103 protein-coding genes (1 of these 103 cut by a window edge) are annotated in these 113419 nt (G+C 65.9%); 47 read left to right on the top strand and 56 right to left on the bottom strand.

Translation table 11 applies throughout. From position 1 onward, the window contains the following. The 4 genes from J2X42_RS15710 to J2X42_RS15695 all read right to left on the bottom strand — a co-directional run. A protein-coding gene (locus J2X42_RS15710; protein ID WP_310166692.1) for a dihydrolipoamide acetyltransferase family protein crosses the window boundary here: on the bottom strand, window positions 1-846 show its 5' portion. 615 nt of this gene lie to the left of the window's left edge; the window shows 846 of its 1461 coding nt (coding positions 1-846); it begins with the start codon at window positions 844-846; the stop codon falls past the left edge of the window. 83 nt (window positions 847-929) lie between these two features. After that, window positions 930-1910 (bottom strand): alpha-ketoacid dehydrogenase subunit beta, encoded by a 981-nt coding sequence (locus J2X42_RS15705; RefSeq protein ID WP_310166690.1) that lies wholly within the window; start codon window positions 1908-1910, stop codon window positions 930-932. Continuing rightward, the gene (pdhA, locus tag J2X42_RS15700; protein ID WP_310166689.1) at window positions 1910-3145 is read right to left on the bottom strand and encodes a pyruvate dehydrogenase (acetyl-transferring) E1 component subunit alpha; all 1236 of its coding nucleotides are present in this window, start codon (window positions 3143-3145) and stop codon (window positions 1910-1912) included. The genes J2X42_RS15705 and pdhA overlap by 1 nt, the downstream gene beginning before the upstream one ends. 149 nt (window positions 3146-3294) lie before the next feature. Then, window positions 3295-4413, bottom strand: a complete 1119-nt coding sequence (locus J2X42_RS15695) for a histidinol-phosphate transaminase (protein ID WP_310166688.1) — start codon at window positions 4411-4413, stop codon at window positions 3295-3297. Window positions 4414-4538: 125 nt separating this feature from the next. Here J2X42_RS15695 and J2X42_RS15690 point away from each other — a divergent pair, with 125 nt between their 5' ends. Next, on the top strand, window positions 4539-4967 hold the full coding sequence (locus J2X42_RS15690) for a phage holin family protein (protein WP_310166687.1): 429 nt from the start codon (window positions 4539-4541) through the stop codon (window positions 4965-4967). A gap of 8 nt (window positions 4968-4975) precedes the next feature. Here J2X42_RS15690 and J2X42_RS15685 read toward each other — a convergent pair whose 3' ends face one another. Next, the gene (locus tag J2X42_RS15685) at window positions 4976-6436 is read right to left on the bottom strand and encodes a hypothetical protein (protein WP_310166686.1); all 1461 of its coding nucleotides are present in this window, start codon (window positions 6434-6436) and stop codon (window positions 4976-4978) included. Next, entirely contained in the window at window positions 6436-6738 is a 303-nt protein-coding gene (locus J2X42_RS15680) for a hypothetical protein (RefSeq protein WP_310166685.1), read from the bottom strand. The genes J2X42_RS15685 and J2X42_RS15680 overlap by 1 nt, the downstream gene beginning before the upstream one ends. A gap of 189 nt (window positions 6739-6927) precedes the next feature. On the opposite strand from J2X42_RS15680, the gene purB reads away from it, so the two are divergent. Continuing rightward, window positions 6928-8370 carry an adenylosuccinate lyase gene (purB, locus tag J2X42_RS15675; protein WP_310166684.1) on the top strand — a complete coding sequence of 481 codons (1443 nt, stop codon included), beginning with the start codon at window positions 6928-6930 and terminating at the stop codon, window positions 8368-8370. Window positions 8371-8606: 236 nt separating this feature from the next. Beyond that, entirely contained in the window at window positions 8607-9278 is a 672-nt protein-coding gene (locus J2X42_RS15670; protein WP_310166682.1) for a histidine phosphatase family protein, read from the top strand. Window positions 9279-9312: 34 nt separating this feature from the next. On the opposite strand, the gene J2X42_RS15665 is transcribed toward J2X42_RS15670, so the two are convergent. From J2X42_RS15665 to J2X42_RS15655, 3 genes are read right to left on the bottom strand one after another with little or no spacing between them, the layout of a single operon-like run. Next, the gene (locus tag J2X42_RS15665; RefSeq protein ID WP_310166681.1) at window positions 9313-10236 is read right to left on the bottom strand and encodes a serine/threonine-protein kinase; all 924 of its coding nucleotides are present in this window, start codon (window positions 10234-10236) and stop codon (window positions 9313-9315) included. After that, complete coding sequence (locus J2X42_RS15660; RefSeq protein ID WP_310166680.1) at window positions 10233-10523, bottom strand: hypothetical protein; 291 nt, start codon at window positions 10521-10523, stop codon at window positions 10233-10235. The genes J2X42_RS15665 and J2X42_RS15660 overlap by 4 nt, the downstream gene beginning before the upstream one ends. Window positions 10524-10581: 58 nt before the next feature. Continuing rightward, entirely contained in the window at window positions 10582-11094 is a 513-nt protein-coding gene (locus J2X42_RS15655; RefSeq protein ID WP_310166678.1) for a MarR family transcriptional regulator, read from the bottom strand. Window positions 11095-11280: 186 nt separating this feature from the next. Between J2X42_RS15655 and J2X42_RS15650 the strand changes: the two genes are divergently transcribed. The 3 genes from J2X42_RS15650 (at window position 11281) to J2X42_RS15640 (ending at window position 17307) form a co-directional block, all read left to right on the top strand. Further along, window positions 11281-16134: an NAD-glutamate dehydrogenase gene (locus J2X42_RS15650; protein WP_310166675.1), complete on the top strand. Its 4854-nt coding sequence runs from the start codon at window positions 11281-11283 to the stop codon at window positions 16132-16134. A 137-nt stretch (window positions 16135-16271) separates the two neighbouring features. Continuing rightward, on the top strand, window positions 16272-16775 hold the full coding sequence (locus tag J2X42_RS15645; protein WP_310166672.1) for a GNAT family N-acetyltransferase: 504 nt from the start codon (window positions 16272-16274) through the stop codon (window positions 16773-16775). A gap of 97 nt (window positions 16776-16872) precedes the next feature. Continuing rightward, window positions 16873-17307 carry an acyl-CoA thioesterase gene (locus J2X42_RS15640; RefSeq protein WP_131131939.1) on the top strand — a complete coding sequence of 145 codons (435 nt, stop codon included), beginning with the start codon at window positions 16873-16875 and terminating at the stop codon, window positions 17305-17307. Window positions 17308-17377: 70 nt separating this feature from the next. Here J2X42_RS15640 and J2X42_RS15635 read toward each other — a convergent pair whose 3' ends face one another. Then, entirely contained in the window at window positions 17378-18433 is a 1056-nt protein-coding gene (locus J2X42_RS15635) for an FAD-dependent monooxygenase (RefSeq protein WP_310166669.1), read from the bottom strand. A 55-nt stretch (window positions 18434-18488) separates the two neighbouring features. On the opposite strand from J2X42_RS15635, the gene J2X42_RS15630 reads away from it, so the two are divergent. Beyond that, a complete protein-coding gene (locus J2X42_RS15630; protein ID WP_310166667.1) occupies window positions 18489-19028 on the top strand; it encodes a TetR family transcriptional regulator in 540 nt (179 codons plus the stop codon). 15 nt (window positions 19029-19043) lie between these two features. Here J2X42_RS15630 and J2X42_RS15625 read toward each other — a convergent pair whose 3' ends face one another. Beyond that, on the bottom strand, window positions 19044-20234 hold the full coding sequence (locus J2X42_RS15625; RefSeq protein WP_310166665.1) for a 4-hydroxybenzoate 3-monooxygenase: 1191 nt from the start codon (window positions 20232-20234) through the stop codon (window positions 19044-19046). 133 nt (window positions 20235-20367) lie between these two features. Next, window positions 20368-21108: an IclR family transcriptional regulator gene (locus J2X42_RS15620; RefSeq protein WP_310166664.1), complete on the bottom strand. Its 741-nt coding sequence runs from the start codon at window positions 21106-21108 to the stop codon at window positions 20368-20370. Window positions 21109-21249: 141 nt separating this feature from the next. Between J2X42_RS15620 and J2X42_RS15615 the strand changes: the two genes are divergently transcribed. After that, on the top strand, window positions 21250-22548 hold the full coding sequence (locus tag J2X42_RS15615) for an aromatic acid/H+ symport family MFS transporter (RefSeq protein WP_310166661.1): 1299 nt from the start codon (window positions 21250-21252) through the stop codon (window positions 22546-22548). A 7-nt stretch (window positions 22549-22555) separates the two neighbouring features. On the opposite strand, the gene J2X42_RS15610 is transcribed toward J2X42_RS15615, so the two are convergent. Then, window positions 22556-23608 carry an FUSC family protein gene (locus J2X42_RS15610; protein ID WP_310166660.1) on the bottom strand — a complete coding sequence of 351 codons (1053 nt, stop codon included), beginning with the start codon at window positions 23606-23608 and terminating at the stop codon, window positions 22556-22558. Window positions 23609-23746: 138 nt separating this feature from the next. On the opposite strand from J2X42_RS15610, the gene J2X42_RS15605 reads away from it, so the two are divergent. The 8 genes from J2X42_RS15605 to J2X42_RS15570 all read left to right on the top strand — a co-directional run bounded on the left by J2X42_RS15605 (window position 23747) and on the right by J2X42_RS15570 (window position 32973). Then, entirely contained in the window at window positions 23747-24586 is an 840-nt protein-coding gene (locus J2X42_RS15605) for an ACT domain-containing protein (protein WP_310166659.1), read from the top strand. Between the two features lie 248 nt (window positions 24587-24834). Then, on the top strand, window positions 24835-26193 hold the full coding sequence (locus J2X42_RS15600; protein ID WP_310166656.1) for an MFS transporter: 1359 nt from the start codon (window positions 24835-24837) through the stop codon (window positions 26191-26193). A 192-nt stretch (window positions 26194-26385) separates the two neighbouring features. After that, entirely contained in the window at window positions 26386-27753 is a 1368-nt protein-coding gene (locus J2X42_RS15595) for an MFS transporter (protein ID WP_310166653.1), read from the top strand. A gap of 10 nt (window positions 27754-27763) precedes the next feature. After that, window positions 27764-29251 (top strand): amidase, encoded by a 1488-nt coding sequence (locus J2X42_RS15590; RefSeq protein ID WP_310166650.1) that lies wholly within the window; start codon window positions 27764-27766, stop codon window positions 29249-29251. 58 nt (window positions 29252-29309) lie between these two features. Next, on the top strand, window positions 29310-29993 hold the full coding sequence (locus tag J2X42_RS15585; protein ID WP_310166648.1) for a GntR family transcriptional regulator: 684 nt from the start codon (window positions 29310-29312) through the stop codon (window positions 29991-29993). Further along, entirely contained in the window at window positions 29990-30772 is a 783-nt protein-coding gene (locus tag J2X42_RS15580) for an aspartate/glutamate racemase family protein (RefSeq protein ID WP_310166646.1), read from the top strand. The genes J2X42_RS15585 and J2X42_RS15580 overlap by 4 nt, the downstream gene beginning before the upstream one ends. A gap of 10 nt (window positions 30773-30782) precedes the next feature. Beyond that, a complete protein-coding gene (locus J2X42_RS15575; protein WP_310166642.1) occupies window positions 30783-32237 on the top strand; it encodes an amidohydrolase family protein in 1455 nt (484 codons plus the stop codon). 7 nt (window positions 32238-32244) lie between these two features. After that, window positions 32245-32973 carry an aspartate/glutamate racemase family protein gene (locus J2X42_RS15570; protein WP_310166641.1) on the top strand — a complete coding sequence of 243 codons (729 nt, stop codon included), beginning with the start codon at window positions 32245-32247 and terminating at the stop codon, window positions 32971-32973. A gap of 159 nt (window positions 32974-33132) precedes the next feature. Here the strand turns inward: J2X42_RS15570 and J2X42_RS15565 are convergent, their stop codons facing one another. From J2X42_RS15565 to J2X42_RS15485, 17 genes are all read right to left on the bottom strand, one after another. Next, window positions 33133-34050 carry a diacylglycerol kinase family protein gene (locus J2X42_RS15565; RefSeq protein WP_310166639.1) on the bottom strand — a complete coding sequence of 306 codons (918 nt, stop codon included), beginning with the start codon at window positions 34048-34050 and terminating at the stop codon, window positions 33133-33135. Window positions 34051-34086: 36 nt separating this feature from the next. Then, a complete protein-coding gene (locus tag J2X42_RS15560) occupies window positions 34087-34341 on the bottom strand; it encodes a hypothetical protein (protein WP_310166637.1) in 255 nt (84 codons plus the stop codon). Window positions 34342-34401: 60 nt separating this feature from the next. Beyond that, complete coding sequence (locus tag J2X42_RS15555; RefSeq protein WP_310166635.1) at window positions 34402-35775, bottom strand: NAD(P)(+) transhydrogenase (Re/Si-specific) subunit beta; 1374 nt, start codon at window positions 35773-35775, stop codon at window positions 34402-34404. Beyond that, a complete protein-coding gene (locus J2X42_RS15550; protein ID WP_310166633.1) occupies window positions 35772-36092 on the bottom strand; it encodes an NAD(P) transhydrogenase subunit alpha in 321 nt (106 codons plus the stop codon). The genes J2X42_RS15555 and J2X42_RS15550 overlap by 4 nt, the downstream gene beginning before the upstream one ends. Then, window positions 36092-37315 carry a Re/Si-specific NAD(P)(+) transhydrogenase subunit alpha gene (locus J2X42_RS15545; RefSeq protein ID WP_310166793.1) on the bottom strand — a complete coding sequence of 408 codons (1224 nt, stop codon included), beginning with the start codon at window positions 37313-37315 and terminating at the stop codon, window positions 36092-36094. The genes J2X42_RS15550 and J2X42_RS15545 overlap by 1 nt, the downstream gene beginning before the upstream one ends. A 184-nt stretch (window positions 37316-37499) precedes the next feature. After that, the gene (locus tag J2X42_RS15540) at window positions 37500-38309 is read right to left on the bottom strand and encodes an IclR family transcriptional regulator C-terminal domain-containing protein (RefSeq protein WP_310166632.1); all 810 of its coding nucleotides are present in this window, start codon (window positions 38307-38309) and stop codon (window positions 37500-37502) included. Between the two features lie 97 nt (window positions 38310-38406). Continuing rightward, on the bottom strand, window positions 38407-39087 hold the full coding sequence (locus tag J2X42_RS15535) for a 3-oxoacid CoA-transferase subunit B (RefSeq protein ID WP_310166630.1): 681 nt from the start codon (window positions 39085-39087) through the stop codon (window positions 38407-38409). A gap of 1 nt (window position 39088) precedes the next feature. Continuing rightward, entirely contained in the window at window positions 39089-39748 is a 660-nt protein-coding gene (locus tag J2X42_RS15530) for a 3-oxoacid CoA-transferase subunit A (protein ID WP_310166628.1), read from the bottom strand. An 18-nt stretch (window positions 39749-39766) separates the two neighbouring features. Then, window positions 39767-40966: a thiolase family protein gene (locus J2X42_RS15525; protein ID WP_310166627.1), complete on the bottom strand. Its 1200-nt coding sequence runs from the start codon at window positions 40964-40966 to the stop codon at window positions 39767-39769. Then, window positions 40963-41400 carry a 4-carboxymuconolactone decarboxylase gene (gene pcaC, locus J2X42_RS15520; RefSeq protein ID WP_310166624.1) on the bottom strand — a complete coding sequence of 146 codons (438 nt, stop codon included), beginning with the start codon at window positions 41398-41400 and terminating at the stop codon, window positions 40963-40965. Before pcaC ends, J2X42_RS15525 begins: the two co-directional genes overlap by 4 nt. After that, window positions 41397-42215, bottom strand: coding sequence for an alpha/beta fold hydrolase (locus tag J2X42_RS15515; protein ID WP_310166622.1), 819 nt, complete (start codon window positions 42213-42215; stop codon window positions 41397-41399). Before J2X42_RS15515 ends, pcaC begins: the two co-directional genes overlap by 4 nt. Beyond that, window positions 42208-43707 (bottom strand): lyase family protein, encoded by a 1500-nt coding sequence (locus J2X42_RS15510; RefSeq protein WP_310166621.1) that lies wholly within the window; start codon window positions 43705-43707, stop codon window positions 42208-42210. Before J2X42_RS15510 ends, J2X42_RS15515 begins: the two co-directional genes overlap by 8 nt. Further along, on the bottom strand, window positions 43704-44270 hold the full coding sequence (gene pcaG, locus J2X42_RS15505) for a protocatechuate 3,4-dioxygenase subunit alpha (protein ID WP_310166619.1): 567 nt from the start codon (window positions 44268-44270) through the stop codon (window positions 43704-43706). Before pcaG ends, J2X42_RS15510 begins: the two co-directional genes overlap by 4 nt. A gap of 16 nt (window positions 44271-44286) precedes the next feature. After that, the gene (pcaH, locus tag J2X42_RS15500; RefSeq protein WP_310166617.1) at window positions 44287-45165 is read right to left on the bottom strand and encodes a protocatechuate 3,4-dioxygenase subunit beta; all 879 of its coding nucleotides are present in this window, start codon (window positions 45163-45165) and stop codon (window positions 44287-44289) included. 61 nt (window positions 45166-45226) lie between these two features. Further along, entirely contained in the window at window positions 45227-47173 is a 1947-nt protein-coding gene (locus J2X42_RS15495; protein ID WP_310166615.1) for a TIM barrel protein, read from the bottom strand. Next, window positions 47173-48054, bottom strand: coding sequence for a shikimate dehydrogenase (locus tag J2X42_RS15490; RefSeq protein ID WP_310166614.1), 882 nt, complete (start codon window positions 48052-48054; stop codon window positions 47173-47175). Before J2X42_RS15490 ends, J2X42_RS15495 begins: the two co-directional genes overlap by 1 nt. Before the next feature lie 183 nt (window positions 48055-48237). Continuing rightward, on the bottom strand, window positions 48238-49053 hold the full coding sequence (locus J2X42_RS15485; protein ID WP_310166612.1) for an IclR family transcriptional regulator: 816 nt from the start codon (window positions 49051-49053) through the stop codon (window positions 48238-48240). Window positions 49054-49284: 231 nt separating this feature from the next. Between J2X42_RS15485 and J2X42_RS15480 the strand changes: the two genes are divergently transcribed. Beyond that, window positions 49285-50604, top strand: a complete 1320-nt coding sequence (locus J2X42_RS15480) for an MFS transporter (RefSeq protein ID WP_310166611.1) — start codon at window positions 49285-49287, stop codon at window positions 50602-50604. 120 nt (window positions 50605-50724) lie between these two features. On the opposite strand, the gene J2X42_RS15475 is transcribed toward J2X42_RS15480, so the two are convergent. Next, window positions 50725-51801 (bottom strand): ATP-dependent DNA ligase, encoded by a 1077-nt coding sequence (locus J2X42_RS15475; RefSeq protein ID WP_310166609.1) that lies wholly within the window; start codon window positions 51799-51801, stop codon window positions 50725-50727. Between the two features lie 104 nt (window positions 51802-51905). Between J2X42_RS15475 and J2X42_RS15470 the strand changes: the two genes are divergently transcribed. Beyond that, window positions 51906-52904 (top strand): TIGR03885 family FMN-dependent LLM class oxidoreductase, encoded by a 999-nt coding sequence (locus J2X42_RS15470; protein ID WP_310166607.1) that lies wholly within the window; start codon window positions 51906-51908, stop codon window positions 52902-52904. Further along, a complete protein-coding gene (locus J2X42_RS15465) occupies window positions 52901-54595 on the top strand; it encodes an alpha-amylase family protein (RefSeq protein ID WP_310166604.1) in 1695 nt (564 codons plus the stop codon). The genes J2X42_RS15470 and J2X42_RS15465 overlap by 4 nt, the downstream gene beginning before the upstream one ends. 37 nt (window positions 54596-54632) lie before the next feature. Here the strand turns inward: J2X42_RS15465 and J2X42_RS15460 are convergent, their stop codons facing one another. Next, a complete protein-coding gene (locus J2X42_RS15460; RefSeq protein ID WP_310166792.1) occupies window positions 54633-56366 on the bottom strand; it encodes an alpha-glucosidase in 1734 nt (577 codons plus the stop codon). Window positions 56367-56466: 100 nt separating this feature from the next. Here J2X42_RS15460 and J2X42_RS15455 point away from each other — a divergent pair, with 100 nt between their 5' ends. Together J2X42_RS15455 and J2X42_RS15450 are read left to right on the top strand one after the other, a co-directional pair. Then, a complete protein-coding gene (locus J2X42_RS15455) occupies window positions 56467-57693 on the top strand; it encodes a pyridoxal phosphate-dependent aminotransferase (protein WP_131131974.1) in 1227 nt (408 codons plus the stop codon). Between the two features lie 127 nt (window positions 57694-57820). Then, window positions 57821-58057, top strand: a complete 237-nt coding sequence (locus tag J2X42_RS15450; protein WP_131131975.1) for a hypothetical protein — start codon at window positions 57821-57823, stop codon at window positions 58055-58057. A gap of 87 nt (window positions 58058-58144) precedes the next feature. Here J2X42_RS15450 and J2X42_RS15445 read toward each other — a convergent pair whose 3' ends face one another. The 3 genes from J2X42_RS15445 to J2X42_RS15435 form a co-directional block, all read right to left on the bottom strand. Further along, window positions 58145-58432: a MoaD/ThiS family protein gene (locus tag J2X42_RS15445; RefSeq protein ID WP_310166600.1), complete on the bottom strand. Its 288-nt coding sequence runs from the start codon at window positions 58430-58432 to the stop codon at window positions 58145-58147. After that, window positions 58425-59579 (bottom strand): exo-alpha-sialidase, encoded by a 1155-nt coding sequence (locus J2X42_RS15440; RefSeq protein ID WP_310166598.1) that lies wholly within the window; start codon window positions 59577-59579, stop codon window positions 58425-58427. The genes J2X42_RS15445 and J2X42_RS15440 overlap by 8 nt, the downstream gene beginning before the upstream one ends. Before the next feature lie 74 nt (window positions 59580-59653). After that, complete coding sequence (locus tag J2X42_RS15435; RefSeq protein ID WP_310166596.1) at window positions 59654-59854, bottom strand: hypothetical protein; 201 nt, start codon at window positions 59852-59854, stop codon at window positions 59654-59656. Between the two features lie 301 nt (window positions 59855-60155). Between J2X42_RS15435 and J2X42_RS15430 the strand changes: the two genes are divergently transcribed. From J2X42_RS15430 to J2X42_RS15405, 6 genes are all read left to right on the top strand, one after another. Next, on the top strand, window positions 60156-60866 hold the full coding sequence (locus J2X42_RS15430; RefSeq protein WP_310166595.1) for a hypothetical protein: 711 nt from the start codon (window positions 60156-60158) through the stop codon (window positions 60864-60866). Window positions 60867-60970: 104 nt separating this feature from the next. Then, window positions 60971-61699, top strand: coding sequence for a class F sortase (locus tag J2X42_RS15425; RefSeq protein WP_310166594.1), 729 nt, complete (start codon window positions 60971-60973; stop codon window positions 61697-61699). A 55-nt stretch (window positions 61700-61754) separates the two neighbouring features. After that, a complete protein-coding gene (locus J2X42_RS15420) occupies window positions 61755-62267 on the top strand; it encodes a universal stress protein (protein ID WP_310166592.1) in 513 nt (170 codons plus the stop codon). Between the two features lie 331 nt (window positions 62268-62598). After that, entirely contained in the window at window positions 62599-62949 is a 351-nt protein-coding gene (locus J2X42_RS15415; RefSeq protein WP_310166590.1) for a metal-sensitive transcriptional regulator, read from the top strand. A 48-nt stretch (window positions 62950-62997) separates the two neighbouring features. Further along, a complete protein-coding gene (locus J2X42_RS15410; protein WP_310166588.1) occupies window positions 62998-63228 on the top strand; it encodes a cation transporter in 231 nt (76 codons plus the stop codon). Between the two features lie 86 nt (window positions 63229-63314). After that, entirely contained in the window at window positions 63315-65642 is a 2328-nt protein-coding gene (locus tag J2X42_RS15405; protein WP_396134094.1) for a heavy metal translocating P-type ATPase, read from the top strand. Between the two features lie 33 nt (window positions 65643-65675). On the opposite strand, the gene J2X42_RS15400 is transcribed toward J2X42_RS15405, so the two are convergent. Beyond that, entirely contained in the window at window positions 65676-65948 is a 273-nt protein-coding gene (locus J2X42_RS15400; protein ID WP_310166583.1) for a DUF2277 domain-containing protein, read from the bottom strand. 210 nt (window positions 65949-66158) lie between these two features. On the opposite strand from J2X42_RS15400, the gene J2X42_RS15395 reads away from it, so the two are divergent. After that, a complete protein-coding gene (locus J2X42_RS15395; protein WP_310166486.1) occupies window positions 66159-66422 on the top strand; it encodes a WXG100 family type VII secretion target in 264 nt (87 codons plus the stop codon). Window positions 66423-66517: 95 nt separating this feature from the next. Here J2X42_RS15395 and J2X42_RS15390 read toward each other — a convergent pair whose 3' ends face one another. Further along, complete coding sequence (locus tag J2X42_RS15390) at window positions 66518-67558, bottom strand: EamA family transporter (RefSeq protein ID WP_310166581.1); 1041 nt, start codon at window positions 67556-67558, stop codon at window positions 66518-66520. A 70-nt stretch (window positions 67559-67628) separates the two neighbouring features. Between J2X42_RS15390 and J2X42_RS15385 the strand changes: the two genes are divergently transcribed. Continuing rightward, window positions 67629-68174: a CGNR zinc finger domain-containing protein gene (locus J2X42_RS15385; RefSeq protein WP_310166578.1), complete on the top strand. Its 546-nt coding sequence runs from the start codon at window positions 67629-67631 to the stop codon at window positions 68172-68174. 27 nt (window positions 68175-68201) lie between these two features. Here the strand turns inward: J2X42_RS15385 and J2X42_RS15380 are convergent, their stop codons facing one another. From J2X42_RS15380 to J2X42_RS15370, 3 genes are all read right to left on the bottom strand, one after another. Further along, window positions 68202-68597, bottom strand: coding sequence for a hypothetical protein (locus J2X42_RS15380; protein ID WP_310166577.1), 396 nt, complete (start codon window positions 68595-68597; stop codon window positions 68202-68204). A gap of 107 nt (window positions 68598-68704) precedes the next feature. Beyond that, a complete protein-coding gene (locus tag J2X42_RS15375) occupies window positions 68705-69295 on the bottom strand; it encodes a hypothetical protein (RefSeq protein WP_310166575.1) in 591 nt (196 codons plus the stop codon). 25 nt (window positions 69296-69320) lie between these two features. After that, window positions 69321-70703, bottom strand: a complete 1383-nt coding sequence (locus J2X42_RS15370; protein WP_396134088.1) for an MATE family efflux transporter — start codon at window positions 70701-70703, stop codon at window positions 69321-69323. Window positions 70704-70893: 190 nt separating this feature from the next. Here J2X42_RS15370 and J2X42_RS15365 point away from each other — a divergent pair, with 190 nt between their 5' ends. After that, entirely contained in the window at window positions 70894-71328 is a 435-nt protein-coding gene (locus J2X42_RS15365; RefSeq protein ID WP_310166572.1) for a DoxX family protein, read from the top strand. Between the two features lie 89 nt (window positions 71329-71417). Here the strand turns inward: J2X42_RS15365 and aztD are convergent, their stop codons facing one another. Next, window positions 71418-72740, bottom strand: coding sequence for a zinc metallochaperone AztD (gene aztD, locus J2X42_RS15360; RefSeq protein ID WP_310166570.1), 1323 nt, complete (start codon window positions 72738-72740; stop codon window positions 71418-71420). 374 nt (window positions 72741-73114) lie between these two features. Between aztD and J2X42_RS15355 the strand changes: the two genes are divergently transcribed. Together J2X42_RS15355 and J2X42_RS15350 are read left to right on the top strand one after the other, a co-directional pair. Then, the gene (locus tag J2X42_RS15355; RefSeq protein ID WP_310166568.1) at window positions 73115-77515 is read left to right on the top strand and encodes an SGNH/GDSL hydrolase family protein; all 4401 of its coding nucleotides are present in this window, start codon (window positions 73115-73117) and stop codon (window positions 77513-77515) included. 133 nt (window positions 77516-77648) lie between these two features. Continuing rightward, entirely contained in the window at window positions 77649-78617 is a 969-nt protein-coding gene (locus tag J2X42_RS15350) for a hotdog domain-containing protein (protein ID WP_310166567.1), read from the top strand. A 28-nt stretch (window positions 78618-78645) separates the two neighbouring features. On the opposite strand, the gene dnaB is transcribed toward J2X42_RS15350, so the two are convergent. Then, window positions 78646-80028 carry a replicative DNA helicase gene (gene dnaB / locus J2X42_RS15345; protein WP_131131993.1) on the bottom strand — a complete coding sequence of 461 codons (1383 nt, stop codon included), beginning with the start codon at window positions 80026-80028 and terminating at the stop codon, window positions 78646-78648. A gap of 688 nt (window positions 80029-80716) precedes the next feature. Between dnaB and J2X42_RS15340 the strand changes: the two genes are divergently transcribed. Beyond that, on the top strand, window positions 80717-81172 hold the full coding sequence (locus J2X42_RS15340) for a hypothetical protein (RefSeq protein WP_310166562.1): 456 nt from the start codon (window positions 80717-80719) through the stop codon (window positions 81170-81172). Between the two features lie 2 nt (window positions 81173-81174). Continuing rightward, on the top strand, window positions 81175-81747 hold the full coding sequence (locus tag J2X42_RS15335) for a hypothetical protein (protein ID WP_310166560.1): 573 nt from the start codon (window positions 81175-81177) through the stop codon (window positions 81745-81747). A 32-nt stretch (window positions 81748-81779) separates the two neighbouring features. On the opposite strand, the gene J2X42_RS15330 is transcribed toward J2X42_RS15335, so the two are convergent. The 3 genes from J2X42_RS15330 to J2X42_RS15320 form a co-directional block, all read right to left on the bottom strand. Further along, window positions 81780-82139: a zf-TFIIB domain-containing protein gene (locus J2X42_RS15330; RefSeq protein WP_396134087.1), complete on the bottom strand. Its 360-nt coding sequence runs from the start codon at window positions 82137-82139 to the stop codon at window positions 81780-81782. 67 nt (window positions 82140-82206) lie between these two features. Further along, window positions 82207-82833, bottom strand: a complete 627-nt coding sequence (locus J2X42_RS15325; RefSeq protein ID WP_310166558.1) for an FMN reductase — start codon at window positions 82831-82833, stop codon at window positions 82207-82209. 89 nt (window positions 82834-82922) lie between these two features. After that, the gene (locus J2X42_RS15320; RefSeq protein ID WP_310166557.1) at window positions 82923-83783 is read right to left on the bottom strand and encodes a PhzF family phenazine biosynthesis protein; all 861 of its coding nucleotides are present in this window, start codon (window positions 83781-83783) and stop codon (window positions 82923-82925) included. 66 nt (window positions 83784-83849) lie between these two features. Between J2X42_RS15320 and J2X42_RS15315 the strand changes: the two genes are divergently transcribed. Beyond that, a complete protein-coding gene (locus tag J2X42_RS15315) occupies window positions 83850-84272 on the top strand; it encodes a DUF1801 domain-containing protein (RefSeq protein ID WP_310166555.1) in 423 nt (140 codons plus the stop codon). A gap of 167 nt (window positions 84273-84439) precedes the next feature. Here the strand turns inward: J2X42_RS15315 and rplI are convergent, their stop codons facing one another. The 4 genes from rplI to rpsF form a co-directional block, all read right to left on the bottom strand. Then, a complete protein-coding gene (gene rplI, locus J2X42_RS15310; RefSeq protein WP_131131999.1) occupies window positions 84440-84892 on the bottom strand; it encodes a 50S ribosomal protein L9 in 453 nt (150 codons plus the stop codon). Window positions 84893-84909: 17 nt separating this feature from the next. Further along, window positions 84910-85149 (bottom strand): 30S ribosomal protein S18, encoded by a 240-nt coding sequence (gene rpsR / locus J2X42_RS15305; RefSeq protein WP_003800144.1) that lies wholly within the window; start codon window positions 85147-85149, stop codon window positions 84910-84912. 129 nt (window positions 85150-85278) lie between these two features. After that, entirely contained in the window at window positions 85279-85851 is a 573-nt protein-coding gene (locus J2X42_RS15300) for a single-stranded DNA-binding protein (protein WP_310166553.1), read from the bottom strand. A gap of 73 nt (window positions 85852-85924) precedes the next feature. Beyond that, window positions 85925-86230 (bottom strand): 30S ribosomal protein S6, encoded by a 306-nt coding sequence (gene rpsF / locus J2X42_RS15295; RefSeq protein ID WP_050683795.1) that lies wholly within the window; start codon window positions 86228-86230, stop codon window positions 85925-85927. A 270-nt stretch (window positions 86231-86500) separates the two neighbouring features. On the opposite strand from rpsF, the gene J2X42_RS15290 reads away from it, so the two are divergent. Further along, a complete protein-coding gene (locus J2X42_RS15290; protein WP_310166550.1) occupies window positions 86501-87157 on the top strand; it encodes a DUF1345 domain-containing protein in 657 nt (218 codons plus the stop codon). A gap of 12 nt (window positions 87158-87169) precedes the next feature. Here the strand turns inward: J2X42_RS15290 and J2X42_RS15285 are convergent, their stop codons facing one another. Beyond that, window positions 87170-88585, bottom strand: coding sequence for an amino acid permease (locus J2X42_RS15285; RefSeq protein ID WP_310166548.1), 1416 nt, complete (start codon window positions 88583-88585; stop codon window positions 87170-87172). A gap of 477 nt (window positions 88586-89062) precedes the next feature. On the opposite strand from J2X42_RS15285, the gene J2X42_RS15280 reads away from it, so the two are divergent. The 11 genes from J2X42_RS15280 to J2X42_RS15230 all read left to right on the top strand — a co-directional run bounded on the left by J2X42_RS15280 (window position 89063) and on the right by J2X42_RS15230 (window position 104385). Next, on the top strand, window positions 89063-91750 hold the full coding sequence (locus J2X42_RS15280) for an AAA family ATPase (RefSeq protein WP_310166546.1): 2688 nt from the start codon (window positions 89063-89065) through the stop codon (window positions 91748-91750). A 378-nt stretch (window positions 91751-92128) separates the two neighbouring features. Beyond that, the gene (locus J2X42_RS15275) at window positions 92129-93490 is read left to right on the top strand and encodes a sugar transferase (protein WP_396134093.1); all 1362 of its coding nucleotides are present in this window, start codon (window positions 92129-92131) and stop codon (window positions 93488-93490) included. Between the two features lie 26 nt (window positions 93491-93516). Further along, on the top strand, window positions 93517-94641 hold the full coding sequence (locus J2X42_RS15270) for a Gfo/Idh/MocA family oxidoreductase (protein WP_310166544.1): 1125 nt from the start codon (window positions 93517-93519) through the stop codon (window positions 94639-94641). After that, window positions 94638-95633, top strand: a complete 996-nt coding sequence (locus J2X42_RS15265) for an NAD-dependent epimerase/dehydratase family protein (RefSeq protein ID WP_310166542.1) — start codon at window positions 94638-94640, stop codon at window positions 95631-95633. Before J2X42_RS15270 ends, J2X42_RS15265 begins: the two co-directional genes overlap by 4 nt. A 32-nt stretch (window positions 95634-95665) precedes the next feature. Continuing rightward, on the top strand, window positions 95666-96796 hold the full coding sequence (locus J2X42_RS15260; RefSeq protein WP_396134092.1) for a DegT/DnrJ/EryC1/StrS family aminotransferase: 1131 nt from the start codon (window positions 95666-95668) through the stop codon (window positions 96794-96796). Continuing rightward, a complete protein-coding gene (locus J2X42_RS15255) occupies window positions 96793-97452 on the top strand; it encodes an acetyltransferase (RefSeq protein ID WP_310166540.1) in 660 nt (219 codons plus the stop codon). Before J2X42_RS15260 ends, J2X42_RS15255 begins: the two co-directional genes overlap by 4 nt. Further along, a complete protein-coding gene (locus J2X42_RS15250; RefSeq protein ID WP_310166537.1) occupies window positions 97449-98594 on the top strand; it encodes a DegT/DnrJ/EryC1/StrS family aminotransferase in 1146 nt (381 codons plus the stop codon). Before J2X42_RS15255 ends, J2X42_RS15250 begins: the two co-directional genes overlap by 4 nt. Further along, complete coding sequence (locus J2X42_RS15245) at window positions 98591-100132, top strand: oligosaccharide flippase family protein (RefSeq protein WP_310166535.1); 1542 nt, start codon at window positions 98591-98593, stop codon at window positions 100130-100132. Before J2X42_RS15250 ends, J2X42_RS15245 begins: the two co-directional genes overlap by 4 nt. Continuing rightward, on the top strand, window positions 100122-102314 hold the full coding sequence (locus tag J2X42_RS15240; RefSeq protein ID WP_310166534.1) for a glycosyltransferase: 2193 nt from the start codon (window positions 100122-100124) through the stop codon (window positions 102312-102314). The genes J2X42_RS15245 and J2X42_RS15240 overlap by 11 nt, the downstream gene beginning before the upstream one ends. Beyond that, entirely contained in the window at window positions 102311-103468 is a 1158-nt protein-coding gene (locus J2X42_RS15235; protein ID WP_310166532.1) for a glycosyltransferase, read from the top strand. Before J2X42_RS15240 ends, J2X42_RS15235 begins: the two co-directional genes overlap by 4 nt. 65 nt (window positions 103469-103533) lie before the next feature. Then, on the top strand, window positions 103534-104385 hold the full coding sequence (locus tag J2X42_RS15230; RefSeq protein WP_310166531.1) for a DUF6492 family protein: 852 nt from the start codon (window positions 103534-103536) through the stop codon (window positions 104383-104385). A 121-nt stretch (window positions 104386-104506) separates the two neighbouring features. On the opposite strand, the gene J2X42_RS15225 is transcribed toward J2X42_RS15230, so the two are convergent. The 6 genes from J2X42_RS15225 to J2X42_RS15200 all read right to left on the bottom strand — a co-directional run bounded on the left by J2X42_RS15225 (window position 104507) and on the right by J2X42_RS15200 (window position 113352). Then, window positions 104507-105388, bottom strand: coding sequence for a chain-length determining protein (locus J2X42_RS15225; protein WP_310166530.1), 882 nt, complete (start codon window positions 105386-105388; stop codon window positions 104507-104509). Then, window positions 105388-106833, bottom strand: a complete 1446-nt coding sequence (locus J2X42_RS15220) for an O-antigen ligase family protein (RefSeq protein WP_310166527.1) — start codon at window positions 106831-106833, stop codon at window positions 105388-105390. Before J2X42_RS15220 ends, J2X42_RS15225 begins: the two co-directional genes overlap by 1 nt. Next, window positions 106830-108122 (bottom strand): exopolysaccharide biosynthesis GT4 family glycosyltransferase EpsE, encoded by a 1293-nt coding sequence (gene epsE, locus J2X42_RS15215; RefSeq protein WP_310166526.1) that lies wholly within the window; start codon window positions 108120-108122, stop codon window positions 106830-106832. The genes J2X42_RS15220 and epsE overlap by 4 nt, the downstream gene beginning before the upstream one ends. Then, window positions 108119-110710: a WecB/TagA/CpsF family glycosyltransferase gene (locus tag J2X42_RS15210; RefSeq protein ID WP_310166525.1), complete on the bottom strand. Its 2592-nt coding sequence runs from the start codon at window positions 110708-110710 to the stop codon at window positions 108119-108121. Before J2X42_RS15210 ends, epsE begins: the two co-directional genes overlap by 4 nt. A 733-nt stretch (window positions 110711-111443) precedes the next feature. After that, entirely contained in the window at window positions 111444-112643 is a 1200-nt protein-coding gene (locus J2X42_RS15205; RefSeq protein ID WP_310166524.1) for a hypothetical protein, read from the bottom strand. 163 nt (window positions 112644-112806) lie between these two features. After that, window positions 112807-113352 (bottom strand): DUF4082 domain-containing protein, encoded by a 546-nt coding sequence (locus tag J2X42_RS15200; protein WP_310166791.1) that lies wholly within the window; start codon window positions 113350-113352, stop codon window positions 112807-112809. Window positions 113353-113419 lie beyond the last annotated feature (67 nt).

The following is a 113419-nucleotide window of genomic DNA, read 5'->3' as shown; positions in this document are numbered from 1 at the left end:
GAAGATGCTCACGTGCGGCGCGGCAAAGGCGGACTCCACCATGGCCTTGGCGGTGGCCTTGCGGACGCCCTTGACCGGGATCCGTTCAATCCTCTGGTCCTGCGGCTTCCCTGCCTTGCCCCAGAAGCCGTCTGCCTTGTCCAGTTCGGCATCCCGCTGTGCCTGGTAGCTCACCAGGTCTTCGCGTGTGACTTCGCCGCGGGAGCCGGTGGCCACCACGTCGGCCAGGTCGATGCCCAGGTCGCGGGCAATCTTTCGCACAGGAGGCTTGGCCAGGACCCGGTTCACCAGGCCGGTGATGGTGTCGCCCAGCGTGGGCCGGTCATCGACGCCGTTGGCGATGGAGGCTGGCGGCGTCACTTGGGCTACAGTGCGGGCCTCGACGGGCTCGGCCACCGGGACCGGGGCTGAGACGGCCGGCGCGGCAGGTGCGGCCTTGCGCGCGCGGCGCTTGACGGCGTCGGCCTTGGGACCGGAGCCCACCAGCGGACCGCCGGCCAGGGCACCGTCCGAAGTGTCGGCGTCGGACGCAGGCAGCTTGCCGTACAGCGGCTGCACCGGCAGGGCGGGCGCCGGGACGTCCGCCGGGGTGGGGTCACCGGACACGGAATCGGAGACGCTGATAATGGCGGTCCCGACGTCGATGGTGATCCCCTCGGGGACCAGCAGCTCTGTGACGGTCCCGGCGAAGGGCGACGGAAGCTCCACGAGGGACTTGGCCGTTTCGATCTCACACAGGACGTCGTTGATGGCGACAGTGTCACCCGGCTTGACCTTCCAGGAGACGATTTCCGCTTCGGTCAGGCCTTCGCCCACGTCAGGGAGATTGAACTTGTTCACAGTCATGGTGTCCTCGGTTTCGGGAGCTCAGGTCCTTGTCTCCTGGCCAGGAGACGGGGCGGCAAGTCTGGGAAGGGTATGGCGGACGCCTAGTAGGCCAGTGCCCGGTCCAGCGCCTCAAGGATCCTGTCGATATCGGGAAGGTAGTCTTCCTCGACCTTGGCGACGGGGTACGGCATGTGGAAGCCGCCAACACGGATGACGGGGGCTTCGAGGGACAGGAACGCGCGTTCGCTGATCCGGGCCGCGATCTCGCCGCCGATGCCGCCGAAGGTGGGTGCCTCGTGGGCCACCACCAGGCGTCCGGTCTTTTTGACTGACGCTTCCACGGTGTCGAAATCGATCGGCGAGATGGAGCGGAGGTCAATGACCTCCACGCTGCGGCCGTCCTCAACCGCGGCGTGCGCGGCGGCGAGGGCAACGGGCACCAGCGGGCCGTACGCCACGATGGTGGCATCTGTGCCCTCCCGCAGCACATGCGCTTTGAAGGGGTCCTGCGCCGTGCCGGCGGCTTCGACATCGACCTCGCCCTTGAGCCAGTAACGGCGCTTGGGTTCAAAGACGATGACGGGATCCTGGCACTCGACAGCCTGCTGGATCATCCAGTACGCGTCATGCGGGTTGGACGGCGTGATGATGCGCAGCCCCGCGGTGTGGGCGAACAGCGCCTCGGGGGACTCGGAGTGGTGCTCCACGGAGCCGATGCCGCCGCCATACGGGATGCGGATGACGACCGGCACTGTGAGGTTGCCGTTGCTGCGGGCGTGCATCTTGGCCAGCTGCGTGGTGATCTGGTTGAAGCCGGGGAACACAAACCCGTCGAACTGGATTTCGCAGACGGGGCTGTAGCCCCGCAGCGCGAGCCCGATGGCCGTGCCGATGATGCCGGACTCTGCCAGCGGTGTGTCCACCACCCGCTCCGGGCCGAATTCGGCAATCAGGCCGTCAGTGACGCGGTAGACGCCGCCGAGGGGCCCGATGTCTTCACCCATCAGCAGGGATTTGGGGTGGTTGGTCAGGGCTGCGCGGAGGCCTTCATTGATGGCCTTGGCGATTGTCATGGTGGTCATCAGTGGCCTGCCTCTGTTTCTGCCTGTCCGGCCGGTTCCTCGCCGGCAAACCCTGCGCTGTATTCCTCGAACCAGGCCAGCTCCTCCGCAACCAGCGGGTGGGCCTCGACATAGGTGGTCGCGAACGCGGTGCGGATGTCCGGGGTCTCCAGGTCGTGGGTGGTGCGCCGGACGTACGCGGCGAGTTCGTCGCCGTCGGCCTTGACCTTGTCAAAGAATGCGTCATCCGCGAGGCCCTCGGCCCGCAGGTACTTCTCCAGCCGGGCCAGCGGGTCCTTGGCCCGCCACGCATCCTCTTCGGCCGACTCCCTGTATTTGGTGGGGTCATCGGCGGTGGTGTGGGCGCCAACGCGGTAGGTGAAGGCCTCGATCAGTACCGGCCCCTTGCCCTGGCGTGCGTGGTCGAGGGCCCATTCGGTGACCGCGTGCACGGCGATGACGTCGTTGCCGTCCACCCGGATGCCCGGGAAGCCGTAGCCCTTGGCGCGGTTGGACAGCGGAATGCGGGTCTGCACCGTGCTGGGCACAGAGATGGCCCAGTGGTTGTTCTGGCAGAAAAAGACCACCGGGGCGTTGTACGAGGAGGCGAAGACCATGGATTCGTGGACATCGCCCTCCGAGCTGGCGCCGTCGCCGAAGTAGGCCATGACCGCTGCCGGCGGCTCCGTGCCCACGGGGTCCGAGGCCGCGGCCGACTTCTGGTCCCGCTGGATGCCCATGGCGTAGCCCACCGCGTGGAGGGTCTGGGCCGCCAGGACGAGCGTGTAGAGGTGGAAGTTGGTGTCCTTGGGGTTCCAGCCGCCGTTGGAGACACCGCGGAACTGGCGCAGCAGTTCCGCAAGGTCCACATTCCGGGTGAGGGCGACGCCGTGCTCGCGGTAAGTCGGGAAGATGTAGTCCTGGGGCTGGCTTGCACGGCCGGAACCGATCTGGGCGGCTTCCTGGCCGGTCAGCGGAACCCAGAGGGCAAGCTGCCCCTGGCGCTGGAGCGCGGTGGCCTCCACGTCAAAGCGGCGGATGGCAGCCATGTCGGCGAAGAGCCCGCGCAGCTTTTCCGCGTCAAGTTTTTCGGCGTACGTGCTGTAGACGGGATCGGTTACAAGCTTCCCGTCCGGTCCCAGCAGCTGGACCATCTGCGCCGGGGGCACGCCCATGGCGGCCTCGGCATCAGCCTCAAGCTGGTCGTCTACCGCTGTTCCGTCGAACTCGGTGGAGGGCAGATGTGTGGCGCCCATACCGTCTCCTTGCTTGCCGCATGCGGATGCGTTGCAATGTCGCTGGGATATATGCCGCTGAGGGAATGCATTCCGCAGCTGGCATATATATTGGCTTACTGATCCTAACTTTATCTTCAGTAGGTAGCGCGCTGGCTACATGTTAAGCGCTAGGAACGGCGCGGCGGCTTTGTATAGTCTGCACACAGCCGCAGGAACCGGGTGTTCGCTTCCACCTCGCCGATGCTCACACGCACACCCTCGTTGCCGAATGCACGCACGGAAAGGGCCTGCGCCCCCGCCAGCTCGGCGAATTCCCCGCTGTTGGCGCCCAGGTCCAGCCAGACGAAGTTGCCCTGCGCCTCGGGTACGAACCAGCCAAGGTCCCGCAGTCCGGCCGTGACCCGGTCCCGTTCATCGACCAAGCTTTGTACCCTTTCTACAACCTGGGGGTAATTCTGCAGCGACACAATTGCTGCCTGCTCGGCGATCTGAGACACGGCAAAGGGCGTGGCCGCCACCCGGAGGTGCTGCGTGAGTTCCGGATTCGAAACGCTGTACCCCACCCGGAGCCCGGCGAGGCCGTGGGCCTTGGAGAACGTCCGGAGCACCACAACGTTGGGGTATTTGCGGTACATGGCGATCCCGTCCACAGCGTCCTGGGCCCGGACGAATTCCTGGTACGCCTCATCGATCACCACCACGACGTCGGTGGGTACGGCCTGGATGAACCGCTCCGTTTCCGCCGTGGTCAGGATGGGACCGGTGGGGTTGTTGGGGGTGCACAGGAGGATGACCCTGGTGCGGACGGTGACCGCCGCCGCCATGGCGTCCAGGTCATGGCGCCCGTCCGCAGTCAGGGGGATCCGCACGCTTTCAGCGCCGGCCAGGCCGACGCTGATGGGGTACGCCTCAAAGGACCGCCACGCGTAGATCACCTCGTCGGCCTTGCCGTCGTCATTCTGGCCGGCGAACGTGGTGAGCAGCTGGTTGAGGGCGCCAAGGCTTCCGGCGCCCGTCACGATGTCTTCCGCGGGGACGTCGAGGAACTCGGCGAGCGCAGCCCGGAGCTTGCTGCTGAGGGGATCCGGGTAGCGGTTGAAGTCGCTCTGGCGTGCGATGGCCTCCATGACGGCGGGGATCGGCGGCAGCGGGTTCTCGTTCGAAGACAGTTTGTAGCTGGCCAGTCCGTCAACGGCGACGGGGGGCTTGCCGGCGGCGTAGCGGGGAAGCCGGCCCACCACAGGGCGCGGCCTGATTCCCCCGGCCAGGGTCTCTGATGAAGTCATGCCAACTAGCCTACTTCTCCCGGCAGGGGCGCCGAAGGCGCCTGCAGGCGGAAGGTTTGGGCTCCGGCTTGCCAGCCAGGGCCGCCCCGGGACCGTCGCTCAGGGCAGTGTGACAGCATGGGCTCATGCGCTCTTTCATCATGCGGGTCCTGATTAACGGACTGGCCCTCTGGATCGCCAGCTGGATCCTGCCTGGCCTGGACATCTCCACGGCGGCCACGACGAACGCCGTGGCCGAATCCGGTGTCACGCAAGGCACGGACGCCATCGGGATCACGCTCGCCTATCTTTTCGTGGGGCTGATTTTCGGCGTTGTGAACGCGTTCGTCCGGCCCCTGGTCAGCTTCCTTTCATTGCCCATCACCATCCTGACGCTTGGGCTGTTCACCGTCGTCATCAATGCCGCCATGCTGTACCTGACGTCCTGGATCAGCGGCTACACACCGGTGCGCTTCACGATCGATTCCTTCTTCTGGACCGCAGTGTTCGCGGCGATCATCATCAGCGTGATCTCCGTGGTGGCAGGGCGGCTGCCGGGCGCGCGCAGGCGCTGACCGTCAAATCACGGCGCCCGATCAATCTGAGACGGCCGCGGAGGCGCTTGCGGCATGGGCGTCGGGACTGGTCCGCGTGCGGGCTGCGGCTCGGGGGGCTTTGAACGCGTCAGCGCGAAACGGGTGGCCGAAGCCGTTCCGCCTGCTCCAAGCACCCCTCCCAGGACAGCGGTTGACGCCACGAGGGAAGGATCGTCGCTCGCTGCAACGAGGCGCGCGCCGTCCTGATAGTTAGTCAGGTTGTGGCCGGGACCAAGGCCGCCATCTTCACCTGTCGGCGTCCGTACAGGCTGGTTCAGCGTGACCGTCACCCTGTCCCGGGTGTCTGGGCCGGGCGTGGCGTCCCCTCCGGGGACCCAGTCCTGCCGGTGCTCCAGGTGAAGGGTGCTGACGCCGGCCGCCGGAGGGATGCCGCCAACCGGGGAACCAGCTGTCAGCACGTACTTCACGTCGTACTCCTTGAGGAACAGTTCATCGGCGGCAAGGTTCATCGCATGGATGCCGCCCTGGCTGTACCCCACAGCCACGACGGGCGCCCCTCTTTCTGCGCCGGCCTCCTGCAGGGCCCGCAGCACGGCCTTGTTGATTTCGGCGGAGTCATGACCCAGCCCTTCAGCGATGCCTGCCTCATCGAAGGGATTATCTCCCCCCATATCGTCGCCTGCGGGCTGCGTGCCGGGAACGACCACCACGTAGGCTTTCTGTCCCCCGTTATCCACCTCGATGACTTCCATATAGCCCTCACCCCGCTCATTGATGATCCGCGTCCGTTCCAGGAGTGCAGCCGGTGAACCATCAAACTCAATGGGCAGCGTCTCCTGCCGCTCCAACGCGACAGGGCGCGGCTTCAGGATTCTGATGGACCGCCCGCCCAGGCCAGTGAGCAAAGGAACGGCCGCCGCGATGTGCCTCCCGGCCGCCAGATCGGCTCCAATTGCCATGAAGAAGCGTTCAGGCGAAAGTGCCAGCAGCGCGCCCATGGCAAGCGGGCCTGTGACGAGTTCGGCGACTTCCCTGTTGGGAACCCTCCCCAGCCATGCGTCTCCTGCCTGGCGCGCCAGGGTCTCAGGGTTGGCCAGCCCTGCGCCCATTCCGCGGGAGAGGCCCGCCCACGCCTCCGCGGCTTCGTAGTCCGTTTTGCACTCCCGTACCTGCCGGCTGATGCGCTGCAGCTCCGTACGGACGGCCTGCACGCCCCACTGGGCCTCCCCGACGTCCATCAGGGCAGCCGTGCCGGTGGGACGCGGTTCGTTCTGGTAGGGGCACAGGTCTTCCCAGATGCGGCGGACCTCCACTTCCACGGCAGCCAACTCGTCCGCAGCAGCGTCGAGCTTCTCGGCGCCGCCGATCAGTTCCTCCAGCTGAAAACTGATGCCACCCACACCACCGCGAATCTCCAGGGAACCGTCCACGGCCGGCCCGGTCAGGTGGATGGGTCCGCCGCTGCCGGAAGGGGTCACCTCGGCCATCAGAAGCGCCCCGCCGGGTTGCCGGCCGAAGCGGCCACGGCCTGCGCGTGGCGCCTCACCGAAGCCAAGGCTTCCTCGAGCCGTACGCGCGCCTTTCCCAGCGCCACCTCCTGGAGGGCCACCGAATTCCGGTACGCCCGTCCCGCCGGTGACTGCCAGTCCAGGAGCTGGATTTCGCGGAACCCGGCGAGGACCTTCTCCACCCTCGCAAGACACAGGTCAACCCCGCCCGCCAACTGCTGAACCTCATAACTGCGGGACATGCATGCCGCCATATCGGCTGCCGTCACGTCACTGCCCATCTCCGTTCCTTTCCCAACTGCACACAGGAATGCCTGGTCCCTGAGCCGCCACCGCCCTGAACCCCGACGCTACGGAACGGTGCCCGGGCTACGGAAGCACCGCCGTCGGCTATGTGGACAACTGGTGCCGGCTGTTCATACGAGCAGTCCGCTTAAGCGGCGGTGGGGAGTTCGTGAAAGAATCAGCACATGCCTGAAACTGCCGCCACAGCTGATACCCGCACGCCCTCCGGACGCCTGGCCCTTGCCGCGTCACCGGACCAGATCGCCCTGGGCCCGCTGGACGGCCGCTACCAGTCCGCCGTCGCACCCCTCGTTGACTACCTGTCCGAGGCGGCCCTCAACCGCGACCGCGTGGCCGTCGAGGTCGAATGGCTCATCCACCTGACCAGCAACAACGTCCTCCCCGGCGCGGGCCCGCTCACGCCGGAACAGCAGGACCGGCTCCGCGCCATCGTCACGGAGTTTGACTCCGCATCGGTCTCCGAACTCGCCGAAATCGAAGCCGTGACCGTCCACGACGTGAAGGCCGTGGAGTACTACATCGGCCGCCGGCTGCCGGCCATCGGCATCGAACACCTCACCGCCATGGTCCACTTCGGCTGCACGTCCGAGGACATCAACAACCTCTCCTACGCCCTGGGCGTCAAGGGGGCTGTGGAGGATGTGTGGCTGCCGGCCGCACGCGCCCTCGTGGCCCAGATCAGCAAGATGGCCGAGGACAACCGGGCGGTCCCCATGCTGTCCCGCACGCACGGCCAGCCGGCCACGCCCACCACCCTGGGCAAGGAACTTGCCGTCATCGCGCACCGCCTGACCCGCCAGCTGGACCGCGTCGCCAAGACCGAATACCTCGGCAAGATCAACGGCGCCACCGGCACCTACGCCGCCCACGTGGCCTCAGTCCCCGGCGCCGACTGGCAGCAGGTCGCCAAGTCCTTCGTCGAGGGCCTGGACCTGACCTGGAACCCGCTGACCACCCAGATCGAAAGCCACGACTGGCAGGCCGAGCTGTACGCCGACGTCGCCCGGTTCAACCGGATCCTGCACAACGTCTGCACGGACATCTGGAGCTACATCTCGATCGGCTACTTCGCCCAGATCCCCGTAGCCGGCGCCACCGGATCCTCCACCATGCCGCACAAGGTCAACCCGATCCGGTTCGAGAACGCCGAAGCCAACCTCGAGATCTCCTCGGGCCTCCTGGACGTCCTAGGCTCCACGCTGGTCACCTCCCGCTGGCAGCGCGACCTCACCGACTCCTCCAGCCAGCGCAACATCGGCGTGGCGTTCGGCCACTCCCTGCTGGCCATCTCCAACGTCGCCAAGGGCCTGGACCGCCTCGACGTTGCCGAAGACGTTCTCGCCGGCGATCTGGACACCAACTGGGAAGTCCTGGGCGAGGCCATCCAGATGGTCATGCGCGCCGAGGCGATCGCCGGCGTCGAAGGCATGGAAAACCCGTACGAGCGGCTTAAGGACCTCACCCGCGGACAGCGTGTGGACGCCGCCCGCATGCAGGAGTTCGTCCAGTCGCTGGGACTCTCCACCGAGGCCGAGGCGCGGCTGCTCGCCCTCACACCCGGCAAGTACACCGGCATCGCGGACCAGCTGGTGGACCACCTCAAGTAGAACCTGAATCAGTACGACGGCGGCGCCGGGCTCCTGCGGGGGCCCGGCGCCTTCGTTTTGGGCCTCTGTATCCGGGGCCGGTTCGTTCCCGCCCAGTTGCTGGCCCGGGCGCCGGGCGAATCGTGGTGACACGCCGTGTCCGGCCACCCAGAGGCATCACAAACCGGGAGGGAACGCACGACGGCGGCCGGGCCAGCCAGGCGCCCGGTATTGCCGCAAGGTGCGAAACTGGGAGCATGAAGTTGCTGCTCATCCGCCACGGACAAACCCCCGGTAACGTACTCGGCCAGCTGGACACGGCCCATCCGGGGCCCGGGCTCACGGAGCTGGGAGAGCGGCAGGCTGAAGCCATGGCACGGTCACTGGCCGATGAGCCGATCGCCGCCCTGTACGCCTCAACCCTGCTCCGCACGCAGATCACCGCGGCACCGCTGGCCCGGGTCCATGGCCTGGAAGTCGAGGTCCTGGACGGGCTGCACGAGATCGAAGCCGGGGCGCTTGAGAAACTGACCGACCACGAATCGCACATGCGGTACATGGGCACGGTGTTCGCGTGGGCTGCCGGAGACCTGGACCGCCGCATGCCGGCCGGGCCGGACGGCCACGAATTCTTCGAGCGGTTCGACGGCGCCATCACCAGGATTGCCGAACGCGCGGCCAACAACGGGGGTTCCGCCGCCGCTGCCGTGGTCAGCCACGGCGCCGCCATCCGCACCTGGGCCGGCCTCCGCGCTGCCGACGCGGACCATGAATTCGCTGCCAAGCATGTCCTGTCCAATACGGGCATCGTGGCCCTGGAAGGGGATCCGGACACAGGCTGGAGGCTGATCCACTGGGACGGCAGCCCCGTGGGTGGCCTTGCCATGGCCGACCCGACTGCCGAGGACCCGACGGGCGGGACCACGTAGCTGACCCGTTGGACCGCTGCCCGGTTGGCCGGCTTTACGCCGGCCGGGTGAGGGGAATTCTGCGGGCAGACCGTAGGGACAACAAGTGCGCCCGGCGCCGCCGGCCGGGTGGAACAAGCCTCGACGCCAAGGCTGCGGCTTCTGCGGCCGTGGGCCTGCCGGCGCCGTCCATGGCAGTGGCAGCGGCCAGGAGTTCGGACCAGCCGCGGCCCAGCATGCGTGGGATCTCGGGACTGCGCAGGGTTCGGGCCACCAGGGATTCCACTGCCGTGCCGGGATATGCCTTCCTCCCGGTCAGCAGCTCCAGCAGGACGAGCCCCAGGGCGTAGACGTCCCAGGACGGATGAACTGGCTCACCCGACGCCTGTTCGGGACTCATATAGTGGACCGTCCCTGAGGAGATCCCCGGTTCGGGTAAGGTCCCCGCGGGCGCAGCAATGCCAAAGTCGACGATTCTTACCGGGCTCCGCCGCAGTCCGCTGAGCATCAGGTTCGCAGGTTTGATGTCGCGGTGGACGAGGCCAACACCGTGCAGGTGGCTGATTCCGTCAAAGAGGTCCGTGGCCCAGGCGGCGACGTCGGCCCGGCGTGGCTCAGCACTCCGGAGGGTTTCCGAAAGGCTGGTGCCGAAGGCCAGTTCCTCGATCAGGAACGGCCGTCCGGCGCGGGCGCCGCCGGGGATGATGCCTTCCCCGACAAAGCCGACAATTGCGCGATGGTCGAGGGCAGCAAGGATTTTGGCCTCATTGCGGATCCTGTCACGCTGCTTGGCGCCGGCGTCCGCCGCAATCTTGACGGCGACGTCGCGTCCTCCGGCGACGTCGGTGGCACGATACACCTCCGCGAGTGAACCGCGGCCCAGCCGTTCCCGTAACCGGTAGCGTCCAAGGATGAGGTCACGTCCGCCCGCAACCCCGGATTCGCGGGACTCCACCGGCACTACGGCCAGCCCCGTCATGGCGTCAGGGCAGAAACAGGATCCGTGACAGTTGAGTAGCTGGCCAAGTACGTGGAATCCCAGGCGTCCAGCTGGAAGCCGCAGCCGCAGCGCCAGACAGGTGGCAGCCGGACGGGCTCGACAGGGGGACCGAAACTGTACCCGGTGGCAAGCCGGCCGGCTGCGGGCGTGCCGAGTTCCATGGGGCTGCCGCAGTGGACCGGCACTTCGGCCCCGGCGACGGACCCGACCGAGCCAACAATGGATTCCGGCTCACAGAATCCGGCAAGACTTACCAACGCACTCACGGCTCCTTTACACCCACGACCCGGGGACTAATCGTAAGCATACATATAACTAGGCAGGCTAGCTAATTTCAGGAGACGTCGTTTGCTCGCCAAGGGCGGAGGCCATGTGGCTGAGGAACTGCACCACGATGCGGGCTTCCTCGGCGCTGAGGTCTTCTGCAACCGCCATCATCCGCCGGTGCATGGCACCGAGGGTAACTTTCACTTCCTGGTCGGATTCGACGGTGGGAACAACGATCACCGAGCGGCGGTCCGTGGGGTGCGCCTCGCGTCGCACGTGTCCACTGGCCACCAGCCGGTCGATGAGCGACGTCGTTGACGCGCTGGTGATACCAAGGATCCGGCTCAGATCCTTTGGCACCACTGTCTCGCCGGAAGCCTGGGCCCTGAGGAGGAAGCGGAGGGCAAGGAGGTCCGTTTCGCCCATCCCCATGGAATCCCGGGTGGAACGCCGGATGGACTGTTCGGCCGTCCGGTAGTCGCGGAGCGCCTTCAGTACGGCCGCTCCGCTGTCCAGCTGGCCGCCGGGGCCGTACCAGTATCCGGATCCGTCACTCTGGGGTAAAACCATCAGATAATCCTAGTTCAACTGGTATCTCGACAGGCTTGCCATCTTCCCGGGATGCGGGTGACTCCGGACTAACCGGCCCAATCGCATCCACATGCACTGGACGGCACCCGCCCCTCCGGCCATGATGAAGGGTAGGCGCGGGGAGCGTTATCCCGGTAGCTCAGCGCGCGGTGGAGGCGCAGTGGCATGGCACGGACATCTGAACAGACTCCCGCAGATCCGCTGGAGCCGGACGCGGATTTCATTACCGCCTACTATGCCCACGTGGCGGCCGAGGACCTGCACAATTACGATCCCCTGACCCTTCGCGCCAGGGCAGCCCACCACCTGGAACTGGCGTCCCGGCGGCATCCCGGAGAGGCCGCCGTCGGGATCCTGAGCGAGCTGGACACCAGCGTGGTGGCGGTGGTCGCCGAAGACCTTCCGTACCTGGTCCAGTCGGTCACTGCTGAGCTCACCCGTGAAGACACACCGATCCGCCAGCTGGTCCACCCCACGTTCCAGGTCCGCCGCGACCCGGCTTCCCATGCGTTGCTGGAGGTCCTCCCGGGCCAGGTGCGGGAAGGCCTGGCTTCCGGCGCCGCCGCTCCAGAGGGCGCAACACAGGAGGTCTGGATCGGCATGGAAATCGGGCGGCTCGCCGATGCTGCCGCCGCCCGCGATCTAACGGAAAGGCTGCAGGCTGTCGTGGCGGACGTGCGGGCGGTGGCCCTCGACGAGGCTGCCATCCACGGCAAGCTGGCCGAGGCCCGGGCCGCCGCCGAAAATGCACCACCCCACGCTGTACCGACAGCCCGGCAGCTCCGTGACCTGCTCCGCTGGCTGGCGGAGGGCAACTTCGTGTTCCTGGGATACAGCCGGCATGGATTGACGACGGCGGATGGCCCGGAAAAGCTCGCCATCCGCCCGGGCTCGGGGCTAGGACTGCGGCGGCGGCCGCGTGCCTCCGCCGCAGCAGGTACGGAAACCGGTCCCGGCCGCGGGGAATCCGTCATGACCGAACCCCGGGTCCTGACGCTGGCCACGTCCGATGTGCGGTCCACGGTCCTGCGGGGCTCATACCTGGACGAGATCCGGCTGCAGACTTTCGACCCGGCAGGGAAAGCCAACGGGGAACACCGGTTCCTTGGTCTCTTCACACCCAGCGCCGAGCACCAGTCCGTCCGGCGGATTCCGGTGATCCGGGAAAAACTGGAGGAAGTCAGGGACCGGCTCGGGGCGGCGCCGGGTTCGCAGCAGGCCAGGGACCTGGTCACCGCCCTGGAGGCAATCCCGCGCGAGGTTCTCTTCCAGATCAGCATCGCTGACCTCAGCCGGCTGGCACGTGAAATCATGCGCGCCGAGCAGCTCCGCCAGACCAGGCTGTTCCTGCGGACCGACACCCTGGGCAAATTCGTGCTGGCGCTCGTTTTCTTCCCGCGCAGGCGCTACAGCACCGCAGTCCGGCTGCTGATGGAACAGGAATTCACGCACGCGTTCACGGCGGCTTCCATCGAATTCGAGGTGCGGCTGTCCGAATCCCCGATGGCACGGATCTTCTTCCGCATCGGGACTGAACGTACCCCCGCCGACGAATCTGCCGCGAAGGTGCGGGCGGCACCCGGCGGTCCGGCCGGCGTCGACCCTGCCCAGCTGGAGCGGGACCTGATCGCTGCCACCCGTTCGTGGCCGGAAGGCCTCGACGAACTCATCCGGGACCGCTTCCCGGCAACCGAGGCCGCGAGGATCTCCCGGCTGTGGTCCGATGCGTTTCCGCCGGCATACCGGGCGGACTACCGGCTGGAGGACGCGGTCCGGGACATCACCAACTTCGAGGCCTTCGACCTGGACGGCACCGGCGGCCGCCCGTACGGCGATCCGCTCCTGAGGGTGTCCCGGTCAGGGGGCGCCCCGGGGGAGGCCCGGATCCGGCTCTACCTGACGAGACCGCGCAGCCTGACCCAGATCCTGCCGTTCCTGCACAACCTGGGCCTGGAGGTCCTGGACCAGCGGCCATTCGAGATCCGGCGCGGGACCGCCCATGACCTGTTCCTGTACGACCTGGGCGTGCGGTACCCCGCCGGCGTGGACCCCGAAGCCACGAGCCAGCTGCTGGCCGATGCCTTCCGCGCCGCGATGCGCGGGGATATCGAGTCGGACGCCATAGACGCCCTGGTCATCAGGGAAGGCGTGGAATGGCGGCAGGCGGCAATCCTGCGCAGCTACGCGAAGTACCTCCAGCAGCTGGGAACCACCAATTCCTACGGCTTCATCGCGGACACGTTGAAAACCAATGTGCGGGCGACGCACGCGCTCCTCGCCCTGTTCCAGGCAAAGTTTGATCCCGCCCTGGACTCTGCCGCCCGCTTCCGGGAAACGGCCGCGGCGCGCACCGAAGTCCTGGCGGCCATCGAGGCCGTGCCTGTATTGGATGCCGACCGGCTGCTGCGAACGTTCATGAACCTCGTGGAATCCACCCTCCGCACCAACTTCTTCCAGGACAAGCCGCACCTGAGCTTCAAACTGACACCGGCCGCCATCATCAACGCCCCGTTCCCCCGGCCGAAGTATGAGATCTGGGTCTACTCACCCCGCGTCGAAGGGGTCCACCTGCGCTTCGGCGAACTGGCCCGCGGCGGGCTGCGCTGGTCCGAGCGGAGCGAAGATTTCCGCACGGAGGTGCTGGGCCTGGTCAAAGCGCAGAACCTGAAAAACTCCGTCATTGTCCCCACCGGCGCGAAGGGCGGTTTCTTCCCCAAGCGGCTGCCGGACCCCGCCGTGGACCGTGCGGGCTGGCTGGCGGAGGGGACCGAGTGCTACCGGATTTTCATCCGTGGGCTGCTGGACCTCACCGATAACCTTGTGGCCTCACAGGCCGGTGAAAAAATAGTGACGCCGCCCCGGGTGGTCCGCCATGACGGGGAGGACTACTACCTCGTTGTGGCGGCTGACAAGGGAACTGCCGCCTTTTCCGATACGGCGAACGCCGTGGCGCACGAATATGGTTTCTGGCTGGGGGACGCCTTCGCCTCAGGAGGCTCCGTGGGTTATGACCACAAGAAAATGGGCATCACGGCCCGCGGGGCCTGGGAATCGGCGAAGCAGCACTTCCGGGCATTGGGCATGGACCCGCAGTCCCAGGACTTCACCGTGGCCGGCGTCGGGGACATGAGCGGTGACGTGTTCGGGAACGGCATGCTGCTCTCCCGCCACATCAGGCTGGTGGCGGCCTTTGACCACCGCCATATCTTCCTCGACCCCACGCCCGACGCCGAAGCCTCCTTCCGCGAGCGCCAACGGCTTTTTGGCCTGGCCCGATCGTCCTGGGCTGACTACGATCCGTCTCTGATCAGCGAGGGCGGCGGCGTCCACCCACGGACTGCGAAGGCGATCGGCATCACCGAGCAGGTCCGGGCCTGCCTCGGCCTGCCCGCCGGCACATCAGCCCTCCCGCCGCACGCCCTCCTGCAGGCCATCCTGCGGGCGCCCGTTGACCTGCTCTATAACGGCGGGATCGGAACCTATGTCAAGGCGTCCTTCGAACGGCACCAGGACGTGGGCGACAAAGCCAATGACCCCATCAGGATCGACGGCAGCCAGGTACGCGCCCGGGTCATCGTTGAAGGCGGCAACCTGGGCATCACCCAGCGTGGCCGGATCGAGGCCGCCCTCACCGGGACGCTGCTGAACACGGATGCCATCGACAACTCCGCCGGCGTGGACTGTTCGGACCACGAGGTCAACATCAAAATCTTCATCGACCGAATGATCGCCGCGGGGCGCATGCCGGCAGCCGAACGCGGCGAGTACCTGCACTCCCTCACGGATGAAGTGTCCCGGCTGGTGCTCGCCAATAATGCGGACCAGAACATCCTCCTGCTCAACGACAGGCACCTGGTGCTCGAATGGAGTCCCGGGTTTGAGCGGCACATGGACTGGCTCGAGAACGCCTCGGAACTGGACCGCGAACAGGAAGCCCTCCCCAGCACCTGGCAGCTGCGCGAACGGCTCCGGTCCGGCAAGGGGCTGACCGCACCGGAGCTGTCCGTCCTTGCCGGCTACGCGAAGATCGAGCTGGCCAAGGAACTGACGTCCAGCGACCTGGCCGACGACCCGTGGTTCAAGGGAACGCTGCGCAGCTACTTCCCGCGCCAGGTATCGGAGCGTTTCGAAGCAGAGCTGGACTCGCATCCGCTCCGCCGCCAGATCATCTGCACTGTGGTGGCGAACGACATGATCAACCTCGGCGGAATCACCTTCGCCTTCCGGGCAAAGGAGGAAACCACCGCCACGGCCGCCGCGGTGGCACGGGCATTCGTGGTGGCACGCGAGGCCTACGACCTGCCCTGGATCATGGAGCGGCTTGCGGCCCTGCCGCCGGATTTCCCCAGCGACCAGGCTGCGGAAGTAGCCATCCACATGCGCCGGGTCCTTGACCGGGCCACCCGCTGGTACGTCACACACGACCACCGTGACCAGCCCATCGCGGCGGCCCTGGCCAGGATCATGCCCAGCCTGGAGCTGCTGCGCACGCGGACGTCGGATTACCTGCGGGGCTCAGACATCGACCGGGTGCAGGGGCGGCTCTCGCACTGGGACAGCGTGGGACTGCCCCACGACCTGGGCGCCCGCGCCTCGGATCTGCTGGAGAGCTTCGGCCTCCTGGACATCTCCCTGGTGTCCGAACAGGTCCACGAGCCGGTCCCCGCCATCGCCGACCTGTACTACACGGTCTTCCAAAGGATCGACGCCGCCGGCCTGCTCCTGCGCATCACGGACCTGCCGCGCCAAAGCCGCTGGGAGACGCTCGCCCGGGCAGCGCTGCGGGACGACGTCTATTCGGCCGTGGCCGACATGACAGTCTCGGTCATGCAAGCCAGTCCGGCGCCCGGGGCAGGCGGACCGGACGCGGTGGAACGCATCGTCGCGTGGGAGCGCGGACACCAGGAGCAGCTGGCACGGATCAAGGACACCTTTGCCGAGGTGACCGGGCCCGGGCAGGTGGACATCGCGTCCATCTCCGTGGCGCTGAAGCTCCTGCGCACCCTCGTGCGGCAGTAGCCACGCTTCAGAGGCGCCCACGCAGATGAACTGCGGCACCGCCGACTGTTCTCTGCACGCTTACGCGAAGGAAACACCGCGGTAACCGTGCCCTCCTAGGCTTATCAGGCATAACCCTTCGGCGAAACGAGGCAGCCATGCAGACCAATCCCCGACTCAACATCAGGCAGGTCACCTGGTCGAACCCCGTAGGTGCCGACCTGCGCAGGGCCCAGCAGGCGGAACTGGACGCCCGCTTTGGCACCCCTGACCACGAACCCGGCCCGCCGCCGTCGTCCGCTGACTGCGCCGTGTTCCTTGTGGCGTACGACAAGGGTTCCGGGCAGCCGGTGGGCTGTGGCGGCCTGAGGCTGCTGGACTCCACCACGGCGGAAATCAAGCGGCTGTACGTCCTGCCGTACACCCGGGGTTCGGGGGTGGCCAGCTCCATCCTCGCTGCGCTCGAGGCCGAGGCCTACAAGCAGGGGATCACGCGGATCAAGGCCGAGGCCGGGTCTGCGCAGCCGGACGGCCGGAACTTCTACGAAAACTCCGGTTTTGAGGGTGTGCCCAACTTCGGCCCGTACATCGGCGTGGCGCATTCCTACTGCTACGCGAAGACCATCGACTCGCACAGCGCCGCGCACACGGCCATGGCCTGACCGGCGGTGCGCCACGAGGCGGGGCGGCACCAGGCGGCCGGCGTCACACTGCGCCGGCCAGTGCGTTCCGCCCGCCGCCGTCGGCTAACCTCACCGTATGGAATCAGCAGACATCACTTTCCGGACGCGCAAATGGGTCCGGCCGGAGGACCTTAACGCCAATGGGACGCTGTTCGGCGGCAGCCTGCTGAAATGGATCGACGAGGAAGCGGCGATCTATGCCATCCTCCAGCTCGGCAACGGCCGCGCGGTGACAAAGTACATCTCCGAAATCAACTTCGTCAGCTCCGCTGTCCAGGGCGACCTGATCGAAATGGGCCTGACCGCCACCCGCTTCGGCCGCACCTCACTGACCATGCGGGCGGAGGTCCGCAACATGATCACGCGCCAGAGCATCCTCACCATCGAGGAAATCGTCTTTGTGAACCTCAGCCCGTCCGGCAAGCCCGAGCCGCACGGCTACACCGAGATCACCTACGACCGGGACAGGATCCCGACGCACCACCTCACGGAGACGCTCGCCCAGGACTGACGACGGCGGCACGCACCTTAGGCGGTCAGCCGGCGGAACCGCTGCCGACGGCGGCACGCACCTTAGGCGGTCAGCCGGCGGAACCGCTGCCGACGGCGGCACGTCCGTTGCGTCGTCGGGCAACGCTGAGCAGGCGGTCCCGCAGAGGCTGGGCGGCCTCCGCAAACGCGACGCGTCCCAGCGCCGCGGCCGCCAGGCTCAGTGCCCGGGTCCGCAGCCGCCGCTGCCGGTCGTAGGCACGCAGCGCCTGGTCTTCGGGCAGCGTGTTGAGGAGGCCGGCCAGTGTCACCGCGTCCACCAACGACTCGCACGCGCCACGGCCGAGAGTGGGGAGCATCGCGTGCGCGGCGTCGCCCACCAGGACAGTCCTGCCGCGGACGAAGGAACCAAGGTATGGGGTTGTCCAGATGCGCTGCGCGAGGGAGCCCGAGGCAGTGGCGGCAGCCAGCACCTGGCGTATGGCCGGCGCGTGCCCGGCGTAGCGCTCCCGTGCCTGTTCCAGGGCTGAGCCCACGTCGATGCCGTAGGGGCCCAGCCCGGACCGGTAGCTGGCGTACCAGAAGAACCCGTCCAGCGAGGGAACGATGCCGAACAGGTCGCCACGGCCCCAGTATTCGCCCAAGTGGTCCGGGTCGACCGGGGAAGGCACGGCCCCGCGCAAGGCAAAGTATGGGGTCAGCCGTGCGGCGGTGCGGGCACCCCAGGCCTCGCGGCGGACCACGCTGTGCACGCCGTCGGCCCCCACCACCAGGCTGCCGTTGGCCGGAATGTCCCTAACATGGCTGGTCATCCGGCGGACCGTCCCGGGCACGGCGGCATCGAGAAGCCGAAGCAGGTCAATCCGCGAAATACCGAACATCTCCCCGGCGTCGACGGTGACCCACGGCTCACCCCCGGCGTTCCGGACCGACGCGCTGCCAAGCACCGGGCTTGCCGCGCGCGCCTCCTCCAGGACCCCCAGCCGCGCCAGCGCCCGCTGGGCGTTAGGCCACATCCCCAGCGCGGTGCCGACGGTGGGCAGTTCCGGCCGCTTTTCGTAAACGGTCACGTGGAACCGCGCCGGGTCCAGGGAGGCAGCCAGTGCCAGCCCGGCAATTCCTCCACCAACGATCGAGATCGCTTCCATGGGCGCCATCCTACTACTTTTGTAGTGGACGGAAAAGGTCACTTACACTGGGCCCATGCCTGACCGCCGGACCCAACTCCTGGACGCCGCCTTGACCGTGGTGGCGGACAAGGGGATGAAGGGCCTCACCCACCGGGCCGTGGACGCCGCGGCGCAGCTGCCCCAGGGAACGACGTCGAACTACTACCGGAACCGCGCCGACCTCGTCGAAGCGGTACTGGACCGCCTGCTGGAGCTTGACGCCGCACTCCTGGCGGAACAGGGGCCCGCCGGTCCGCCGAAGGACGTTGAGGAGCTGGCAGCCCAACTGGCTGCCATGCTGCTGGCGCTGGCCGGGCAGCACGCGGGTCTCACCCGTGCCCGCCTGGCCCTGTCGCTGGACAAGCCCGAGGCGGTGACTGCCGGCCATTTCCGGCTGGTGGGAGGCCTGGAGCAGGCGCTGGCCGCCTTGGGCGTTGCAGACGCAGCGGGCCGGGCACGGGACTTGGCCGACTATGGCGACGGCGCGCTGCTCCACCTGCTCACCGTCAGGCGGGACGAGCAGCCGGATGCTGCGGCCATCGCTGCGGCCATCCGGCGGCTGCTGGCCCCCTGACGGGCGGGCCCGCTGCTACCGGGCGCCGGGCCAGCCGGTGTACGCCTCGGCCAGGTAGGCCATACCGTGCCGGGAGGAGACCACGGAGTTCAGTTCGCCGAGCTGGCGGGCGCGGGAGAAGTCGTCCGCGTCCACCGGCGTGTGCAGCATGGTGGTCATCCAGTAGGAGAACTGCTGGGCCTTCCACACCCGCTCCAGGGCACGGTCGCTGAAAGTGTCCAGGAGGTGGGTGGAGCCGGAGTTGTAGTAGCTGTCCAGTCCTTCGAAGAGCACCTTGACGTCGTGGATGGCCAGGTTCAGGCCCTTGGCGCCGGTGGGCGGAACGGTGTGCGCGGCGTCGCCGGCCAGGAACAGGTTGCCGTGGCGCATGGGGGTGTGCACAAAGCTGCGGAACGGCAGGACCATCTTGTCGATGACCGGGCCCTCCTTGAGTTCAAAGCCGTTGCCGTTGACCCGGCTGCGGAATTCCGCCCAGATCCTGTCGTCGTCCCAGTCGGCCACGTTCTCCTTGGGATCGCACTGGAAGTACATCCGCTGCACGGTCTCGGTCCGCTGGCTGATCAGGGCGAAGCCGTTGGCGGAGTTGGCATAGATCAGCTCATCGGCACTGTGCGGGGCCTCGGCCAGGATGCCGAACCAGGCGAACGGGTACTCGTGGAAGTACCACTTCCGGTTGGCTTCGGGGATCTGGAAGCGGCAGTGGCTGCGGGAACCGTCGGCACCCACCACGAATTCGGCCTGGATCTCGTATTCCACGCCCTCGGCGTCGGTGAACCACACCTTCGGCTTGCCTTCGAGGTCATGGACGCTGGTGTCCGTGACGCTGTAGCGGACGTCGCCGCCGTCGGACTTCCGGCGGGCGGCCAGGTCCAGGAAGACGTCCGTCTGCGGGTAGAGCCAGACGGACTCCCCCACGAGGTCCTTGAAGTCGACGCGGTGGCTTTCGCCGTTGAACCGCAGCTCGATGCCGTCGTGCCGGTCGCCGTCACGGAGCACGCGGTCCGAGACTCCGCTGTCCACCAGCATGTTGACCGTGCCGTGCTCCAGGATTCCGGCGCGGACTGTTTCGGAGATGTCCTTGTGGCTGCGGACCTCGATCACGGTGGAGTCGATGCCGGCCTTGGCCAGCAGGTGGGAAAGCATCAGCCCGGCGGGACCGGCCCCCATGATGGCCACCTGGGTGGTGATGATTGTGCGTGCTGCCATGGCGTGTTCTCGCTTCGTTGCGGGGCCCTTGGTGGTTGCGGGCCTGGTGGGTGCGTCTGGCTATCAGTGTGCAACCGGAGGCGTGACAGGCGTAACACCAATTCCATTCAACGGAAGATGGGCTTGGTATGTTTTAGTCACCCAGGCGCCGGGCGATGCCCCGCGCGGCAGTCTGCAGCGCGGGAACCAGGGCCTGCAGACGCATCTCCCGCAAAGGGACCACGACGCCGAGCGCCGCCACCGCACGCTGCCTCCCGTCAAGCACCGGCACGGCAATGCCCCACGTGTCCGGATCCACCACGCCGGCCAGCTGCGCGAAGCCCTGGAGTGCAGTTTCGCTGAGCAGTCCGCGCAACGCATCCCGGGTTACTTTTCCGGCCGGGTCCGAAAACTGGTCCAGGTATTCACCCTGCAGCGTTTTCCCCTGGTGGGCCATCAGGGCGAGCCCGGCGGAGGAGATGTGGACGGGCATCCTTCCGGCCACCCTGGCCCGGTTGGCCACGGATCCGCGGTGCGACAGCCGTTCCACAAAGAGCGCTTCCCAGCCGTCCAGGACGGCCAGGTTCACGTTCTGGTTCAGGACCTGCTGGATGTCCTCCATGAATGGCATGGCGGCCTGCCTGAGCGCCAACGTGGGTGAGTTGCGGTTCACCAGCTCCCAAAGCCGCAGCCCCAGCCGGACGGTTCCGCCAGCCCCGGTCTCGAGCAGGCCGTGGGCGGCCAGCTGCCGGACCAGCCGGTGCGCGGTGGTGAGCGGGAGCTCCGCGCGGGCGGCCAGATCGGACAGCTGGAGGCTGCTGACCCCCTCGGGGAAGGCGGAGATCACCCGCACCACACGGTCCACCACGGAATCCCCCGAGACTGAATTGGCCATGATCCATCGCTTCCATTGAATGGTGAAACTTGTTCCAGATTACACTCCCCGGTGATACAACTCTCAGTGAAGGTTGCACTGCCGCGCCCCGCGGCCCGGGTGCCGCCACGATTTTCCATCCACGATGTACCGAGGTTTGCAATGCCAATGACGCCAGTTCAACACCGCTCCCAATGGCCCGTGTGGCTTTGCTGGCTGGCCATGGTCCTTGACGGCTTCGACCTTGTGGTCCTGGGCACCGTCATCCCCACGCTGATCAAAACCCAGGACCTGGGCTTCGACGCCGTGGGCGCCACCTATGCCGCAACCATCTCACTGGTGGGTGTGGGAATCGGGGCGCTCTTCATCGCTCCGCTGTCCGACCGGTTCGGCCGGCGCCGGCTCCTGGTGGCCTGTGTCCTCTGGTTCTCCATCTTCACCATCGCGGTGGTGTTCGCCCCCAACGTTGCCGCCTTCGGCATTTTCCGTCTTCTGGCCGGGCTGGGCCTGGGCGCCTGCCTGCCGGCAGCACTTGCCTACATGAACGACTACGCCCCGGCAGGCAACGCCGGCAAGTCCACCACCCGCACCATGACCGGCTACCACGTGGGCGCCGTGGCGACGGCGTTCCTGGCCATCCTGGTGGTGCCGGACTGGCGGATCATGTTTGTGGTGGGCGGCCTGGCCGGCTTCGCCCTGGTGCCGTTCCTCTGGTTCAAGCTCCCCGAAACCCTGCCCCCGGTGCACGCCCACGCGGCGGCCAAGTCCCCCGGGGAAGCGGCGCAGGAACAGCCAGCGGAACCCGCCGCGGCCGAACAGCGCGCAAGCTTCCGCGACCTCGCCAAAAAGCCCTACCCGCTGGTGGCCGTGGCCATCGCCGTTGCCTCCTTCATGGGACTCCTGCTTGTGTACGGCCTGAACACCTGGCTGCCGCAGCTGATGGCCGCCGCAGGCTACACCGTCAGCACCGGCCTGGTGCTGCTGCTGGTCCTGAACGTTGGCGCCGTGGTTGGCCTCGTGGTGGCCGGCATCCTCGCGGACAAGCACGGCACCAAAAAGATCGTCCTGCTGTGGTTCGGCCTCTCCGCCGTGCTGCTGGCCATCCTCAGCGTCAGGATCCAGAGCGAACTGCGGCTCAACGCCGCAGTGTTCGTCACCGGCGTGTTTGTGTTCAGCTCCCAGGTGCTGGTCTACGCCTGGGTCAGCCAGCTGTTCCCGGCCCGGCTGCGAGCTACCGCCCTGGGCTTCGCGGCCGGTGTGGGCAGGTTCGGCGCCATCATGGGTCCGGCCGTCACCGGAACGCTGGTTGCCGCGGGCATCGCCTACCCCTGGGGGTTCTACGCCTTCGCCGCCGCGGCCGTCATCGCCGCTGTGGCGCTGGTGACCGTCCCCCACACCATCACCCCGGCACCCGCCCGGGCCGCCGCCGTCGGGCAGTCCGCGGACCTGCCGGGCAAGTAGCCGGGCGTCACGCCCGCCGGAGCCGCCGCCAGAGGGTCGGAGCCACCACTACGGCAATGCCGACGGCGGCTCCGATGACGGTCTCGATGATGCGGTCCCGGAGCAGGATGGCCGGGGAAGCCGGAACCACCAGCAGCGTGGAAATCAGGGCCAGCGGCGTGATGAAGACCTGCGCCACCAGGTATTGGCGGATGATGAACATTTCGGCGCCGAACTGGCAGAGTGCCATGACCAGTACGGTCTGCCACGGCTCGAGGCTGAGGAGAAGGATTCCGGCCAGGACCACCAGGCCCAGGACCGTGCCGATGATTCTCTGCACGCCGCGGCGGACGCGGTGCCGGGTGGTGTGGCCCACCAACGGGACGACCGCGGCCACCATCGCCCAGTAGTTATGGCCGAATCCCAGCCACTGCCCGGCCCACGTGGCGAGGGTTCCGGCCAGTCCGGCAGCCACCAGGTAGCCGGCGCCTTCCAGCCACGCCGCCCGACGCTCGTCGGGAGTGCGGCGAAGCGGGCGCGGCCAGGCCCAGGGCGTGCGGTGGCCGGGCAGCACCCGTGACGAGAAGCCGATCAGCAGGCACAACGCGGTGACCAGCACAGCCACCAGCATGCCTTCGGCGAGCGGCGGCTGGTTGGGGATGGAGGCGATGGCGGCGAACGCGAAGATGTGGAACAAGGAGCCCGCGGGCCGAAGCCGGAACCAGGAGATGGCCACCGAGCAGCCGCCCGCCACCAGCGTGGTGGCCAGGACCAGGAGCCACGTCGTGCCGGACTCATCCAGGCCCAGGGCTTCGCCTGCACGGGCGGCGAGCGATGCGAGCAGGATAACCAGCAGCATCAGCAGTCCGGCACGGAGCTGGAGTGCAAAGCGTGTGCCGTGCGGTTCGCCGCGGCCGTAGATTCCGGTGAAGGCGCCGAAGGACGCGAAAATAGCGAGGTCCAGGCGTCCCAGCAGCACCAGCGTGAGGAGCGGAACAAACACACCTACGGCGCACCGGAGGGCCGGGTGGTGGTCCTTGTTGCCGGGAGCGATGCTGAACATCTCCGCGATCATCTTCACGTGGTTAGGGCGCCTTCCTGCAGTCTGCATCTGACGGGCGGCCGCGCTGACGTCCACGTAAATCCTACGTGGCGGACCGTTCCCACGATCGGAATGGCGGGGCAACACCCCGAAACAGCACCACGTGATCCTTGAGAGATGAAGCCCACCGCAAGCAACCCTGCCGCGGCTGATTTGAGCTGCGAAGTCTGCGGCCTGATGCCGGAACCGACCAAGGCCCGCCTTACGGTGGCGAATATCGCCGTGATGCTTCCCATCGAGCTTCTCGTCCACGCCCTGGTGGTGGGGACCCATCTGCCTTATCTGGCCAAGGTGCTGGTGCTCACCCTCACGGCCACCGTCCTGGTGATCTGGGTGGCCGAGCCGTCCGCTGCCCGCGTCCTGCGGGGCTGGCTGCACGCACCGGCCCTGCGCCACCGCAGGAAGCTGGGCAAAGCCCCGTCGCTGTGGCGGGCGCGCACTGTGCTGCAGGACCAGCCGGGCTCGCTGCAGAAAATCACCCGGGCGCTGGCCCGCCTGGATACCAACATCCTGAGCATCCACGTACACCCCGTGGCCGGCGGCGTGCTGGACGAGTTTGTGCTCTCCGCGCCCGGGAACCTCAGCGAGCGCCAGCTGCTGGATGCGCTGCACGACGGCGGCGGAACCCGCTCGCACGTATGGCCCACCACGGCACTGGCCATGGCAGATGGCCAGACGAAGGCGCTGAGCCTGGCAGCCAGGATCGCCGACGCACCGGACGAGCTTCCGCTGGCGGTGGCCGAACTGCTGCGCGCCCGGATCCTCACCCCGGCGGAGGCGGTCCTGGAAAAGCACGACGCCGGGACCCGCCTGAAGGTCCCCACCGCCTGGCACGGACCCCTCACCTTTGTCCGGCCCGGCGAACCGTTCACGCCCGCCGAGTCAGCACGGGCACACCGGCTCGCGGAGCTCGCCGAAATCCTGGCGCACCGGCCTTCCGCTGGCAGCAAGCACTAGCCCAGCCAGTCACAATCCGTTTTTAGGGTCCTCCGCGGCGCAATTGCCGAAAACCCTTGACAGTGGCGCGGGTCACTCCTAACTTTGATTTTGGGATCCCAACACGGGATCCCAAATATGCAACACGCTTTCCGGCGCTCCCCAACGCGCCATCCGAAGCCCCGCTCTTCAATCCCCGCCCACCCCGCGGGCCTTATTTCCCATCCCGGATCCCTCCCCATCCGTAACTTCCCCGTGAAGGAGAAGCTGTGTCCATTCCGAACACCGAAACAGCACCCGCTGACGACACCCTGAATCCCGAGACCGGCACCGAACAGCAGAAGGACGGCGTGCAACGGCGCACCAACGTCCGCTGGAAGCTGTTCCTGCTGTTGCTGGTCCTCGTCGCCGTCAATTACATCGACCGCGGCTCCATCTCCGTGGCACTGCCCATCATCCAAAAGGAATTCAACCTGGCCCCGGAGCTCGTGGGCCTCCTGCTGTCCGCCTTCTTCTGGACCTACGCCCTGATGCAGATCCCGGTCGGCCTGCTGATCGACAAGTTCGGCCCGCGCAAGGTCATGACGGCCTCGTGCGTCGGCTGGGGCGCCGCAACCGCAGCCTCAGGCATGGCCGGAGGCTTCCTGAGCATGTTCATCGCCCGGCTCGGCATCGGCGTCACCGAGGCAGGCGTCATGCCCGCCGGCGGCAAGCTCAACGCCATCTGGATGCACAAGTCCGAGCGCGGCCGCGGTGCCACCATCCTGGACGCCGGCGCCCCGCTCGGCGCAGGACTGGGCGGCATCCTCATCGCCGGACTCATCGCCGCCACCGGCAGCTGGCGCAGTTCCTTCGTCATCGCCGGCGCGGCCACCGTGCTTATGGGCCTCGCGGTCTGGTGGTATGTCCGCGACAATCCGCGCCAGCACCGCGCCGTCAACGCCGCCGAGGCCGAGTACATCGAGGCTTCCCACGCCGCCGAGGACGCCGAGGCCGAACTCGACGGCAGCAAGGGCAAGCGTGCCCTGCTTCCCTACCTGAAGTTCCGTTCGTTCTGGGCCATGTGCTTCGGCTGGCTGGGCTTCAACGGCGTGTTCTACGGCCTGCTCACCTGGGGCCCGCTCTACCTCGCCCAGGCCAAGGGCTTTGACCTGAAGACCATCGGCTGGTCCACGTTCGTGATCTTCGGCGCCGGTTTCGTCGGCGAAATCATCGGCGGCCACATCGCCGACAAGTGGCGCAACTCCGGCGCCTCGGCCAACCTGGTCATGCGCACCCTGTTGGGCATCTCCAGCGTTGTGGTCATTGGCGGCCTGGTGGGCGTCACCATCGTGTCGGATCCGACGACGGCGGTTGTGCTGCTGTCCACGGTCATGTTCTTCCTCCGCTGGGTGGGCCTCTTCTGGAGCATCCCCTCCATCCTGGGCGGCCGGACGAACGCCGGGGTCCTGGGTGGCGCCATGAACTTCAGCGGCAACATCGCCGGTTTCGTCACCCCGATCGTGGTGGGCCTGATTGTCGGGGCCACCGGCTCCTACACGTGGGCGCTGCTGTACTTTGTTGGGTCCGCGATCATCATGGGCGCCTCCGTGCTGACCCTGAACTACAACAAGCGCCTCCCCGTCTAGCCCCGGACAAGCGCCAGGCGCCAGCACCACGCCGCGATTCCGATTTGGGATCCCAAAACCATTGACATGGACCTGTCCACGATCTACCGTCATATTTGGGATCCCAAATCAGCACTCGGTGGAGAATTCCTCACTTCCCACCCCACTTCCCACCCGGTTCTGTATCACCGACTCACCGCCCAGGAGGGCTAAATGTCGATCAACTCCCAAACCAAAGGTTCCGTTTCCGACGCCCCGGCGAAGGGCGGCGGGAACTCAATGAAGAGGGTCGTCGCCGCGAGCTTCGTCGGCACCACCCTTGAGTACTACGACTTCTTCGCATACAGCACAGCAGCAGCAATCGTCTTCCCCATCCTGTTCTTTCCGGGCTCAGAGCCCGCCACGGGCCTGCTGCTGGCCCTGGCCACGTATGCCGTGGGCTACGTCGTCCGTCCCCTCGGCGCAGCCATCTTCGGCCACTTCGGCGACAAGATCGGCCGGAAGAACGTCCTGGTCACCACGCTGCTGCTGATGGGCCTTGCGAGTGCCGCCGTCGGGCTCCTGCCCACGTACGAGAACATCGGCGTCTGGGCCCCCGTCCTCCTGGTTTCCCTCCGCTTCCTGCAGGGCATCGGCATCGGCGGCGAATGGGGCGGAGCCGCCCTCATGGTCACCGAGTCGGACAAGAGCGGCCGCCGCGGCTTCTTCGGCAGCCTGGTCCAGAGCGCGGCCCCCACCGGCCTGCTGCTGGCCACCGGCATCTTCACCCTGATGACCTCGGTGCTCGCCAAGGACGCCTTCCTGTCCTGGGGCTGGCGCATCCCGTTCCTGATCAGCTTCCTGCTGGTTGCCATCGGCCTCTACATCCGGATGAAGCTCGCCGAATCACCCGTCTTCGAAGCTGCAGAGAAGAAGGCCGACGAGAAAAAGCAGGAAGAGGTCAAGGCCCCGCTGCTCTACGTCTTCAAGCACTATAAGAAGGCCCTGGCCCTGGCCGTCGGCGCCCGGATCGGCAGCGACATCGCGTTCTACATCTTCGCCCTGTTCGTCCTCGTCTACGGCACCGAACACCTGGGCCTGCCCAAGAGCCTGGCGCTTGCGGCCTCCACCGTGTCCGCCGTCGCGCAGATGATCGCCATCCCGCTGTTCGGTGCGCTCTCAGACAAGGTTGGCCGCCGCCCGGTGATGATTGGCGGTGCCGTAGCCGGCATCATCTACAGCTTCGTGTTCATCGCAATGCTCAACTCCAGGGATCCGTTCCTGGTGATGATCGCCCCCGCCATCGGCCTGGTGATCGTGGCCGCGATGTACGCCCCCGTGGCGTCCTTCATCCCCGAGCTGTTCCCCACCAAGGTCCGCTACACCGGTGCGGCCGTCGGCTTCCAGCTGGCGGGCGTCTTCGGCGGCGGCTTCGCCCCGCTGATCGCCATCCAGCTGATCACCCTCACCAGCACCGGTTTCTCCGTGGCCGGGTACCTCTCCGCGGCCCTGCTGCTGATGGTCTACTGCGTCTTTGTTGCCAAGGAAACATCGAAGATCGCCATGACCGACGCCGGCAAGCTCACCGCCCCGGCAAAGTAGGGGTCCGCAAATGAACAACACCGTCCTGCCTCCCGCAGAACCCGCGAGCGAACAGCTGACCGGCCTGTCCATGGTCGAATGGGCCGCCGCCCTGCGGGAACGCCGGCTGACCGCCGTCGACTGCCTGGAACTGCACCTTGAGCGGATCGCCCAGGCGAATCCCGGCCTGAATGCCGTGGTCACCCTCAACCCGCTGGCCCGTGAAGAGGCCGAGGCTGCCGATGAGGCAGCGTCCGTGGGCCGGTTCCTTGGCCCGCTGCACGGGGTCCCGTTCACGGTGAAGGACACGCTGGCCACCAGGGGTTTGCGGACGACGGCGGGAAGTCCCCTTCTGGGGGACTACGTTCCGGAGCAGTCCGCGACGGCGGTCCGCCGCCTTCAGGAGGCGGGTGCGGTGTTGTTGGGCAAGGGCAACTGTTCGGAATTCGCGGTGGAAACGCACAGCCGCAACCCGGTCTTCGGAGACACCTGGAACCCCTGGGACACCCGCCTCACCTCGGGCGGTTCCACGGGCGGGGACAGCGCGGCCGTCGCCTCGGGCATGAGTGCCTTCGGGCTCGGCACCGACTTCGGCGGCTCCATCCGCTGGCCGGCGCACTGCACCGGCATCACCAGCCTGCGCCCCACCCCGGGCCTGGTCCCGGAGACCGGGCTGCTGCCCTATATTCCGCCGGCGGACGGCAGCCTTCCCGCCCCAAACTCGATGTCCGCCCTGCACCGGCTGGGCACCGTGGCCTGGCTGGCCCGCAGCGTGGATGACCTGGGCGTGCTGCTGGGCATCCTCGCCGGGCCGGACGGCGTCGATCCCTCCACCGTGCCGGTGCCCCTGGGCGGTCCGGTGGATTCCCTGGCCGGCATCACCGCAGCCTGGTTCGAGGACGAGGGCACCTTCCCCGTCCGGGACGATCTCGTGGCCGCTGTCCGCGGCGCAGCGGAGGTTCTCGAAGGCCTCGGCGTTCCCGTGACGCACGGCCGGCCGCCGGGCCTCGAGCGGGCAGCAGCTGCCTTCGTGGCGCTCCGCACAGCCGAGGGAATGCCCGAGGTCGTGAAGCTCGCCACGGACCGCGAGGACCAGTTGGGCAGCAACCTCCGCACGTCCCTGCTGGGTGGCACACCGGGCACGGTGGTTCAGTACCGCCGGGCCGCCGCGGAACGCGATGACATCCGCACCCAGGTCCTGGGCTTCATGGAAGAGCACAACATCCTGCTCCTCCCGGTGGCAAGCGTGCCGGCGTCGGATCCCCGGATCGGAAGCTTCACCGTCAAGGGCAAGGACATTCCCTGGACCGAACTGGGATCGTGCTGCCGGGCCATCAGCGTCCTCGGCTTCCCGGTGGCCGTGGTCCCGTGCGGGGTGTCCGAAGAAGGGCTGCCGGTGGGCATCCAGGTGGTGGGCCGGCCTTACCGCGACCGCGAGGTCCTGGCCGTGGCCGCGGCACTGGAACGGTCGTTTGGCCGCTTCAGCCCTCCCCAGTTCAGTTACCGGCGGGCGGACTGAACAGAAATGGATGCCGCCGAGGACGTAGAGTCACTCAAAAACCACGAATGGAGCAAAGATGCTGGCTGCACCTGAGAACCCCAACACGGACCGCCCCCTGCGGGAAGCCGTGCGCGATACCCTGCGCACCAGGATCTTCGAAGGGCATTACGCGCCCGGCACCCGGCTCGTGGAACGCGACCTTGCCGCGGAATTCAACGTCTCCCGGCTCCCGGTCAGGGAAGCCCTCCGGATGCTCCGCCAGGAAGGCCTCATCCGGGACCGCGCCTCCCGGGGCATGGAAGTCAGCGGACTGAGCGCCAAAGACGTCGAAGACCTCTTTGACGTCCGCCAGTCCCTCGAGGTCCTCGCCTGCCGCCTGGCCGCAGCCCGCGCCACCGAGGCAGACCTTGCCCAGCTCCAGGGCCTCCTGGACGAGGCGGACCGCTGCCTCGCCAAGGGCGCCATCATGGATGCCCACCGCGCCAACAGCGAATTCCACGATGCCATCACCCGCATCGCCAACAACGACTTCCTGCGTTCGGCACTGGAACCCCTCCAGGGCCGTATGCACTGGCTCTTCCGCCATGTCAGCGATCTCCCGGAACTGATCCAGGAACACCGTGAGCTCTACGGTGCCATCGCCAGCGGCGACCCGGAACGCGCAGCCGTCCAATCGGCGTCGCACATCGGCAAGTACCGCGAGCAGTTCCCCGAAGACTCCCCCGCAGCCGAACTCACCCTCCAACGGAAACGAACATGAAACTCCTCGTCATCAACCCCAACATCAGCAACGACGTCACCGCCCTGATCGAGGCCGAAGCCCTGCGCTCGGCCGGACCTGACACCGAGTTGGTCGTACGGACCGCCGGGCACGGCGTCGAGTACATCGAAACCCGCTTTGAATCCCTGATCGCCGCCGGCGCCGTCGCCGAGATCATCGCCGAGTATCACGGCCAGGTGGACGGCATCGTCGTAGCCGCCTTCGGCGATCCAGGGATGCCGGCCCTCAAGGAACTGGTGGACGTTCCGGTTATCGGCATCACCGAGGCCGCCCTCTGTGCCGCCGCCCTGCAGGGCCAGCGCTTCTCCATCATCGCCATCTCCGACCGCATCACCGCCTGGTACCGGGACTGCGTTGAACATTTCGGCCTCGGCGGCCGGCTGGCCTCCATCCGGTCCATCAACCAGAGCCTGAACTCGATCGGTTCCGTCCAGGCCGACTTCAAGGACACCCTCCTGGCACTCAGCCGGCAGGCCGTCGAGGAGGACGGCGCCGACGTCGTGATCCTTGCAGGTGCCCCGCTCGCCGGACTGGCCCGTGACCTTGAGGGGCAGATCCCCGTTCCCGTGGTGGACGGAATCTCCGCCGGCATCCGGATGACCGAAGCCGTCGTGGCCCTGCAGTCCGGCTTCCACCGGCAGGGCGCGTTCGCCCCGCCGCCCGTCAAGCGCCGCAGCGGACTCTCCCAAAACCTCGACGCCGCCCTGGCCGCCGCGCAGGCCAACGTCACTGCCACCGCCACCGCCACGCAGAAGTAGGAGGACAACGATGTCCCACACGCCAGATCTCGTCATCGCCCACGGCACCGTGGTCAACAGTTTCGGCCGGCAGGCTGCCCACGTGGTGGTCGACGGCGGCCGCATCGTGCAGCTCGTCGACGCCGCCGAACCCGTCCCCGCAGCCACCCGCACCGTGGACGCCAGCGGCCAGCTGGTGATCCCGGGCGGCGTTGACGCCCACTGCCACGTGGCCCAGGTGACCGGCCGCTTCCGCACCCTGGACGACTACTGCACCACCTCCACGGCCGCCCTGTGGGGCGGCACCACCACCATCATCGACTTCGGCATCCCCCGCGACGCCCAGGAAACCCCGCTGGACGCCGTGCTGAACAAGAAGCGGCTGGCCACCGAATCGCGCTGCGACGTGGCCCTGCACGGCTCCGTGGTCAGCTGGGACGAAACCGTGCCCTGGCAGCTGGAGCAGCTCGCCGCCGAAGGTGTGCGCTCCGTGAAGATGTACACCACCAACCGCGGCTCCACCATGGCAGACGGCGACACCATCCTGAAGGTCATGCGTGAAATGGTCCGCCTGGACGGCCTCACCTACATCCACGCCGAACACGATGCCATCATTGCCGACTGCACCGAGCAGCACGCCGCGGACGGCCGGATCGGGATCGAACACCTGCACCGCACCCGGCCGGAGCTGGCCGAGGAAACCTCCGTCAAGGAAACCCTCGCCATGGCCGAATACACCGGAGCGCCCGTGTACTTCGTGCACCAGTCAACGCCCGGGGCCGTGGACCTGGTCACCGAAGCCCGCGGGCGCGGCCAGGAAGCCTATTCCGAGACCTGCCCGCACTACCTGACCCTCGACGACACCGTCTACGGCGGCGCCTTCCCGGAGTGGTACGCCTGCTGCCCGCCCATTCGCAGCGCCGAAACAGTCGCCGCCCTCAAGGAACGCCTCGCCGCCGGGGCCATCCACACCGTGGCCTCGGACCACTCCTGCTACGACCTCTCGCAGAAACGCGAGCGCACGGACGACGTCCGCTTCATGCCGCACGGCCTGCCCGGCGTCGAGACCCGCATGCCCGTGACCTTCACGGCGCTCGTCTCCGAAGCGGGCGGTTCCGTGGAGGACTTCGTGGAGGTCTTCTCCGCGGGCCCGGCCCGGATCAACGCGGTGCCGCGCAAGGGCGCCATCGTGGAAGGGTTCGACGCCGACCTGGTGATCTTCGATCCCGCCACGGAACGCGCCGTCGACGGCGGTGCCCTGCACATGGGAACTGATTTCTCGCCGTTCGAGGGGAAGGCGCTCACCGGCTGGCCCGCCGCCGTCGTCTCCGCCGGGCGCGTGGTGGTGGACGATGCCGGCTTCCAGGATCCCGGCCCCGTGGGCCGCTTCGTGGCCCGCAACGGGTTCACCGAACACCGCGACGCGCTGTCGCCGCTGACCCCCGCATCACCCGCCACCGCCGTCGAATCCGCTATTACTCTCTAGGAGCCCCATGCCAACCGCAGCACGCAAGACCCGCATCGGCATGATCGTGCCGTCCTCCAATACCTGCCTGGAGCCGCAGAGCTACCGCATCCTGGGCGACCGGGACGACGTCACCATCCACTTCACCCGGATTCCCGTCACCCGGATCGCCCTGGATGACTCCTCGGACAAGCAGTTCGACCCCGCCGTCATGCGCACCGCCGCCGAGCTGCTGGCAACGGCCGACGTGGACGTCATCGCCTGGAACGGCACGTCCGGCTCGTGGCTCGGCGCGGACCACGACCGGGAGCTGGTCGCCGAAATCGTGGATGCGACGGGCATCCCCGCCACCACCTCCACGCTCGCCTACCTGGAGGCTTTCGAGTCCTTCGGCACGGAGCGGATCGGGCTTTTCACGCCATACACGGAGGACGTCAACCGCGCGGTCATGGACTCCTACCAGCGGGACGGAATCAAAACCATCGGCCACCGCGCCCTGGGACTCAGCGACAACGAGTCCTTCGCCCGGGTCACGGACGACGAGATGCGGCCGGGGTCGCTGGAGCTGGCCGCCGCCCGGCCGGATGCCCTGGTCTACCTCTGCACCAACCTGTACGGCGCCAACATCGCCGCGGACGTGGAGGCAGAGACCGGCGTTCCGGTGCTGGACTCCGTGGCCGTGACGCTGTGGCACTGCCTCAAACTTGCCGGGTCCCCCTTGCTCGCACCGAGGTGGGGCAGGCTGCTGGCCGGCTAAACGCCCGGCAAACTGCGGCTCAGCGGCCTGCAGTTCCAGCAGCCCAGTCAAGAACCGACGGCGGCCCGCCCACTGGGAGCGGGCCGCCGTCGAAACCCTTTAACGCCTGTGCCCGGGCTATCTGGGCCCGGGCTGCCGGAGTTCCGGCGGCCGGCTGGGTTACAGCCGGATCGTGAGGGCGGACGGCTCCAGGGTCATCAGGACATGCTTGCCCTCGCCCTCGTGGTCGCCGTCGAGCTGGTAATCGTCGTTGTGCTCCAGCGTGATCTCCACGGATTTGCCCTGGAAGTATTCAACGGACGTGTCCTTGCCCTTCCCCTTGCCGATCATGCCGGCGATCACGGAGAACCAGCCGAGCTTGCCCCGGGGCGCCAGGACCACCACGTCGAGGAGGCCATCGTCCACCTTGGCGTCGGGGAAGATCTCCAGGCCGCCCTGGACCTTGCCGCAGTTGCCCACCATGACGCTGCGGACCCGGCGGTGGACCACGGGCTCGCCGTCGATCTGGATGGTGGCCTTGACCGGCTTGCCCGGCAGGTTCCGGATGCCGGCGTCCACGTAGGCCAGCCAGCCCACCTTGTCCTTGAGGTCCTCGTTGGTGTCCGCCATGATGGTGGCGTCGTACCCCACGCCGGCCATTACCAGGAACAGCTGCTCCTTGTCGGGGTCGTTCCGGCGGGCGCGGACGACGTCGATTTTCCGCTCGGTTCCCGCCAGCGCACCGGCCATGGCGCCGTCGAAGTCCGTGACGTCCATGCCCAGGTTGCGGGCCAGCAGGTTCCCCGTGCCGAACGGGAGCAGCCCCATGGGCACGTCCCCGCCGGCAAGGACCTCGGCCACGCACCGCACGGTGCCGTCGCCGCCGGCGGCAATAACGACGGCGGCGCCCTGCTCAAGCGCGTCCTTCGCCTGTCCGACGCCCGGGTCCTCCTTGGTGGTCTCCAGCCAGATGGGCTCGCCCCACCCGTTCGCCGAGCAGTGCTTCGCTGCCAGGGCGCGCACGTCCACGTCCACCGGCTTGGCAGGATTGATGATGATCGCCGCGCGTTTGGGGGCTTCGGAGCTGTTGGCTGTCATGATGTCCTTCGGTGACGTGGAAAGTGGCTGGCGGTGTTAGAGGCGGTTTTCTGTTTCCCGGGCACGGGCTTCCTGGTTCCGGGCGTTAATCCGGGACGACCGCACGATGGTGAAGACACCGATGGCATCAACCACGGCGATGACGGCGATCATCCAGAACAGCCCCTGGCCAGCCACCAGGACCATGCCGATGACTCCGGTGACCACCGTCATGATGACCGGCATCAGCCAGACGGGACGGGCCGGCCGGGCTGCGGTAGCCGCGCCGGGCGGGGTCTGCGGGTTGGTCATGGGGATGGCTCCTCGTGAAAAGTCGGGGTAGGTATCACTGTTGATCCTACGGTCCGCGGGCTACAGCGCCTTCACCGCGCCCAGCACCTTGGCCAGGGAATCCTTGGCGTCGCCAAAGAGCAGTGAGGTGTGCGGTTCGTACAGCAGCTCATTCTCGATGCCGGCGAATCCCGGCCGCATGGAGCGCTTCAGGAAAATCACCTGGCGGGCATCGGACACCTCCAGGATGGGCATGCCGTAGATCGGCGACCCGGAGGACGTCTTCGCGGCCGGGTTCACGACGTCGTTGGCGCCCACCACCAGCGCCACGTCAGCAGTGCGGAACTCGGAGTTGATCTCGCCCATCTCCTTGAGCGACTCGTACGGCACATTGGCCTCGGCCAGGAGCACGTTCATGTGCCCCGGCATCCGGCCGGCCACGGGGTGGATCGCGAAGTCCACCTCGATGCCGCGGGCTTCGAGGGCCAGCGCCAGTTCGGCGGCGGTGTGCTGCCCCTGCGCCACGGCCAGGCCGTAGCCGGGCACGATGATCACCCGCTGCGCGTAGCCCAGCAGCACCGCCACGTCTTCTGCGCTGGAGGACCTGACGGGACGTTCGCTCACGGCGGTGGATCCCGCCGTCGAACCTCCCCGGAAGGCGCCGAACAGGATGCCGGCCACGCTTCGGCCCATCGCCGCGGCCATGGCCCGGGTGAGGATGGTACCGGAGGCGCCCACCAGGGTTCCGGCCACCACCAGCAGGACGTTGCCCAGGACCACGCCGGACGCCGCCACCGCCAGGCCGGTGAACGCGTTCAGGAGCGAGATGACGATCGGTACGTCCGCGCCGCCCACCGGGAGCACCAGCAGCACGCCGGCCGCGAGGCCCAGGACCAACAGCAGCACCGCCAGCGGCAGGGAACCGGTGAGGACGACGGCGACGGCGGCACCCACCGCAGCAAGCAGCACCACCGCCATCACCACCGGCAATCCGGGGAAAACGACGGGGCGGGTGGTCATCAGCTCCTGGAGCTTGGCGAAGGTGACCCCGGATCCGGCGAAGGACACGGCGCCCACCAGGAGGGTGAAGACAATGGCGAGGCGCACCCACGGGTCCGCCGTATGGCCGAGCTCCAGCAGCGCCACCAGGGCCGCGGCGCCGCCGCCTACACCGTTGAAGAGCGCCACGAGCTGGGGCATCTGGGTCATCTGCACCCGCCGGGCCACGGGTGCGGCCACCGCGGTTCCCACCGCGATGGCGCCGATGATCCAGGGAATGTTGTCCAGACGGGCGGACAGAAAGACGGTAATGACGGCCAGCAGCGCTCCGAAGGCGCCCACCAGGTTCCCGCGGCGCGCGGTGCGGGGGGAGCTGAGGCCGCGCAGGGCAAGGATGAAGAATACGGCGGCTATGAGGTAGAGCAGGGAGGTCCAGACCGGATCGAGGAGGGTCATTGTCCCTCCCCCTTGCCCGCGGATGCCTTGCCGGCGGCTTCCTTCCGGCCATGGAACATGTGCAGCATCCGGTCGGTCACCACGAAGCCGCCCACCAGGTTGGCGGTGGCCAGCACCACGGCGAGCAGCGCCACGGCCAGGATCACCGGGTCGGCCGCCTGGCCCGCCACGATGATGGCGCCTACCAGGATGATGCCGTGGATGGCGTTCGCCCCGGACATCAGCGGGGTGTGCAGGGTGCTGGAGACCTTGGAGACCACTTCGAAGCCAACAAAAACGGCCAGCACGGTGACGGTCAGCAGGCTCATGCCGTCCATCAGATTCCCCCCTCGCCGTGGACACTGTCGACGTGGACGCCGTCGGCCTGGACCGTCGGTGAGTGGTCGGGCAGCGCCGGGATGAGCGCGGCGAGGGCCTCCGCCGTGGGCAGGTGCCGCACCGCGCCGTCGTGCGTGAGGCAGGCGCCGGCCACCACCTCGTCGTCGAAATCGGGTGCAACCACCCCGTCCCGGGTCATCAGGGCGAGCAGGTTGGCCACGTTCTTGGCGTAGAGGCGGGACGCGTCCGAGGCCATCGCTGACGGCGCGTCCTTCAACCCCACCAGCGTGATGTAGCCCTGCCCGTCCGCGGTGGGCACCAGGATGTCCTCGCCGGGAACGGATCCCTCCACGTTGCCGCCGGTCTCCGCGGCGAGGTCGACGACGACGGAACCGGGCCGCATGGCCTGCACCATCTGGCGGCTCACGAGGAGCGGCGCGCGCCTGCCGGGGACCGCCGCCGTCGTAATCAGGACATCCGCCTGGCCGACGTGCGGTGCGAGAAGTTCACGCTGGAGGGCGCCGCGGTCGGCGCTGAGTTCGCGGGCGTAGCCGCCGGAGGCTTCGGCGGTTTCGAGGTCGAGCCTGATGAAGGTGCCGCCCATGGATGCGACCTCATCCGCGGAGGCCGGGCGGATGTCGTTGGCGGAGACCCGGGCTCCGAGCCGTTTTGCAGTGCCGATGGCCTGCAGCCCGGCCACCCCGGCGCCGAGCACCAGCACCCGGGCGGGCGGCACCGTTCCGGCGGCGGTCATGTAGAGGGGGAAAAATCGCGGCAGGCGGATGGCGGCTTCCAGGACGCAGCGGTAGCCGGCCACGAGGGCCTGGGAGCTGAGCGCGTCCATGGACTGGGCGCGGGAGATGCGGGGCACCAGTTCCAGGGCGAAGGAGGTGACTCCGGCGTCAGCGAGCGCCTGGACGGTGGCCAGCTGGGACGACGGCGAGGCCATTCCCACGGTGACGGCGCCGGGTTTCAGCGACTTGGCCGTCGCCGGATCCAGCGGGCGGACGTGGATGAGGATGTCCAGGCCGCGGGTGTCGAGGGACGGGACTATCCGGGCCCCGGCGTGGATGTATTCATGGTCGCTGTGGCCTGCTGCGTCGCCGGCCCCCGCCTCGATCAGCACGTCCAGGCCCAGTCCGGTCAGTTGCTGGACGGTTTCCGGGGTGGCGGCCACGCGCCGTTCACCCTCATGCCGTTCCCGCGGTATGCCCAGTTGCACGGCCACTCCCCTCACAAACGTGTGCGGCAGCGCCTCGAGGTCCAGGTCCGTCCGTTTGACCGGCGGGAACTTCGCGGAGCGGCACTGCTGCACGTAGTTGGCTAGAGTCTATGGCCCCCTGCGCGAACTGGCAGCTAATTCCCGCAGATTCGTGTTTTGGGGGTATTACCTGCCTGTTCGCGTGTTACCCCCGGGCGGTCAGGTCCGCCGAGATGAGCTTCGCCGTAGCCACGATCTCCTGCGCCACCGAGGCGAGGTACGCCTCAGGGTCCGGCCGGGCAGCGACGGACTGGGCCTGCAGGGAAACGTTCACCGCCGCCACCACCTTGGGTCCGTCATGGACCGGGGCCGCCACGGACATCAGCCCCAGCTCCAGCTCCTGGTCCAGCAGGCACCAGCCCTGGGCGCGGACGGTATCCAGGACTGCGAGCAGCTCCTGGGGAGTGCCCAGTGCGCGGGGCGTGAGCGGCTTGATCTCGGCTGAGGCCAGGTAGGCCTTGAGTTCGGCCGGCGGCAGGGCCGCCAGCAGTACCCTGCCCATGGAGGTGGCATGCGCCGGGAAGCGGGTGCCCACGGTGATGCCCACGTTCATGATCCGGCGGGTGGTCACCCGGGCGATGTAGGCGATGTCCGTGCCGTCCAGCACCGCGGCGGACGTGGACTCACCCAGCTTCAGCGACAGTTCCTCCAGGTGCGGCTGGGCCAGCTGCGGCAGCGACAGCCCGGAAAGGTAGGCGTAGCCGAGCTGGAGCACCTTGGCCGTCAGCGCGAAGGTCTTGCCGTCGGTGCGGACGTAGCCCAGTTCCACCAGCGTGTGCAGGAAGCGCCGCGCGGTGGCCCGGGTCAGGTCCGTACGGGCGGCGACTTCGGTGAGGGTCATCAGGGGGTGGTCGGTATCGAAGGCACGGATCACGGCCAGACCCCGCGCCAGCGACTGCACGTACTGGTCGCCCGCCTGCGGAGCGGCCTGCGTGTCTGCTGGTGCGTGGGTCATGGTTACCAATCCTATTCGGCGCGAACGTACACTTGCGGCCCCAGAACCGCGGCCCGCAGGGGCCCCAAGTGTACGTTCGCGCCGGGCGTGGGGGTGTTTAAGGCGCGACGGCGGGGGCTGCTGTGAGCGGGACCGGCACCAGTTCCTGGAGCTCCTCCAGGGTGCAGCCGAAGGTTTCGCGGACCTGGACGCCGCCGGGTCCGGTGAGGAAGACGGCCTTGTCGGTGTACACGCGGGTGACGCAGCCGACGCCGGTGAGCGGGTAGGTGCAGGCCTCCACGATCTTGGAGGCGCCCTCCCGGGTCAGGAGCGTCATCATCACGAACACGTCCTTGGCGCCGGTGGCGAGATCCATCGCGCCGCCCACGGCCGGGATGGCGTCAGGGGCACCGGTGTGCCAGTTGGCGAGGTCACCGGTGGCCGAGACCTGGAACGCGCCGAGCACGCAGATGTCCAGGTGTCCCCCGCGCATGATCGCGAAGGAGTCGGCGTGGTGGAAGTAGGACGCCCCCGGGAGTTCGGTGACCGGGATCTTGCCGGCGTTGATGAGGTCGCCGTCGATCTGCTCGCCCTTGGCTTCCGGGCCCATGCCCAGCATGCCGTTCTCGGTGTGCAGGGTGATGTCCTGGTCCGCGGTGAGGTAGTTGGACACCAGTGTGGGTTGGCCGATGCCGAGGTTCACGAACGAGCCTGGCTGGATGTCCTTGGCCACGAGCCGGGCGAGGTCGTCGCGGCCCAGCGGCGTCTCGGACGTCTGGATGGAAGTTGCAATGCTCATCTCAGGCCACCTTCACAATGGTGTTGACGTAGATTCCGGGGGTGACGACGGTTTCCGGGTCCAGTGCCCCGGTGGGGACGATTTCGGAGACCTGGACGATGCTCTGCTTCGCGGCCGCGGCCATGATGGGGCCGAAGTTGCGCGCGGTCTTGCGGTACACGAGGTTGCCCTTGCCGTCGGCTTTGAGGGCCTTGATCAGGGCGACATCGGCGTGGATGGGCGTCTCGAAGACCTGGCCGCGGCCGTCGATGATGCGGGTTTCCTTGCCCTCGGCCAGCATGGTGCCGTAGCCGGTGGGGGTGAAGAACCCGCCGATGCCGGCTCCGGCGGCGCGGATCCGCTCGGCAAGGTTGCCCTGCGGCACCAGCTCCAGCTCGATCTCCCCGGCCTTGTACTTGGCGTCGAAGTGCCAGGAGTCGGACTGCCGCGGGAAGGAGCAGATCATCTTCTTCACCCGGCCTTCCTTGATCAGCAGCGCGAGGCCCTGGTCGCCCTGGCCGGCGTTGTTGTTCACCACTGTCAGCTCGCGGGCTCCGCAGTCCATCAGCGCGTCGATCAGTTCGAACGGCTGCCCGGCGTTGCCGAACCCGCCGATCATCACGGTGGAACCGTCCTTGATCCCGGCCACGGCATCGGCCACGGTGTCTACAAAATTCAGCATCTCTCTTAGCCCTGTCTGTTATGCCGAAGCACCGGTAGTTACGTTTTCGAGGACAACAGCCAGGCCCTGGCCCACGCCGATGCAGATCGCAGCGACACCCCAGCGCTGCCCGGAGGCCTGCAGGGACCGGGCGAGGGTGCCCAGGATCCGGGTGCCGGACGCGCCGAGCGGGTGGCCCATGGCAATCGCGCCACCGTGCCGGTTCACGATCGAGGAGTCAATGCCCCAGGCGTTGATGCATGCCAGGGACTGCGCGGCAAACGCTTCGTTAAGTTCGACGGCGCCCACCTGGTCCCAGCCGATGCCCGCCTTCGCGAGGGCCTTGTTCGCCGCCTCCACCGGGGCGTAGCCGAAGTACTGCGGGTCGTTGCCGTGCGCGCCGCGGCCGGCGATCCGTGCCAGCGGTTCGAGCCCCAGCAGCCCGGCGGCATTTTCGCTGCCGATCCAGGCCGCGGAGGCGCCGTCGGACAACGGCGACGCGTTACCGGCAGTGACGGTGCCGTTCTCCGTCCGGAACACCGTCTTGAGGCCGGCGAGCTTCTCGGCCGAGGACCCGGCGCGGATGCCTTCGTCGCGGATCAGGTCAGTGCCCGGCACCGGGGCCACGAGGTTGTCGTAGAAACCCTCGTCCCATGCAGCGGCGGACAGGTTGTGCGAGTTCGCTGCGAACTCGTCCTGCTGCTCCCGGGTCACGCCGTACTTCTCGCGCAGCCGCTCTGTGGCCTCGCCCAGGGAGATGGTCCACTCCTTCGGCATGGCCTTGTTCACCAGGCGCCAGCCCAGCGTGGTGGACGCCAGGGTCATATCCCCTGCCGGGTAGGGCTTCTCGGTCTTGGGCAGCACCCACGGGGCGCGGGACATCGACTCCGCGCCGCCCACCAGCATCAGCTCGGCGTCGCCGGCGTTAATCTGGCGTGAGGCGATGATCGCGGCGTCCAGCGAGGAACCGCAGAGCCGGTTCACCGTGGTGCCCGGGATGGAGACAGGCAGGCCTGCCAGCAACGTGCCCATCCGGGCAATGTTGCGGTTTTCCTCGCCCGCGCCGTTGGCGTTGCCGAACACGACCTCGTCGATCCGTTCGGGGTCAAGGCCGGGGGCCCGCTTCACGGATTCGGTGATCACGTGCGCCGCCAAGTCATCCGGGCGGACCGCCGCGAGACCGGAGCCGAACTTACCGAAAGGCGTGCGAACGGCGTCGTACACAAAAGCCTGGTTCATGAGTTGTTGTCCATTTCCTTAAAAACCTGCTGGGCGGTCTTGAACGCTGTGTTGGCGGAGGGGACTCCGCAGTAGATGGCGGTCTGCAGCAGGATTTCCTTGATCTCATCCCGGCTCAGGCCGTTGGTGATGGCCGCGCGGATGTGCATGGCCAGCTCTTCCCAGTGCCCGTGCGCCACCATCGCGGTGATGGTCACGGCAGAGCGCATCTGCCGCGGAAGGCCCGGGCGGGTCCAGATGCCACCCCACGCGATTCGCGTGATCATGTCCTGGAAGTCTTCGGTGAATTCGTCCTTGTTGGCGTTGGCCCGGTCCACATGTTCGGCGCCCAGCACCTCGCGGCGGACCACCATGCCGCCGTCGTAGATCTCCTGGCTGGTGGCATCCGGCTGGACGACGCCGTTCCGTGCGCCTGGAAGGTTAATGCTGCTCATTTGGCTGCCTCCTGGGATTCGGTCCATGAGATGAGGTTGCGGAGCAGGTCGGCCACGTGGCCGGGTGCCTCGAACGGGGCAAGGTGGGCCACACCGCCCAGCGTCACGGCGTTGGCAGTGCCCCCGCCGGCGCTGATGCCCGCCGCCACTTCCTCCGCGAACGACGGCGGCGCAACAGTGTCCTCCGCACCGGCCAGTGCCTGCGTGGGGACGCTGATGCTGCCGAGGTCACCGCGGACGTCAAAGGATGCCAGTGCTTCGCAGCAGAAGGCGTAGCTGAAGCGGTCGGCGTCGCGCAGGGCGTGCAGGAGGCGGCTGCTCCGGGCGGGTTCGCGGTCCATGAAGCCCGGCGCGAACCAGCGCTGCGCGGAGCCCTGGATCATCACGGGGGTTCCCTGGGCGCGCACGGTTTCAGCGCGTTCCAGCCATCCTTCCGGGGTGCCCAGCTTGGCGCCGCTGCACTGGACCGAGAGGCTCTTGAGGCGTTCGCCGTGCTTGATCCCCAGCTGCAGGCCGGTGGCGCCGCCGAGGGAAACCCCGGCGTAGTGGAAGCCGGCGCCGGGCGCGATGGTGTCCACGAGGTCCACCACCGCGTCCGCGAGGTCGGCCACATCAAAGCCTTCGGTGGCCGCAGGCGAGACGCCGTGGCCGGGCAGGTCCCAGGCCACCACGTCGTAGTCGGTGCCGAGCAGTGTTGCCGCCTCGGTCCACAGGAGGGTGGACGTGCCCAGGGACGGTCCGGCTACGAGCAGGGGCCTGTCTCCCAGCGGGCGCTGGGGCGAAAGCAGCACTGCCTTCAGGGTCGGTTTAGCCACGGTTGGCTCCGTTCGCGTCGTTGGGTGCTGAAGTGTTGGAAGAATCTGTGGCGGACAGGGCAAAGTCCGGGAACGCTGCGAGGATCCGCCGGGAGATCCCGGCGGCCTGGCCCAGGTAACTGGCCGGATCCAGGAGCTCTTCCAGCCGAAGATCAGTGACCTGGCCGGCCGGGACAGCCTCGCGGAGCAGCCGCCGGTACGTGCCGGCCTGGTCCGCTGCCGGCACCTCAAGGGTCCGGTCCACCACGGCCTGGAGCTGCTGTTTGCCGGTGGCGCCGTCCTTTTCCTCCAAGAGCGGTGCGACGGCTGCCCCTACCCCTTCAGCCAGCAGTAAGGGACCGGCGAGGTCCAGGTTGCGGCGCATGGCCACCGGGAAAACCTGCAGGCCTTCCGTCAGCTCCTTCACGTGGCCGGCCGCGGCCAGGGCCAGGCTGAGGAGACCGCGGAGGGCAGGCCATTCGGTGTGCCAGGCCCCGTCGGGGCGTTCGTCGTTGAAGTTGGCGGCCGCCAGGTGCAGCTGGGCCGCGAGCTGCGGCGCCTGCAGGGCGGCGCTGCGGACCAGGACGGCGAGCACGGGGTTCTGTTTCTGCGGCATGGCCGAGGACACGCCCCTGCCCGCGGCCCGCGGCTCGGCCAGCTCGGCCACCTCGGGTCGGCTGAGGAACAGGACGTCGGCGGCGAGCTTGCCGTACGCGTCCAGCACCGAAGCCAGGGCATTACCGAGGGACGTGATGGCCAGGCGGTTGGTGTGCCACGGTGCGGGCGCCGCGGCGAGTCCAAGCTGGGCGGCCAGCGAATCCGCCAGGCCAAAGGGGGTGGACGCCGTCCCGGAGGTCAGCACGGTGCCGGCGGCCAAGGTGCCTGCCGCGCCGCCGAACTGCACCGGCAGCTGCACCTGCTCCAACTGCCGGCCTGCCGCTGCCACGCCGTGGAACCACTGCGCGGCGCGGAGCCCGAAGGTGAACGGCAACGAGTGCTGGGTCAGGCTCCTGCCCACGCACAGCGTGTCCGCATGCTGTTCCGCGAGGGCGGCGAGCACCGCCGTCGTGCTTTTCAGGTCAGCCAGCAGGGCCTCAACGGTGTTGCGCGCCAGCAGCATCAGGGCCGTGTCCAGCACGTCCTGGCTGGTCAGTGACGTGTGGACCGCTTTCACGGCGCCCACGCTGGAGGTGTCCCGCGCCTGGACCTGCTTCCGCAGGTCGGCCAGCAGCGGGATCACGGGGTTGCCGCCACCCTGGGCGCGGAACGCGATGTCCGCCACGTCGTAGCGGCCCGCCTCGGCGGCGGAGGCCACGACGGCGGCGGATCCGGACGGCGCCAGGCCGGCCTTCTCCAGCACGGCGGCCCAGCCGGACTCGACGGCGAGGATCGCCGCCAGCACCGCGCGGTCCCCCGTCAGCGCGCCCACCAGGGGCGACGCCGACACGGGGCTCAGCAGGCCGGCGTCGCCGTCGGCCGCGCTTCCGGAAAGGCCCAGGGCGGCGTTGTTCACTGGAAGTCCAGGAAGACTGTTTCGCCCTCACCCTGCAGGCGGATGTCCCAGGTCAGTCCGCCGTCGGGATCGCGGCGGGCGATCAGGGTCTTCCGGCGTTCCGGGTCCAGGGAGCTGAGAAGCGGGTCCGCGGCGAGGGCTTCCCCGTTCTCCGGCAGGTAGATGCGGGTGAACAGGCGGTTCGTCAGGCCGCGGGCAAAGATGGCCACCGAAATGAACGGCGCCGCCCCCGGTTCGGTGGGGCCGGGGTTGACCGTGGTGAAGGTAAACACGCCGGAGTAGCCCACAGAGCCGCGGCCCCAGCCTGTGAAGGTGTAGCCGTCGCGGACCAGCGAACCGGTCTTCTGGACGATCTTGCCGTCGGCGTCGGGCTGCCAGATTTCCAGGATGGCGTCCGGGACAGTTTCCCCTGCGCCGTCGTACACGGTGCCCTGGAGGCGGATGGAGCCCGGCGAGCCGGGGGCCAGGAGTTCGTTGTCCTTCTCGAACGGCAGGGCGTAGCCGTAGAACGGGCCGACGGTCTGGCCGGGGGTGGGAACAAGCTTGGTGGTCTGGTTGCTCATGTGCCTATCTGCCTGCCTATTCACTCTCGTCGCCTGCTGTACCTAGTGCTTCGTTTTCGGTCCAGGTCCGCTTCGGGCCGGTCAGGACGATGTCCCAGTTGTAGCCCAGGGCCCACTCGGGTTCGGTCAGGTCGTGGTCGTACTTGGCTACCAGGCGGTCCCGGGCGTCCGGGTCCACGATGGTCTGGTAGATGGGGTCCAGCGGGAAGAGCTGGTCGCCCGGGAAGTACATCTGCGTGATGATGCGCTGGGTGAACTCGGTGCCGAACATCGAGAAGTGGATGTGGGCGGGGCGCCAGGCGTTGAGGTGGTTTTTCCACGGGTAGGCGCCGGGCTTGATGGTGGTGAAACGGTAGGAGCCGTCCGGCCCGGTGATGCAGCGGCCGATGCCGGTGAAGTTGGGGTCCAGCGGTGCCGGGTGCTGGTCGCGCTTGTGCATGTAGCGGCCGGCGGCGTTGGCCTGCCAGATTTCCACGAGCTGGCCGGCAACGGGGCGGCCGTCGCCGTCGAGGACCTTGCCTGCGACGATGATGCGCTCACCCTGGGGTTCGCCGTTGTGCTGGATGGTCAGGTCCGACTCCAGGGCGTGCACGTCCTGGTGTCCGAAGGCCGGGGAGTACAGCTCGATGGTCTCCGGGTCTGCGTGCTGCAGGCTCTTGGTGGGGTGCCGCAGGATGCTGCTGCGGTAGGGCGGGTAGTCCAAACGGGGCTGGGTCTCGGCGGGGGTGCCGTCCTTGAGCGCCCGGGCGTATGCCTCGCCCATGGCGTTGATCTCTGCACTGAGATCGGCCTGGGTCTCGATGGCGCGGTCCAGGGGCTGGTGCCCGGCATGGGGTTCGGCGGCCGGTACGAGCTCGTCGGTGTCAAGCTGTTCGGTAGTGATGTGCTGCGGCACGGCTGGCTCCTTTCGTGGTTGCGTTGCTGTTGTTAAAGGTGCTGGGATTCAGGCGGGCGGGTCAGGTGCGGTGCAGGAGGTCGTACTGGACTGCGTGCCGGACGGGCGCGTTGGGGGCGCCGTAGCCGTCATAGTTTCCGCGGCGTTCCACCATTTCGAAGAACACACTGCCCACGGTGGCGGTGTAGAAATGCAGGAACTCGCCGTCGGCGTCACGGTCGTACAGGAGGTTCAGTTCCTGCAGCGTGGCCAGGAAGTCCGGCGCCAGCCCAAACCGGGTGTCCAGGTCCTCGTAGTAGTTCGCCGGGATCTCCAGGAACTCCAGGCCGCGGGCCTTGCAGTCCCGTGCGGTGGCCACGAGGTCGTCCACGGCGAAGGCGATGTGTTCCTGGTAGGTCCTGCGCGCACCGGTGCCCGCGCCGTCAGAATTCGCAGCGCCGGAATCAACCGACGCTCCGTCCTGCTGGATGAGCGGGGCGAGGTTCAGCACGAGCCGCACGGCGCGGTTTTCGGTGAGCATCACCTGCGAGCGGACCAGGCCGGTGGGGCTGGGAACCTCGGCGAAAGGCTGCGCTTCCAGGGCCAGGGCGCTGGTGTAGAAGAGGACTGCCTCGTCAAAGTGCTGCCAGGGCTGGGCCAGGTTCACGTGGTCGATCACGGCGGAGGCGCCAGCGGCGGGCACTTCCAGCCCCTCGCCGAATTCGCTGGTCCAGGCCGCGGTCCCGTCCGGGCTGCCCTGGCACAGGAAGATCTCCGTGGAGTCCGGGGCGGCGAAGCCCTGGAACACCTCCTCGTTCGCCTGGCTCTTGCGGGGCACCGCCGGGGCCTTGAGCTGCTGGGCGCGGGCGGAGGCAATCACGGGTGAATCGACGTCGAAACCAAGGGCCGCGATCGTGGGCGTTGTGTCCCCGGCGTCGGGGCCGGCCTCGTTGATGATGACCCGGGCGTGGCCCATGGTCCACAGCTGGACGTCCTTGGTGCGGTGGCGGCCGTTGAACTCGAAGCCCAGCTGGCCCAGGACTTTTTCCAGCCCGGCGGTGTCAGCAGCCTTGACCTCGGCGAAGTTGAAGCCTGCCGGTTCGGCCACCTGCGGGAGCGTGGCAAGCTCCATCGGATAACGACGGCGGCCCGCGGCGTGGGTGCCCAGGCCGGTGCCCGGCGCGGCGCCGGACAGCACCGGTGCGTTGGCGTCCAGCCATTTGGCGCTCTGTTCCTCCAGCCAGATCAGCGAGCGCATGCCATCGACGGCGGTGCGCTCCACGTCCGACTGGCGGAAGACGTCATTGAAGATCTCAAGCGACACGGGGCCCGCATAGCCGGCGCGGACCACGTGGCCCATGAACTTGGCGAGCTCGAACTGGCCTTCGCCCGGGAAGACCCGGTAGTGCCGGCTCCAGGACAGCACGTCCATGGACAGCTTGGGTGCGTCCGCCACCTGGACGAAGAAGATCTTCTCCGGGTTGAACGCCTCGATGGGTGCTGTGTTCCAGTCGCGGGACAGGATGTGGAAGGAGTCCAAACAGGTGCCCAGGTTGGGGTGGTCCACTGCCTCCACCAGCCGGTGCGCGTGCTCGTAGTCGCTGACGTACTTGCCCCAGGCCAGGGCCTCGTAGGCCACCTTGACGCCGTGCTCGCCGGCCAGTTCGGCCAGGCGGCCCAGCTGTTCGGTCCGGAGGTCGTCGCTGTCGATGCTGGCGGTGGCCACGTTGGAGCAGACCAGGATGGTGTCCATGCCCAGCCGGGCCATAAGCCTGAACTTGGCTTCGGCGCGGCGGAGGTTGGCGGCGAGAAGGTCCTCGGACACGCTGTCAAAGTCGCGGAAGGGCTGGTAGAGGTCAAGGGTCAGGCCCAGGTCTGCCGCCATCTTGCGGACGTCCTCGGGCGTCAGGGGCGAGGTGACCAGGTCCTGCTCGAAGATCTCGATGCCGTCGAAGCCTGCGATGGCGCAGGCCTGCATCTTCTCCTTCAGGGTGCCTGAAAGGCAGACGGTGGCGATTCCGGTGCGCATCAGGCGGCCACCTCTTCCGCGGCCACAAGTTCCAGGAAGTGCGAACGCATCCTGTCAGCGTCGGCTGTCAGCCCGGTGAAGATCCGGAACGCGTCCGCCGCCTGGCCCACGGCCATCCGGCCGCCGTCCAGGACGTCGCAGCCTTTGGCGCGTGCGCCGCGGACCAGTTCGGTGTCGATGGGGCGGTAGACGATGTCCGCAACCCAGTGCCGGGGCTCCAGCAGGTCCAGGTCCAGCGGGACGCCGGGGTGGGCGGCCATTCCCACGGGGGTGCAGTGGACGAGGCCGTCAGCGAGGGGCAAAAGCTGCGGCAGCTCCGCCGTCGTCCGGGCCGTGACGGTGCTCTGCGGGAAGAAGCCAGCCAGTTCCGCAGCCTTCGCGGCACAGCGGGCGGGATCCACGTCCACCAGGTCCAGGGCCTTGACGCCAGCGGTGAGCAGGGCGTAGGCGACGGCGGAACCGGCGCCGCCGGCGCCCAGCTGGACCACGCGGTCCAGCTCCGCGGAGGGGAGGCCGGCGGCCAGGGCCGCGGCAAAGCCGGAGAAATCTGTGTTGTGGCCGATGAAACGGCCGTCCTCGATCACCACGGTGTTGACGGCGCCCAGCCTGAGGGCGTCCGGGGAGATTTCATCCAGGTGCTCCAGTACCAGCTGCTTGCAGGGGTGGGTGATGTTCAGGCCGTTGAAGCCAAGGCTGCGGGCGCTCTGGAGCAGGTGGCCGACGGATTCGCCGGGGAGGCCGAGCTCCAGCAGGTCGATGGGGCGGTAGAGATAGCGCAGGCCCTGCACGTCGCCTTCGCGTTCGTGCATGTGGGGGGTGAGTGACGGCATCACGCCGTCCCCGACCAGTCCCACCAAGTAGGACTCAGTTCGATTACTCATCCGTGCAGCTCCTTTGGTAACGGCACCGGGCGGCCTGCGCAGGCCTTGGCGGGCGCGGCGGGTCCGGTGTTAGGGATTACAGTACAGCACATGTTCACATATCGCACTCTTGTTCGAGATGCGAACATGGATTGGGTTTGGGTCAGTAAATGCCAAGGCCCGCCGCATTTTTCACGGCGAGGGTCAGCGCTGCGGGAGGCGGGCAGACAGCTCAGCCGCCGCCTCCTGCAGGACGGGAACGTGGGCGATCAGGGCTTCCAGGCTCAGGCGAAAAACCGGGACCGCTGTGGCCAGGGAGGCGAAGGCGTAGCCCTGGGAGTTGAAAAGCGGGACGGCCACGGCGCGCATGCCGGTCTCGTTCTCCTCATCCATGACGGCGAACCCCTCGCGCCGGACCTTGTCGATTTCGGCGCGGAAGGCATCCCTGTCGGTAATGGAGTGCTCCGTCAGGGGATCCAGCTCCAGCTCAGCCAGGAGGCGTTCCCGCTCCGAGTCCTCGGCGAACGCCACCAGCGCCTTGCCCACCGCGGTGGTATGCAAAGAGCCGAGGTGGCCGGGGTCACTGGTCACCCGGAACATCTGCGGGCCGTCCACCTTGTTGACCGTCAGGTGGTGGTGGCCGTCCCTGACGCTGAGGATGGTGGCCTCACCCGTCTGCTCCGTCACGCGGCGGAGAACCGGCATTGCCGTGCCGGCAAAGCCGTGGTGGTTGGACACCCGCTGGCCCAGCTGGAAGATGCGCAGGCCCAGGTGGTAGCGGCGGCCATCCGGTTCGTAATCCACAAAACCGTCCCGCGTGAGCGAGCCCAGCAGGCGGTACGTGGTGCTGAAGGGCAGGTCTGCGCGGCGGGAGATTTCCGCGGCACTGGCGCCGCGGGGCTCGTCCCCGAGGAGGACAAGGAGGCCCAGGGCCTTGCCCACCATGTCCGTCCGGTCACCTTTGGCCGCCTTTGGCTCGGGGGTTACGTCGTCGACCTCTGTGGCTTGGTTCACACTCATAAGTCGATATTGCCACATCGTGGCAACTATTTCTAGATGGTGATTATTTTCTTGACAAGTGACTGTACTCACAGCCATCATTGCTATATCGCACAAGTAGCTCCCACCATGTGGCTACTGTCCGGGTTCCCCCGCACCTCCAGCCGTGCCGCGCCAAGCCTTACCCCAGGCAAGCGCCGGCTGCGAGCCCCTGATCCATCCGCGACAAAGTCGTCACACCAAAGGAATTCCATGAGCCAGAAACTTCCGTCCGCCGAGCCAGGCATCGCTGCCCCGGCCGGGACGCCGAAGAAGGCAGCCCTCGCAAGCTTCCTGGGCAGCGCCGTCGAATACTACGACTTCTTCATCTTCGGTTCCGCCGCCGCCCTGATCTTCCCCACGGTCTTCTTCCCGAATGCTGACGCGAACGCGGCCATCATGTCCTTCGCCACCTTCGGCTTTGCCTACGTGGCGCGGCCGGTGGGCGCCGTCATCCTGGGCCACTTCGGAGACCGGGTGGGCCGGCGGAAGGTCCTGATGTTCACGCTAATCCTGATGGGTGCCTCCACCTTCCTGATCGGCTGCCTGCCGGACTTCAACACCGTTGGCTGGTGGGCTCCTGCCCTGCTGGTGCTCGCAAGGCTCTGCCAGGGCCTCTCGGCCGCTGGCGAACAGGCCGGCGCCTCCTCCATGACCCTGGAGCACGCTCCGGACAACCGCCGTTCCTTCTTCACCTCCTGGACCCTGACCGGAACCCAGGGTGGCCAGATCCTCGCCGCCCTCGCCTTCATCCCCGTCCTGGCCCTCCCGGACGACATCAAGTACGGCATCGGCTGGCGCGTCCCGTTCTGGCTCAGCGCCGTCGTCGTGATGGTTGCGTTCTTCATCCGCCGCACGCTGCACGAACCCCCGGCCTTCGAGGAAGCCCAGAAGAATGCCGAGATCTCCAAGCTCCCCGTGGCCGACCTGCTCAAGAGCCACTGGCGCGACGTCCTCCGCGTGGTCTGCTGCGCGTTCATCGCCGCCGTCTCCACCGTGTTCGGCACCCTGGCCATCAGCTACGCCAAGACCGTTGCCGGCGTCGACGGCACCACCACCCTGTGGCTGGTGGTGGGCGCCAACCTCGTAGCCCTGGGCACGCAGCCGCTCTTCGGTAAGCTCGCCGACAGGATCGGCCGCAAGCCCGTCTTCATCTACGGCGCACTCTCCAGCGCCATCCTCACCCCGGTGTTCCTCCTCAGCCTGGAATCCGGCAGCGTCCCGCTGATGTTCCTCGCAGCCATCGGCTTCTTCTCCTGCGGTTACGCCGCTTCCAACGCCGTCTGGCCGTCCTTTTACGCCGAGATGTTCAGCACCAAGGTCCGGTTCTCCGGCCTGGCCATCGGCACGCAGTTGGGCTTCCTGATGGCAGGCTTCGCCCCGGCGATCGTGGCAGCCATGGGCGGCATCAAGCCCGGCGGCTGGGTCCAGATCAGCATCTTCACCGCCATCATCTGCTCCATCGCGGCTATCTCCGCGCTGACGGCCAAGGAAACCTTCAGGGTCCCCACCAAGCAGCTCGGCCTGAAGTAACGCACCAGCCCGGTTTTGGGACCGGAAAGCCCGCCATTCCCCCGAATGGCGGGCTTTTCCCGTTGAAAAATGGGCTATTCCGGCAGCAACCCAAAAGTACGACGGCGGACGGCCGGGTTGCTAGGGCCGCCCGGTCTCGAGCACGGAGGCCAGGTCGAAGTTCACCGGCTCCTCCAGCTGTTCGTAGGTGCATGATTCCGGGTCCCGGTCCGGCCGCCAGCGGTTGAACTGGGCGGTGTGGCGGAAGCGGTCGCCCTCCATGTGGTCGTACCTGACCTCCACCACCAGCTCCGGCCGCAGCGGCACGAAGGACAGGTCCTTTCCGGCGCTCCAGCGGCTGCCTTCGGCGTTCCGCGGCGTCCGGTCGCCTTCCTCCTGCTTGGCCCACGCCCACGGGTGCCCGTCGAAGTCGGTGACCAGCTGCTGCAGTTCGGCAAACAGTTCCTGCCGGCGCTTCATCGGGAACGCGCCGATCACGCCCACGCTGGCCAGGACGCCGTCGTCCTTGTACAGGCCGAGCAGGAGCGAGCCGATCACGTCCGGGCCGCTCTTGTGCACGCGGTAGCCGGCCACCACGCAGTCGGCAGTGCGTTCGTGCTTGACCTTGAACATCACGCGTTTGTCCGGCTGGTAGGAGCCATCCAGCGGTTTGGCCACGATCCCGTCCAGGCCGGCGCCCTCAAACTGCCGGAACCACTGCTCGGCGGTGTCCTTGTCCCGGGTGGCGGCCGTGAGGTGGACCGGCGCCTGGCTGCCGGCGAGCGCCTGCTCCAGTGCGGCCCGCCGCTCGGAAAAGGGCCGGCCGGTGTAGTCCTCGTCCCCGAGGGCCAGCAGGTCAAAGGCCACAAACTTCGCCGGCGTCTGCTCCGCCAGCAGCTTCACCCGGCTGGCAGCAGGATGGATGCGCTGCTGCAGGGCGTCGAAGTCCAGCCGGTCCCCTGATCGGCCCACCAGGACAATCTCGCCGTCCAGCACGCAGCGCGGCGGCAGGTTCGCCTTCAGCGCTTCCACGACCTCCGGGAAGTACCGCGTCATGGGTTTCTCGTTGCGGCTTCCGATCTCCACCTCGTCGCCGTCGCGGAAGATGATGGACCGGAAGCCATCCCACTTGGGCTCATAGCTCAGTGCGCCGTCCGGCATTCCACTGACAGCCTTGGCGAGCATCGGCGAAACGGGCGGCATCACGGGAAGTTTCATAGGCCCCATTCTTGCCCGGCTGCCGCGCCGGCGGTAGGGCCCGGATCCGCAAGTCCGGCCGAAAGGCCTCGACACCGCCGTCCACGGGCCTGTAGACCTTAACGATGGTCACCGTCGGCTTTCACGCCTCGCATGAGCAGATCAGTCCCGCACAGCTTCTCAAGGACGTCCGGCACGCCGAGCGGGCGGGTTTTGACGCCGCCATGTGCTCGGACCACATTGAACCGTGGTCAGCCCGGCAGGGACACTCCGGTTTCGCCTGGTCCTGGCTGGGCGCCGCGCTGGCCACCACCGGCCTCCGCTTCGGCGTGGTGACGGCCCCGGGACAGCGCTACCACCCGGCCATCACCGCCCACGCCTCCGCCACCCTGGCCGGCATGTTCCCGGGCCGGTTCTGGCTGGCGCCGGGCAGCGGCGAAAACATGAACGAGCACATCACAGGCGACGCCTGGCCGCCCAAGGAAACACGGCAGCGGCGGCTTGAGGAGTGCGTGGACATCATCCGCCGCCTGCACCGCGGCGAGGACGTCACGCACCACGGCCTGGTAACGGTGGAGCAGGCCCGGATCTGGGACCTGCCGGAACCCCCTCCCCCGCTGATCGCCCCGGCCATCAGCGTGGACACCGCCCGCCGGTCAGCCGCCTGGGCGGACGGCCTGGTGACGGTCAACCAGCCGCCGGACAAGCTGAAGCATATGCTGGCCGCGTACCGGGACAACGGCGGCCAGGGCCACGCCATCCTGCAGGTGCACCTGTCCTGGGCGCCGCGCGAGGAGGATGCCGTGGCCACGGCGCTGGACCAGTGGCGGACCAACACCTTCGCCCCTCCGGTGCCCTGGGACCTGCCCACCGCGGCCCATTTCGACGGCGTCAGCGGCCACGTGGGCGAGGGCCAGGTCCGGAAAGCGGTGAACATCTCCGCCAGCCTGGACCGGCACGCCGAGTGGCTGGCAGGGTACGCGGCCCTGGGCTTCGACGAGCTGTACCTGCACTTTGTGGGCCAGGACCAGGCCCCGTTCATCGAGGCGTTCGGCGCTGACGTGCTGCCCCAACTGCGTCCGGCGCCGGTTCCGGACACACGAGCGGAAGGGGCAACACCGTGAGGATCGCGGAGACCTCGGACCTGTGGTGGAAGAACGCCGTCATCTACTGCCTGGACGTGGAGACGTTCTTCGATGACGACGGCGACGGCACCGGCGATTTCGCCGGCCTCACCCAGCGCGTCGACTACCTCGCGGCGTTGGGTGTCACGTGCATCTGGCTGATGCCGTTCTACCCGTCGCCGGACCGCGATGACGGCTACGACGTCACGGATTTCTTCACCGTGGATCCGCGGCTGGGCACCATGGGCGACCTCGTGGAGTTTGTCCGCAGCGCCAAGGACCGGGGGATGCGGGTGATTGCGGACTTCGTGGTCAACCACACGTCCAACCAGCATCCGTGGTTCGTGGAGGCACGGAAATCGAAGGACAACCCGTACCGGGACTACTACGTGTGGCGGGCGGACACTCCTCCGGACACCTCCTCGGAGGTGGTCTTCCCCGGCGAGCAGACGTCCCTGTGGACGAAGGATGACGCCACCGGCGAGTGGTACCTGCACATGTTCGCCGAGCACCAGCCGGACCTGAACGTGACGCATCCCAACGTCCGGAACGAAATCGCCAAGGCGATGGGGCTCTGGCTGGAGCTCGGGCTGGACGGTTTCCGGCTGGACGCCGTGCCGTTCTTCCTGGAAACCCGGGGCCAGCCCAAGGACGAGGCCGCCAACCTGGACCCGCATGAATACCTGAGCGCGCTGCGCAGCTTCCTGGGCCGCCGCAACGGCAGCGCCGTGATGCTCGGCGAGGTCAACCTGCCCTACAAGGAACAGCTGGAATACTTCGGCGGCGCCGAGGGCAACGAGCTGAACATGCAGTTCGACTTTATGACCATGCAGCATCTCTACCTTTCCCTGGCCCGCCAGGACGCCCGGCCGCTGGCCGAGAACCTGAAGAGCCGCCCGCCGCTGCACCCCGACAACCAATGGGCCATGTTCGTCCGCAACCACGATGAACTCACGCTGGACAAGCTCAGCGACGCCGAACGGCAGGAGGTGTTCGCTGCCTTCGGCCCGGAGAAGAACATGCAGATCTACGGACGTGGCCTCCGCCGCAGGCTGCCGCCAATGCTCGGCGGGGACGCCGAACGGATCCGGATGGTGTACTCGCTGATGTTCTCGCTCCCCGGCACTCCGGTCCTGTTCTATGGCGAGGAAATCGGCATGGGCGAGGACCTGCGGCAGAAGAGCAGGGCCGCCGTCCGCACCCCCATGCAGTGGAACAGCACGAAGAACGGCGGATTCTCCAGTGCGAAGGCGTCCGATCTGGTGGTCCCGCTGGCCCGCGGCGACTACGGTCCGGCCAACGTCAACGCGGCCGCCGCCAAACGCGACCCGGATTCGCTTTGGAACTTTATGGCCAGGCTGATCCAGCGCTACCGCGAGTCCCCCGAATTGGGCTGGGGCGAGTTCGCCGTGATCGACCAACCCGAACCAACGGTCCTCGCGCACACGTGCACCTCGGACGGAGCCACCATGGTGCTGCTGCACAACTTCGGCACGAGGAAGGTGAAGGTCACCGGCAAGGTGGGCGGTGAGGATGCGCCGAAACGGGCCTACAGGGGTGCCACCCTGCTGGACGTGCTCGACGGCGGCGACGTGCCTTTGGAGCCCGACGGCGGCTTCACCGTTGAGCTGGGCCGTTACGGTTACCGGTGGTTCCGCGTGCAGCAGCCGGGCGACCGGCTGGCGCCCTGACCGGCCGGCACCGCAGCCTCCCCCTACCGGCGCCGGCTTACACGTCCCGGCGCAGAACCCGCACTTCCCACGGCCGGAGGTCCGTGCCGCCGTCGGACGGGTAATTCCCCAGCACCTGGGCGGCGCCCGCCCAGGCGGGATCGCCGACGTCAGCTTTCTGGACTGAACCGGAGAAATTGCCCAGCACCAGCAGTTCCGCGTCGGGCAGCGAGCGGGTGAAGGCGTAGACGTGCTCGTCGTCGGGAAGCAGCATGGTGAAGTCGCCGTAGGCCACCACCGGATCCGTGTGGCGCAGTTCGATGACCCGGCGGTAGAAGCTGTAGACGGAGTCCGGGTCATCCACCTGCGCAGCCGCGTTGATGGTGTTGGCATTCGGATTGACAGCGATCCACGGCGCACCGGTGGTGAAGCCGCCATGGCGGCTGGCGTCCCACTGCACCGGGGTGCGGGCGTTGTCCCGGTTGAGCGGGGCCAGCGCGGCCAGGACTTCGGCGTCGGTGTGGCCGAGGTGGGTGGTGGCTTCCCGGTGGTGGTTGAGGACCTCGATGTCCCGGTAGTCGCTGATGGCGCCGAAGGTCATGTTGGTCATGCCCAGTTCCTCGCCCTGGTAGACGTAGGGCGTGCCGCGGTGCAGGTGCAGGACCGCGGCCAGCATCTTGGCGGACAGCTCGCGGTACTGGCCGTCGTCGCCGAACCGGGACACGGCCCGGGCCTGGTCGTGGTTGCCCCAGTAGAGGCTGTTCCAGCCGTGCTCCCCCAGCGCATCCTGCCAGCGGCCCAGGGACTTCTTCAGGTCGGTAAGCAGGAGCTTCCGGGGCCGCCACTTGTTGCCGCCCTCCTGGTCCAGGGCCACGTGCTCGAACTGGAACACCATGTCCACCTCCTCCCTGGCGGGGTCGGTGAACAGCACGGCGTCCTCGACGGTGACGCCGGGCATTTCGCCGACGGTGAGCAGGTCCTTGTCCCGGCCGGCCAAGACTTCCTGGTGCATCTCCTGGAGGAACTCGTGGATCCGGGGACCGCAGATATAGTGCGGGCCGCCGTCGCCGAAAAGCATCCCGTCGGACCGCGGGCCGTCCGGCAGGGACTGGTCCTTGGAGATGAAATTGATGACGTCCATCCGGAAGCCGTCCACGCCGCGGTCCAGCCACCAGTTCATCATGTCGTAGACGGCGGCCCGGACCTCCGGGTTTTCCCAGTTCAGGTCGGGCTGCTTCTTCGAGAACAGGTGCAGGTAGTACTCGCCGCTGGCGGCGTCGTACTCCCAGGCCGGGCCGGAGAACGCGGAGCCCCAGTTGTTCGGTTCCGCCCCGGGCGCGCCCGGCTCCACACCGTCCCGCGGAGCGCGCCACCAGTACCAGTCCCGTTTGGGGCTGTCCCTGGACGAGCGGGATTCGACGAACCACGGATGCTCGTCCGAGGTGTGGTTGACCACGAGGTCCATCACCAGCTTCATGCCGCGGCTGTGCAGGCCGGCGAGCAGTTCGTCCAGCGTGCCGAGGTCGCCGAAGACCGGGTCGATGTCCCGGTAGTCGCTGATGTCGTAGCCGTTGTCGTCCTGCGGCGAGCGGTAGACCGGGGACAGCCAGACGACGTCGACCCCCAGGTTCCGGAGGTAGTCCAGCCGGCCGAGGATCCCGCGGAGGTCGCCCACGCCGTCGCCGTCGGAATCGGCAAAGCTGCGGGGATAGATCTGGTAGACCACGGCGCTTTTGAACCATTCCCGGCCCGCGCGGCGGGCTGTTTCCGGCTGGGTTTCCTGGCTGGTCATGGCTTCCTCCTGGGACACGGCGCGGCGGGATGCAGGCTCAGTGAAAGTCTGGTTCCCGCGGGTACTGCGGTCAATGGCCCCTGCTGTGAAAAGATCAACCATGCGCGCTATGCAACACTCCAGCAAACTCCAGAACGTCCGGTACGAACTCCGCGGGCCCATCCTCCAGGCGGCCAAGAACATGGAGGCCGAGGGCCACCGGATCCTCAAGATGAACCTCGGGGATACCGCGCCGTTCGGCATGGAAGCGCCGGAGTCCGTGGTGGTGGACATGATCCACCACTTGCGGGGCGCCCAGGGCTACAGCGATTCCAAGGGCATCTTCTCCGCCCGGACCGCCATCTCGCAGTACTACCAGACGCGCGGGCTCATGCAGATCGGCGTGGAGGACATCTTCATCGGCAACGGCGTCAGCGAACTGATCTCGATGTGCCTGCAGGCGTTTATGGAAAACGGCGACGAGATCCTGGTCCCGGCGCCCGACTACCCCCTCTGGACGGCCGCGGTGACCCTGACCGGCGGCAAGCCAGTGCACTACCTCTGCGACGAGGCGGAGCACTGGTGGCCGGACATGGCCGACGTCGAGTCAAAGATCACCAGCCGCACCAAGGGGATCGTGATCATCAACCCCAACAATCCCACGGGTGCGGTGTACCCGCGGCACATCCTGGAACAGTTCGCCACGCTGGCACGGAAGCACAACCTGGTCCTGTTCTCTGACGAGATCTACGAGAAGGTGCTGTACGAGGAAGCCACGCACATCCACACAGCCTCCGTGGCTGAAGACGTGTGCTGCCTGACGTTCAGCGGCCTGTCCAAGGCCTACCGGATGCCCGGATACCGGGCAGGCTGGGTGGCAGTCACCGGCCCCCTCGCCGCCACCGCCGCCTACCGCGAAGGACTCGAACTCCTGGCGTCGCTGCGCCTGTGCCCCAACGTCCCGGCCCAGCATGCAATCCAGACCTGCCTGGGCGGCTACCAGAGCATCGAGGCGCTGGTGCGGCCCGGCGGCAGGCTGCGCGACCAGCGCGACCTCGCGTACAAGCTCCTGACGGCCATTCCCGGCGTTACGTGCGTCCCCGCCGCCGGAGCGATGTACCTGTTCCCACGCCTTGACCCGGAGCTTTACCCAATCAGGAGTGACGAGCAGTTCGTCCTTGACCTCCTCCAGGACCAGAAGATCCTGGTCTCCCACGGCTCGGCCTTCAACTGGCCGGCGCCGGACCACTTCCGCTTCGTGATCCTCCCGTCGGTCCTGGACATCGAGGAAGCCGTACGGAGGATCTCCACGTTCCTGGCGACGTACCGCAGCAGCGTCGCGGACTGACCTGCATCCCGGGCGCCGAGATCTAACCGGCCCCTAACCGTCAGGAAACGCGGGCGCAACAATGCCCCGCCACACTGGAACTGCCGGCAAGCGCAGGCGCCCAGCTCCAGTCCAGGAGGCCCCAGCCATGTTGAAGGAAGTCAAAGCCCATGTAACCCGGGTCCGCGCCCTGGACCAGCTCCACCGCGGCGACGAAATCGAAGCGCGCCTCTCAGTGGGGCCAAGCTACGACGACGTCGTGATCCGGCGCGGAAGCGTCCAGGAGACCGCCCCGGGCATCGGCGTCGTCTGGATCATGGACCGCCACACAGGAATGCGCAAGGCAATCAATACGGACGAATGCAGCGTGTGGCGCATCGCCTGACAGGGCAACCTGCGTTCCACACACCATCAGCACCACGACGGCGGGCGTAGTCAGTCAGGACTGCCCGCCGTTTTGGAGCCGCCCGGCTTAGCCGCCGGCCACCGACTGGATGATCAGCACTTCCTGGCCGTCCGACACTTCAGTTTCGAGGCCCTGGAGCCTGCGCACTTCTTCGCCGTCCACGTAGATATTCACGTAGCGGCGCAGCGCACCGGTCTCGTCCCGCAGGCGCCTGGCCAGCACCGGGTAACCCCCGGTCACAGAATCCAGGAGCTTCCCCACCGTCACCGGCCCGTCAGCGGGCGCAGTCAGGATGGACTGCCCGCCGGCCAGCGGCTGCAGGATGCTTGGCAGCACCACGCTGATATCAGGCACCCTGGGCCGCCGCCGTTTCCGGAATGCGCGGCTCCGGCAGCCCCGCCCCCGCGACGACGGCGGCGCGGACACACAAAACGTCCGGGAGATGGCTGACCACTTCAGCAAACGTCTCCCCCTCATCCGCGCTGGCGTACACCGTGCCGCCGCGGGTGCCAAAGTACACTCCGGCCGGCTCGGCGGAATCCACGCCCGCGGCGTCGCGGAGCACGCTGTTGTACTCCCCCTCAGGCAGGCCCGTCGCCAGGCGCTTCCAGGTGGCCCCGGCGTCGTCCGTGCGGTGCACGGCGAGCTTTCCCTCCGGAGGGATGCGTTCGCCGTCGGCCTTCAGCGGAACCACCCAGGCAGTCCCTTCCCGCCGGGGATGGGTGAGCATCACAAAGCCGAAGTCCGCGGGGAGCCCGTCAGCGATCGATTCCCAGTGCTCGCCGTTGTCGTCCGTGCGGTAGACACCGTGGTGGTTCTGCGCGTAGAGGCGGCCTTCGACGGCGGCATCCGCGGCGATCTTGTGCACGCACTGGCCGAATTCGGGGTAGGGATCCGGATTGAAGCGGGCCGAAATCCCCTTGTTCCTGGCTTCCCAGGAGGTGCCGCCGTCGAGCGAGCGGTACACCCCGCCGGTGCTCATGGCGATGTGCACGTTGTCGCCTGCCGGGTTGACCACGATCGAATGGGCGGCGGCGCCGCCGTAACCGGCACCCCACTCGCTCCGGTGCGGGTGGTCCCACAGTCCGCGGTTCAGTTCGAAATGCTCGCCGCCGTCGGTGGATTTCCACACCGAAATGGGTTCGGCGCCCGCCCACACCACGCCGGGCCGCGACTCTGCGTCCGGGTAGATCTGCCAGATGCGCTCCACGGCGGCTCCGGTGTCTTCGGGAAACGTGATGGCTCCCTGTTCGGGCTCGGTCCACGTCGCGCCAAGGTCATCGGAGTGGGCCACGGTGGGCCCCCAGTGCTCGGACCTGACGCCCACCATGATCCGAGTCCGGCCGTCGCGGGTATCTATGCCAATGCTGGGAATCTCGCTCATCAGGAAGTGCGGACCGGAGAAAGACCACTGTTTCCGGTCCGAGCTGGTGGCCAGCCAAAGGCCTTTTTTGGTTCCGATCGCCAGGACAAAACTCTCTGTGGTTGCCATGCACCCCATGCAACCACTCAGGCCGGAAGGCCGCAACGGTCAGTCGGGCAGCGAAGGCTTACGGCCCGCTTACTCCCAGCCGCCTAGTCGACGAATTCCGACTGGGTCTCAATGAAATCCCAGTCCGCCTCCGTGAGGACCGCGACGGGATTCTCAGGGTGGGGTCCGCCCGCCTCGGCGATCCCCTGCAGCACCGGGAGGGGCAGTTCCTCGGCCCGCAGGTTTTCCCGGAGCCATTCCTTGGATGCCAAATCCAGGTCCAGCCACCACATGTAGATTTCCATGCCCGTCACGCCCTTTCGTATGACTCAACGTTAGGCGCGGCCATGTCCACGTTCAAGGGTCCCGGCGTTGGGGGCCGGCTGCCTGTTGGCGGAACAAGTAGTGCTCCCCCGTTTCCGCGTAGGAGCAGGTATCGCCGCAGTTCAGCGGCTTCCAAAGTCGAGTACCTGCTACTCGCGACTGCCTCTTAAGGCCGCCCTAGCCTGAAGTGACATGCAAGCTGACCGTGCTGCTGGGGCACCTAGAGTCATCGCTACTCTCCCTCATCATGGTCCGTTTCAAACTACTGGGGAGAAGAAAACAATGAAACGTACCTTTGCCACACTGGGGGTCATGGGGCTGGGGCTGATCACTCTGACAGCACCGGCCATGGCTGCTCCTAATCAGGTGGTCGTCTGCCATGCCGGCGGAACAGGCGCAACCGTGTGGGATGCAATTGCATTCAACGTGAACGGCCTGAGCGGCCACGCCGGGCATCCCGGTGACATCATTCCGCCGAACTCGTCCTTGCCCGACGGCCTGAACTGGACGAACGACGGGAAGATCACCTACATCGCCAACTGCGCCCCGCTGCCTCCGGGCGAAACCCCACCGATCTACCCACCGGTGGAGCCGCCAGTTGTGGTGGTGGACCCGCCCGTCGTGGTACCACCCGTCGAACCCGTCGTTGTAGTACCACCCGTCGAACCGGTCGTTGTAGTACCACCCGTCGAACCGGTCGTTGTAGTACCACCGGCCGAACAAACCGTGGTCCCGCCGGCCGCTGTGGAAGCACCGGTGGTGCAGTCACCGGTCGTGGTCCAGGCACCGGCGACGACGGCCACCACAGGCAGGACGCCGGCCGCCACGGGGGCAGTCGCTGTCAGCCAGGGCACCAACCAGGGTTTCAATGCGCAGACTGCCGTGGGAGGAAGTGAGAGTGCCCCCACCTGGCTCGCGGGCCTGGGCGTGATGCTCGGTGCGGGTGCAGTGGTTGCGATCCGCCGCAGGTCCCTGGAACCACAGGCAGACTAAGGGCACAGTTCGGACTGGGCCGAACTGACACGCAGGGCGCCCCGCCAGCTCACGGCGGGGCGCCCTTCCTGTAAGCACACTTTCCAAAACGCCTGAGGAGCATCGTGGCAAAGCAAACCGGACGGCACGAAGTGCCCAGGCGGCGCCGCGGCCTAAACCGCGCAGACGTTGCCATCCTTGCCTGCGGCCTCATGGGTTTCCTGTCCTTCACGTTTGGTGGCCCGCTGCTGGACCAGCACGGGGCCCCAACGCCGGGAACAAACACGGCCGCCTATTCCGCCGGGACGTCGTCGGTCTTCGAACTGCCGTTGCCCTTGGCGGTTTCGGGCGTCCCTCCCACCCCGGCGGCGTCCGCGCCGGCCGCGGTACCGGTATCCGCCGCGCCGGTCCTTCCGGAGGCTTCGGCCCCGCAGCGCATCATCTACGCGAAAGCTGCCATGGACACGGCCGTCCATCCGCTGGAACCGGACAGCACCGCCGTCGAAAACCAGACCATCGTGCCGCCCACCACCAAGGACGGCTACTGGCTGACGCCGTTCGGTGTTCCGGGGAACGGCTCGAAGAACACCACCTACGTCATCGGCCACAGCTGGGAGGGCCAGGATGCCCCGTTCAACCACCTCAGCTCCGCAGCGGCCGCCGGCGACGAATTCGACGTCGTCACCGCCACCGGCACCATCCGATACCGCGTGGACAGCGTGACCACCTACCTCAAGGCCGCACTCAAGGACAGCCCCATCTGGGACATGGTGCCCAGCCGGCTTGTCCTGATCAGTTGCTATACGGAAGACCCGTGGGGGAAGAACGTGGTGGTCTCCGCCTCACCGGCATAACGAAGCCCCAGCTCAAGGGCCTGTTCAAGCACGCCTGCGGGGCAGAGAATGAGCTATGACTCCAGAACGATTCACCGGGCCGCCTCCACTGTTGGTTGGTGTGATGCCTGATCAACACCCCGAGGTCCTCCGAACGGCAACGCAGCTGGCCGCGCGGCTCTCCGCCCCGATGCTCTGCGCCTACGTTGATGAGGCGAGCTACCTGGTGGAATGGGATCCTGCCCGCTCCGCGCACAGATTGTCCCTTCATCCCGAGAAGGATGACGAGGACGTCCGTGCCGTGACGATGGGAATCCGGGCGGTCATTGAGGACGCCGTCGGCACCGCCGGAGACCCCGCCATCAGCTGGACCCTCCGCACCCTGGCCGGGGATCCTGCCCGCGCCCTCGCCCGGCTTGCGGCGGAGACCAACGCTCCCATGATCATTGTGGGAACCTCGGAACGGGGGCTGGCACACCGGCTCTCCGAGGCGCTCAACGGCTCAGTTGGTGCCTGGCTCAGCCATCACCAGAGCCGGCCCGTCCTGGTGGTTCCGTACCGGATGCCTGCGCACGAGGACGCCGGCTGAGGCCGCAGATGCCGCAAAAGCCATGCCCAAGGTGCCTCGAAATAATAAAGCGAAAGTAGTTATTCGAGGTGGTGGCGGACGGCTCTACCGGCAAGTAAGCTGATTCAAGCAGGACGATCCAGGCCGATGGAGTGGATCGCTAATCTGCCCCAAATACTGCTCCGGAGTGCGTATCCCCCAATAACGCACTCCGGAGCTTTTTAATGCCCAATTCCAGGCACGCCGGCTTCCGGGCGGCGGCGCCGCAAGCCGGTTCCTGCCCTGGCCAGGTTTGAACCGATACCCCCAGGGGGTACTTGCGGGATACCCCCATGGGGTATATGTTGGCACTATGAATGCACCGGAAGACGCTGTTTTGGAGCCGGCCCACGGCCCAGGCTCCCCGCCTGAGCATGGCTACACTGGAAACAAAGACGCTTACCTGCGCCGGCTCAAACGCATTGAGGGCCAGGTCCGTGGCATTGCCCGCATGGTTGACGAGGACAAGTACTGCATCGACATCCTGACCCAGGTTTCGGCCGTCACCAAGGCCCTGCACGCCGTCAGCCTTGGGCTCGTGGAGGAGCACATCGGCCATTGTGTCGTCGGAGCCGCCTCTGAGCCCGATCCCGCACTCCGGGCCGAAGCCATCGACGTCAAGGTCAAGGAGGCGGCCGATGCCATCGGCCGCCTGCTTCGCTAAACCACCCATTCGCCGGCATCGCGCCGGCCCCCCACAAAGGAGCCAGCCATGAGCACCACCTCCACCACTGTCAGCGTTTCGGGCATGACCTGCGGCCACTGCATCTCGTCGGTCAGCGAAGAGCTTGAATCACTCGCCGGCGTCGAGGCGGTCGAGGTCGACCTCAATGCCGGCGGCGTCTCCACGGTCACCATCACTTCCAGCCAGGAACTCTCACCCTCCGAGATCGGCGAGGCCGTAGCCGAGGCCGGGTACCTCGTAGTGGCCAACGAGGCCTGAACCTTCCACCGAACAGAGGAAACGCCGTGAGCACTGAGCATCTCCATCCTGCCGGGAGCCGGGTGGTTGACCTGGATATCGAGGGCATGACCTGCGCCTCCTGCGTGAACCGGGTAGAGAAGAAGCTCGGCAAGCTCGACGGCGTGGAAGCCACGGTCAACCTCCCCCTGGAATCCGCCCACGTAAAAGTCCCCGCAGGAATCACGGACCAGCAACTGGTGGACACGGTAAACGCCGCGGGTTACAAGGCAAGGCTCCGTGGAATTGACGCACGAAGCGGTGCCGGGGATATGCGGCAGCATGCGTCTAAGCGAGGCACGAGCGAGCATGCAGAGCATGTCTCCGGCACCGCACCCACGCACGAGGACCACATGGCACACGGCGGCGCGGCACAGCAGCTGCGGCCGCGTCTCATCGTGGCTGCCGTCCTCACGGTGCCGGTCTTCCTGATCTCCATGGTCCCTGCCTTCCAGTTTGCAAACTGGGGCTGGGTGGCAGGGGCTCTCGCGTTGCCCGTGGTTAGCTGGGCGGCATGGCCGTTCCATCGGGCAGCGGCCATCAATGCCCGCCACCTGGCATCCACCATGGACACGCTGGTCTCCATCGGAGTGATTGCCGCTTACGTCTTCTCGGCCTGGCAGCTGTCCAGCAACCCCCGAATGACCGAACACCCGGGAATGGAGGGGATGGAACCGGGCGGACTCTACTTTGAGGTGGCTGCCGTCGTCACCACATTCCTGCTTCTTGGCCGTTTCCTGGAGGCCAATGCCAAGCAGAAAGCCGGCGACGCCCTCAGGGCACTGCTGAACCTGGGCGCGAAGGACGCCACGGTCCTGCGCAGCGGCAACGAAACCAAGATCCCGGCCGAAGATCTCCAGGTGGGTGACGTCATCGTGGTCCGGCCCGGCGAAAAGATCGCGACGGACGGTGTGGTGATCGAGGGCAACTCTGCGGTGGACGCGTCCCTGGTCACCGGCGAGTCGGTGCCCGTGGAGGTAGGCCCGGACAGCAAGGTCACCGGAGCCACCATTAACACCTCGGGCCGGCTGCTGGTCCGCGCCAGCCGTGTGGGTTCCGAAACCACCCTGGCACAGATGGCCCGGCTGGTTTCCCAGGCCCAGACAGGCAAGGCACCAATCGCCCGCCTCGCCGACCGGGTCAGCGCCGTGTTCGTGCCGGTGGTCCTGGTCATCGCCGGCCTGACCTTCGCGGCATGGCTGCTCACGGCGGGCCCCGACGTCAGCGAAGCCGAGCTGCGCGCCGCCTTCACCGCCGCCGTCGCCGTACTGGTCATCGCCTGCCCCTGCGCGCTGGGACTGGCAACTCCGGTGGGGCTGCTCACCGGAACCGGCCGCGGCGCCCAACTGGGCATCCTGATCAAAGGCCCGCAGGTGCTCGAGGACACCCGCACCGTGGACACCATCCTGCTGGACAAGACCGGCACGGTCACCACCGGCCGGCTCGCCGTTGACGATGCCGTGGCTTTTGAGGGGTTCAGCGCGTCCGAGGTCCTGCGCCTCGCCGGCGCCGTGGAGGCAGCCTCGGAGCACCCCATCGCCCACGCGATTGCCGCGTCCGCCCTCGCCCAGATCAGTGAACCGGCGACCCTGACGGCGCGTCGGAGCGGGGACGGTCAGAACGACGACGGCGGGCGGCTTCCCGCCGTCGGGCAGTTCCGCTCGGCACCCGGAGGGGGCGTTGCCGGCACCGTTGAAGGCCGCCCGGTGCTGGCCGGCCGCAGCGGCTGGCTGCAGGAGAACGGCGTCCACATCTCCACCGAACAGCAGGAGGCCCTCCGGGCCGCCGAGGCATCCGGAGCCACGGCCATCTGGGTGGCTCTGGACGGAACCGCGGCGGGCATCATCAGCCTCCGGGACACCCTCAAGCCGGGATCCGCGGAAGCCATCTCACGGCTCAAGGCCCTGGGGCTCCGGCCCATCCTGCTGACGGGTGACAACTCCGCTGTCGCCGCGCAGGTGGCAGACACCGTCGGCATTGCACCGGAGGACGTGTATGCCGGAGTCCTGCCGGCCGGGAAAGTGGATGCTGTCCGGAGGCTGCAGGCCAATGGAGCCATTGTGGCCATGGCGGGGGACGGCGTGAACGACGCCGCCGCCCTGGCACAGGCGGACCTCGGAATCGCCATGGGTTCGGGCACCGATGTGGCCATCGAGGCCGCGGACCTCACCGTGATGGGCAACGACCTGGGACAGGTGGCTCAGGCAATCGAATTGTCCCGCAAGACACTGGCCACGATCAGGACCAACCTGTTCTGGGCCTTTTTCTACAACGCGGTGGGCATCCCCGTGGCTGCTTTGGGCCTCCTGAACCCGATGATCGCGGGGGCCGCCATGGCCGCGAGCTCGGTCCTGGTGGTGGCGAATTCACTCCGGCTGCGCAGCTTCGGCAGGTAACAGCCTCCGGCGGGTGTCGCCGCCGGCAAGCCGTCAGGCAGTTCCGAAGCGCACAGCAGCCCTCGCCCTTGCTTTGGCGGCCTCCTCCTCGCGGTCCTTGGCCGGCGCGTGGCTGACCAGGGAGTCCAGGAGGTGCTGGGTGATGTGGGCTATCTCGTGCACGGCCTCGGCGAAAGCTTCCTCGTTGGCCTTCGACGGCTTGGTGCTGCCGCTGATTTTGCGCACGTACTGCAGGGCGGCGGCGTGCACCTCCTCGGAGGTGGCGTGCGGTTCAAAGTTGTGGAGGGTTCTGATATTCCGGCACATAAGGCCATGCTAGGCTCTGGAACGCCTGGGATCGACCCCCTGCTTCGTGCTGTTGGAGGCCCCCCGCCCATGGGCAGTGGTGCATGGGCAGCGGTCCCCATCGACAGTGTTTTGGGGCCGGGATAGGTTCTAGGTAATGGATCTTCCGGATCAGCCGGGGGCCGCTGGGGATGCCGATCTGGATCGGATCCAAGACTAAGGAGAATACTCATGGCTTTGTGGGGCGCAGATGTAGAACAGCTCAGGACTCTTGGCACCAAGCTGCAGCATGGTGCAAACGAGATCGAGCAGCAGAAGAACAACCTGAACAACCTGCTGAATTCCACGCAGTGGCTGGGCCCGGACGCGGACGCCTTCAAGCAGCAGTGGAGCGGTGAGCACATGACGCAGCTGACCCGGGTCGCTGAATCCCTCAAGGAAGCCAGCCAGAAGGCCACGCGGAACGCCCAGGAGCAGTCGGACGCTTCACTCTAGCCACAGCAGCATTAACCACGGGCCCGGACACAGCACAGTGTCCGGGCCCGTTGGCGTTTACGCAGCAGCCGGCGCTGTTGGAGGCGGACCGACTGTCAGGGGACGGGTTCGACGTCGTTCGCGTGCTCCAGCGGTGAGGGCGCCTTCCGCCGGGGTGCTCCGCCGTCCATCACCGGGGTGATGGCCTGGCCCCGCAGTTCATCGAGCCTGACCAGGATGACGCCGCCAACAATAAGCGCTCCGCCCAGGAGCTGGATGGCCCCCGGCAGTTCCCCGAGGAGCAGCCATGCCCAGACCACGGCAAACAGCACCTCGGTCAGCGAAACGAATGATGCCACCTTGGAGCCGAGGGCACGGGCGGCCATGATTCCGGAGACGTAGGCCAGGACTGTTGCCAGCACCACCAGGCCGCCCAGTGAGACCCACCACGGGGTGGTCCAGGGACCAAGTTTGGTGTCCGCCGTGCTGAAGGCCATGGGAAGCAGGCCGGTGGCGGCCGCCAGCCACATCACGGCCGCTCCCACCATGAGGCCGCCGGAGGCAAGGACGATCGGTGGCAGGGAGTCGTTCTCCTTGGCGGTGATGAAGAAGTACATGGCCAGGCACACCGCAGCCGCAATCCCCCAGAACACACCGACCACATCGATCTTGACGGTGCCGGTGAGGTCAAGAACCAGCACGAGTCCGGCAAGGGAAAGCAGCGTCCCGCCGAAGGTCAGTGCGCGCGGCCGTTTCCGGCTGGCTGCCCAGAGCCAGAGAACAATGATCACCGGGGCCAGATACTCCAGGAGCAGGGCCACTCCGACCGACAGGCGGGCCACCGCGTTGAAGTAGAACAGCTGGCACGCGGCCACGCCGATGAGGCCAAACAGCACGATCGTGACCCAGTTGTCGCGCAGTTGGTGCCATTTGCCGCGCAGGGCGGGGATGGCCGGAATTGCGAGGATCAGGGCGGCGCCGGTGAGGCGCGCGGTTACGGCGGCGCCCGGGGACCAGCCGGTTTCCAGGAGCGCCTTGGCGAAGGACCCGGAGAGGCCGAAGACGGCGGAGGAGAACAGCGCAATTCCAAGGCCCGAGGCCATAAAGCCGCGGCTGGCCGTGATGTGGGTGCCGGTCGGGTTGGTGGCGGCAGGCATTGTCGCCTCCTGTCAGGAGTAAAGTGGGGTTATGGTCATGACATTACGCCCGGCCCTGTAAGGAGTCAAGATGGTTTTTGCCCCTGACACTGAGGTGGCGCTGCGCACCGTGGTGCATCTGATCAACAGCGCCTCGAACGGCACGGAATCCCTGGGCACAGTTGCGGACCTGGACCGCTTCCTTGAAGCCGAAGGGTTCACCGGGGCCAGGGCGCGCGACGCGGCGGAACTGGCCAGCGTCCATAAACTGCGCAGCGAGCTCGCCGGCGTGTGGACCTCGGATGAGGATTCAGCGGTGGAATCCGTGAACCGCCTGCTGCGCGATGCCAGGGCACTGCCGCAGCTGATGAAGCACGACCAGTGGGACTGGCACCTGCATGCGACCACCCGCGAGGCGCCGCTGGCGGACAGGATGGGCACCGAGGCGGCCATGGCCCTGGTGGACGTGATCCGGAGCAAGGAGATGGACCGCATGCTGGTGTGCGAAGGGGATGACTGTGATGCGGTGGTCCTGGATCTCACCCGCAACCGTTCGAAGCGGTACTGCGACACCGGCAACTGTGCCAACAGGGCACACGTCGCGGCCTACCGCGCCCGCCAGGCAAAGGCCGGCTAGGGCAAACCGCCTAGGGCAGGAGCGGGCTTAGCGCCCGGCCGGCCCGTCGGCGTCGGGGGTGCCAGGCTCGGAAGTGCCGGGCCGGGAACCATCCTGGCCCTCGCGGCCGGACTGCCGAGGCGTGCCGCCGAACCCGTGGGAAGGCTTGCGGGCGGAGCTCAGGTTCACACCCGAACCTTTGCCAAGGTGCTCGGCGTTGTCCTTGTAGCTCATCGAGAGCATGGCGGCGATGACCAGCGTGACAATGAATGCGATTCCGGCGCCGGTGAAGGCCAAATCGAAGCGCGGGGCGCGTGCGCTGCCGCCGGAAGCGAAAATGAGGACGGCAAAAAAGGCGATGACGGCCCAGAACGCGGAGAACATCAGCGGCCCCTTCACCGAGGTCCGCATCTTGCGCGGTTTTCCTGGTTGCTGGTCTGCCAAGGTGGTTCCTCCCCTGCGGGCACGGCGCGGAGGCCTGCCCGGTTCGAATGGTGCGTTGGGTCTGTACGGCGAAACTTCTACGCTGGGTAGAACCGTACGCTTCTAGTTTACGGCTTCACGACGGCGGCCCGGGCATCGTGCCGCAGGGTCAGCGCGGACAGCACCCAGAGCACGCCGGCAATGATGGCGCCGCCGCCAGCGACGCCCAGCAGGGCGTGGGCCCCGAGGCCAATGAGGAACGGGATGGCCACGGCTGTTCCGATGCCAATGACGCCGGAGGCCAGCCAGTCCCTGGCCAGCACATGGCTGCGGCGGTTCCGGAGTCCGCAAAGCACCTCGATCACGCCTGCCAGGCCCAAGCCCAGCGATGCGATGATGCCGAAGGGCAGGTCGCCCTGAAGCAGCGGCAGCGCCACGCCGGTTCCCGCAAGGATCAGGCCTGCGGCTGAAAACAGCTTTCCGGGCCCGTCGCCGCGCCGGAAGCCTGCCCTGGGGACACTCCGGAGCACCAGGATCCCGGTAGCCAGCAGGTAGATTCCGCCGGCCCACGCCATGACCTCCACGGACGGTGCAGCCCAGAAGATCGTCACGGCCCCGAACACCAGGGCAACAATGGCACGCAGCAGCACGGGTTTCCACAGATCCTTCTGGGGGGCGGTACCGTGGGCGGCTTCAGCTGGCGTCAATGGGCGGGTCACCGGTCCAGTTTAGTGGGCGCGCGTGCTACGTCGAACCGAGCACCATCCACCGGTCGGACCTGGCGCGCGCCCCGAGGGTCACGGCGCGTGCTGCCATGTAGCCCAGGGCGAAGGCCGCCCACAGCCACCCCAGCCCCGGCACGCCGGAGGCGCCCGAGCCGGCGACCGCCAGGAGCAGCGGAACGTACACGGCAAGGTTGACGACGCCGGCAATTGCGAGGTACTTCGCATCGCCGGCGCCGATCAGCACCCCGTCGAGGACAAACACATAACCTGCGATCGGCTGCCCTGCGGCGAGCACCCACAGCGCAACGGTCAGCGCGGAGTGGACGCCGGCGTCGGACGTGAACAGGAGCCCCACCCAGGGCGCGGCCACCGCGAGGAGGACACCGGTAATTACGCCAAAGCCGATGCCCCACCTGATCATGATGGTGGTGAGAAGCCGCGCCTTGGCGGGGTTGGAGGCCCCCAGTTCCTTGCCGATGAGGGCCTGCGCGGCGATGGCCAGGGCATCCAGGGCGAAGGCGAGGAACGAGAAAATGGTCATGGCGAGCTGGTGCGCTGCCAGGTTGACGGGCCCCTGGGCCGTCACCACCAGAACCGTGGCCAGAATGGCGATGCGCAGGCTGAGCGTGCGCAGCATCAGCCATGATCCGATCCGCGTCATGGCGCGGATGCCCCGCCAGTCGGGGAGCAGGCTGACGCCGTGCCGGGAGGCGTTGCGCTGGACCATCACGAGGTAGACGGCGGCCATGGCCCATTGCGCGATGCTGGTGCCAACAGCAGAGCCGGTGACCGACCAGCCAAGGCCGTAGACGAGCCAGAGGTTCAGGACGATATTCAGGGCGAACCCGGCCGTCGCGACCACCAGCGGCGTGCGGGTGTCCTGGAGCCCGCGGAGGACGCCCGTGCCGGCAAAAATGAGCAACATGGCTACAAGTCCCGGCATGGACCAGCGGAGGTAGTCGGCAGCAAAGACCCGGACAGCGCCGTCCGCGCCCATGAGCCCCACCAGCGGATCGGCCGCAATGAAGCCTGCAGCAGCCAGGAGAACGCCCAGCAGCAGCGCCAGCCACACGCCGTCGCGCCCGGCGGCCAGCGCCTTGCCCAGCTGGCCGTCGCCGAGTGCCCGTGCCACGGCCGGTGTGGTGGAGTACGCGAGGAATACCATCAGGCCAACGGCGGTGTGCAGCACGGCGGACGCAAGGCCCACTCCCGCCAGCTGGGCCACCCCCAAGTGCCCGACGATGGCGGAATCCGCCAGCAGGAACAGCGGTTCGGCAATCAGGGCGCCGAACGCGGGGACGGCGAGACGCAGGATTTCCCGGGAGTGGCCGGCGGTTGTTTTTGTGGCAGCAGGGGCGGATTGGTGTGGCACGGTTTCCAGCCTATCGGGGCGCCGGGACATGCTGCCCGACGTCAGCGCCGGGGATCCCCACGCGGGCTCCGTCGCGCCATGATAAACAACACATCCTGACACAATTTGTTGACACTTCAAGTATTGGTTTGGAAGACTTGGGACTTCAAGCTTCAACGCTGCGATCCGGCCCGCTTGTACGCAAACAGCCCCGACCGACATCCGAAACGGTGAAACTCTCATGAACCAGACCCCGCTTACCACCACCGCAGTAACCATCCTGCGCGTCATCCTCGGCTTCCTCTTCGCCGCCCATGGCTGGCAGAAGTTCAACGAATGGACCATCGCCGGCACCCAGGCCGCCTTCGCGAAGATGGGTGTTCCCGCTGCCGAAATCGCCGCTCCGGCAGTGGCCGTCCTCGAACTGGCCGGCGGAGTTGCCCTCATTCTGGGCATCCTGACCCGGATCGTCGCACTCCTGCTGGCCCTTGACATGCTGGGCGCCCTTTTCCTGGTGCATGCCTCAGCCGGCGTGTTCGCGGCAACCGGCGGCTACGAACTGGTGCTGCTCCTGGCAGCAGCCGCATTGGCCGTAGCCCTCACGGGCGCCGGCCGCATCTCCGTGGACCGCGCCCTCTTTGGCCGCGCGAACTCCAAGCTGGCCATTCTGGCCTGACAGCTCACAGAGCAGCGAACGACGGCGGCGGGGCACTCAGGTGCCCCGCCGCCGTCGTTTTTTGGTGCCTTCCCGCGCCTACCGGACGGTCAGCCAGTGACGCCCGTCAGCTCGTTAGGTACACGGTCAAGGTCTGCACTCCTCGCCACCTTGCCGGATTTCAGGTCCACTGCATGGATCTTTGAGCCTGCCGGATCCGTAACGTAAGCCATGGCCCCCTGGACGAACAGGGTGGGCCGCGGATCCTGCCATTCAGTGGGCTCCTCCCATGCAGGAACCACGGGAATAGCGCCGATCTTGTGCCCCGCCAGCGGATCGATCACATGCAGCGCCCCGTCGGTGCCCAGAACCAGCGCCTCCCCTGCCGGTCCGCGGCCCAGGGAGCGGAAGGAGTAGCTGGCCCCAAGGTCCACCAGCTGCAGCTGGCCGGTCTCCGTATTGACGAGCGAGATGCGGGTGGGCCGTTCCAGGTCGGCATCTTTGTCCACCTTGTAGTCGCCAAGGATCACGGGCGAGGCGTCACTTCCCGCCTGATTGCCCATCCGGCCGTAGGGATCGGGGCTGGCAACCTTGGTGATGGCGCCATCCTTGTAGACCAGCATGCCGTCTTCGCAACCCACCACCACGGTTTCCTCACCGGCAACCGCCTCGCCATGGACACCGGGGCATTCCTCGTTGCGGAGCAGCTCCCGCCGTTCCCCGCCCGGCCCGTCCGGCGCACTCAGGAGGGCCAGTCCCGTACGGCTTTCCTCGTTGCCCACAGTGACCAGAAGCCGGCCGTCTGCCAGCTCGACAGCGACGCCGTGATGGGCTTCCGGCGCGGTGTACGCAGTAGTCGCGGGGAGGCCGGTCTTGAGCGCGTCAGTCAGCGTGGCAGGGTCGAAGACCTCCACTTTGCCGGAGCCGTCGCTGAACAGCACCGTCCTGCCGGCGTGGCGGACCACATGCCCGGACTTGCTGGCGCTGAAAGCCCGGTCCGTCAGCTCCGGCGCTGCGACATACGAGTGGCCGTGATCCCCGTGCGCCTCGGTCCACACGCCGGCGTCGAAGACACGGAACGAGTCGCCGGTAGCCACAAGGACGTGGCGGCCGTCCCCGGCCGGACTGAGGCGGTTGAATCCCGCCAGGGGCGTTTCCCCCACCGCTTTGAGCGTCTTAGCGTCAAGGACCGTAATGCCGGAGTCGTGCGTCATGACCAGCCGGGGGGCGGGTGCCTGGCTTTCCTTGGCCTGCCCTGATGTGGCTGAGGTGGAGGTGCCGGCTGAGTCGGCGTCGTGGCCCGGTGCCGGCCCGGAGCCTTCGCCGGGAGCGGTCCCGCACGCCGTGAGGAGAAGTGCCGAAACCGCGAGAACCGCCGGGAGCACTGGCCGGTACGGGCGCAGCAGCCTGGGGCGTAGATGAGTAATTGTCATGTCGCTAACGATAGTCATTATCAATAGTGATGCAAGTTGGATGACGTCGACTGCGTCACGGCGAAACCTTCGCCGCGGGCCACGTGCACCAGAACAGCACACTTGACATCAAAAACTCCCAGAAAACAATCAGGAAACGCTTGACCTCTACAACGTTGCACTGATAAACCTGTGAGCGGTCATATGGGCGGTCCGCATCACCGCCCGGATCGCAGCACCGAGGCGTCAACCTTCCGTTCCGGCTTCTGCCGCCAGTCCGCTGGCCGGCCCCAACCCAGGCAAAGCAGCATCCGCAGAGTTTCCGTTCGCATTGAAACGATCCAAGGTCCGACACAGTGGTCGGACACCGCCACAGCCCATCAAAGGAGATGTTTGTGAACCATCCCCCTCAAGACAGTCCGTTCGGCAAGGACGGCCCTCCGCGCCGCAGCAGCAAAAGGCGCCTTTACACGGGCGCCAAAGCCGTCACGGCAGCTGTCGCCTCCGCGGCCATCGCCTTCACCGGCCTGCCGGCCGTCGAGGCCGACACGTCCCTGCCGCCCGTGGGCAGCGGATTCCGCTTCGACTTCGGCCCCGGCAGCACCGAAGCCGGCTACACCCATGTTGACGCCGGGACTGCGTACTCCGCCGCCGGCACGTTCGGCTTTACGGACACCGCCGTGACGTCCGGCGTGGACCGCGGCACCGGCGACGCCCTCCGCTCTGACTTCGTCCAGGCACAGGGCAGCAGCTTCCTGGTGGACCTGCCCAACGGCGACTACACCGTCAAACTCATTGCCGGAGATGCCGCCGAAGCAACCAATATCGCCATCACGGCGGAGAAGATGGCCAAGGTCCAGCTCACGGACAAGGCGGCCGGCCAGTTTTTGGAAATGGAGTTCCCCATTTCCCTGGTGGACGGCCAGCTGAACCTGGACTTCTCCGGCACGGCGGCCAAGATCAACTCACTCGTGATTGCCGCCCGCGCACCGCGGACTGCCACTACTGACCCCGGCGTCTACCTTGCCGGGGACTCCACCGTCCAGACCTACGACGCCGGCTACGTTCCCCAGGCGGGCTGGGGCCAGATGATTGACCGCTTCTTCGATGACAAAGTGGCCTTCAGGAACCACGCCATCGGCGGCCGCAGCTCCAAGAACTTCATCAGCCAGGGACGGCTCGACGAGATCCTGCGGGTCATCAACCCCGGCGACTACCTCATGGTGCAGTTCGGCCACAACGACGCCACCATCGGCGTCGATGACCGCTACGCGTCCCCGGCGGACTACAAGGAATACCTTCGGACCTACGTCAACGGTGCCCGTCAGCGCGGCGCCACCCCTGTGCTGGTCACCCCGGTGGGACGGCGCGACTACGACGAGGCCACCGGAAAATTCAACGTCAGCTTCCCCGAGTACGTGGCCAAAATGCAGGAACTGGCCGCCGAAGAGAATGTGGCCCTGGTGGACCTGTCCGCCCTGAGCCGCGCCTATTACGACGCCATCGGCCCGGAGGACACCAAGTCCGTGTTCCTGCACGTCGACGCCGGCGTGTACCCGAACCGGCCCACGGGCACCGTGGACAACACGCACTTCCAGGAATACGGCGCCATCCAGATCGCCCGCCTGATCGCGGGCAGCGTGAAGCAGCTCAGCCTGCCGCTGGCCGCCCACGTTGAGGAGATCGCACCGCCGTCGGCCGTTCCCGCGAAACCGCAGGGCCTGGTGGCCGGCAGCGTGTCCAACGCCGGCGCGCTGCTCAAATGGCAGCCCGTTGCAGGTGCGGACATCTACAAGGTGTACCGGAAACTTGCCTCCGAACCGGACAGCTCCTGGGCGCTGGCTACGACGGCCACCGTCCCAACGGCCAATCTCTCCGGGCTGGCCGAAGGAACTGCCTACAATGTCCGCATCGCCGCCATGAACGGCAAGGGCCTGTCCGAACCCAGCGACACCCTGAACGTGACCACCAAGGAAGCCAAATACCGCTTCGATTTCGGCCCGGCGGGAGCCCCGCTCGAGGCCGGATACACCGAGGTCAACCGGACCATGGCCTACACTCCGGAGCGCGGCTTCGGGTTCAAGGACATCACCGTCCTCAGCGACCGCGACCGCGGCGCCGTAACCACCAACCTGCTGCGCGACTTTGTCCTCAGCGGTTCCAGCTTCGAATTCCAGCTCGACGTCCCGAACGGCACCTACGCCCTGAAGACGTACCACAGTGACTGGATCGGCTCCACCCGGACCGACGTCGCCGCCGAAGGCACCCCCTACGGCCAGGTCGCGTCCAGCAAGGCCTCATCCGCGACCAAGATCATCAACCAGGTCCTGGTGTCCGATGGCCAGCTGAACCTCACCATCAGCGGCTCGGGCCAGCGGCTTAACGGCCTCGAGGTCACACCACTGCTGGTGGGCCCCACCAACCTGCACACCACAGCCGTGGATGCCGGCGCTGAACCGCCGGCTGTTGACCTCGCCTGGGATGCGGTGGGAGACGCGGCAAGCTACAAGGTGTTCCGCCAGGCCTCTTTCGAGACCGGGCCCCAGCTGATCGCGGAAAACGTCACGTCCGCTTCCTACCGCGACAGCACGGCGTTCGCCGGCCTGAAGTACAAGTACTTCGTCACGGCCGTGGACAACACGGGCCTGGAGTCCGTTCCGTCCAACACCTTCGAGGTTGCCTTGGTGGACCCGGGCACGGCGGTCCCCGCGGCAACCACAAAGCTGGACGTCAAGGCAGTCGAGAAGAACAGCGTCTCACTCAAGTGGCAGAAGGTCGCCGGAGCCGCCGCCTACCAGGTTTACCGGTCAACGTCCCCTGACGGGCCGTTCGAGTACGCCGGCCGGGCCACAGAGGTGAACTTCACGGACTTCTCAGTCCTGACCACCATCAAGTTCTACTACCGCGTGACCACCGTGAACAAGGGCGGCGAATCCGCACCCTCGGCGGTCATCGGAACCGAGAAGGTCACCGTGGTGAACCGGCAGCTGGAGAACCTGGACCGCGCGCCCGTTGCGCTCCTCACCGACCAGGGTGTCCGAGTGGGCTGGCGAATGCTGGGCCTGGATACTGAGCAGATCGGCTTCCACATCATCCGCGACGGCGTCCAGCTCACCGAGGAGCCCATCCGGAACAGCACCACCTTCCTCGACCCAACAGGCACCGCCGCGTCCCGGTATGTGGTCAAGGCCGTGGGCAATGGCGGGGACCAGCTCACCGCCGGGTTCACGCCGCTCGCCCAGGACTACCTGGGGGTCAAGCTGGACAAGCCTGCCGACGATTACACGAAGGACGGCCAGCCGTACACCTACTCCGCGGGTGACTCCAGCGTTGCCGACGTCGACGGCGACGGCACGTACGAGATCATCCAGATGTGGTCCCCGTCCAACTCCAAGGACAACTCGCAGGCGGGCTACACCGGCACTGTCTACGTGGACGCCTACAAAATGGACGGCACCAAGCTCTGGCGGATCAACATGGGACCGAACATCCGCGCCGGCGCGCACTACACGCAGGTGCTTGCCTACGACTTCGACGGCGACGGCAAGGCCGAAGTCGCGATGAAGACGGCGGACGGTACCCGCGACGCCGCCGGCACCGCGATCGGAAACCCCACTGCGGACTACCGCAACAGCAGCGGCTACGTGCTGACCGGGCCGGAGTTCCTGTCAGTGTTCCACGGGGCCACGGGCACCATCATGGACACCGTGGCCTACGAACCTCCCCGCGGCGACGTGGCAGCCTGGGGCGACGCCTACGGCAACCGGGTGGACCGGTTCCTCGGCGCCGTCGCCTACCTCGACGGCGAACACCCCTCCATGATGTTCAGCCGCGGCTACTACACCCGGACCGTCCTGGCCACCTACGACCTCGTCGGCGGCAAGATCGTCAAACGCTGGATCTTCGATTCAGACATCGCAGGAGCCCAGTACCGCAGCCAGGGCAACCACAACCTGTCCGTGGCGGACGTTGACGCCGACGGCAAGGACGAGTTCGTCTTCGGTTCCATGACCATCGACGACAACGGCAAGCCGCTCTACAGCACCGGCCTTGGCCACGGTGACGCCATCCACACGTCCGACCTGGACCCCTCCCGGCCCGGGCTCGAAACCTTCGCGGCCCACGAGGACATGGGTTCCAGCGGCAACAAGGGCGCCACGTTCCGTGACTCCCGGACCGGCGAAGTCCTGTGGAGCATCCCGGCCACCAAGGACACCGGCCGCGCGGCCGCCGGCGACATCGACCCCCGGTACGCCGGGGCAGAGGGCTGGGCGATCGGCGGCGACGCCGCGTGGAACTCCCCCGTCGGTGAGCTGCGCTCAGCCAAGGGTGAACTGATCGCCAACAACATCCCGGCAGCCAACTTCCTGGCGTGGTGGGACGGTGACCTGCTCCGGGAGATCGTTGACCACGACTGGGACGCCACCACCAGCAAGGGAACGCCCACCATCTCCAAATGGAACTGGGAAACCGAAACCAGCGACCGGCTCCTGACAGCCGCCGGCGCGAAGTCCAACAACAGCACCAAGGGAACACCGGCCATCCAGGCCGATCTCCTCGGTGACTGGCGTGAGGAACTCGCCTGGCCGTCGTCGGACAGCACCGAACTGCGGATCTACACCACCACAGCCGGCACCGACGTCCGTCTCCGGACGCTGATGCACGATCCGGTGTACCGGCAGTCCGTTGCACGCGAGAACATCGCCTACAACCAGCCGCCGCACCCCAGCTTCTTCATCGGGGTCGGCATGGACCTGCCCGCGCAGCCGGACATCACCTACACCGGCGCGAAGTAACCGCGGGCCGTAAGGCCTGACCCAAAAAACAGGGCTGCCCCGACCGCCGAAAGTGGCGGACGGGGCAGTTCCTGTTGCGGCTATGTGTCAGCCCCAACCCCCGGGTAACCGGCCGCGTCAGTAAGATCGCAGCATGACTGAGACCGCAGCCAACTCCGTAACCCTCCGCTTCCTGGCCGCCCCCATGGATGTGGGCCACAGCGGATCCGTGGACGCCGGGACCGTCCTGGAGTGGGTGGACAAGGCCGCGTATGCGGCCGCCGTCGGCTGGGCCAAGTCCTACTGCGTCACCGCCTACGTCGGCAACATCCACTTCGCGGACCCGGTCAACAGCGGCGACATGGTGGAGGTTGAGGCCACCATCGTGTACACGGGACGGTCCTCCATGCACATCCGCACGGTCGTCTCGTCCGGGGATCCCAAGGGCGGCCCGGCCACCATGAGCAGCCAGTGCATGGTGATCTTTGTGGCTGTGGGCGAGGACGGCAAGCCCATCCCCGTCAAACAGTTTGAGCCGGTCACGGCCGAAGAGATCGAACAGCGCGACCATGCCCTGGCCAGGGTCAAGGTCCGTGAACAGATCGTCGAGGCCATGAACGCCCAGGAATATACCGACGCCGGAACGGCCGAACGCGTCACGCTGCGGTTCATGGCGGCGCCCACGGATGTGAACTGGGGCGGCAAGGTCCACGGCGGGATTGTCATGAAGTGGATCGACGAAGCCGCCTATGTCTGCGCATCACGGTATTCCGGGAAGGACACCGTCGCAGTTTTCTCAGGTGGCGTCCGCTTCTACCGTCCGCTGCTCATCGGACACGTGGTGGAAGTGGAGGCGCGGCTGGTCTACACGGGGACCAAAGGCATGCACATTGCCGTACACGTCCGGTCGGGGGATCCCAAGGGCAAGGAACTGAACCTCACCACGTACTGCCTCACCGTGATGGTGGCGCGCGACGCCGAAGGCACGTCGGTGCCCATCCCTCGCTGGGTGCCGGTCTCGGAGGAGGACAAGCGGCTGCACGCGCATGCACGCGAGCTGCTGGAGATCCGGGGCACGGCCCCCGGGAACCGGCTGCCCAACCACCTGCTGGCGCCCGGCTAGACCGGTTGCGCCCTGCGGTGACCGGACCTTAGAAGCCGCCGCCGCCGGCGTCGGCTGCCATGTTGGCGAACCGGGAGTAGTGGCCCTGGAAGGCCACCACGATGTCCTTGGTGGGGCCGTTACGGTGCTTGGCGATCAGGATGTCCGCCTCGCCCGCGCGCGGTGATTCTTTGTCGTAGACGTCCTCGCGGTGCAGCAGGATCACCATGTCGGCATCCTGCTCGATGGAGCCGGATTCACGAAGGTCCGAGACCATGGGCCGCTTGTCCTGGCGCTGTTCGGAACCACGGTTCAGCTGTGACAGCGCAATCACCGGGACCTGGAGTTCCTTGGCGAGCAGCTTAAGCGCACGCGAAAATTCCGAGACTTCCTGCTGGCGGGATTCCACTTTCTTTCCGGAGCTCATGAGCTGGAGGTAGTCCAGGATCACGAGCTTGAGGTCGTGCTGCTGCTTCAGGCGCCGGCACTTGGCACGGATTTCCATCAGCGACATGTTGGGGCTGTCGTCGATGAACAGGGGAGCATCGTTCATCCGGCCCATGGTGGTGGCGATCTTGGACCATTGCTCGTCCTTGATGGTGCCCTTGCGGAGGTCCTGCAGCCCGATGGTGGCCTCGGCGGACAGCAGGCGCATGGCGATCTCGTTGCGGCCCATTTCGAGCGAGAACATCACGGTGGCCAGGTTGTTCTTGATGGCCGCCGAACGGGCGAAGTCCAGCGCGAACGTGGACTTACCAACTGCCGGGCGGGCAGCGATGACGATCATCTGGCCGGGGTGCAGGCCATGGGTGAGTTCGTCGAGTTCGTAGAACCCGGTGGGCACCCCGGTCATGCCTTCGCCACGGTGGCCCGAGGCTTCGATCTCGTCCACCGTGGATTCCATGACGTCCTTCAGGACAACATAGTCCTCGGCGGTGCGGCGCTCGGCCACAGCGTAAACCTCGGCCTGGGCCTGGTTGACGAGGTCTTCCACTTCGCCGTCGGAGCCGTAACCTAGCTGGACGATCTTGGTTCCGGCGTTGACCAGGCGCCGCAGCACGGCGCGTTCGGCCACGATTTCGGCGTAGTAGCCGGCGTTGGCTGCCGTGGGCACGGTCTGGATCAGTTCGTGCAGGTAGGCGGGTCCGCCGATCCTGTTGATCTCGGCACGTTTGGTCAGTTCGTCAGAGACGGTGACCGCGTCCGCGGGCTCGCCGCGGCCATAGAGGTCAATGATGGCCTCGTAGATGGTTTCATGGGCAGGACGGTAGAAGTCCTGGCCACGCAGGATCTCCACGACGTCGGCGATGGCGTCCTTGGAGAGCATCATGCCGCCCAGGACGGACTGTTCAGCCGGGATGTCCTGGGGAGGCTTCCGGCTGCTTTCGGATCCGCGGGTGCCCTCGATCGGGTCCAGATGCGTTACTGACAAAGCTGCCGTCCTCCATTGTGTGCCGCAGCGGAACGAGAAGGTTCCACCGTGGTTAAGCTGTTCTTCCTGTGGGTTGCGGGCGTCTGGGACATCCGCAACACACCCAACAGGTCAGGTCTACCGGAGGGCACCGACAATTACTGTCCGGCGCCCTGTCGGGCCCATGGGCTTTGTGCACACAGAGTTATCCCCAGTATCCACAGGTTATCCACAGAAGTGCCCGCCGCGGCGGGATCCAGGGATCCGCCGTGGTGGTCCGCGTACTCCGCCGCAGCGTTTTCCGCACCCCAAAAACAGGTATTCCGCTACGCTAGTCCCCCTTTCCCAAAGGGCAAAGTCCACCGTCCCCACGGCCTGTGGAAAACCTGTGCACTAAGCGGCATAGCTTGTGCACAGCCTGTGGGTGACCCTGTGGAAACAAAAAAAGTTTCACTCCAAATACGCGCCTGACCTGCGGAAACTCTGGTTCTGGCGTGTGGAGTAAATATTCTTTTGCCAAACCTTCATCCACAGCTTGCAGGCCGGGGCTGTTGATTGCGGACCGAATTCCGGCCCCAATCATGGCCGGATATCCCTGGACCGTGATCAATTCCACAGCAAGGCCGCCGAATTGACGCCACACCCGGCGGACTGTATGCGGGTCGCGGAATATGCTGTGGATAACAGCGATCTGGCATAAGCTCTATACATGGGCGAAATACTGATGGTGCTGTTGCCTGCGCTGGTTCTGGTGGCGGTAATCTGGGGCCTTTCAACAGCCCTCAGCCCCCGCGATTCCGGAATTTCCGACGCCGAAAAATACCAGCAGGACCTCGCGATGCGCTCGGCCGAACACTATGCCAACCAGGTCCGTGTCGCCACCGCCGCCCGCGCCCGGCTGGACGCCAATACCCGCCCCAGCCAGAACGAGGCGCAGCAGACCCAGCAGGCGGACAACGCACGGGCCGCACTCCACGCACAGGCAGGCGGCATGCCCGGCCAGCATGGATACACGGCCCTGCCGGGCGGCCAGCTCAATCCCCAGTTCGCCCTGCAGCTGCAGTCCATGGCCCGCGGCGGGCAGAAGCTCCAGGCCATCAAACTCCTCCGCCAGGCGACGCACTTTGACCTGGCCACGGCCAAGAAGTACATAGATCGGCTTTAGATATGGAATCGCTTGTGATCCCCGCATTCATCCTGGTTGTTGTGGCTGCCGGTGTGGCCCTGGCTGCCCGCGCCATCAGCAGGCGCATGAAGGCTTCAGCAGCCGGCGCCGCCGCCCCCGCCAGCGACCCCGTGGAGTTGGCCCGGACGGCCGCCGCGAAGCTCACCGAGGACCAGCACCGCCGGCTCTACGCCCTCATCGCCCAGGGCCAGGCCATGGCGGCCATCAAGCTCTACTACGAGGCCACAGACGCCGGCCTCAGGGCCGCTCGGGATGCTGTGGGCGCGCTGGCAGCCCACCCGCAGCCGTACCGGACTCCTGCCTCCGCGGAGGCGGCGCAGGAGGCCGACGACGACGACACTCCCCAGCGCTTTCCCTACCGGTACCGCGCCATCGCCAGCAAGGGTGACGTGACCCGGGAAGTCAGCAGCAACATGCTCAATGACGAGATTTACGGGCGGATCCGCACGCTGGCACGCAGCGGCGACACCGAAGGCGCCGCCACGGCCCTCACCCGGCACTCGGACATCACCCTCAAGCAGGCCCGCGAGTTCATCGCCCTCCTGGACGACTAAGGCCAAGCGGCCAGGAGGGAACAACGGCCCGGCTAGAAGTCGAAGAGATCCCCCAGCCAGCCTTCCTTTTTCTTGTGCCCGCGGCGGTCATAGTCACGGTCATGGCCTTGCTTGCCGTACTTGCGGTCGTCGTAGCGCGGCTGGTCATAGCGGGGCTGGTCGCGCCGCGGTTCAAAATTCGGGTACAGCGGAGGCGGCGTCGGGCCGGGAGCAGGGGCTGCCGGCCCGGCAGGCGCAGCGGCTCCTCCGCCCATTGCCCCGTTGGCGCGGTCGATGATCTTGTCGAGCTCACCGCGGTCGAGCCATACGCCGCGGCACTGGGGGCAGTAGTCAATCTCCACACCGCTGCGTTCGCTCATGATCAGGTCAATGGAATCCACAGGACACTTCATGTCCCGGTCAACGATCGGAGGGCCCGGATAGTTCGGCTGCAGGATCCCATCGCACGTGGAGCCTGGCTTAGCGACCGCCGGAGATGCCAGCCAGGAGCTGCTCAAACGGCAGGGACTCCAGGGCCGCCGGCTTGCGGCCGGGCTGCTCCCCTGCCAGGAGGCCGGCGAACTCACCCGCCGCACGGTCGATCCGGGACGAAAGGGGCGAGCCGCCGTCGTCCGCGTTTCCCCAGTCCTGGGGACCGGCGAAAACTCCGGTCGCCGCCGTCCGGGTGCGCAGGTAGCTGAACAGCGGACGCATGGCGTAGTCCAGGACCATCTGGTGGCGGTCGGTGCCGCCGGTGGCCCCGAGCAGGACGGCCTTGCCGTCCAGGGACTTGGGGTCCAGGACGTCAATGAACGATTTGAAGAGGCCGCTGTACGAGGCGCTGAACACGGGACTGACGGCGATGATGCCGTCGGATGCCTCGACCCCCGCAATGACCTCCGCCAGGCGCGGGGCCGCATAGCCGGTGACGAAGTTGTTTGCGATGTCCACGGCGATGTCACGGAGTTCGACAACGTCCACCTTCACGTCATAACCGGCGCCCGCGAGCCTGCGTTCTGCAGCGGCGGCAAGCTGGTCCGCGAGCAGCCTGCTCGACGACGGCACACCAAGGCCGGCGGACAGGACGGTGATGCGGCGGGTTTCCACGATGGACTCCTGATGTTCGGTTGAGGCTACGTTACATGTATTTGCATGTACCGACGTAACCGGTGGCTGTCCGCGTTTATTCCACGGCCCTACAGGACCACAGTTCCGCTGATGCAGGTGACCGAGTTGCCGCCCACCCAAATGTCGTTGTCCATGGCGTCCACGTGGACCTTCCCTGCCCGGCCCAGCACTGTGCCCTGGGCGGCGGTGTACGACGCCGGAGCCCGCCCGCTGCCGATCAGCCACTGCGCCACGCCGGCGTTGAAGCTGCCCGTGACAGGGTCCTCGGCGGCTGCGTCTCCGGGGATGAAGGTCCGCACCTCGAAGTCGGCGCCTCCCGCGGCGGGATGCGGCCCGATCACGCCCACTTTGAGGCCCTGCATGGCGGCGTAGTCCGGCCTGATATCCAGGACCCGTTCGGCGGAGTCCAGAAGCACCCCGATCCAGTCGGGTCCGTTGACCAGCCACGTGGCATCCAGGAGGGCCTGGCGGGGCAGCCGGAGGCCTGAGGCGATCCTGGCCATGTCCGGCTCGTCCACGGGCCCGGAGCGCGTCAGCGGCGGCGCCGCAAACGCCAGCCGTCCGGCGTCGGCCCTCACCGGGACCAGTCCCGCGCCGCACTCCTGGATGATTACCCCGTCCGCTTTGGGAACGCCGCCGGCCTCCAGCCAGGCGTGCGCGGATCCGAGCGTGGGATGCCCGGCGAAGGGGAACTCTTCGTGCGCTGTGAAGATCCGGACCCGATAATCCGCCTCGGGGTGGGTGGGTGGCAGCAGGAACGCGGTCTCGGACAGGTTGGTCCAGTTGGCGAACTGCTGCATCTGCCCGGTGGTGAGGTCGCCGGCGTCGACCACCACTGCGAGCGGGTTGCCCCGGTAGTGCTCGGCGGTGAACACATCCACCTGGGCGAAAGGACGGCGGCGGCGGAAACGGGCTGGCTTCTGGGTCACCGCTGCAGGCTAGCACTCCAGAGCGGCCCCGCTGACAAGTCCACGCCGCTCTGCCAGACTTCCAGCATGGCTGAAAACAAGACCCAGGCAACCGGTGCGTCCGTGGACGAATTCCTGGCCGCCGTGGAACACCCAATCCGGCACTCCGACGGCCTTCGCCTGCTGGAGCTGATGACTGAAGTCACCGGCGAGAAAGCACAGATGTGGGGGCCCACGATCGTGGGCTTCGGCCGGTACCACTACAAATACGAAACCGGCAGGGAGGGCGATTCCGCCGCCGTGGGCTTCTCGCCCCGGAAGGCCAGCCTTTCACTTTACGGGCTGATCTACAGCCCCGAGGCGGAGGCGCTGCTGCCCAAGCTGGGTAAGCACAAAACCGGCGCCGGCTGCCTCTACGTGAACAAGCTTGAGGACGTCGACGAGGCCCTACTCGCCGAACTGATCCGGGCGGGATACCGGCACGTCACCACCGAGCTCCACCGCCCCTGACATCCCGCCCCACCCACACGGCAACGCGGGGTCACTTGAGGCCCCTCCGGAGGCAATTATTGGGCATCAAGTGACCCCGCGTTGCAGAGGGAAGACACAGAAAACCCCCGCCGCCAGTGAAGGCAACGGGGGTTTTCGTGCAGTTCAGGACTGCGCAGCCGGAAAGGCTACTTGCCTGCGACTACGTCGAGTTCGATCACAGCGGCAACGTCGTCGTGGAGACGGACGTTGGCCTGGTAGGAACCAACCGACTTGATGTGTGCCGGCAGTTCAACCTTGCGCTTGTCGATTTTGCCAAGGCCAGCGGCCTCAACAGCGTCGGCTACGTCGGCCTGCTTGACGGTGCCGAACAGGCGTCCGGTCTCGCCAGCCTTGACAACGAGCTTGACCGGCTTCGCGGAGAGTGCAGCGGCCTGCTTCTGCGCATCTTCCAGGGAAGCGTGCGCGCGGGCGGCGCGGGCAGCCTTGATGGACTCAACCTGCTTCTCGCCACCCTTCGACCAGGTCAGGGCGAAGTTGCGGGGAAGCAGGAAGTTACGTGCGTAACCGTCCTTGACCTCGACAACGTCGCCAGCAGCACCGAGACCGGTTACTTCGTGGGTCAGAATGAGCTTTGCCATGTTAGTTAATCCCTTCCTTAGCCGCGGCCAGCGCCGGAGTAAGGCAGCAGGGCAACTTCGCGGGCGTTCTTGATTGCCTGTGCGATCTTGCGCTGTTCCTGCACCGTGACGCCAGTGACGCGACGGGCGCGGATCTTTCCGCGGTCGGAGATGAACTTGCGCAGCAATGCTACGTCCTTGTAGTCGATGACGGTGATGTCAGCGGCTTTCAAGGGGTTGGACTTTGGTTTGGGCTTACGGAGTTCAGCCTTAGCCATCGTGGAGCTCCTATTCTATGGAGCCCGTGGACATTGATCCACGGGATGGTGGTGGTCCGACGGCGGCAGTCGCTTCGGTGCCGTACGGCACCCAGGGCGGTCCCGGCGTCGGACCTTAATTTTTAGTGTTTAGAAGGGAGGTTCGGAATCCGGGCCGTTGCCCCAGCCGCCAGCGTTGGAGACACCGGGCGTTGCCCAGGGGTCTTCCTGCGCTGCGGGCTGGTTGCCGCCCCAGTTTCCGCCGGAGTTGCCGCCCTGGTTTGCACCAGCGCCGCCTCCGAAGCCACCGCCGCTGTTGCCGCCGCCGAAGCCACCCTGGCCACCCTGACCGCCGGAGCGCTGGGTGCGGTTGACCTTGGCATTGGCGTAGCGCAGGCTCGGGCCGATTTCGTCGACTTCGAGCTCAATGACGGTGCGCTTTTCGCCTTCTTTGGTTTCGTAGGAACGGCTCTTCAACCGGCCGGAAACGATCACGCGCATGCCCTTGGTGAGGGATTCGGCGACGTTCTCGGCTGCTTCACGCCAGACTGCAGCGCGGAGGAACAGGGTTTCCCCGTCCTTCCACTCATTGGACTGGCGATCAAAGGTGCGTGGGGTGGAAGCGATGGTGAAGTTCGCTACTGCCGAACCTGACGGTGTGAACCGCAATTCCGGGTCATTGGTGAGATTACCGATGACCGTAATGGTGGTCTCGCCTGCCATCTACTGCCTCCTTGTTCGATCCTGGATGAAGAATTCGATCCTGCGGGGTGAAGAATGAAAATCGGTGCTGAAATTACTCAGCAACAACCTTCTGCTCTTCGGGGCGGGTGATCTTGGTGCGCATGATGGTCTCGTTAAGAGACAGCTGGCGGTCAAGTTCCTTGGCGGTGTCCGGCTTGGCGGTGAAGTTCACCACGGCGTAGATACCTTCGGACTTCTTCTTGATGTCGTAGGCCAGTCGGCGACGGCCCCAGATGTCAACCTTTTCGATGGTTCCACCATCGTTGGTGATGACATTCAGGAACTTCTGAAGCGACGGCTCAACGGTACGCTCTTCGACCTCGGGGTCGATGATTACCATCAATTCGTAAGGACGCATATGTGAACCCACCTCCTTTGGGCTAAGCGGTTACGGCATTTCCGTAACAGGAGGTTCATTTGCGGTGCCATGCACATGCCCGGCCACCGGAACGGAGGCAGGGCGCAGCACAGACTTCAATATCTTAGTGCATTTGGACCGGATAGGCGATTCGCGCTTGACTCAAGGCTAGGCGCCTGGGTTCCTGCGCGGAAGCGGTCCTGCGGGTATGTGGAAAACCGCGCCGTTGCGGCCGGGTGGGCGCCGGCAGCCGCGGCTAGAGTACAGACCATGGATGCCGCGCCCCTCAACGCACCACCGGTCCGGCGGAGCCGGCTCCGGTTCGTGGCGATGCTGACGGCCGGAAGCGCTGCTTCGCTGGCCACCGGCGCCGCCGGGTTCTGGGTGCAGGCGCCTGCCGCCGGGTGGGCGACGGCGGCCCTGGTCTATGTCGGTTGGGTGTGGCTGGTGATCGGCCGCATGGATCCCGCCCAGACCAAGGCCCACGCCGTCGCGGAGGACCCGTCCCGGCCAACCACCGACCTGCTGATCCTCGCAGCGAATATCGCCTCGCTGGCGGCAGTCGGCGTCGTGATTGTGGACTCGCACCGGGGCGGCGGCACCCAGCTTGGCGGGGCCGCCCTGGTCCTGGCCAGCGTGGCCCTGTCCTGGATGCTGGTCCAGACGCTTTTCACCCTCCGGTACGCAGAGCATTTCTACGGCGGGGAGAGCGACGGCGGCGTCAGCTTCAACCAGGACGAGCCGCCGCGATACACGGACTTCGCCTACCTGGCCACCAGCATCGGGATGACCTACCAGGTGTCGGACACCAACCTGGAGAACCCCCGCATCCGGCGCGAGGCACTCAAGCACAGCCTGCTGTCCTACCTGTTCGGCACAGTCATCCTCGCCGCCACGATCAACCTCGTGCTCGGCCTGGCGGCCTAAGCGCCGGGGAGCTTACGACGCCGGGCCGGCACCGACGGCGGCGTCCTCGTCCTGCGGAGCCTCAACAGCGGGTCCGGCCGGGCCACCCTTGCGGTAGCGCCAGACTCCGATGCCCACCACAACGGCGGCCAGGGCCAGCGACAGGATCAGGGACTCCCGGGTGGACTCCAGGATCACCATGCCGATCAGCAGTGCCACGATGCTGGCGATTGATACCCAGGTCAGGTAGGGGAAAAGCCACATCTTCAGGGCGAGGTCCTTGGCGGCCGCCCCCATGCGCTTGCGCAGGATCAGCTGGGAGGACGCGATGACCAGCCAGACAAACAGTGCGATCGCGCCTGACGTGTTGACGAGGAACAGGAAGACGGTGTCCGGGGCGACATAGTTCAGCCCGACCGTCACGAAGCCGACCACCGTGGAGGCCAGGACTGCTGCCGCGGGAACGCCGCGCTTGGAGATCCGGGTCCAGGCCTTCGGTGCGTCGCCGCGCTTGGACAGTGAGAAGAGCATGCGGCTGGCGGTGTAGAGGCCGGAGTTCAGGCAGGACAGGACGGAGGTGAGCACCACGATGTCCATGATGGTTCCGGCTCCGGGGATGCCGAACAGTTCAATCACGGCGACGTACGGGCTCTTGGCCACGTTGGCGTCATTCCAGGGCAGCAGGGTGACAACGATGGCGATGGAGCCGATGTAGAAAACCAGGATGCGCCACACGGTGGACTTCACGGCCTTCTTGACTGCGTCAACGGGGTTCTCGGACTCACCGGCAGCGATGGTGGCGATTTCAGCGCCGAAGAAAGAAAAAACAACCACCAGGATGCCGGCGAGGACGGCGCCCGGTCCGTTGGGAAGGAATCCGCCGTTCTCGACGAGGTTGCTGAGGCCCGGCGCCGGGACACCCGGGACGAGGCCCAGGATGGCCGCTACGCCAAAGAGCAGGAACAGCACAATGGCGGCCACCTTGATGGAGGCGAACCAGAATTCGAACTCGCCGTAGGACTTCACGGAGCCAAGGTTGGTCAGCGTCAGCAGGACCATCAGGATCAGCGCCCAGACCCACTGGTCAATGCCGGGAACCCAGCGGTGCATGATCGCCGCACCGGCCGTGGCCTCGATCCCCAGCACGATGATCCAGAACCATGCGTACAGCCAGCCGATGCTGAAGCCGGCCCACCGGCCGAGGGCTTTGTCCGCATAAGTGGAAAAGGATCCTGTTTCGGGGTTGGCTGCTGCCATCTCGCCGAGCATCCGCATCACCAGGATCACCACGATTCCGGCGGCCATATAGGCCAGGAGGATGCCCGGGCCGGCCTGCTGGATCGCGGCGCCTGACCCCACAAAAAGGCCTGCCCCGATCACGCCGGCAATGGCGATCATGGAGAGGTGCCGCGGCTTGAGCGACTTGGAGAGTTGCTGGTCAGCGTGCATGGGTGCGCCGTCCTCAGTGTTGATACGGAAATTGTTTGGCTGCCTTGCGGCGCCACAGGGATGGGCCTTGAGCACTTTTCGGGTGTTGGCCCGTGCGGTGGATCACACGTTTTCTCCACCCTAAGACGCGGCAGGCCCCTCACCTGATGTGCATTGGCACAGAACGGTGGAGCCAAAATCAGATGTTTTCACAGGAGGGGACACTGTGGCGAATCATCCCCCGCCCGACAGGCAACTTTGAAACGCCCTCGAAACCTGAGTACCGGGTGCCAAAACTTGAGTACACCGGGGCCCAAATTTCTCTGGTGCGGGAACCGGATCGCGGCTATATTGGCATCCAACGGCTGGGTACCGTGCTGGACGTAATGAAGCGGCCAGGAAGTTGGCCCGCACAGTCATGGATATGACTGGACGGGCTTCGTCATTAACTGAGGTAAAAGGCAATATCGGTCTCCTTCTTCGATGGATGGGGACCTCATGTCGTTAATAGGCCGAAGCAAGGAGCTGGACCGGATCCTTTCCGTGATCCGGGGGCCGAAGGAATCCGCCCTGACCGTTGTGGGGCGCCGTGGTGTGGGCAAGTCCGCACTGCTGTCCGAGATTCCGCGGCTTTCCGACTACCGGACCGTTTTCCTGCGGGCAAGTGCCTCCGAATCAGACTGGCCGCTCTCCGGCCTGACAGCGCTGCTGAACGGAATCGACGATCCCGTCCTCAACCGTTTTGCAGATGAGCTGCTCCGCGATTCAACCGGCGCCATGGATGTCCCGACCGTCTCCACCATGCTCCTGAACGGGCTTCACCAGCGGTCATCGTCCCGCACCGTGATCGTCATCGATGACGCAGACCAGCTGGATCCCAGCAGCCAGGCCGTCATCGGATTCCTCGCCAGGCGCCTGTCCGGGACGGACATGGCGCTCTTCACCAGCGTCCGTGACGAATCGCCGGAGAGTCCGTTCGGCAGCCTCCCGGCCCTTCACCTGAAGGCACTGAACTACAACGACGCCGTCCGGATGCTGGAGTCGATTCCGGCCCGCCAGACCGCGACGGCGGCAATCCACGCAGTAGCGGCAGCAACCCAGGGCAACCCGCTTGCCGCCGTCGAGCTCTACACCTGCCTGCTGGAACGCCAGGCCGAAGGGAAGTACGCCCTTCCCATCCCGCTGCCCTGCAAGGGAAGCTTCGAATCCGAATTCGCCGCAACAGTGGGCGGCCTGACCCCGGCCGCGCGGCAGGTCCTTGACCTGATGTCCCTGTCCTGCCGGAGCGACATCGCCACGCTGGAAAAGGTCTACGACGAGCTGTGGACAGGGGTGGACGAGCTGCTGGCCAGCGGCATGGTCAGCCGGTCCGGACCCCACCTGCGCATCCAGGACCAGCTGCTGCGCGGCTACGTTTTTGCGAGCATGACTCCGGCCGTCCGGACCGCCAACCACCGCGCCCTGGCAGAAGCGGCCGGTGACACGGATCCCTACGCACGCCGCTGGCACCAGAGTTTTACCGCACTGGAGCGCCAGACACCGTTTGGCCTCCTGCGGTTTGCCGTGGACCTGATCCGGAGCGGCGAAGTGGCTTTCGCGGTGGAGTACATAGAACGCGCACTCACGATCAATCCGTGGGAAGCCGAGACCGCCGCACGGCTCACCACCGTGGCTGAACTGCTGTTCAACCGGGGCGAATTCGTCTACGCCAAGCGGTACCTGGACTGGGCGCAGCGGGTAACGCGCAACCCGGCCCTCATCCTGCGCCTGACGGGCCTCGCGTTCGAAATCCAGTTCATCCAGGGTGCCGCGGTGCGGTCCAGCATGGTGCTTCGGCTGGTCAAGGAGTTCGGCCAGCACGATCCTGCCTACGCCGCCATCCTCCTGGCAGTCGGTTCGCTCTACTACGCGGAGCGGTGGGAACTGGAAGATGCGATCAGCCTGGTGCGCCACGCTGAACAGTTCCAGGACGCGGCCTCCAAGGACTGCCTCGCCGTCGCGGACCGCGCCAAGCTCCTGATCGAGGCGATCAGCGGGAACGCTGAGCATTTGGGCCGCAAGCATGAGGCTGCCGGAACCGTGGCCACCCTCCTGGTGCAGGGGCGCGCGCTGAGCTACGCAGAGCACCACGAACTGGCCCAGGAAGCCTTCGCTATGGTGCGGAACTCCGTTGAGGCGTCCAACATCAACTGGCGGGAAACCGCAGCCTACCTCGCCGCCGACAACGAGATCAGGGCCGGGAATGTCCGGACGGCCATCCGGCTGATCGAGGACCTCGAACTCAACGAACCCGAAACCAAATACCACCGCGGAATGCGGCACATCTTCCGGGTGTGGCGGGCCCACTCCCTGGGCGACGAGGCCCTGGCACGGCTGTACGTGTCGGAGGCCCACCACTTCTCCGGGGCGGAAAGCCACCCGGCCATCACGGCCCAATTGGCCGCCTGCCAGGGCCACTTCGCGCTGATGCGCGGCAACCTGGCCGAGTCCTTCGCGCAACTGTCCCGCGCCGCGGAGATCGGCATGGCCTTTGGAAATCCCACGCTGCTGCGCTGCGAGGCTGACCTGGTGGAAGTCCTTGTCCGGTTGGGACGGCACCGCGAAGCCACCCAGGCCCTCTACCGCCTGGAAAGCCGTTCTGTGGGGCTCAGGTCCCCCTGGCTGCTCAGTGCCGTGGCGCGGAGCCGGGCCATGCTCGCCGACGGCGAGCAGTCCCTGCAGCTCTTCAGCCACGCGCTTGAGAGCCGGAACGCCCACGACTCACTGCTGGAACGCGCCAGGACGCTGCTGTGCTACGCGGAGCGGCTGGGCGCCTTCGGCCGGCTGCGGGATGCCAGGGATGGACTCCTGCGGGCCAAGGTGATGTTTGACGAGGCCGGCGCCGACGCCTGGACCCAGCACGTGGATTCCCTCCTGCTGGATGAACGCGTTGAACCCGCCCGCGCACCAGGCAACCCCGCCATGCTCATGCTGGCCGACCATGAACGCGCCCTCGCCCAGATGGTGGCCCGAGGCATGCGCAACAAGGAAATCGCAGCCACGCTCTACGTCTCCGTCCGGACTGTGGAAGTGCGCCTCACAGCGATCTACCGCAAGCTGGGCGTCGAGTCCCGCGCGCAGCTGACCGCCCTCGCCGCCGGCAAGGACGCCGCTGCCCGGGAACCGTACGTCCTGCCCGTCGTTTAGGGACGAAACCCTCCTCTTTGCAGGTACCCGCAGTATCCACACTGTTGCCTTCCCAGTACCACAAAGCCCCCGCCATTCCCCCTAAAACCCGCCGCTTCAGGGCTAATTTTGCTTCACGGTCAGAGCAAAAAGCGGACACACCGGGAAGGGGTCATCGTGGCGGAAGTTCCAGTAGCCCGAACCCGGCGTGCAACGTTTAACTGGCCCGTTGCGCCCGTTGCTGCACAGCGGACCGTAACAGCGCCGTTGGCGGCAGCAGAAACCGCAGGAACCCGGCTTCTGCTGCCGCCGGCTGCCGTCGGTGCAACGCCGGGCCGGAAGGCGGCGGCCGCGTGGATTTCCACGCACATCAATCTTCTCCGCGTCACTGATTCGCTCATGGTGGCGGGAGCCGTTTTGGTTGGATACCTGCTCTCCAGCGTCGGGTTCGCTCCCGGCGTTGAAAGCGACAAGGGCGGAGTCCTCACAGCCGCCACGGTAATGCTGCTCTGGCTCATGGCGCTGGAGATCTACCGGACCCGCGACTCCAAGGTCCTGGGGGTTGGCGCGGACGAGTACAAGCGGGTCGCCTCCGCGACGCTGCGGATCTTCGGCCTGATGGCCATCACTGCCGTGGTGTTTTCGGTCCATGGCGGGACCGCATTCGTCACCGTGTCGCTGCCGTTGGGCCTGGTGGCCCTGTCCGGCAACCGCTGGGCCTTCCGGCGCCGGCTGACGCGGGAAAAGGCCCATGGACGCCACCTTTCGAGGGCGATCGTGGTGGGGGAACCCGAGGAGGTCCGGTACGTGGTCCAACAGGTCGCCAGGAAGTCCGGTCCCGTCTACAAGATCCTGGGAGTCTGCCTTCCCGGTGCCCGGCGCGGGGCCGGCCTGCAGGTGGACGGCCAGCTGGTACCGGTCCTTTCCTCCACCGACGACATCGCCCGGACGGCAAGGCTGTTAGACGCGGACGCCGTCATTGTGGCGGGGCCCCTGCCCGGCGGCAACCGGTTCATCCGTGAGCTCGGCTGGAAGCTGGAGGAATGCGCCGCCGAAATGGTCCTCGCGGCCACGCTCACCAATGTTGCGGGCCCCCGGATCCACTGGCGCCCCGTGGAAGGCCTCCCCCTGATGCACGTCGACATTCCCCAGTACTCGGGAGCGAAACATGCGCTGAAGAGGGTCATGGATGCGGCGATGGCGCTGGCTGCCCTCCTTGCGCTGTCGCCGCTGCTCCTGGTGCTTGCCGTGATCGTGCGGCTGGACAGTCCGGGGCCTGTACTTTTCCGGCAGGACCGGGTGGGCAAGGACGGCACCGCGTTCGGGATGTTGAAGTTCCGGTCCATGGTGGTGGACGCCGAGGCCCGGCTGGCGGCACTGAACCAGCAGAACGAAGGCGCGGGTGTGCTGTTCAAACTCCGCGACGATCCACGCGTCACGCGGTGCGGTCGCTGGATGCGGAAGTACTCGCTCGATGAACTGCCGCAGCTCTGGAATGTGCTGCTGGGCAACATGAGCATGGTGGGGCCGCGCCCTCCGCTGGACCGGGAAGTCAGCGGCTACGAACGCCACACCCACCGCCGCCTGCTCATCAAGCCGGGAATCACCGGCCTCTGGCAAATCAATGGCCGCTCGGACCTTTCCTGGGATGAGGCAGTGCGGCTGGACCTGTACTACGTCGAGAACTGGTCCATCGCCGGGGACCTCCTGATCCTGTGGCGGACCTTCCGGGCAGTCATCAAGCCCTCCGGCGCCTACTAACCACCTCACCCGGGAAAGAAAGTGACATGAGAACCTTCGCCAATCCGTTCCACGTCCCCACACACCGCCAGCCGACGCCGAAACTGAAGATCGCCGTCGTCGGGGCCGGGTACTGGGGGCCAAACCTTGCCCGCAACCTGCAGGCCAGCCCGGCCTGGGACCTCCTGGCTATCTGTGACCTGGACATTGGGCGCGCGGCCAAGCTCGCCGCGACGCTGGGCGACATTCCCGTCGTCGAGTCCCTGGATGAGCTGCTGGATACGTTCGACGTGGACGCCGTGGCGATTGCGACGCCGGCCCGCACGCACCACGGGACGGTCATGACGGCGCTGCGCGCCGGTAAGCACGTCCTGGTGGAGAAGCCGCTGGCGGACAGCCGCGCGCACGGCGTGGAAATGGTGGCCGAGGCCGAGGCGAACGGCCTGGTGCTGATGGCGGACCACACGTACTGCTACACACCGGCGGTGCTCAAGATGCAGGAGCTTGTGCAGGCGGGGTCGCTGGGTGAAATCCTCTTTGTTGACTCCACGAGGATCAACCTCGGACTGGTACAGCCCGACGTGGATGTGTTCTGGGACCTGGCACCGCACGACCTCGCGATCCTCGACTTTGTCCTTCCCGGCGGCCTGAACCCGACCGAAGTCTCGGCCTTCGGCGCTGACCCGCTGGGGACCGGCAGGGACTGCGTGGGGCACCTGAATTTCCGGCTGCCCAACGACGCCACAGCGCACGTGCACGTGAACTGGCTGAGTCCGACCAAGATCCGGCAGATGGTGATCGGCGGCTCGCTGCGGACGCTGGTGTGGGACGACCTGAATCCCCAGCAGCGGCTGAGCGTGTACGACCGCGGCGTGAGCCTGGAACGGCAACCAAAATCGGCCGGTGAGAAGAAGACCTCCGCGGTCTCCTACCGGCTGGGTGATACGTGGTCGCCGGCCCTGCCGGAGCGCGAGGCGCTGGCGCAGGTGGTGGAGGAGCTGGCCTATTGCATCCACAACAAACGCGAGGCGCGCACAGGCGGCGCATCCGGGCTGCGTGTCCTGTCAGTTTTGGAAGCGGTCACCCGCAGCCTGAGCAATGACGGCCAGTCATCACCGGTGGAGGGGTCCGAACTGGCCGGTGCCGGAGTGCGGCTGGAGCGTGCGCTGTGAGTGAGCTGAAAGGGGCCAACGTCCTCGTGACCGGCGGGGCCGGAACCATCGGCTCCACCCTGGTCGATGCCCTGCTCAGCGCCGGCGTGAACCGCATCGATGTGCTGGACAACATGGTCCGCGGCCGGCTGGGCAACCTCGACGGGGCGCTGGAAAGCGGCCAAGTGGAGATGATCACGGGGAACATCGGAAACCGGGACCTGGTGCACGACCTGACCAAGGGCAAAGACCTGGTGTTCCATCAGGCAGCGATCCGGATTACGCAGTGCGCCGAGGAACCGAGGCTCGCGCTCGAGGTCATGGTGGACGGGACGTTCAACATCCTGGAGGCCGCGGCCGAACACCGGGTGGACAAACTGATTGCCGCCTCCAGCGCATCGGTCTACGGCATGGCGGAAGAATTCCCCACCACGGAACGCCACCATCACGCCAACAACGACACGTTCTACGGCGCGGCCAAGTCGTTCAACGAAGGCATGGCCCGCAGTTTCCACGCCATGACCGGCCTGGACTACGTGATGCTGCGTTACTTCAACGTCTACGGTCCCCGGATGGACGTCCACGGGCTGTACACCGAAGTCCTGGTGCGGTGGATGGAACGGATCATGGACGGACAGCCGCTTCTGATCTTCGGCGATGGACTGCAGACCATGGACTTCGTCTACACCTCGGATGTTGCGAGGGCCAATGTGCTGGCGGCCGCGAGCGACGTCAGCCACGGCGTCTACAACATCGCCAGCGGAACGGAGACGAGCCTGCTGGAAATGGCGCAGGCGCTGCTCCGCGTCATGGACTCGGACCTGCACGTGGAGCATGGGCCGGCCCGGCTGGTGAACAGCGTGGTCCGCCGGCTGGCTGACACCTCGGCCGCGCGGCAGGACCTGGGCTTCAAAGCTGAAGTTGAACTCGAAGAGGGACTCCGCGAACTCGTCAGCTGGTGGAAGCCGCTGCGCGACGAGATCGCCGCGACAAGGAAAGTTGGTGCCCCGTGACTGCGGAAACAGTCCTTGCCCGGATCAACGTCATGAAGCCTTGGCTCGGTGATGAAGAAGCACAGGCTCTCGCGGAAGTTGTTGCCTCCGGCTGGGTGGCGCAGGGGCCGAAGGTCAAGGCGTTCGAGTCCGACTTCAGCGCCGCACAGGAGGTGCGTCACGCCGTCGCGACGTCCAGCTGTACGACCGCACTGCACCTGGCACTGATCGTGGCGGGCATCGGTCCCGGCGATGACGTTGTGGTGCCTTCGCTGTCCTTCATTGCCACCGCCAACGCGGTGACTTACGTCGGGGCGCGGCCCGTGTTCTGCGACGTTGATCCGGTCACAGGCAACGTGACCGCGGAGACGATCCACGCGGCACTGACCCTGGACACGCGCGCGGTGATTGTGGTGGACCAGGGCGGGGTGCCCGTGGACCTGGACCCCATCCGAGAACTCTGCGACCGGCATGAGATCACGGTGATTGAGGACGCCGCCTGCGGCGTGGGCTCCCAGTACAAGGGCCGCCCGGTGGGCACGGGGGCGGACGTGTCCGTCTGGTCGTTCCACCCGCGAAAGATCCTCACCACCGGTGAGGGCGGCATGCTCACCACGAACCGGGCGGACTGGGCGGCGCGGGCGCGGACGCTCCGGGAGCATTCCATGAGTGTCTCCGCGACCGACCGGCACGGATCGTTGCTGGCCCCGCCCGAGGTCTACCTCGAGATCGGGTTCAACTACCGGATGACTGACCTGCAGGCCGCCGTCGGGATTGTGCAGTTGCGCCGGCTGGCGGAAATCGTGGAACGGCGGCGGGAAATCGCTGCCGCCTATGTTGCCGGGCTGGCGGGCCTGAAGGGCCTGCGGTTCGTGGCGGATCCGCCGTACGGCACCAGCAACTTCCAGTCGTTCTGGGTTGAGGTCCTGCCAGGGTTTCCGGTCAGCCGCGAGGAGTTGCTGGCCCGGCTGGCTGACGCCGGAATCTCGGCGCGGCGGGGCATCATGGCGGCGCACCGGCAGCCGGCGTACCGCTGGCGCGACACCGGAAACGCAGGCCTGCAGCACACCGAGCGCCTCACCGACCGGACACTCATCCTGCCGGTCTTCCACGAGCTGGACACCGTGAGCATGAACCGTGTCATGAACACGATCCATGCCGCCGCCAACGGGGTGGGCAGGTGAGCGAGCTGATACTGATTGCCGCGAGCGGGCTGGCCCGTGAGGTCCTGGCGATGGTGCGCAGCAGCGGCCAGTACGACGTGGTGGGGCTGCTTGATGACGACAAGGAGATGGCGGGCGTCACCGTGGACGGGGCGCCTGTCCTGGGGACGATCGATGATGCACCCAAGTACACGCACGCGTTTGTCCTGGTGTGCCTGGGTTCCGGAAAGTCGCGGGAAGCGGTGGTGGAGCGGCTCACGGCAATGGGGTTGCATGAGGCGCGGTACGCCACCGCGATCGACCCGTCGGTCCAGTGTCCGGAGGGGTGCCGGATCGGCCGGGGCAGCATCCTGCTGCGCAACGTCACCCTGACGGCGTCGGTCACCCTGGGTTCGCACGTGGTTGCCATGCCGTCCGTGACGTTCACGCACGACGACGACGTGGCGGACTTCGCGACGTTCGCCGCCGGTGTGTCGCTGGGCGGCGGAGTCCGGGTCGGCCGGGCCGCTTACCTGGGCATGAATTCCAGCGTCCGGGAACGGACGTCGGTGGGAGCCTATGCCACCGTGGGGATGGGTGCCGCGGTGCTCAGCAACGTGCCCGACGGCGAGACCTGGGTGGGCGTGCCGGCCCACGAAATCGACCGCGAGACTTTCTGCTTCGGGGGCGGGCGATGAGCGCGGGGATGGAGATCCGGGCGGATGCTTCGGTGCCGCTGGTGGACCTGGCGGCGCAGCAGGCGGACGTGCATGACGAAGTAATGGCTGAGCTTGCTGACGTTTTCACTTCGGCATCGTTTATCGGCGGGCCAGTCGTTGCCCGGTTTGAGGCGGCATATGCCGCGTTCCTGGGTGCCAGCCACTGTGTGGGAGTGGCCAACGGGACCGATGCCCTGGAACTGGCGCTGCGGGGCGCGGGTGTTGGGCCGGGCGACGAGGTCATCCTCCCGGTCAACACCTTTATTGCCACCGCAGAGGCTGCGAGCCGGATCGGCGCCGTTCCCGTGCCGGTTGACGTAGATCCCCAGTATTTGCTGATTGACCCGGAAGCCGCAGCGGCCGCCGTCACCCCGCGTACGCGGGCCATCGTGCCTGTTCATCTTTTTGGCCAGACCGCCTTTGTGGAGCGGCTGATTCCCGTTGCTTCCGCCTGCGGGGCGGTAATCGTCGAAGATGCCGCGCAGTCGCAGGGTGCCACCCGGTTTGGCCGTTCGGCGGGAACTCTCGGTTTGGCTGCCGGGACCAGCTTTTACCCGGGCAAGAACCTCGGTGCTGCCGGGGACGCGGGGGCCGTGGTAACGTCCGACGGCGAGGTGGCTGCCCGTGTGCGGATGCTCAGCTCCCATGGAAGCCTGCAGAAATACGTGCACGACGCAGTCGGATTCAACTCCCGGCTGGATGCCGTCCAGGCAGTGGTCCTGAAGGCCAAACTGGCCAAGCTTCCGGTGTGGAACGCGTTGCGGCGCGCAGCGGCGGAACGCTACTCGGAGCTACTTTCAGACGTCCCCGGGCTGGAATTGCCCCGCGAGGCGCCGGGGAACACGGACGTCTGGCACCTCTACGTGGTGCGCGTCCCGGAACGGGACGCCCTGCTTTCTGCCCTTCACGCCGCCGGAATCCAGGCCGGCGTCCACTATCCGGTTCCTCTGCATCTCAGTGGTGCCTACGCGGCCAGGGGTTTTACGCTCGGGTCGTTCCCCGTGGCCGAGGCCGCCGCCGGGCGCATTCTGTCGCTTCCGCTGTTCCCGCACATCACTGCGGTGCAGCAGGAGATGGTGGCGGAGGCGCTTCGGGGGGCAATGGACGGAAAACCACTATGACCGAAGGGGCAAATCGTACTCAGGCGATCGAGACGCTGGAGCGGCATGTGCTCAGGGGCGCTATGTGGAGCGGCGTCAATACGCTTCTGATGAAAGTCGCCAACATCGCCGTTATGGCCACCGTCGTCAGGATAATCACACCCGAGGACTTTGGTGTCTTCGCCATCGCACTAGTGGTCCATGCGGTCGTCTCCAGCATCGGCGAACTGGGCCTCTCCTCGTGCATCGCACGCCGGGATCTGGAACCAGACAAAGTTGCCCCTACCGTGGCGCTGCTGTCCCTCATTAGCAGCTTTGTCCTTGCCCTGGGGATGGCTTTTGCCGCGGAGCCGCTTGCTGTAGCGCTGGGATCCTCCAATGCAGCAGAACCAATCCGAGTGCTTTCGATATCCGTTTTCCTGGGAGGGGTGTTCACCGTTCCCGGAGCACTTCTCGTTCGAGATTTTCGCCAAGACAAAGTACTTCTCGCCGGCGGAGTGGCCTTCCTCCCGATGAACGCGCTGCTCCTCCTATTGGCGATGGCCGGAGATGGAGCAATGGCGTTCGCTTGGTCACGGGTGGCCGGACAGCTCATCAGCGGCATCGTCATGGCCATGAGCGTCAAGCTTCGTTATTGGCCAGGACTCGACTCCACTCAGGTAATTCCGATCCTTCGTTTTGGGCTGCCGCTGGCTGGTGCCAATCTGCTCTCGTACGTTCTACTGAACGCGGATTACGCGATCATTGCGAGATCCCTTGGCCCCGGGGAGCTTGGCATCTACATGCTCGCATTCACGGTGGCTTCCTGGTCGACGTCGGTCCTGAGCACCACCATCAACAGCGTGGCCATGCCGGCATTTTCCGCGAGAGGCTCGGACACCGCAGGACTCCAGCTGATGCTGAAAAGGGCGGCCACCCTGGTGGCATCAATCGCCTTCCCCATCGGGGCCATGACCGTGGCCCTTGCCCACCCCCTTATTTCGGTCCTTTACGGTGACGCGTGGGTCCGTGCGGCGCCGCTGCTGTCAGTCTTGGCCGTCTACGGAGCCGTTTTTTCCCTGTCACTCCTCATGTCCAATCTCTTGGTGGGAACTGGCAGGTCACAGGCCGTAATCGCTGTCCAGGCGTTTTGGATAGTCTCACTCGTTCCCGCAGTGGCTCTTTCCGTCTCCATTTCCGGGCTCATCGGCGCAGCGTATGCCCACGTTGCCGTCATCATCCTCATCGTCCTTCCGGCGTACGTCTTCTTCGTCCGGCGTCTCCTCCCTTCAGCGGCTTCCATTCTGTTCACGTCCGCTCGGCTGCCATTCGCTTGGGCAGTCGCGGCTGGGGTCTGTGCCGCCTGGGTTTCGGCCCTTACCGGCCAAGGGATTCTCGGTTTATTGGCGGGAAGCCTCGCAGGTGGGTTGATCTACACGATTCTGATGCTCCCCACAGTCCGGAAGCTCCTTCCCGAACTTCCGTCGGGGAAGGTGAAGCGCCTCGCAGAGTGCTACGACAGGCTTAAAGAGACTGGGTCCAGCAAGGTTGCCGACATAAGGAACCGACATGGGAAATGACGTCGTGGCTGAAGCCCCGAAATTGCTCTTCTTCCGTTGGACGAAGCCTGGACTTGCTCCCTTTCTCGCACAACATCTGGATGCACAGACCCGGACACTCAGTCACTTCTTCCACGTCAAGGTGATCGATTACGACTGCGACTACGGCAAGGTCTGCGATGAATTCGAACCCGCCCTCACGGTCTTCGAATCCGGGGTTTATTCCGGTGGTCGCCGCATCACCAACACCGCGTCCCGCCAGGACATTCCAAAGCTGGGCTTCCTTCATTCCGACGCCTATGACATCGCCCGAGCCGTTTTCCTGTCCGACATGGCGCGCTGGGGCGTGGACCAATTCTTCACTACTTCGGTGGTGATGGCTGAGTACACTCCTGAAATCGCTGACAGACTGTTTGCGTGGCCGAACGCCGTCGACCCGCAGGTATTTCATGACTACGGGCTGCGGAAGAGTATTCCCGTGCTGTTCACTGGCAGCCAGGAACGGCACTACCCTTGGCGGAACGCCATCAGCCGGATCCTCAGTGAGAGATACGCAACCATGACCATGCCCCACTTTGGCTGGGGCGGCGGGACAGAGCGGATGGTCCTAGGCGAGGACTACGCGATGATGCTGAACGCGAGCACTTTTGTGCCAGCCTGCGGCAGCATGGCCGGGGAAGTTGTCCGCAAGCAACTGGAAATTCCAGCTTCGATGGCCTGTCTGGTAACCGAGCGTACGGCTAGCCTTGAGGCTCTCGGATTCCAAGATATGGTGAACTGCGTTTTTGCCGATGCAACAGATGTCCTGGAGAAGTTGGATTACTTGGGTACAAATCCCGACGTTCTTCATTCGATCACCAAAGCCGGTTTCAGCTTTGTGCACTCGCGGCACACGGAAGCCCACCGAAGCCAAGTCCTGGACTGGCTCACCCTTCATACCGCGGGGGTATCCAGCCACGACATCATCCAGGAAAGGCCGGCAGACCCACTGGTGGCCAGCTCCAGCCTTCGCGGGCGTCCACCAACCCTGATCGGCGACTTCCGAACGGCGGCAAGTGACAGGAGAATCCTTGAGCGTGGTTGGGAACAGCTTCGGTCCGGTCAGGCCGAGCGGGCCGAGCATGAATTTCTTAGGTGCCTCAATTACTACTTCATCCCCGAGGCGATAACCGGAGTCGTTTTTGCCTCGTTGGCTCAGGGCAATTCGGACGCAGCTCTTGCATTCGTCCGTCACGCCATGATCGAAGTCCTGGAGGAGCGCGGAGCGGGCGACCCCGACCCCGTGCTCTGGGCATGCCTGCTACGGTCGCTCGTTTGCGCCGGGGAGAACGCGCAAGCAGCCAGGGATGCCTGTCGGTTCCCGAACCTCCGGCACGTGGAACTGGACCGCGTACGCGATGTGCTTTCGGCGATTCTTCCCGGCCGCTGCGAAGGTGCCGGTCCAGGTGCTCCACCCAGGCCATCAGTTATGGCCCCGCCCCCTCTGGAGTTTAACGACTGGATCGAAGAGTTCGCTGCCATGCTTGACTGCTGCGGCATCCCTCAGTCGGCCGCAGCCATCCGTCAATTCTTTGGTCTTAGGACCACACGTCCTTCCCGGTACCGCACACCCTCACGTGTCGTGAAAAACGTGCGTAAGAAACTGACCAGGGAGGTTCGTCTTCGACTAAAGACCGGCCCCGTGCAGCGGATGCGCGTTGCTCTCTCCCCATATAAGCGCCGAATTCTGTCGGACGACTGGTCGGGAATATTGGCTTCAATTATTCGCCGACACGAGCTGGATCTTGCGATTCTGATCGGAAGGGCCAGTCGCCGGCATTTGTCGGCCGTCGAGCTTGGTGTCCGCATGAATACCTCGCTTCCAACTCTGCACCGCGTCGATTCCTGGGACCAGGCGTCAACGTCCGGGATGCTGCCGTCGTCGGGATCGCGGCTGCTAATGGTGCTCAACTTTGGTGGGGGCGAAAAGCACTCGGCCAGCGTGCCCAAGATGGCGCAGTGGTTTAAGGACACCCATTTTGCCGCGACCCTCGTCGTCATCCATGGAACCGCGACATTGGGAGGCTACCGATTGTTGTCCCTGTTGGTTGAGTCTGAAAAATATACGTTACTTGCCCATGACAACAGCGGCCTGTCTGGACGCGCCATACTTCGCTCAACCGCCCCGTCACAGGGCAACCGTCCGTCCGTGAGCACCCTATGAATTCAGCTACGATCGTGTGGATCGCCGGTACCGGCTGGGACGCAGTCCCCGGCACCGACAAAAGGCTGGTGGAGGCACTCCCCCTCAGTCAGCAGGTGCTGTGGATAGATCCCCCAGTCCCCGTTACCAGGGGAATCTTCGACACTCAAAAAAGCAACGCCCGTGCGCGCAGATATCGCGCTCCGGAACAGGTATCCGAGAATGTCCGACGGGTACGGGTGCATGTTTTGCCAGGCGTCACGCGTCCCGTCATCAGGCTGATCACAGCGCGACTGCTGGACCATGCCATACGTCGGGCGCTGAATGCCAGCGGAACCGAGGCGACGGCCGTGGTGGTCGCGTTCCCGCTGGCTAGGTTTCCACGGCACGTTGGGGGGCGCAAGATCCTCTATGTGACAGACGATTGGATCGGTGGTTCCGCGCTTATGGGCTTCTCCCGGGCCGCCGTCCGACGCGCCTTAGTATCAAACCTCGGCATCGCTGACCACGTGGCCGTTATCTCTGACGTGCTGATCCGGAAGCTTCCCCGAATCCCGGTTACCACAAAGACTCGACCCACGCGGACCCAGTCGGTCTTCAGCATCATCCCCAACGGATGCCCTGAACCAGTGGTAGACCACGAGCAAACGCGGGAACCCGTAGCTGGTCTGGTGGGACAACTTAACGAGCGACTTGATCTCGACGCACTGGAGGCTGTTCAAGCTACCGGCGTCAGGATCAAGGTCATTGGGCCGAGAGCAGATCGGGATCCGGATTTCCGCACCAGGCTTGACCGCTTTTTAGCAGCTGAGAATGTGACATGGCTCGGCCGCCTGCCGGCCGCCGACGTCTCCCTTGAGGTGGTTCAATTCGGCGTGGGCCTCACCCCCTACGCCGACACGGCATTCAATCGTGCAAGCTTCCCACTCAAGACCTTGGAATACCTCGCTGCCGGCGTAGCAGTGGTTTCTACCGATATGCCGGCGGCACGATGGCTAAACACCCAGCACGTAGATATTGCCAGCGGTCCTGACGACTTTGCCCGGAATGTCCTGAAGGCCCTGTCTCAGCGTGAAGACACACACCAGGCCCGCCTTCGGCGCCAGTTTGCAGCGGCCCATACCTGGCGGGCCAGAGCTGTGCAATTCCTGCAAATACTGAGTTCCGCCCGCTGACAGCGGGCCAGTTTGAGGGGAGATCCAGAATGTCGCAAAGCCAAAAACCGCAATCCCTTTCCCTGGTGACGCCGAGCTACGCCAGGGACCTCGAACTGTGCAAAGATCTCGTGGCTTCCGTGCTCCGGCACACACAGGCTGACGTCATCCACCGGATCATCGTCCCCACGTCAGATCTTTCCGCGTTTGAGAGGCTCGCCGGTGAACGGACGCTAATATCCGACGTCCGGAGCCATCTTCCTCGCTCGATGGTGAAGATACCCCGTGTCAACGGATGGCTAAACCTTCGCTACCCCTTTCCGCCCATAAGGGGCTGGATGGCGCAGCAGATCGTCAAACTGGCCGCCGCGGCTTCGGCAGAAACGGATGTTGTTCTGCTCATCGATTCCGATGTGCTCCTGATACGTGCCATTGATGGATCGTCGTTTTCCGTATCAGGGAAAGTTCAATTCTTCGAAATCCCCGGTGGCATTGATGAATCCTTGCCCCGCCACCACCTCTGGCATGCAGCCGCGAGGCGCTTGCTGGGACTTCCGCCTCAGCATGCAAGGGTTCTTCCGGATTACATCTGCTGGCCGTGCGCCTGGCAGCCCGAATCAGTGAGGAGGATGCTGAAGAGGGTGGAGTTGGTGACGGGACTACCGTGGGCTACGGCCGTGGGGAGGGAGCTTCACTTCTCGGAGATGATCCTCTATGGCGTCTTTATCAAGGAGGTGTTAGGCGCATCCGAGGACCTCCACCTGACAAATGTGATGCGGTGCCTCAACCATTCTGCCGAAGTTGCTCTCGACGAAGTGTCGCTGCGTGCCCTCCTAGCTGGCGCACGCCCCGATGATGTGGCCATCATGATTTCCGCGAAATCAGGAACCCCTCTTGCCGTCCGGCGGGGGCCACTGGCCAATTTCCTGCCAGGCTAGGGCTTTCCTCCAGGTCTGAAACCAGCCGTCGCGGCGTCCGATTGGACGAACCAGCAACCCCCCTCCCAGGACCCCTGCGTACACGCGTGGCCCGAACCTCGGCCGCTTCCGACGATGGAAATTACCGGCGCACCCGTTCACCGCTGCGCACAACTTCCTCCACGCGCGCATTCCGAGCAGCCCGGGTCCCGGGGGACTGGGGCACCTGGTGCCCCAAAGAGGCCTTCACCGGGCGGATGGCGGCCGACGACATGATCGTCGCAGGATTACTAACGTCCGCCCTTGGCTGGTCGGCATTGACTTGGTCCGCTGCAGACCGGTCGTCCTTCGATTGACGACCCGCATCAGAGTGCAGCCCGGAAGATCGTCGGCTCCGCATGGTTTCCACGGAGCGAGCCAGCGACACGGCGCCAAACATGAGAACGGCTCCTCCCAGCAGAACCATGATCACGGAGCGCAGGCGGCTGGAAAACTGTTCAGTCGCTTTGTCTGACGGGTTCACAACGAAAGCCGTGAACAGGAAGCGGTCCTCCGCGCCGTTGACCTTTTGGACTGCTCGAAGGTTCTCCTCAAACACCTTGCCCAATGCTTTGGTCGTTTCATATGCCAGCGCCTCTGAGTCACCTGTGCCGGCGATGGTAACCACAAAACCGTTGCCGTTGATTCCCCTTGCCACGGAATAATCAGAGCTCAATCCAGAGTCTTCCAATGTCTTGCCCATATCCTTGCTATTTAGGCGCGCAATTAGCACCTCGGTGATAAGCGCCGGATCGGAAGACCTAAGGAATGGGTTGTCGCTATTCAGGGCACTTAGCTCCGGGTGCGCATCAATATCCTTTTCCGTGGGCAGTTTGGGGTTAACCAGTGCGTAGCTTAATGTCGACTGGTAGTACCGCGGCCCGAACTGGAAGACGTAGGCGGCCGCTAGTAACGTAATTACCATGACCGGAATGACTGCAGCCTTGTGGTGCCACATGGTCCGAAGAACAGTCAATGGATCCATCAGGATTCCCCTTTGTCTACTAGTGCTTTTTCGTTTCTCGTCATGATCCACGCAGAGCCGCTGAGTCCAACCATCAGCGGATAGGCCAGTGCGAAGACTGGGAACGACAGCGAGTCAAAAGTAAGTGAACAAACTGTCCCCACAACCGCCCCCGCGGCGACTGAAGCAGCGAAACATTTGAGTGCCGGCGCCCTCGCCGCCCGGGCGGCCAGGTAGGCAGCGATCCCGGGAATGGCCAGGTAGGCGACCGTGCCCAGCAAGCCCACAATTCCCATAGTGACTGTTGCATTGAGATATTGGTTATCGAGGATGTGCAATGCGTTGGTGGGAGTGTAGTTGCCGGGCCCCAGCCCAAGAATTGGCCTTTCCTGAAACATCGCCTCCACGCGGGGGTAATTATTAGTCCTCGTGGTAATCGACGGATCGCCTTGCTCGGGAGTAAGCGCAGAAAAAATTGTGCCGATTAACCCTGGAATACTCAAAAATAACCCTGAAACTACGATTGGGAGTATGACAAATGTCCAAGAACGCGCAAACGCCGGCATGAAGGGAATCAGAACTGCCATGCCTACAGTCAACCCCAGAACTCCCGAGCGGGAAACAGTTACGGCTATGGTAAAAACCAATAGCATGGCGCCAGCCCAGTGAATCCATTTGCGTCCGACCGTGTCATAGAGCCCCCGCCAAATCGAAAGCGGCAGCAGCATCGAGCACACAACTGCTAACTCGATGGGAGTGAATGTGGTTCCAGCGACTCGCAACAGCGGGCCGCGATTCTGGAACGCGGTGTCGCCGCCGTTGTACGTGAAGCCAGGCATGACGTTGCCAATCCATTCCGTCGGGTTAACTTTCAGGAAGAATTGCACCGCCGCCACAAGGCAGCAGAACATTCCACCGGCCAGCAATGCGCGCACCAGGACCATCACATCATTGATGGTCCGCAGTGTTTCAGTTGCCACAAATATCACTGCGGTACTGGCCAACAGCAGGATCACCCAGCGGTCAGCGGAAGCCCGGGCAGCTTCTGTATTTGGACCTGTCCATCCCGAATACAATCCAACATAAGACGCAGACGTAGCCACGAGCAGCAACGCAAGGCCGACCCGCCCCGGATGGCGGGCACCGACGGGGTCGTGCAGCCCAAGTAGTGATGAGGCCGCCCACAGGACAAACAGCCCCGTAGCCAGCATCAGCGGAACCGTGCCAGCAGCACCTATCGGAGCTATCACCATGCTCGACGGGACCGCAAAAGTGCAGAAGGCGATCATGCGCAGGAGCAGCGGAGTTCGACCGGGCCCTGCTGTCTTCGGATCGAGGTCTACGAGTCGTAAGGACGGACCATCGGCCGCTCTGGGCAGCATTGTTGTCCACGGAGCAACTCTGCGCCCGGCAGCTTTTCCCCTCCGCCGGGCAACTTGAAATGAACCTTGCTCCGGTGTCTTCATTGTGACCGAGTCTCCATGATGCCGTTGGCGGAGTTCCTCCGGCTTGCGCAAAAGATCCGGTCTGCCAATTCCCTGGCTCCCCGTTGGCTGCTGAATGACTTCTTGACTTGCTCACGGCATGCCCTGCTTATGCTCAACGCCAAGTGCGGTGAAGTCAGTACCTCCCGAATCGAATCTGCAAGTGCAGCCGCGTCCCCTGGACTGACAAGGATCCCGGTGACACCATCTTCCACGAGTTCTTTCACGCCGCCTCCCGCGGTCACCACTACGGGAACTTCCATGGACATTGCCTCCATGATGGCGACGCCGAGGGGTTCCGCATGACTTGCCAGCGCAAAGACATGCGCGTTTGCCAACTGTTCTTGCACCTCCTCTTCCGGGACAGCGCCCAACAGCGTCACCTGCCCGGACAAGCCTGCCTTTGAGACGAGTCGCTCAAGGTCCTGCCTGTATCCACGCCCGCCTTCCTCGTCTTCACCGGCAATGACCAGCTGAACATCCATACCGTCGGCCACGAGTTGTCCGACAGCACTGACAAGTACGTCATGCCCCTTGCCAATGTTCAGCCTGCCGCAACTAAAAATTCGTGCGGCGCCCTCTCCCGTCCACGCTAGGAAGGGCTTCTGCCGTGAAAACTGCTGAAAATCGACTCCCATTGGCGCCACGCCGGTGCGCGCTGCTACATCGGGCCCCAGCTCGCGATTAATTTCACGCAGTAATACTTCTGTTATGACAGTCGCAAATTCTGCCTGTCTCCACTTGCCTAACTGATTGGGCCCGTAGTCTCCGAGCGGACCGTGAAGGGTCAAGCTATAGGTCAGTCCGGCAATGTGATGGGCGAACAACGCTATCTGGGCAGAATCGGCGCACGAGTGTACATGAACATGCGTCCATCCCCGCCGGCTGGCCAGCCCGGCCAGTTCCGCCCCCACAACCAATAGCCCAAGCAGTCGAAAGAGCCCCTTGAAAGTTTTTGTCGACCCCCCCGTTGATGCGAGGCGGCGAACCCCAGTTCTGATCTCCCCCACGATGCGGCCGCCCCTGCCCGTCGCGATAGCCTGAATCAAAGCCCAACCTGCCCATGCCGCGGCGCCAGGCGACAGCGGCGACAGGTATTGCGTAACGGACTCTGCCTCCGCTGCCCAACGCTGCGGCATCATGTGGCTCTTGGGCCTCCGCGTAGAGACAAGTTCAGGCTGCAAGCCCAGGTCGCGCAGCGCCATGACTTCACGCCAGAAGAAAGTATGCGTCTGTCCGGGAAACTCAGGGACCAGGTAACCGAACTTCATGGCCTCAGGCCACCTCCGAACACTTCTTCCGGGTTGGGGATTCGGCTGCTATCATCACGTTCCCACCCAGTCCTCGTGACGCCCCTCGAGTACAATCGTCCGCTCACCGCAAATGCCGCATAAATCACTGCGTCAAGGGCAGAGATCGGGCCGCGCACGGAGTGAATTAGTTCGTGCATGCTCTGCTTTGTGGCCGCACCGCTACCGCTACGCTGTTCCGTATTGCCGCGGTACACGCGTTTCAGCGTATGGAGAAGTGCCGTCGGCGAACGTGGGGTCCTTACTAGCACCGGTACGCACTCTAGAACTTGTTTTTCATCTTTCGAATACAAGCCGTCGATATAGAGATCGTCTCCGGTCATCGGCGGGAACTCGGAGAACCGCTCATGGCCTCGCTGACTGATCCCATAAACTCCTGCCCCCCAAAGGGCGGATGATGTTCCGGGGATACGGCTTCTGGCCCGGAAATAAGCACGGACCGACCACGCTGCCCCGTTTGTGTCATAGCGAAAGGCCGGCCTGGCAGCGAGCGGCCCGGCCTCGGAAGTGAGTTCCGTAAGCGTGCGTCTGAGCGCCCCTGCCGGGAGGTCGATGTCCGCATCAAGGTAGATCCTCGGCCACCGCGTTGCGGCCCGGTCACCTGCATTAAGAGCAGCAACCTTCGAGGCCTCCGGGACCGTGATCACGCACACTCCGGGAAAGGATGCCGCAACTTCCTCCGTGCCGTCACTGCAGTCGTTGCAGGCCACGATGACTTCAACCGTGCCAGCGCTCAAGGACGGTGCCAGCGTCGCCAGGGTTCGCCCTATCACAGCCGCCTCGTTATGGGCCGGGATAATGACTGCTCCCTCTGGGAAATCTGGGGTCTCCGAGCGGGACGAGTACCAGGAAGCGCGAGGAAGCTCCTCCCATTTCCGCGATTCCACGACAGTCCGGAAAGCCTGCCAATGCCCGGGGAGCGCCGCTCTCGCCAGCTCGCCTACGGCCACAATGCAACGAATTAGCGCAGCGTATCCTGGGCCTCCGTACTTGCGTGCATAGCGGATTCTGTTTACGGCCATCAGTGAGGTCAGTTCCGGCGATTCTCCGGACCCACCACGGCGGTGGACCATTCGTGATTCCGGTTCAAACCAGGCCACGGCGCCCAGCTGTCGCGCCCGACGGAAAAAATCCACCTCCTCCGAGTATAGGAAAAACTGTTCGTCCCATGGCCCGATATCAGCTGCCAGGTCTGCCCTGATCAGGAGGGCCGCGCCGGTTGCCCAATCCACCCTATGCGGATGGAGGTAACTGTTCTTGTCGAAATCCATCTCAGTAAGGCATCCTGATCGGTGCCTGACCCTCCCTCCCAGAACCGCATCACCGGCAGCTCGCAACAAGCTGGGTTCCCTTCGGAGCGAAGGATAAGTTTCTCCGTCTTCATCGAGCAGCAAAGGGACAACCACGGCCGCTTCCGAAGATGCCATTCGCTGCCTAAGGGCCCTGACAGCTCCTGCTTCCAGACGAAGATCCGGATTTAGCACCAAGTACGAGTCGGCAGTCCCTGCGCGCTCCAGCGCCGAATTGATTCCGCCGGCGTAGCCCCTGTTGCCACCGGTTGGAAAGGACAGCACGTCGGTCTCTTGAGCCAGCACACCAAGTGTTTCCATGTTCGGCGAGTTGTCGGCAACAACAACCTTTATCGACTGCTCTGCCGTCTCGTGCCGCAGGCTCTGGAGCAAGTTCGGCATGTCCAATTGGTTGTTATAGGTGACAACCAGGACAGCCACGTCGGTATGGGCCGATGCGGGAGCGAACAGGCCAGGAGTCACGCTGGCGGCCGGGTCTTGTTTGGCTTGATCTAAACCGCCGGCAGCGCGAGTGTCCCGTATCCTGCTATGGAGTTGCAGTGTGCGGTAGGCGCGTGGGCCATCGATCATGTATCGTCTCGCGAGCCGACGCGGCTCCTGCGCGAGTCGCCACGCCCATTCCAGTCCGAAGTCTCTCACAACGACAGGGGCCCGCTGGACTTTGCCCGCCAGGAAATCTACTACTGCGCCGAAGGCAAGCAACACTTTGGCACCACTCATGGCCCCATAGCGTCCGATCCACAACTCCTGGCGGGGCTTTCCCAGGCAGACCACCAAAATATCGATGCCGGCTTCAGCAATTTCTGCGCACAAGTCACGGCAGGCCCCCGGGTCCTCGAGTGCATCGCGTTCCGGAGCCCACCAGCCTGAAACACGCAAATCAGGGCGTTCCCGCGCGAACTTCTGTTGGACCAGCGTGTGGGCCTCGGTGCTTCCGCCCAGGAACCCCACTGTCAGACCCTGGTGCGCCGCGCGGTCCAAAATTGGGCCAATAAGATCGCTACCAGCCAAGCGAGGCCACCGTCCAGCCGTCATATTGTTGGCGCGCTGCACGAGCGGGGCGCCATCCAGGAGGGTAAGCCATTCAACCGAGGGCCAGCCCTCGAACGTGCCGGCCCATTTCCTGCCCGCCCCGAAATGATTGATGTGGTCAAGGTTGGCGGACAGTACGCCGAGTGGCCCCTGGTTGCCGGTGGTGGCACGTGAGATGATCGCTGCCACGGCGTTCTCGAAGCTCATCAGATCGACAGGAGTGCCGCCGAGCGTGACAGGTACGGCCAAACGTAGTGCGTCACTTTGGGATCGTACGACTCTACTGCTTTCGTCAATCGCTAATGTGTCCGCGACTGGACTTTCCCGTGGGGAGACCAGAGCGGGAACACCGAGACCGAGGATTCGGCGGGAAGACAGTCCTCTATGTGCAGACTTCATTTTGGCTCCATCGTCGCGGCAAAAACCACGCAGGGGCGGGATTGGGGTCTGCACTCCCCTGGCCAGCCACAGGCACCGCTGCCCGGCACCGTCCTGTCGCGTTACAGCTAATCGTTACCGGCTTCCAGCAGGTGGCGAAACCTTTCAGTCTCTCCCCAAGACGGCCCGGAACCATGGGCCGCATACCCACAGGGCATCCGTATCCTTAAACCGTAGGCTCGGCGGGCAGCATTCACTAGGCAAATGGGGCCTCTCTGTGGGTATCCGCAACAGCTTTTGTGGTGGGGACAAGGAAGCTGGCGCTCCGCTACGAAACGTTGCCGCTACAGCTCAGGTCATCCAAAGGTATGGGGATGACGGGTCGAAGGCAGTGATCTCCAAAACGTGGCCGTTTGCTTAGTCAATGGCACGCCACATTTACTTTTCGTTTGCGTCGTCAAAGCTGCTTTCGAGGGCCCTTGATTCAATTTGAACTTTGGCCGGAATGTGTCAACCGTCAATCGTCGGCCCGTCCTTAGCCACAGCCAAACCTCGTAAGTCCTTAGAGGGCGATCCGGTAGATGTGGTGTGTGTATTCGAACGCGAAGGAATCCATGAACGTGCCGTCCACAACCTCCAGCGTCCGGCCTTCACCCACCACCTCTACGGCAGTTTCCGAAAATGAAGGTGGGAGCCTGAAGGTTCTCTCGCCTGGCTCGGTGGCTAATGCAATCTCGGCGAACACATAGGCCGATGCATCGTGGACCTTGAGCATAGTGTCAACCCCCGGGCCGAAGTCCCATATATAGGACTGGGTGTTGATCACCGGAGCCAGCGAAGTGATCTTGGCATTGGATGCCCGGATCCGCTCTTTCCGGGCTTCACTGCATTCCACCAAGGAATAGCCGCCGTTGACTCCGTCATTGTTGTGCTGGAAAAACATGATGCCGCGGGCCTCGTGGATGATAGCCGACCAGCACGCACCTTCGATTTCTTCCGGGCTGATGGTGCGGGCGCCGGTGTCATTGAGGAACGGCATTGCCGTCTCAACAAACATCCAGTTCGGCTTCGTCCCCGGCGGTGCTTGGTAAGAGCGCATACGGTCCACTAGCCAGCCATACGTGGCGGAGCGCATCGTAGGTGTACCGGACCTCCAATGCGGAGACTGGGTGATTGTGAGGCCTACATCCGGGGAGGTGTAGGCATAATTGTCGATACTGGCCACATCCACGACGTCCATGAAATCGTCCATGTTCCCTTGGGCCCAAAACGATTCCAGCACGCCCTTGGAATAGTTGGCATTGACGAACCTCCCATCATTTCGGGAGCGGAGCGCCGAGACCTGCCGTTGCATGTCTGCCAGGTTTTCATTCGTATCAGCACCGATACATCCCAGTCCAATGTCGCATTCGTCATTGGCAAACAAGCCAACCACGTTCGGATTGTTTTCGATCTCGGCAGCGGAAAACTCGTTCTGGACTATGCAGAATATTCCAGTTGAGGTGACATCACTTAGTGGTGCGTTGTGTTCCACTCCTTGGAAGGTGTTGATTCCGACTGACTTCAGCTGCTGTGCGTGGGCAGCTCGTCCAAAGAACACGGCCAGGGGGAAAAAGGCGGGTTCGGTCCAACCGGCGTTCGCCGCCTTTGGAAAGTTTCGCCAATACTCGGGGCCCCCTTCCCACGGGATGCGCGGCAGGTCCAACGACGCTGGCTTCGTGACTTTTCCGTTGGCCAGTACTCCGACCGTTGTCGCGGCCACGGCCGCGGCTCCTATCCCTATGACGAAACTCCGACGCCTAATAGACCTCTCCGGGAAGTTGATGCGTTTCATAATGCGGTCCCTTGATCGTTCACTCCAGCAAACCCTGGGTGATAACTGAGCGCGGCACGGGCGCCGGGCGGCGACCCGGGCAATACGTCTGCTAACTCGTCGTGAAGACGACGTCGACCCAGTAGTTGGTGTTGTTCCAACTGTCCGTCGGGAATGACTGGGATCCGTACCGGTACACGCCGTTGGATCCTTCAGTGCCGCTGGCCAGTCCGTGCAGCGGTGCTCTGTCAGCTGCACTATTGAAGTAGCCGCTGCTGGAGGAATAGAACCCGTTGGGCGCGTAGTACGACACCACATATGTCGTATTTGCCATGATGGCCACAGGAGACGACAGATTTGCTTGTTGCCAGCCAGAGGACCCCTCACCGGTAAATGTCACGGAGGCCAGAAGCGTGCCCGTACTGCTCCACAAATGACCGGTATGGGTCCCCGTGTTGCTGCTTCCCTTATAGAAACGGATAGCCGTGACTGACCCGGCCACATCCGAACGGAACTTCATACCTACTTCCACGCCGTTGCCGTCATTAGTGCTCGCCGTTGCCGGAGTGGAAGTAGCAGTGAATACACTGCATGGACATTGGCCGGCAACAGGCGGCGGTGCAGTCGTTGTGAACGTCCACGAATAAGGCGCAGCCATCGACTGACCCGAACCATTCGTCGCACCACTCACCGTCGCAGTAAACGTCGTACTGTAAGGCAGCGCA

This window comes from Arthrobacter sp. BE255 (assembly GCF_031457335.1).
Lineage (GTDB): Bacteria > Actinomycetota > Actinomycetes > Actinomycetales > Micrococcaceae > Arthrobacter.
Note: the sequence above shows the minus strand (reverse complement) of the source record. Positions and strands in the feature narration are given on the sequence as shown.

What these genes read in the sequence shown, in the direction of transcription:
- J2X42_RS15705 (WP_310166690.1), bottom strand. Translation starts at nt 1,910, where the DNA reads ATGACCACCATGACAATCGCCAAGGCCATCAATGAAGGCCTCCGCGCA.
- pdhA (WP_310166689.1), bottom strand. Translation starts at nt 3,145, where the DNA reads ATGGGCGCCACACATCTGCCCTCCACCGAGTTCGACGGAACAGCGGTA.
- J2X42_RS15695 (WP_310166688.1), bottom strand. Translation starts at nt 4,413, where the DNA reads ATGACTTCATCAGAGACCCTGGCCGGGGGAATCAGGCCGCGCCCTGTG.
- J2X42_RS15690 (WP_310166687.1), top strand. Translation starts at nt 4,539, where the DNA reads ATGCGCTCTTTCATCATGCGGGTCCTGATTAACGGACTGGCCCTCTGG.
- J2X42_RS15685 (WP_310166686.1), bottom strand. Translation starts at nt 6,436, where the DNA reads ATGGCCGAGGTGACCCCTTCCGGCAGCGGCGGACCCATCCACCTGACC.
- J2X42_RS15680 (WP_310166685.1), bottom strand. Translation starts at nt 6,738, where the DNA reads ATGGGCAGTGACGTGACGGCAGCCGATATGGCGGCATGCATGTCCCGC.
- purB (WP_310166684.1), top strand. Translation starts at nt 6,928, where the DNA reads ATGCCTGAAACTGCCGCCACAGCTGATACCCGCACGCCCTCCGGACGC.
- J2X42_RS15670 (WP_310166682.1), top strand. Translation starts at nt 8,607, where the DNA reads ATGAAGTTGCTGCTCATCCGCCACGGACAAACCCCCGGTAACGTACTC.
- J2X42_RS15665 (WP_310166681.1), bottom strand. Translation starts at nt 10,236, where the DNA reads ATGACGGGGCTGGCCGTAGTGCCGGTGGAGTCCCGCGAATCCGGGGTT.
- J2X42_RS15655 (WP_310166678.1), bottom strand. Translation starts at nt 11,094, where the DNA reads ATGGTTTTACCCCAGAGTGACGGATCCGGATACTGGTACGGCCCCGGC.
- J2X42_RS15650 (WP_310166675.1), top strand. Translation starts at nt 11,281, where the DNA reads ATGGCACGGACATCTGAACAGACTCCCGCAGATCCGCTGGAGCCGGAC.
- J2X42_RS15645 (WP_310166672.1), top strand. Translation starts at nt 16,272, where the DNA reads ATGCAGACCAATCCCCGACTCAACATCAGGCAGGTCACCTGGTCGAAC.
- J2X42_RS15640 (WP_131131939.1), top strand. Translation starts at nt 16,873, where the DNA reads ATGGAATCAGCAGACATCACTTTCCGGACGCGCAAATGGGTCCGGCCG.
- J2X42_RS15635 (WP_310166669.1), bottom strand. Translation starts at nt 18,433, where the DNA reads ATGGAAGCGATCTCGATCGTTGGTGGAGGAATTGCCGGGCTGGCACTG.
- J2X42_RS15630 (WP_310166667.1), top strand. Translation starts at nt 18,489, where the DNA reads ATGCCTGACCGCCGGACCCAACTCCTGGACGCCGCCTTGACCGTGGTG.
- J2X42_RS15625 (WP_310166665.1), bottom strand. Translation starts at nt 20,234, where the DNA reads ATGGCAGCACGCACAATCATCACCACCCAGGTGGCCATCATGGGGGCC.
- J2X42_RS15620 (WP_310166664.1), bottom strand. Translation starts at nt 21,108, where the DNA reads ATGGCCAATTCAGTCTCGGGGGATTCCGTGGTGGACCGTGTGGTGCGG.
- J2X42_RS15615 (WP_310166661.1), top strand. Translation starts at nt 21,250, where the DNA reads ATGCCAATGACGCCAGTTCAACACCGCTCCCAATGGCCCGTGTGGCTT.
- J2X42_RS15605 (WP_310166659.1), top strand. Translation starts at nt 23,747, where the DNA reads ATGAAGCCCACCGCAAGCAACCCTGCCGCGGCTGATTTGAGCTGCGAA.
- J2X42_RS15595 (WP_310166653.1), top strand. Translation starts at nt 26,386, where the DNA reads ATGTCGATCAACTCCCAAACCAAAGGTTCCGTTTCCGACGCCCCGGCG.
- J2X42_RS15590 (WP_310166650.1), top strand. Translation starts at nt 27,764, where the DNA reads ATGAACAACACCGTCCTGCCTCCCGCAGAACCCGCGAGCGAACAGCTG.
- J2X42_RS15585 (WP_310166648.1), top strand. Translation starts at nt 29,310, where the DNA reads ATGCTGGCTGCACCTGAGAACCCCAACACGGACCGCCCCCTGCGGGAA.
- J2X42_RS15580 (WP_310166646.1), top strand. Translation starts at nt 29,990, where the DNA reads ATGAAACTCCTCGTCATCAACCCCAACATCAGCAACGACGTCACCGCC.
- J2X42_RS15575 (WP_310166642.1), top strand. Translation starts at nt 30,783, where the DNA reads ATGTCCCACACGCCAGATCTCGTCATCGCCCACGGCACCGTGGTCAAC.
- J2X42_RS15570 (WP_310166641.1), top strand. Translation starts at nt 32,245, where the DNA reads ATGCCAACCGCAGCACGCAAGACCCGCATCGGCATGATCGTGCCGTCC.
- J2X42_RS15565 (WP_310166639.1), bottom strand. Translation starts at nt 34,050, where the DNA reads ATGACAGCCAACAGCTCCGAAGCCCCCAAACGCGCGGCGATCATCATC.
- J2X42_RS15560 (WP_310166637.1), bottom strand. Translation starts at nt 34,341, where the DNA reads ATGACCAACCCGCAGACCCCGCCCGGCGCGGCTACCGCAGCCCGGCCG.
- J2X42_RS15555 (WP_310166635.1), bottom strand. Translation starts at nt 35,775, where the DNA reads ATGACCCTCCTCGATCCGGTCTGGACCTCCCTGCTCTACCTCATAGCC.
- J2X42_RS15550 (WP_310166633.1), bottom strand. Translation starts at nt 36,092, where the DNA reads ATGGACGGCATGAGCCTGCTGACCGTCACCGTGCTGGCCGTTTTTGTT.
- J2X42_RS15540 (WP_310166632.1), bottom strand. Translation starts at nt 38,309, where the DNA reads ATGACCCACGCACCAGCAGACACGCAGGCCGCTCCGCAGGCGGGCGAC.
- J2X42_RS15535 (WP_310166630.1), bottom strand. Translation starts at nt 39,087, where the DNA reads ATGAGCATTGCAACTTCCATCCAGACGTCCGAGACGCCGCTGGGCCGC.
- J2X42_RS15530 (WP_310166628.1), bottom strand. Translation starts at nt 39,748, where the DNA reads ATGCTGAATTTTGTAGACACCGTGGCCGATGCCGTGGCCGGGATCAAG.
- J2X42_RS15525 (WP_310166627.1), bottom strand. Translation starts at nt 40,966, where the DNA reads ATGAACCAGGCTTTTGTGTACGACGCCGTTCGCACGCCTTTCGGTAAG.
- pcaC (WP_310166624.1), bottom strand. Translation starts at nt 41,400, where the DNA reads ATGAGCAGCATTAACCTTCCAGGCGCACGGAACGGCGTCGTCCAGCCG.
- pcaG (WP_310166619.1), bottom strand. Translation starts at nt 44,270, where the DNA reads ATGAGCAACCAGACCACCAAGCTTGTTCCCACCCCCGGCCAGACCGTC.
- J2X42_RS15495 (WP_310166615.1), bottom strand. Translation starts at nt 47,173, where the DNA reads ATGCGCACCGGAATCGCCACCGTCTGCCTTTCAGGCACCCTGAAGGAG.
- J2X42_RS15490 (WP_310166614.1), bottom strand. Translation starts at nt 48,054, where the DNA reads ATGAGTAATCGAACTGAGTCCTACTTGGTGGGACTGGTCGGGGACGGC.
- J2X42_RS15485 (WP_310166612.1), bottom strand. Translation starts at nt 49,053, where the DNA reads ATGAGTGTGAACCAAGCCACAGAGGTCGACGACGTAACCCCCGAGCCA.
- J2X42_RS15480 (WP_310166611.1), top strand. Translation starts at nt 49,285, where the DNA reads ATGAGCCAGAAACTTCCGTCCGCCGAGCCAGGCATCGCTGCCCCGGCC.
- J2X42_RS15475 (WP_310166609.1), bottom strand. Translation starts at nt 51,801, where the DNA reads ATGAAACTTCCCGTGATGCCGCCCGTTTCGCCGATGCTCGCCAAGGCT.
- J2X42_RS15470 (WP_310166607.1), top strand. Translation starts at nt 51,906, where the DNA reads ATGGTCACCGTCGGCTTTCACGCCTCGCATGAGCAGATCAGTCCCGCA.
- J2X42_RS15460 (WP_310166792.1), bottom strand. Translation starts at nt 56,366, where the DNA reads ATGACCAGCCAGGAAACCCAGCCGGAAACAGCCCGCCGCGCGGGCCGG.
- J2X42_RS15455 (WP_131131974.1), top strand. Translation starts at nt 56,467, where the DNA reads ATGCGCGCTATGCAACACTCCAGCAAACTCCAGAACGTCCGGTACGAA.
- J2X42_RS15450 (WP_131131975.1), top strand. Translation starts at nt 57,821, where the DNA reads ATGTTGAAGGAAGTCAAAGCCCATGTAACCCGGGTCCGCGCCCTGGAC.
- J2X42_RS15440 (WP_310166598.1), bottom strand. Translation starts at nt 59,579, where the DNA reads ATGGGGTGCATGGCAACCACAGAGAGTTTTGTCCTGGCGATCGGAACC.
- J2X42_RS15435 (WP_310166596.1), bottom strand. Translation starts at nt 59,854, where the DNA reads ATGGAAATCTACATGTGGTGGCTGGACCTGGATTTGGCATCCAAGGAA.
- J2X42_RS15430 (WP_310166595.1), top strand. Translation starts at nt 60,156, where the DNA reads ATGAAACGTACCTTTGCCACACTGGGGGTCATGGGGCTGGGGCTGATC.
- J2X42_RS15420 (WP_310166592.1), top strand. Translation starts at nt 61,755, where the DNA reads ATGACTCCAGAACGATTCACCGGGCCGCCTCCACTGTTGGTTGGTGTG.
- J2X42_RS15415 (WP_310166590.1), top strand. Translation starts at nt 62,599, where the DNA reads ATGAATGCACCGGAAGACGCTGTTTTGGAGCCGGCCCACGGCCCAGGC.
- J2X42_RS15410 (WP_310166588.1), top strand. Translation starts at nt 62,998, where the DNA reads ATGAGCACCACCTCCACCACTGTCAGCGTTTCGGGCATGACCTGCGGC.
- J2X42_RS15405 (WP_396134094.1), top strand. Translation starts at nt 63,315, where the DNA reads ATGACCTGCGCCTCCTGCGTGAACCGGGTAGAGAAGAAGCTCGGCAAG.
- J2X42_RS15400 (WP_310166583.1), bottom strand. Translation starts at nt 65,948, where the DNA reads ATGTGCCGGAATATCAGAACCCTCCACAACTTTGAACCGCACGCCACC.
- J2X42_RS15395 (WP_310166486.1), top strand. Translation starts at nt 66,159, where the DNA reads ATGGCTTTGTGGGGCGCAGATGTAGAACAGCTCAGGACTCTTGGCACC.
- J2X42_RS15390 (WP_310166581.1), bottom strand. Translation starts at nt 67,558, where the DNA reads ATGCCTGCCGCCACCAACCCGACCGGCACCCACATCACGGCCAGCCGC.
- J2X42_RS15385 (WP_310166578.1), top strand. Translation starts at nt 67,629, where the DNA reads ATGGTTTTTGCCCCTGACACTGAGGTGGCGCTGCGCACCGTGGTGCAT.
- J2X42_RS15370 (WP_396134088.1), bottom strand. Translation starts at nt 70,703, where the DNA reads ATGTCCCGGCGCCCCGATAGGCTGGAAACCGTGCCACACCAATCCGCC.
- J2X42_RS15365 (WP_310166572.1), top strand. Translation starts at nt 70,894, where the DNA reads ATGAACCAGACCCCGCTTACCACCACCGCAGTAACCATCCTGCGCGTC.
- aztD (WP_310166570.1), bottom strand. Translation starts at nt 72,740, where the DNA reads ATGACAATTACTCATCTACGCCCCAGGCTGCTGCGCCCGTACCGGCCA.
- J2X42_RS15350 (WP_310166567.1), top strand. Translation starts at nt 77,649, where the DNA reads ATGACTGAGACCGCAGCCAACTCCGTAACCCTCCGCTTCCTGGCCGCC.
- J2X42_RS15340 (WP_310166562.1), top strand. Translation starts at nt 80,717, where the DNA reads ATGGGCGAAATACTGATGGTGCTGTTGCCTGCGCTGGTTCTGGTGGCG.
- J2X42_RS15335 (WP_310166560.1), top strand. Translation starts at nt 81,175, where the DNA reads ATGGAATCGCTTGTGATCCCCGCATTCATCCTGGTTGTTGTGGCTGCC.
- J2X42_RS15330 (WP_396134087.1), bottom strand. Translation starts at nt 82,139, where the DNA reads ATGAAGTGTCCTGTGGATTCCATTGACCTGATCATGAGCGAACGCAGC.
- J2X42_RS15315 (WP_310166555.1), top strand. Translation starts at nt 83,850, where the DNA reads ATGGCTGAAAACAAGACCCAGGCAACCGGTGCGTCCGTGGACGAATTC.
- rplI (WP_131131999.1), bottom strand. Translation starts at nt 84,892, where the DNA reads ATGGCAAAGCTCATTCTGACCCACGAAGTAACCGGTCTCGGTGCTGCT.
- rpsR (WP_003800144.1), bottom strand. Translation starts at nt 85,149, where the DNA reads ATGGCTAAGGCTGAACTCCGTAAGCCCAAACCAAAGTCCAACCCCTTG.
- J2X42_RS15300 (WP_310166553.1), bottom strand. Translation starts at nt 85,851, where the DNA reads ATGGCAGGCGAGACCACCATTACGGTCATCGGTAATCTCACCAATGAC.
- rpsF (WP_050683795.1), bottom strand. Translation starts at nt 86,230, where the DNA reads ATGCGTCCTTACGAATTGATGGTAATCATCGACCCCGAGGTCGAAGAG.
- J2X42_RS15290 (WP_310166550.1), top strand. Translation starts at nt 86,501, where the DNA reads ATGGATGCCGCGCCCCTCAACGCACCACCGGTCCGGCGGAGCCGGCTC.
- J2X42_RS15285 (WP_310166548.1), bottom strand. Translation starts at nt 88,585, where the DNA reads ATGCACGCTGACCAGCAACTCTCCAAGTCGCTCAAGCCGCGGCACCTC.
- J2X42_RS15280 (WP_310166546.1), top strand. Translation starts at nt 89,063, where the DNA reads ATGTCGTTAATAGGCCGAAGCAAGGAGCTGGACCGGATCCTTTCCGTG.
- J2X42_RS15275 (WP_396134093.1), top strand. Translation starts at nt 92,129, where the DNA reads ATGGTGGCGGGAGCCGTTTTGGTTGGATACCTGCTCTCCAGCGTCGGG.
- J2X42_RS15270 (WP_310166544.1), top strand. Translation starts at nt 93,517, where the DNA reads ATGAGAACCTTCGCCAATCCGTTCCACGTCCCCACACACCGCCAGCCG.
- J2X42_RS15260 (WP_396134092.1), top strand. Translation starts at nt 95,666, where the DNA reads ATGAAGCCTTGGCTCGGTGATGAAGAAGCACAGGCTCTCGCGGAAGTT.
- J2X42_RS15250 (WP_310166537.1), top strand. Translation starts at nt 97,449, where the DNA reads ATGAGCGCGGGGATGGAGATCCGGGCGGATGCTTCGGTGCCGCTGGTG.
- J2X42_RS15245 (WP_310166535.1), top strand. Translation starts at nt 98,591, where the DNA reads ATGACCGAAGGGGCAAATCGTACTCAGGCGATCGAGACGCTGGAGCGG.
- J2X42_RS15240 (WP_310166534.1), top strand. Translation starts at nt 100,122, where the DNA reads ATGGGAAATGACGTCGTGGCTGAAGCCCCGAAATTGCTCTTCTTCCGT.
- J2X42_RS15235 (WP_310166532.1), top strand. Translation starts at nt 102,311, where the DNA reads ATGAATTCAGCTACGATCGTGTGGATCGCCGGTACCGGCTGGGACGCA.
- J2X42_RS15225 (WP_310166530.1), bottom strand. Translation starts at nt 105,388, where the DNA reads ATGGATCCATTGACTGTTCTTCGGACCATGTGGCACCACAAGGCTGCA.
- J2X42_RS15220 (WP_310166527.1), bottom strand. Translation starts at nt 106,833, where the DNA reads ATGAAGACACCGGAGCAAGGTTCATTTCAAGTTGCCCGGCGGAGGGGA.
- epsE (WP_310166526.1), bottom strand. Translation starts at nt 108,122, where the DNA reads ATGAAGTTCGGTTACCTGGTCCCTGAGTTTCCCGGACAGACGCATACT.
- J2X42_RS15210 (WP_310166525.1), bottom strand. Translation starts at nt 110,710, where the DNA reads ATGAGCTTCGAGAACGCCGTGGCAGCGATCATCTCACGTGCCACCACC.
- J2X42_RS15200 (WP_310166791.1), bottom strand. Translation starts at nt 113,352, where the DNA reads ATGGCTGCGCCTTATTCGTGGACGTTCACAACGACTGCACCGCCGCCT.